This is a genomic window from Roseobacter sp. HKCCA0882 (genome assembly GCF_037805225.1).
Lineage (GTDB): Bacteria > Pseudomonadota > Alphaproteobacteria > Rhodobacterales > Rhodobacteraceae > M30B80.
In genome coordinates this window covers 432,137-543,585 of record NZ_JBBLYI010000002.1, presented here as the reverse complement: position 1 = coordinate 543,585, position 111,449 = coordinate 432,137, and the positions used below count along the sequence as shown (strand labels likewise).

Sequence of the window (111,449 nt, the reverse complement as noted above, 5' to 3'; positions counted from 1 at the left end):
TTGGGCCGTTCTAGACCTGCCACCAAGTGAAGCAGGGTAGACTTTCCCGCCCCGCTTTCCCCCGTCAATGCAAGGCTCTGGCCTGCGCTCAGTTGTAAGGACAGGTCGTTTAAGACAGTGATCCGACCTTCACCGCTCTCAAAGGATTTTGAGACATTGCGCAGTTCTAATAGCATAATTCACCCGTGAGCTGTCGTGACAAAACATAGGCCGTTTTGCCCCGTTGCACAGCGCGGCGGGCTAACGCAGGCGCAAGGGCAGATCGAAATTATATCGTGCGGCGCTAATCCCGTCTGGTGCGGGTGGATATGGGCTTGCCTCTGCCACAAAAGCCAAGAGGGCTGTGTCCAAATCAGCTTGGCCTGTGCCCGCCAGAATTCGAACATCATGAAGGCGACCATCGGCATCAATCACAAGCCGCAAGGTTGCTGCGCCGCGCCCGCGTGGGCGGCTGGGGCTGCGTTCTAATTGACGTAAAATTCCGCTGCCCCAATGGGACATCAAGCGCATGATCACATCCTGATCTTCGCTGTTTGTGACGGCGGTTGTGGTGGTTGGCGCGGCCTCGGCCCCACCGCTTGCGCGTGTTGCAGGGCGCGGTGCGGGGGCGGTGGGCGTTGGCGCGTTTGGAACCTCAGGTTCTAGCGCGGGTGCCGCCTCTTGCAGTTGCGGTGCCAACTCAGGACGGCTTTCGGTCAGGTTTGGCGGTGCAAGCGGTGCAATTTCTGAGTGCATGGGCGCAAGTGAGGCAGCCATCGGTGGGACGTCCGGTATGACTTGGCTGAGTTCGGGCGGCCGTGACCATTGATCAACAAGGGCCGCCAAATCTTGCGGGGCCGCCGAAAGCGACAGTTGCGCATGCCCGTGATCGCCTGCCGCTTCATCCCCGACCATGTTTTGCGGCGCCCCTGGGCCAATCCAAGTAGCAGCACCCAGATGCAGCCCAAGCGATAGGGTAAGAAACCCAAATATTTGCGCGCCAAGTCGGTTCATAGGGCACCCCCTGCGCGGGTGATGAGGTCGACACGCCCCACACCAATCGCGGCAAAATCTGCCAAAGCGCGCGCCAGATCTTGGGCGGGTAAGGTGGCATCCAGCGCAAGTTTCAGGGTAAATTCAGTCTCTGCACCCTGTAACAGAGCCGACCGAAGTTCCGCCAACACAGCCGCGCGGCCCTGTTCGGCACCATAGTGCCACAAACCATCCGCCGCGATATACAGCACCGCCTCGCGCGCGGGATCTGATGCTTCGGCTAAGGGTGACACGGGCAGGGTCAGTTCCACAGGCGCCTTGGCGCGTAAGGTTGCGCTGGTGAGAAAGAAAATCAAAAGCAAAAAGACGACATTGATCATCGGCACCATATCAAGATCGGCCAAGTGTCGTCTGCTGCGGCCTTGTGCGGGGTCAAGTCTCATTCAATCACCGCAAGATTGTCTAAACCGCCCGCCCGCAACGCGGCCATCAGGGATAACAACTGTTGAACCGTTGCACCCGCCTCAGGACGCAGAATGATTTTTTGTGCGGCTTCGGATGCATCTTCTTGGATCAGGTTGTGCAATGCGGGGATGAGATCAACGGCATCTATGACCTGCCCATTTAGCATTAGATGATCGGCCCCGAGTGTAACCAAACGCGGCGGGCCTTCATAAATCATGGTGGTGCTTGCGGCGGGTGCGGCGGGACGCATAGATACGGTGCTGTCGCGGCCCATTTGTGCGGCGAGCATGAAAAAAATCAACAACAGGAACACCACATCAATCATCGGCGCAAGGCTAGCCTTGCGTCTGCCGATGCGGGGTTGGTGAAAGTCTAACCTCATGCCGCGGGGCCTTTGATTGCAAAAATACGCGTGGCGATATCTTCAAAGCTGTGGCGCATTTTGTCATGGATGGTGTCGAACCATGTCAGGCACATCGCAATTGGGATCGCCACGGCCATGCCTGCGGCGGTGGTTAAAAGGGCGGCCCAAATCCCACCTGCAAGCGTGGCAGGGTCGGCATTCCCGCCCTCAAGCTGAAGGGCTTGGAACGCGTCAATCATGCCCAAAACCGTGCCCAACAGGCCCAAAAGTGGCGCAATCGTCACAACCAATTCCAAGGCACGCAACCCTGCGCTGATCTCTTGAAGCCGCGCGCGGGCGATGCGGGCAATTTCTTCCTTGCGGCTGCTTTCATCCCAGTCGGGGCTTTCGCGCAGGCGGATCGCATCACGGGCAAATTCTGCGCGCATCCCGCTGCGCGCCGCAAGCATGGCGCTGACATCCTCACCTGCGCACCACTGCGAGATTGCCGCATCGGTGGTCTGGCCTGAGCGAAGCGCGCCAAGGCGCAAAAGCTGACTGATCTTCCACAGGATCACCGCGAGGCTGATCACAGAAAGCGCTGCAATCAACATAAGGATTGGGCCGCCTTTGAGAAGTAATTCGATCATGCCGTTGCCTCTTCGCTGAGATAGGTGTCGCAGGCTGTCCGCACGGCATCATAAACCACGCGTCCCAATGCGTGACCGATTTCTGTGTGCAGTCCTGCATAGGCGTGGTGCCGATCTTCGCCTTGGACGCAGGCCAAGGTCAGGCAATCCGTGCCTGTTCCTGTGGCAATGACGGGCGCGCCGCTGACCATGACCTCATAGCGCGCCTCCATGACGGCGGCTGTGCGCGCCTCGGCCATAATGGTCAGTGCTTCAATCATCGCGGTTTCACTTAGGCACTGATTGAGACGGGCAGCAATGTTGATCGTGCCATACTCTTCAGGGCGAGCAAGGCGGCGGTGGCCGATGCGTTCAGCATTTGACAGGCCAAGGGTCACCAATGCCTCTGCTTTTGTCTGACTAACCACTGCCGTGTTAAAATGGTGAAAGCAGATATCGCGCGATGTCAGCATCGCGATTGCCTGATCCGCGTGGGCAAGCCTCTCATCAACTTGGCCCTCCAACCACGAGATCACATCAAAATCGGGCGGCAAATCGGCATTGCGCACCTCGCGCCACGCAATCTGTTGGGCAGAGACAAAACCGCCCCGATAGGGGGCAAAACTGAGACAGGCATGCGGTTTGCCGAGATCCCAAATCAGCCATGGATGGGTCAGGGTCGCGGTCATTCGACAACCTCCAAGGCTTGAAAGATCAGTCCCTGTTCTGATTGGGTGATATGCGCAGTGATGCCGAAAACGCGGCGAAGATGATCTTCGGTCAACACTTCCTCGGGCGGGCCTTCTGCAATTTTTTGGCCGCGATCCATCAGGATCAATCGATCACAAAACCGCGCCGCAAGGCCCAGATCATGCAGCGAGACCAGCGCGGCCTTGCCGCTTTGCGTCAGGCTTTGCAGATGCGCCAGCGTGGCAATCTGGTGACGCGGATCAAGCCCTGCAACGGGTTCATCGGCCATGATCAGCGGGCAGTTTTGTGCAAGTGCCCGCGCCATAAGCACGCGCGCCTGCTCACCGCCTGACAGGGCCGTGGCGGGGCGGGCGGCAAATCCCGTCAAATCCATCGCGGCCAAGGCCTCAGAGACGGCGGCGTGATCTTCGCCGCGTGGGGATTGCCCCGCGCCTAAATGTGGAACGCGGCCCAGCATGACCAAGGTTTCCACTGATACAGGCCATGCAATTTCGCGGGTTTGCGGCAGCCATGCGACAGCACGGGCACGCGCATTGGCGGGCAATGCGCTCAGCGATGAGTGGCCTTGATGCGGCAAAAGTCCAAGCGCGCCACGCATCAAGGTGGTCTTTCCGGCGCCATTGGGGCCAATTAGGCCAACCAAATCGCCTGCCCGCAATTCAGTGCTGACCTGATCCACAACAGGGCATTCCCCGCGATGGACAGTGAAATCCTGCAAGCTGAGACATGATGTGATCATAGCTCGGCCCGCCTTGTGCGATAGATCAAATGCAGGAAAACGGGCGCGCCGATGATGGCCATGACCACACCCAATTTTAGGTCACGATCAGGCAAGATGATGCGCGCGGCGATATCGGCGGCCAAGACAAGTGCCGCGCCGCCAAGCGCCGATGCGGGCAAAAGCCGTGAGGGGCGTGCGCCCACAAATGGCCTAAGGATATGCGGGACAACAAGACCAACAAACCCAATCGCCCCAACCACGGATGTCGCCGCCCCTGTGCAGGCTGCGACCCCTAAAACCAAAACCCACCGCAAGCGGGTCAGGTTGATCCCTAAGGATGCGGCCGCATCTTCGCCCAAGATCAACGCATCTAACCCGCGTGACGTGGACAAGATCAATATCCATCCCAACACCATAAGGGGCAGGGCAATGGTGATATGAGAAAAGCTGCGATCTGCCAATGATCCCAACATCCAAAAGACGATTTCGGACGTTGCAAAAGGGTTTGGCGACAGGTTCAACACAAGTGACGTCAGGGCCGCAGCCAACGCGCTGATTGCGATCCCCGCAAGGATAAGGGTAAGTGACCCACCCCGTGGCCCCGCCAAAAGCAGCAGCAGCACCACGGCAACGCCCGCCCCGAACAGGCCAAAAAACGGCAAAGCAAACATCATCTGTGCGGCCAGACCCGTTTGCAAAGTGACCACTGCCCCCAATGCGGCGGAAGAGGATACACCAATCAATCCAGGTTCGGCCAAGGGATTGCGCAGATAGCCCTGCAAGGCCGCGCCTGATAGCCCCAAACTTATCCCAACCATGATCGCAAGTAAGGCGCGCGGCAGGCGGATTTCTTGCATCACAAGGCTGACAGCATCGCCTGTGCCGCCAAAGAGCGCGGAAAGGCTGTCGGCCATAGAAAACCCGGCGGGGCCGATCAAGAGCGAAGCCAAGGTCAAAAGCCCCACAATCAGGCCAAGACCCGTGAAAAGAAGTTTTTGTGACACCCCGCTCATCCCTCCAACCTTGCGCGAAGGGCGCGCAAATCTTGGATCGCGCGCAGGACGACAGGGGTGCCACAAACCCAATCCGCATTGGATTGCGTGCGCATCGCGCCAAGCTGGGCGAGGGCGGGATGTGACATGACCTCTTCGGAACGGGAGTTGCCTGAATAAAGCTCGGCATGGATCAGCAGATCGGGCTGCGCCAATGTTAACAATTCCAGATCAAGCCGTCCTGATCGGCTGCGCCCCATTTCTTCGGCAATGTGACGAAACCCTGCAATCGTGATGATTTCATGGCTGAGCGTGCCTGTGCCAAGGCTATAGCTGTTGGGGTAGTAAAACGCTGCACGCGGGCCAGTCGGGGCCGCGCGTAATCGTGCCAAATCTGCCTCGAATGCACCTGCCAACTCGCCCGCGCGGGCGGTTTGGTGAAGAATTTCCCCCATCTCGCGAATGCGGTCGCTGACCTGATCAAGATTGGAGACAATATCAATCTGCGCTGTGGCAATGCCAAGTCGGCGCAGCATATCCAAGACCACAGGATCGGAATATCGCCCCGCCACGACCAGATCAGGGCGCATGAGGAAGATTTCCTCTGCCTGCCCGTGGTTGATTGGATAGGCCCGCGCCGCCTCTGCCATAGGTGACATATTGGGATCGGTCGCGATATCGGACACCGAGATCAACTGCCCCTCATCAGCAAGCATCATGGCCAGCTGATCGGTGCAAAGGTTCATAGACACCACACGCAAAGGTGCGGTTTGGGCATCGGCGGCACTGGTAACCATCAGCGCCGCCATGCAAAGCGATATCAGCCTAAAACGTGCCACGAACCCCGATATAGAGTGCGCGGTCCGATGTGCCGTAACCGCGAGTGGTTTGGTATTCTTCGTCAAAAACGTTGTCGATACGCAAGAAAAGTTCCGCACCGTTGGCCAAGCTGTGGCTGATGTTTGCGTTTACAACAGTATAATCTTCAAACCGTATTCCTGATTCAAGTCGATCGGATACAGATTGTAGAGAAATTGCTGCATTCATGTTATGGTTGATCGGAGTAGATGCAGACAAGCTTAGATCTCGGCGCGGCACCCGATTAAGTCTGCTGCCATTAGCAGCCCGTGCATCTGTCGAAGTGAAATTCGCCCCGATCTGAGCATCATTTACAAAAGAATAGGACAACCCAAGTTCGTAGCCATCAGAACGGCTTGTGCCGGGTACTTGCGAATAGCCGCTGCTCCAAGAAATTAAGTCGGTGATCTTTGTTTGAAAAACTGTGAAATCGGCTGTCAGGCGCCCCAATTGATGTTCAACTCCAAATTCAAGGGACTGGCTTGTTTCTGGCTGCAGGTCGGGGTTGGGTGTACTGTCAAATGGTCCGTACATTTCATTTAGAGATGGAGCCCGAAAACCCGTAGATATGGATGTGCGAACAAGTGTGTTGGAACCTGCTCGCCAGGCAACGGCAACACGGCCAGTCGTCTTGGAGCCGAAATCTGTGTTGTCTGTAAGCCGAGCAGAGATAGACATATCGATCGCTGAAACTGGAGAAAATAGTAATTCCCCAAATATTGAGTGTGTTTGATAATCCGCGTAGGTCGGGGATGAAGCCGTAGCTGAGTAGTATCGTTCAGACATTGTCTCAGCTCCAATGCTTAAAACATTTCCCGCACTCAAATCGTATGAACCAAGATATGTAGCTTTATCTCGTTCGCCCTCAAAGATTATTCGACTTCCTGAGAGTGGATCAGTTCTTGAAGTTCTTGATCCCTCAATCCCAAATTCGTGCACGGACCTGTCTAGAGCGGCCGTTGCAAATATACGCCCTGCGTTCATTTGAAAATCTTGATAACGTGGCGCATCTCCTCCAGCGCCGCCCGAACTATCAAATTCAAAATTAGAATTTTGCAGGACTAGGCTTGCACCAAGGGTAAAAATTTCTGAAGCTTGAAACTCACCTCGCAGGCTAAAGTCAATCGAGTCAAATCCATCGGCTTCTGTGTTTCCAACATTTTCATCAGCTGCAGAGAATCCCTCAGTACTGATATGACTGAGGCTCATCGCTAAAAACCCACTTTCGAAACGAGTACCGTAGGTAAGCCCAGTGCGGGCCGTATTGTAACTGCCCACTTCGGCGCTGTAGCCTAGTTCACTACCAATCTCTTCTGGTGCCTCGACTGTGGTAATATTGACCGCACCTGCGATTGCGCCAGAGCCGAGGATCGCAGATTGGGCTCCATAAAGGACTTCTGCAGATGCGATACCGGCTGAAGTTAGCTTTCCAAAATCAAATCGGCTTTGCACTGAAGACGGGTCCGTCACGTCAATTCCGTTAATTCTTACGGGGATATAATTCCAGTCCAGTCCTCGAACCCGTATAGTTGCCGAGGTGCCAATGGGGCCATTTTGCGTTATGTTTACGCCAGGTAAAGATTCTAAAAACTCAGAGAATTGCAGCCGTCCGCGTCTAAACATTTCTGTGCTTGAGATCCGGTTGACGCGCACCCCCGTACGATCCCGCGCTACATCTGTGAGGCTTGCAGAAAAGACCAATTCATCAAGGGTGAATACATTTTGTGCAGCCAAGGGTGTGGTTACGAGACCTGCGCAAAGTGCGGCGAGGCTCAGAGTGGAAGAGGGGCGCATTTTTGCTCTCCAATTACGAATGGTTGGCAAGGCACATGCCTTGCGCAAAAGTGAATGGTCATTGGAGGGTTGGCCCTTCCGCAGACGGCGATTTGTGCCACCACTACGGAATTGTCCGTTGCCCGCTGCGCCCACCGCGCTTGGACAGGGTGATCACCTCGGCAGGTCTCCTGACTCGCGGGTCATTGTTTGATCGGGCCTTCCCGTGGCCCATCTGGGGCCGCAGTGGCATATGCCGATCGCACTCGCCGCTTACAGTTGCGGGGGCAGTCGCGGATTTACACCGGGTTCCCTTTTCACCCAATGTTGTCACCAACACTGAGACCGAAGCGAGACCGGTGTAACCTTTGGAGCCCTGCAACTCAAGGGTGAAAGCGACTGTCTGCCTCGGGAAAGCGGCGGCAAACTGTCTTAGGCTTAGGCGGTTGCTGCGCGCCGTTTTGGGCCGAACACGGCGGTAAGCGCCAAGATCAATCCCGAAACTGCCGCAATCATACCTGCGGCGCTGACGGAGTTCTCGAGGCCGATCCAAAGCGGGCCATATCCCGCCAAAACATATCCCAAACTTGCCGAGAGCGTGGCAAAACCCACGCTCCACCAAATTTGACTGCGCAAACGATCCGTCATCAAACGTGCGGCGGCGGCGGGGCATATGAACATCGCGATCACGATGATAGAGCCCACGGCATCAAAGGCCGTGACGGCGGCCAAAGCAGCGACCATCACAAGGCCAAGACTGATGGCGCGCACGGGTAAGCCAAGGCTTTCGGCATAGCCTTCATCAAAGGTTGATAGGGTCAAAGGCCGCCAAAAGAGGATCAAAAGCACAATAATCAGTGCCAAAGTCAGAGCCAGACGGGGCAGTTCTGGTGGCAGGCCCGCAAGCGCCACAGGATCAAGCAGCGAGGTCCATCCCCGCGCCTCAAGCCAGATTAGGCTTTCAAGGTTTCCCATCAGTGCGTGTTCGACATCCAAATGAACCGAAGACGCGTTGCTTTGCTCGAGAAGTAAAACACCAAGCGCAAATAAGGTTGTGAATACCACGCCCATGATTGCGCCCACCTCAATACGCGAGACACGTTTGATCACATCAATCATCACGACCGCGAAGAGGGCCGCAGCACCTGCACCCAAAAGCATCGCCCAAGCGTCTAGGGCTTGTGTCACCAAAAAGGCCAGCACGATCCCTGGCAGAACCACATGGCTGATGGCATCGCCAATCAAGGCCTGCTTGCGCAGCACCAAAAAATTTCCAGGCAGGGCGCAGGCGATTGCCGCCAAAATGCTGATGAGAATCGGCGGAAGCGAAAGGGGCACGAATTCAGCGCCGTTCATGACGCGTCCCCCAATCTTGTGTCGATATGGGCCAACTCATCGCGGGTGAAGGCGCGGGATAGGTCGCTCAACCCGTCATGGCGCGACAGAAATTCGGCATAATCGGGTTTGCTGCGCAAATAGGCCAGACGCGCCTCATCGCGCTGTGCTGCTGTGGCTGCAGACTGGCCGCGTTCGGTCATCACCCCATCGGCACGCACATAACCTTCGCGCTGTAAAAGCTTGCGGGTATAGGGCTCCAGAATGCGATAGCCTTGGGCCAAGGCAAGCAAGCCCTGTCTGCGATGCACGCGGCGTTGAAATTTGCGGTGCCGCATCGCGGAGGCCAAGACCCCGCGTGCGGGCGCAACCAAAAGCGAAACGAGAAAAAATCCGGCTGCCACCAAAACGATAATGGCGCCAGTGGGCAAATCGGGGGCAAGGCTTGAAAGGCGCGCGCCAATCAGGCCCGATGCCCCGCCAATTGCGCCCGCAATGGGCCAGATATAGGCGGCGCGGTTGCTCCAGAGACGCGCGGTGACAGGGGGTATGATCAGCAACGCAACGATCAAGATCAGACCCACGATTTTCAACCCCGCAACAGTTACGGCTAAAACCAATGCCATGGCCGCCGCATCAATCAGGGGCACGTTCAATCCCAACGCGCGGGCAAAGTTTTCATCGAACGCCGTGAGGGTCATCGCCCGATGAAGAACAAGACCCACCATGAAAGCCAACGCTGCCCCGATTGCAATCATTTCAGCATCTTCACGCAGCATTGCAGCGGTTGAGCCAAGTAAGAGTTGGTCGAGGCCTGCTTGGCGGCCCGCGCTCATGTTTTGGATCAGGGTCAACATGACGACCCCCAACCCAAAGAAGCTCGACAAGACCGCGCCAATTGCGGCGTCCTCGGATAATCTTGTTCGGGATTTCAGAAAATTAACCGCCAATAGGCCAAGTGCCGCGCTGATCGCAGAGCCAAGCAATAAGCCCTCTAATGCGCGCCCAGTGCCGCCCAAGGCGACCATCACCATAAACCCCCCGCAGAGGCCAGGCAGGGTGGCGTGGCTGAGCGCGTCTGATAGCAAGGCGCGTTTGCGCAGAAACATAAATGTTCCTGTCACCCCTGCGGCAAGGCCCAAAATGCCCGCGCCAAACATCACCAAAGCGACATTATAGGTCAGTGTGAAGGCCATGATACCCATGTCTAATAGTGACCCGCTTCCCGCAATCGATCGATTTGCGCTGTCGCCAATCGCCCGCCATAGGCCTCTTGCAAATGTGCGGTGGTAAAGGCTTGGGCCACAGGGCCTTCTGCAATGAGGCGTGTGTTGATCATTGCGACATGGTCAAAATATGCGGTGACAGTTGATAGATCATGATGCACCGCAACAACCGTTTTGCCCGCATCTTTCAGCTTTTTGAGAACGGCAATGATGGCCGCTTCGGTCGCAGCATCTACGCCTGCAAAAGGCTCATCCAAAAGGTAAAGATCAGCATTCTGGGCCAAGGCGCGGGCCAGAAAGACCCGCTGCTGTTGGCCCCCTGACAATTGGCCGATTTGACGATGGGCAAAGTCCTGCATCCCGACCCGTGCCAAAGCATCCTCGGCTATGGCCTGATCTTCACGGCGGATACGGCGCAGAAGCCCTATTTTTCCATAAAGGCCCATTAAGACCACATCGCGCACATTCGCAGGAAAATCCCAATCGACACTGGCGCGCTGTGGCACATAGGCAATGCGGTGGCGTTCAGAGGCCAATGCGCGTCCGAAAATCGATACTTGCCCCGAGAGACGCGGAACGACCCCGAGCGCCGCTTTAAGTAAGGTCGATTTGCCTGCACCATTTGGCCCAATGATGGCCGTCATCGAGCGCGGCGCCACCGTGAGATCGACCGAGAAAAGCGCGGGCTTTTCCCCATAGCTGACACTGAGGCCGCGTATGGCCAGCGGGCTTTGCGGGTCGAGGGGTTGGTCGTTCTGATGAAGCCGTAACATGGCCAATTCCTTGTCGCTAAGGGGTTAACGCGCCATTTATCCCACCTGCAGGGGCTGTGCCCCCAAGCGCGCGGGTGATGGTGGTGATGTTATGATCCAACATCCCGATATAGGTGCCTTCATAGCTGCCTTCTGGCCCCATCGCGTCTGAATAAAGCTCGCCCCCGATGGCGACCGCGTGACCCTGGGCAGCCGCACCTTCTTGGAGGGCGCGAATATTGCGGTCAGATACAGAGCTTTCAACAAAAATGGCCCCAATCTGGCGCGCCACCAGCGTATCGACCAAGGTTGAGATTTGCAAAAGCCCTGCTTCTGATGCGGTCGAGATGCCTTGGATGCCCAAAACCTCGAAATCGAAAGCGCGGCCAAAATAGCCAAAGGCATCATGGGCTGTGACCAGAACCCGTGCTGCTTCGGGAACGCTTGAGAGGCTGCTTTGGGCATAGGCGGTTAGGCGATCAATTTCGGCCAAATGCTGTACGGCATTCGCTTCGAATATCGCCGCGCCTTCGGGATATGACGCGCTCAATGCATCGCGCACGGCTAAAACAACTGTGCGCCATAGGGTCGGATCCATCCAGACATGCGGGTCAAATCGATCCTCATACTCTGGATGACTGCGCAATCTGTCTTGTGGGATAGCCTCTGCCACCGCGACAACAGTGCGGGATTGCGTAAGATCAAGCAGGAGCGGCTCAAGTTGGGCCTCTAGATAAAGCCCATTCCATAGGATCAGATCCGCATTCATTAATGCCAGAATATCCGAACGGGTCTGCCGAAAAGAATGCGGATCAACGCCCGCACCCATGAGGGTCTTTAGTTCGATCAAATCCCCCCCGATCTGACTGGCGGCATCTGCGATCATCCCTGTGGTAGCGACCACTTTGATGGGTGCAGATTGCGCAAGAGCGGGGGTGGCCAGAAAGGGCAGCAGCATCACTGTCAAAATGCGTAGGAAACGCATGAAGGCTTCTCCAATATCGAAAGACATAGGCCCTTGCGGGCCATCATTGCCGCCACAAAAATGATATTGATAATCATTCGCAAAAAGTCAAGAAGTGGCGAACGACTCGCAACTAGTGCATGCCCTTGCCAATTTCTTATCCTGTGCAAAAGTGAGGCGAGTTCACGCAGATGAGGCGGCCATGGTTAAGATTACAGATTTCGATGATGCCTATCAAAACGGGGCCTATATCCCTGATGCGGATGGGTTCATCACACGTTGGACAGAGGCCGCAGCCAGTTTTCGCGCGGCCTATCCGCCGGTCACGCATCACTATGGGACAGGCCCGCGCCAGTATTTTGATCTATTCATGCCCGATGGCGCGCCCAAAGGCCTGACTATTTTTATTCATGGTGGCTATTGGCGGCGGTTCTCGCCGCGCGACTTTAGCCATTTGGCCCGCGCCCTGCGAGACGCGGGGCAAGCGGTGGCCCTGCCGTCATATACGCTCGCACCCGAGGCGCGGATTGCTCAAATCACCGATGAAATGATGCGCGCTGTTTGCCATGCAGCGGGTTTGGTGGAGGGGCCAATCCGAATCACGGGCCATTCGGCAGGTGGGCATTTGGCCACCCGCATGATGTGCGAAGGCGTTTTGCCCGACACAGTCGTCGCTCGCGTGGTTCAGGTGATGTCAATCTCGGGCGTGCATGATTTACGCCCTCTGCTGAACACAGAGATCAACCAAGACCTGCGTTTGACCCTAGAGGAAGCCATGCGGGAAAGCCCCGCATTGTTGCTGCCGCGAAAGACCGCGCGATTCGTTGCCGCCGTGGGGGGCGATGAGCGGCCCGAATTCATCCGTCAAAATGATCTTTTGGCGAATATTTGGCATGGCGCTGGTGTTGACATTGAAGCGATGCATCTAGCGGGCTTGCATCATTTCGATGTGATCGAGGAATTGGAGCGGCCAGACGGGCGGCTGTTGCAGCAAATCTTGGCTGATTAGCCGCGCGCGTAAAGATAAGAGACGACTGTGCGCAATTGGGCGCGTTCGTCTGGGCCGAGGCGGTCTAGAAGATCTGTTTCGGCTTCTAGAGCGGCGGCTTGAAGGCGGCGGATTTCCTCATTCCCTTTTTCAGACAGGCGCACCACCAAGCGGCGGCGATCCACTGCATCGGTCGAAACATTGATCATATCGAGATCTTCGAGGCGGCGCTGTGCGCGGCTGACGCGTGCGGCATCCATCGCGGTCAAAATGCATAGATCATGCGAGGAACAGGGTTGATTCTCAGGCAAAGCCATCATGATGCGCCATTCTGGAACCTGTAAATCTGCATCCCGCATCAGGTTCTGAAACAGGGCGCTTGCGATGACAGCCATTTGGAAAGGCACAAAATCCTTGAGGCTGAACTGGCGTGTTTGTGAGAAATCTTCCACTTTGCACCCAAGGCGTGAATAAGTATCTACCACTCATCTTTAGCGCGAAATACCCCGTTGGTGCAAGCAAAACATGTAAATTAAATCTGACATATGATTGTCACAATTTAAAGACATTGGGTTAGTTGTTTATTTTGGCGCCGCGCATCTCCGCTTTTGGCCGTTTGCGCCAGTCATCAACTGCGACTCTTTTGATTTATTTTCCGACTTGCACGCCGTGCAACATAGGTATAGCTGCGCGGGTGGGACACCCCTCCCCAACGAGGGGCATATATCTGTGAGGGTACCACATCATGGCTTTGACCACTCCGGCAACGCGGCCGGCTAATCCGCGTTTTTCGTCTGGCCCCTGCGCCAAACCCCCCGTCTGGACATTGGAAAAACTGGTTGACGCCCCTTTGGGTCGGTCGCACCGTGCTGCGATTGGCAAGGCAAAGCTTGCCGCCGCGATTGACCAGACTCGTGAAATTCTGGGCGTGCCTGCTGACTATCGCATTGGCATCGTGCCCGCTTCTGACACAGGCGCGGTTGAGATGGCCATGTGGTCGCTCTTGGGTGCGCGCCCCTGCACAATGGTCGCTTGGGAAAGCTTCGGTGCAGGTTGGGTCAGTGATGTTGTCAAACAACTGAAACTCGATGCGACTGTTCTGAACGCCGATTATGGCCAGATCGTTGACATGGGCGCGGTCGATTATCACACGGATGTTGTGTTCACATGGAACGGCACGACCTCGGGTGTAAAGATGCCCAATGGCGACATGATCCCTGCCAATCGCATTGGCTTGACCATTTGCGATGCAACCTCGGCGGCCTTTGCGCAGGATTTGCCGTGGGACAAGCTCGATGTCACCACCTTCTCTTGGCAGAAGGTCATGGGCGGTGAAGCGGCCCATGGCATGTTGATCCTCAGCCCGCGCGCGGTTGAGCGGCTTGAAAGCTACACACCTGCATGGCCATTGCCCAAGATTTTCCGCATGACAAAAGGCGGCAAATTGATTGAGGGTATCTTTAAGGGGGAAACGATCAACACCCCGTCCATGCTCGCCGTTGAAGATTATTTGGTCGCGCTTGATTGGGCCAAATCCATCGGTGGGCTGCCTGCCTTGATGGCACGGGCCAACGCGAATGCGCAGGCGATTTTTGATTTCTGCGCGTCTCGCGATTGGATTGACAATCTGGCCGAAGATCCCGCGACACGCTCGAACACCAGCGTTTGCCTGAAATTCACGGATCCGCGCATCACGGATGGCGCAGCCTTCGCCAAGGCGGTTGCAAAATGTCTCGAAGGAGAAGGTATCGCGCTCGATATTGGGGCCTACCGAGACGCGCCTGCGGGTCTGCGTATTTGGTGCGGTGCCACGGTGGAAACCGCCGATATCGAAGCCATGCTGCCATGGCTTGATTGGGCGTTTGAAACCGAAATCGCGGCGCTTTTTGCTGCGGCTTAAACCCGTTTTTCTGGCCGCAATGCGGGTGTGATCCCTGCGGCCAGACCCTTTCCCATTTCGAACATATGAGGCCCTATCATGGCTCCTAAAGTATTGATTTCCGATAAACTCTCGGATGCAGCCGTTCAGATTTTCAAAGATCGCGGCATTGATGTGACCTTTGACCCAAGCATTGGCAAAGACAAAGACAAGCTGCTTGAGGTCATCGGCCAATATGATGGTTTGGCAATTCGTTCTGCGACCAAAGTTACTGAAAAGATCATCGCGGCTGCCGATAGCCTAAAGGTCATTGGCCGCGCAGGGATCGGCGTAGATAATGTGGATATCCCCGAAGCCTCGAAAAAAGGCATCATCGTGATGAATACGCCGTTCGGCAACTCCATCACCACCGCAGAGCATGCGGTTGCGATGATGTTTGCCGTTGCCCGTCAAATCCCTGAGGCCAACGCCTCAACCCATGCTGGCAAATGGGAGAAATCCCGTTTTATGGGGGTTGAGCTGACAGGCAAAACCTTGGGCGTTATTGGCGCGGGTAATATTGGGGCGATCGTCTGCTCACGTGCGCTTGGCCTCAAGATGAAGGTTGTGGCTTATGACCCGTTCCTCTCTGAAGAACGCGCCACGCAAATCGGTGTCACCAAGGTAGAACTGGACGAGCTGTTGGCGCGCGCTGATTTCATCACTCTGCATGTGCCCTTCACCGAAAAGACGGCAAATATCCTATCGGCTGAGAATTTGGCCAAAACCAAGAAAGGTGTGCGCATCATCAACTGCGCCCGCGGTGGTTTGGTGGATGAGGCTGCTTTGGCTGAATTGATTAAATCAAGCCATGTGGCAGGCGCCGCCTTTGACGTTTTCAAAGAAGAACCTGCAACCGAGAACCCATTGTTCAATCTTGAAAACGTGGTCGTGACCCCGCACTTGGGCGCTGCCACGACTGAGGCACAGGAAAATGTGGCGCTGCAAGTGGCCGAACAGATGGCTGATTATCTGCTGACAGGTGCCGTGACCAATGCGCTGAACATGCCCTCTGTGACGGCGGAAGAAGCGCGTGTCATGGGGCCATGGTTGAAGCTGGCCGAGCATTTGGGCAGCTTTGTCGGTCAGTTGACCGAAGACGCGATTGAGACAATCGAAGTCACCTATAATGGCGTTGTAAAAGATATGAACCTTAAGGCACTGAATTGTGGCGCGATTGCAGGTGTCATGAAGGCGACCAACCCTGACGTGAATATGGTGTCCGCACCGATTATCGCCAAAGAGCGCGGCATTGAGTTATCGACTGTCACACAGGATAAATCGGGTGTGTTTGACGGCTATATTCGCCTCAATGTGAAATCAGCCTCGAAAGAGCGGTCTATTGCAGGCACGGTGTTCTCGGATGGAAAGCCACGTTTCATTCAGATCAAAGGCATCAACATTGATGCTGAGATCGGTGAACATATGCTCTATACCACCAATGAGGACGTTCCAGGCATCATCGGCACATTGGGCCGCACGATGGGTGAGATGAACGTCAATATCGCCAATTTCACCTTGGGCCGCGCCTCAAAAGGGCATCAGGCGATTGCGATGCTGTATCTGGACGAACAACCCCCCGCTGCTGCGGTTAACGCACTCAAAGCGACTGGGTTGTTCCAACAGGTGCGCCCACTTCGCTTCAGCGCACATTAATCTGCACTAGATATCTGGAAATTTCTGTCCCGCCTCCCGTCTTGGGAGGCGGGTTTTTCAGTAGTTTTTTGTATAAATCTGTACAAACCAACGCAGACCTTTTTACCTAAAAATTGGGCAAAGGCTCAGGATAACCGCCAATCTTTCACGCTTGCGACAGGGCGAATAAAACCTGTTTCGACATCACGGCGATTGGTGATTGGGCCATGGGTTAAGCGTTTTGCAACGGGGCTGGCTGCATCCAACACACCTGCCCCGATCAGCAATTGCGTGATCACGGCTTCTGAGGCGCGGGTGCCACCATCTTCAATTTTCAGGGCAATGCCGATTTTCTTTTCGGGAATGATTGCCACAAAAACGGCCTCGGCCCCTGTTTTCACCGCAACGCGGCCCCCCATCGCCTCCATCAGGTCCGTGCAGGCGCGCCCTTCACCCGCAACCAAAATGGGGTGGGTGGCCATAGCGCGATGCAGTTTTGCCATTGCCGCCTCGCGGGCCGCGCCATCAGGGTTTGCACCTGCATAACGCGCCATCGCCCGACCAAGCCCCAAAAGGGAGCAGGCAAAATTTGGGGCAGAGCAGCCATCAATCCCATAGCCTGCACTGGTTTCGCCTGTCATATCTTCAAAGGCTTCAAGAACCGCTTTTTGCACGGGATGATCAGCTTCAATATATTCGCTGCCGCCGCCCAAATGTTTGTTCAGCGTCAAGAATCCTGAATGTTTGCCCGAGCAATTATTATGCCCCTGATCTGGCGCACAGTCGCATTTAATCAAATCCTCTCGCGCGGCGCGATCATCGGGCATTTGTGGGCCACAGCGCAAATCTGCCTCTTGAAGGCCCAAATGATCCAACCATCCTGCGACCATATCTGTATGCACCTTTGCCCCATTATGGGAGGCACAAGACAAAGCCAGATGCGCTTGGCTCAGACCAAAGTGATCCGCCGCACCGCTTTCAATGAGAGGTAAGGCTTGGATCATCTTGCTGCTTGAGCGGGGCAAAATAATTTTGGACGGATCGCCCCACGCCCCCAAAATTGTCCCTGCATGATCCACCACAACAGCATGGCCGCGATGTTGGCTTTCGGCAAAAGGGCCGCGATGCAATTCAACGAGAATTTCCGCCGAATCATCTGGCTGGGGCATGAGCGCTTCCTTTTGATCAAGATTTTGGAGTTTCACGCGCGAAGGGCTTTCGCGGGATCGTGATTTCAGGTTATTCTGCGTCCGAGTAATGGTAAAGGCGCAATAGAAGGGATGATGGCGACATACATCTCGCGCTTGAGGCAGTAACAAGCAGATCAGGAGGCGTATCGGCAATGGCTGGTCGTAGAATAGCAGTTTTGGTGGCAGCAGCATTGGCTTTCACGCCCGCAGCCATCGCACAAGAGACATCGGATAACCGTGTTAACGCGCAAACGGATTGGAGTGTCTTTGTCCAATCTGACCCTGCCGTGTGTTGGGTTGTGAGTGCGCCGCGCGAAACCGTCAATACGCGTGACGGAAACCCTGTCTCTGTGAACCGCGGCGAAATTTTGCTGTTTGTCAGTTTCTGGCCGAATCAAGATCGCCGGTTTGAGGTATCCTTTACTGGTGGCTATCCTTTTGCCGAAAATTCCACTGTTGAGATGGAAATTGGCGATGCGTCCTATTCGCTGTTTACCCAAGGGGAGATGGCATGGGCTGCGTCCCCGCAGGATGATCAATCCATTGTAACCGCGATGAAGCGCGGCGCAGAAGCGGTTTTGACCGCTCGTTCTAGCCGCGGCACGCAGACAGAGGATACATTCTCGCTCTTGGGCTTTACCGCTGCAGTTGAGGATGCGGAAACACGCTGCCAAGGCAATTAAGCCAAACATGTTCTTTGATTTGCTTTGAGGCGGATTTGCGGCTATGTGTGCCGCCGCCTCAAAGGACAATGAAGATGACCCAAGCCAGCGCCCCGATCACGCAGGATGTTATGACCATTCCGCGCAAACTGCCCGAAACAGGCCTGACAAATATCGTTGGCCTCAGCCGTGATGCATTGCGCGCGGCGTTAATCGCAGCAGGCACGCCCGAGAAACAGGCCAAGATGCGGGTTAATCAAATCTGGCAATGGGTCTATGTCTGGGGCGCGCGGGATTTTGACGAGATGACCAATCTCGCCAAGTCTTATCGCGCTGAATTGGCAAAAAATTTTTATATTGGCCTGCCTGAAATGGTCAGCCGTCAAATCTCAAGCGATGGCACGCGGAAATATCTGGCGCGGATTGCGGGCGGCCATGAGGTTGAGGTCGTCTATATCCCCGAAGAAGATCGCGGCACATTGTGTATCTCAAGCCAAGTTGGCTGCACCCTGACATGTTCTTTCTGCCACACGGGCACGCAGAAACTGGTGCGCAATCTGACGGCGGCTGAGATTGTTGGGCAGATCATGATGGCGCGCGATGATTTGGATGATTGGCCGCGTCCAGGCGAGGCCTATGGCGAGCGGCCGCGTTTGATCTCAAATATCGTGCTGATGGGCATGGGTGAGCCGCTCTATAATTTCGATGCGGTGCGCGATGCGATGAAAATCGCAATGGACGGCGAGGGGATCAGCCTCAGCCGCCGCCGCATTACCCTTTCGACCAGTGGCGTTGTGCCAGAAATTGCACGCTGTGCCGAGGAAATCGGCTGTATGTTGGCCATCAGCTTTCATGCAACGACAGACGAGGTGCGCGATCGTCTTGTTCCGATTAACAAGAAATGGCCTATCGCGGAGTTGCTTGAGGCCTTGCGGCAATATCCAAAGGCCTCAAATTCTGAGCGGATCACGTTTGAATATGTGATGCTCAAGGATGTGAACGACAGTGATGAAGATGCGCACCGGTTGATCAAGCTGATCAAAGGCATCCCCGCGAAGATCAATTTGATCCCGTTCAACGAATGGCCTGGCGCACCTTATCAGCGGTCAGATTGGGCGCGGATTAAGCGGTTTGCAGATATTATTTACAAGGCGGGTTATGCCAGCCCCATTCGCACGCCCCGTGGTGAAGACATCATGGCGGCCTGTGGTCAGTTGAAATCTGCAACTGAACGCGCGCGCAAATCACGCGCTGAAATTGCCGCCGAGATTGGCGAAGCCTAAGGCACAAAAAAGACGGCTCCCTGACCAGGAAGCCGTCCTTTGTTCTGCAGCCGAAGGCAAAATTAGTTTGAAGCTGCTGCTGCAAGCAAAATCAGAGAAAGAACTGGAACGAGAACGCCACCAGCAGAAGACGAAGTGTCATTCGCAATAGCTCGAGGGTCCATTGATGGAGCGGAAGTACTATTTGCACCAGCGCCACCTGCAACAAATAAGAGAAATGCTGCGAATGCGAGTTTTGTCATATTATGTTCAAACTTACGCTTAAATGGGTGTTGTGACGCATCAGACCTGTTATTAACGCTAATTCCAGCGTTAAACGTACATGAACACACATAATTATCAACGTAATTTTGGCAAAAAACCACCTATAGTGTTGCGCGCCGTCAAATTAGCAACAGCGTTTTCAATAGAGTGTCAATTTGACCTGTGTTTCAAGTTTTCCTGGTTAGACCGTTTGAGTGTTAGGGGGGCGGAAGTATCAGAGATGACATTTTCGATCTATGGCGCCCCTGCATGCCACTAAACCAACACATAAATGGTTCTTGCCTCAACGGAGGATATCAATTGGCGTGCGCAAGTTCACCATTGAGTAAATCTCGCGCATTTCAGCGTTTGAGACAGCAATACACCCCGCCGTCCAATCATTGCGAAACATCACGCCCGCTGGGGTTCCGTGGATGAAGATATCGCCCCCAGGTGATCGGCTACGCGCGCGCGCGAAGGCGCGGTCTTGGGCGTTCGGATAACTTAGCCCGATTGACAGGTAAAAGGCTGAATTAGGATTACGGCGATCGATGTAATATCGCCCTTCTGGCGTGCGACCATCGCCTTCGAATTGCTTATGCCCTTCGGGTGCAAAGCCCAGTTCCACATCATAGCTGCGCAGCACTTGGTCATTATGGAACAGCGTCAATTCGCGCTCGTTTTTGTCGAGGACAATGCGCGTTACCTCAGGGCCTGTATAAGTCGGAATTGATTTTGACACACACCCGCTCAGGGCAGTGGCAAAGACAAACACCATAAAACCGCGGCGTATACTCATGACGGGCCTGAAATATGAAAAGCTGCTCTTGTGGCTGCGCATACTTGAATTTGGGCGCTCGCAAAACTGAAATTTTGCGCGCTAAAGATTATCCCCCCGCCGCAAGAATGGCCTTTAGCCCTGATTTATAGTCGGGATAAAGCCATGAAAGGCCAAGATCAGTTTTGACATGGTCATTCTTGACCCGCTTATTTTCTGAATAAAAACTGGCTGCCATCGGCCCCAAATCGGCGTGTTCAAACGCGATTGCAGGTGGAATTGGCAGGCCCAGTAACTCGGCGCCATAGGCAATCACATCTTCGGGAGGGGCGGGCATGTCATCGCATATATTGTAAACAGCCCCACGCTTTTGCGCCGTCATCGAGGCCTCTAGCGCCATCGCGATATCCTCAACATGGATCCGTGAAAACACTTGTCCCTCTTTGATAATGCGCCGCGCTGTACCGTTTCGCAGTTTTTCAAACGGGCCACGATGGGGGCCGTAAATTCCTGCAAGACGGAAAATATGTAACGGCGACTTGGTTTGGCGGCAAACGGCGGCCCATTCGCTTTCCGCCGCAACGCGGGCGCGTCCGCGATCCGTGTTGGGGGTGAGCGGGCTGGTTTCATCCACCCACGCCCCCCCGTGATCGCCATAAACGCCCGTGGTCGACAGATATCCAATCCATGCTTTTCCATCCAAGCAAGGTGCAAGCGCCCCGCCCCATGCGCCCAAAACAGGATCTCGACCTCCCTCAGGGGCAATGGATGATAGAATATGAGTAGCACGCGCGATATCGCCAGAGAGATCATCGTGCCCCCAAACCCGAGCAGATAGCCCCCGCGCGCGCAGTGCCTCTGCCTTTTTGGGGTCGCGGGTCGTGGCGATAATCTCCCAGCCTTGTGGCAGCAATCGTCGTTCAAGCGCGCTTGCGCTATAGCCGTGGCCAAAAGACAAGAGGATCATGGTCGTTGCTCCAAAGCCCATTTGGCGGCATCCGATACGGCCGCGTCAGGATCATCCACCAAACTGCGCGCCATTTCAATCAAGCCTGCATCGCCGCTATTGCCAATTGCATAAAGCACATTGCGCACAAACCGATCCCGCCCAATGCGTTTAATCGGTGATCCTGAAAACCTATCGCGGAACCCTTGATCATCGAGCTGCACCAACTCCGCTAAATTGGGCGCGCGCAGATCATCGCGCGGGGCATAGCGCATCTCGGTCGCCGTTTGAGCAAATTTATTCCAAGGGCAAACGGCCAGACAATCATCGCAGCCATAAATACGATTTCCCAAAGCTGATCTCAGGTCAGGATCAATCGGGCCTTTATGTTCGATTGTGAGGTAAGAAATGCACCGCCGCGCATCCAATTGGTAGGGCGCGGGGAAGGCCTGTGTTGGGCAAATATCAAGGCAGGCTGTGCAACTTCCGCAATGGCTGACGTCTGGGCTGTCTGGTTCGAGAGGAACCGTTGTGAAAATCGCACCCAAGAAAAAGAAATTGCCCAAATCCCGCGCCAAGAGATTGGTATGTTTGCCCTGCCACCCCAGCCCTGCAGCCTGCGCAAGGGGTTTCTCCATCACGGGGGCCGTATCAACAAATACCTTGATCTGATGGTCTTCGCCCGCTTGTTCCAGCAGCCACCGCCCGAGGCGTTTGAGCCGTTTCTTGACGACATCATGATAGTCTTTGTTTTGCGCATAGACCGAAATCGCAGCGCGAGATTTCTCTTGCAAAATCGCAAGTGGGTCATGGTTTGGCGTATAAAGATCAGCCAACATGATCATCGATTTCGCTTCGGGCCAAAGCGCGCTTGGATCAGAACGCCACTCAATGCGATCCGCCAACCATTCCATTTGGCCATGATGCCTTGCCGCCACAAACGCGTGCAACCGCGCCCCTGCTTCAACGATATCTGTGGGTCGACAAACACCAATTTTGGCAAAACCTATGGCTTTGGCCTCGGTCGTTAGGGTCTGCTTCAGCGCGCTCAAAAGTCCAAATTCGCGTAATGGGGCGGCTGCGGGAAACCCGAGATTTGATCCGCCAAAATGGAACGAAATGCAGGCCGCGATTTGACCTTTGCATACCAGTCTTTGACGATCTCAGATCGGTTCCAATCCACATCGGAGATGTAATCAAGACAAGATAGGTGCGCCGCTGCGGTGAAATCGGCCAAGGTCATGCGATCTCCCGCCAACCAACGGCGATGATCTAGCAGCCATGCCATGTAATCCAGATGGAATTTGATCTGGCTTGCGCCAGTTTTGACCGCCCGCCCATCAGGGTATCCCGCGCGCATCAGCTTTTTGTTCACGCGTTCATAGACGAGGTTCTTGGTCACATCATGGTGGAATTTATCATCAAACCAGAAACACAGGCGGCGCACTTCGGCGCGGGCTTTGATGTCTTCTGGGATCAGTTCTGGCTCAGGATGCTTTTCCTCGAGATATTCGCAAATGGCTTGGCTTTCACTCAGGAAGACGCCGTCAATCTTGAGAACGGGTACCTTACCTGCAGGGTTGCGGCGCAGGTGATCCGGCGAGCCTTCCCAATAGCGTTCTTCCACCAATTCGACTTCAATTTTTTTCTCCGCCAGAACCAAGCGCACTTTGCGGCAAAAGGGCGATAGGGCGAAGTGGTAGAGGCGCGGCGTGTTCATTTGGGTTTTGCTCTAACTCAATGGTTGCGAAGGTTTTGCCCTGTCTGGGTGGGGAATTCAATTCGCAAAGCAATCATCGCGCCGATCATTGGCGATGGTCGCCGCCCCATCGGCAATGCTTGCAGCGCGCTCCAACAGCCATGGGGAGGGGTTTGCAGCAGATCGATCCTTTGGTGCTGGCAGCACCGCTGCGAGGCGCGCGGCTTGTGCCAATGTCAAATCAGCGGCACTCACCCCAAAATAATGCTGTGCGGCGGCCTCTGCCCCGAAAATGCCCGCATCAAATTCCGCGATATTGAGATAGACCTCTAACACCCGCGATTTTGGCCAGATCAGCTCGACCACGGGGGTCAGCGCCGCTTCAAGCGCCTTGCGCCCCCAATTTCGGCCATGCCACAAAAACGCATTTTTCACAGTTTGTTGGCTGAGCGTGGATGCGCCGCGCTGTGCGCCATCTGAAATTGCGTCACGAATTGCGCTCATGTCGAACCCCCAATGGGCGCAAAAATTTGCATCCTCTGCCGCGACCACGGCCCGTTGTAAATTTGGGGAAATCTCTTCTAGCGGACGCCATGTCTGGTCGATTGTGCCGATGCGCCGCGCCTCACTGAGCATATAGGCCGTGGTTGGCACAGGAAGAAAGCGATAGGCAATGATCCACAGCAGCACTAGGGCGACCGCCCAAAACCCGACACGCCACAAAACGCGACCCACGCGCCGCGTCAGGCCACGATCTTCGTGGGATTTTTTATCTTTGCGTTTGCGGGCCAACCTGCTTGCTCTGCCAATTTATCTGGTTTTGGGCAAACTACGCGGATCAGCCCGCAAGGTAAAACAGTTTTACCTTGTCCCGTCTGGCGGAAAACGCCCTAGCAGGCCTTACAGGTCTTGATGCCCAAGATCGTATAAAGAGGGCAATTGCCTACCAAACCTGTCAAGAGAGGTACCAGACCCACCCAACCCCAAGCGGTTTGCGGGCCAACAAATACAATGGCAATAAGAGCCACGCCTACGATCACGCGAAGCGCGCGGTCGATCATCCCAGCATTGCGAGTCATATATAAACTCCTTTCTATAGCCGACGCGAGATCATCGCATACTGGCCCCTGATGGTCTGTGACCATGTCACATGCGCTGGTTTGCTTGACTTGTGCTGTGAAATCAGGCCATGCCGCAGCCATGAGCAAAGAGAATACACCAAAGCCAAGCAAAGATGCCGCTGCCAAGCCTAAGCGCGCGCAGGATGTTTATACGCTTGTTGTTGAACTAGGTCGCCGCGAGGGGGATGGCCTGCCTGCCAGCGCAACGGGGGCGGGGCTGTTGTGCTATGCGTCAGGTGTGGACGAGGCCGAAGCGGTGCGCGAGACGGTTGCAGTGCTGAAAACGGCGGATATGAACCCGCTTGAGGTCACGGGCTATGGCACCTTGACCGAACGCGAGGCGCAGGGGCTTGAGATTGATGAAGAAGAACGCGCTTTGATGATGCGCGCTTTGGAAGAAAACTCGGTCATAGTCGCGCAGATGACACCTTATTTTGCCGAGGATGATGAGACATGAGCGAGGAAGACCTTAACGCGCGCCACAAGGCAAAGATGCAGAAGATTAAGGCCGCGCGCGATCGTATGATGTCGGAGAAAAAGCGCGAGAAGAAAGGTCTGGTGATTGTTCATACAGGCAATGGCAAGGGCAAAAGCTCGTCTGCTTTTGGGATGATTATGCGCTGTATCGCCCATGGGATGCCTTGCGGTGTCGTGCAATTCATCAAAGGCACATGGGTGACAGGCGAAAAGGAATTCCTACGCAAACATTTCGCGAATGAATGCAAGTTTGTTGTGTCGGGCGAAGGATTTACGTGGGACACCCAAGACCGCGAGCGCGATATTGCAGCGGCGCGTGCGGGTTGGGAAGAAGCCAAAGCGATGATCAAAGACCCCAATATGTCATTGGTTGTTCTAGACGAGATCAATATCGCTCTGCGCTATGATTATCTTCCGATCCTAGAGGTGGTAGAGTTTTTGGTCACGGAGAAGCCAGAAATGACCCATGTTGTTTTGACGGGTCGCAATGCCAAGCCCGAATTGATTGAGATTGCCGATCTTGTGACCGAGATGATCGAGGTCAAGCATCCATTCCGTGAGCAAGGTATTGTTGCGCAAAAAGGCGTGGAGTTCTAAGGTCTTATGCCCGCTGTCATGATCCAAGGCACAGGGTCGAATGTGGGCAAATCATTGCTTGTTGCGGGGCTGTGCCGTGCTGCGCGCAAGCGCGGTATCAATGTTGCGCCGTTTAAGCCACAAAATATGTCGAACAATGCGGCTGTCTGCCCTGAAGGGGGCGAGATTGGTCGCGCACAGGCGGTGCAGGCTGAGGCCGCAGGTCTTGCGCCTCATGTTGATATGAACCCTGTTCTGATCAAACCCGAAAGCAGCACAGGCGCGCAGATTGTGGTGCAAGGCGCGCGTCTGACCCGCGCCGAGGCGCAGGATTACCAAGGGTTGAAGCCGCGCCTCTTGGCGGCCGTGCAAGACAGTTTTGCGCGGCTGTCCGCGCAGCATGATCTTGTGATTGTCGAAGGGGCAGGCAGCGCTGCCGAGGTTAATTTGCGTAAAGGTGATATCGCCAATATGGGCTTTGCCTGTGCTGAAAATATCCCCGTGATCCTCGCAGGCGATATTGATCGTGGTGGGGTGATTGCACAGATCGTTGGGACGAAAGCCGTATTGGATGACCAAGATCGCGCTCAAATTGCGGGGTTCTTGATCAACCGCTTTCGGGGTGATCCGCGCCTCTTTGATGAGGGCTATCGCTATATTGCCGAGCAAACAGGATGGCCTGGGTTTGGAGTGGTGCCTTGGTTTGGGGATGCTTGGAAATTACCCGCCGAGGATGGCGTAGATCTAGGCAAAACCCCGACCCATGATGGCGCGTTTCATGTTGCGGCCCTCGCATTTCCACGGATATCAAATTTCGATGATCTTGATCCGATTGCCCAAGATCCCAAGCTGCGCCTCACTTGGGTTGAAGCGGGGCGTGTGATTCCAGCGGATGCTGATTTGGTCATCCTGCCTGGATCAAAAAGCACGCGGGCCGATTTGGAATTTTTGCGCGCGCAGGGTTGGGATGTTGATCTGGCCGCACATCGGCGGCGCGGCGGCGCGATCTTGGGCCTATGTGGCGGCTATCAAATGCTTGGCTGCAGGATCAGCGACCCTGAGGGGCTTGATGGCGCGGTTGGGGTGACTGACGGCTTGGGTCTGTTAGAGATTGAAACCCTCATGCGACCCCAAAAGCGTCTGGCGCTCAGCGCGGCGCACCATGTTCCAACGGGGGCCGCCGTTTCGGGCTATGAAATCCATATGGGCGAAACCTCAGGCCCTGATTGCACCCGTCCCTTCGCTGCTTTGGCCGGTCACCAGGATGGCGCGATAAGTGCCGATGGGCGGGTAATGGGCAGTTACCTGCACGGGCTTTTCCAAGAGGACGGGTTTCGCACCGCGTTCTTCGCGGGTCTTGGTGCCAAGATTAGCACGGGCGGCTATCGGGCGCAGATCGGTGCAGTCTTGGATGATTTGGCACAGCATCTGGAGACGCATTTGGATGTTGATGCCATTTTTGATCTGGCCCGCTAGGCCATCATCGCCCGCGCCTCATAGCTGCGCAGCGGCATCCGCACCAATTCGCCATAACCCGCGCCACAGCTCTCTTGCAGGGCAGGAAAGAGGTCGAACAATTCGGCGCGGATCGCATCATCAAATTCGGGCAAGACCTGTTTTCCGTGGTAAAAGCTTTCGGTCAAAAGCCCCTCGGATGTGATGATCTGATGGTGGTCAAACAGGATGTGAAAATATTCTACATCCCCGCCTTCGCGGCGATAGATCGTGACATCATTGATCAAATCTTTGGCCGCAACCAAGACCTACTCCTCGTCGAACATTAATTGTGCGCGAATATCGCGCACAAGCACACGGTGTTGGTGCGATAACACCAGCGTGCCGTGAAACCCAAGGCTGCCTTCCTCAATGACAATCGGGGAGTGATTGCCGATCGCGGGCACTTTGCGGCATCCAATCCAACGGATTGGATACGGGCCATCATCATGGGTTTTGACCATCATACCGACCCTTAGCTTTTCAATCGCAATATCCCCTTCGGTCGTTCTGATTTTTGTGCCGCGGGCAAAGCAAGGCACAGTGGTGATTTTGACAAAGGCGGTGTCGGTGATGCCGTCTGAATTGGTCGCGGTATAGGTGAAATTGCGGATAACTGTGTCACCCTTGGGAAGGGCGGGTGCTGTGACCGACAATTTGCCATCGGGCAAGAGTGTGATCTGATGACCAGAGGCAAGGGCTATTGTTTCCCCCGCGCGAATGTCTTGGCCGTTGATTTGGGTGACAGCCATTGTTGCGCTGTCATTGGCCAAACATCTAAAGTGCTGGTGGCGCGCTGTGCGATGCGCAGGCTGTCATCAGCACTCAGCGCCATGCCTTGAATACTGCCACCCGCGATGAGGATTGCTGAATCAAGGGTTGGATCACCAACATCGGTGATGCCAATTTTGAGCGTATTGATTGCACCGACCGAGACAGGGAAACTCACGCGAAGCGTGGCGGTGAACCCATCCATTTCGGTATTATAGGTGCCGCTGGCATTGTCGATGTAGAGCGTGCTGTTAGAGTTGTCAGAAACAGAATTGATTGAGGCCAAGGTAAAGACAGGGGACGTGACCTTGGTGCCGTTGATCCAAATGCCGACCTGATCATTGAAAATCGAGCCTACAAATTCGGGATATTCTTCTGAGGCGAAGGTAAATTGCAGCGACATTTGCGCATTGTTGGGGATAAAATCCACCTCCAAGATGCTTGCGTCATATGTGCGCCGCGCGGCGATGGTTTCAAAATCGGTATCACGCCCTCCGCCCGTTATGCCTGTCGTATCAAGGGATTGGTTGGTGGCCCCTGAGCCATTGGTTAAATCGCTGACAAAGCCCGTAGACAGAACAACGCCCGTATCGGATGGGGTCAGGCGCGATGAGGTGCTGTCACCCCCCATCCACATCGCTGAAGAGGCATTATTGCCATAATAGCGGGCATCCAGGATGGAAACGTCATCGTGGAAGATGGTATACGCCATTTTGAGCGCAGATGCGCCTGTATTGAGCGCCAGTTCCTGTGCGCTTTCCATACCCCTAGCCCATGCCCCGTGCCAAGGCATGGTAAATTCAGGCAAATCAGGCGCCCCTAAGCACCTTCATGTCCGTCTGATTTACAGCGGATTTTCCGCTCGGCCTGCCTCGGCTTATTGTTATTGGTATGATGCTATCACAAAATTATCTCTATTGTTAATATATTTATGCGATGCGCCCTGTAATTCTTCTGCATATAGTGGTTTGACCAAGATATCGGTTTTCTGTTTGTCTCTTGGCCAAGGGGCGCGTAACCCTAGCGCCTGACGCCTTTGGAGAAATCGGATATGGCCGACACCCGCCTTGATCCTGTTCTATTGACCGCAGATTTGCTGCGTTGCCCCTCTGTCACGCCAGAGGAGGGCGGCGCATTGGTGCTGTTGCAAACTGTGTTAGAGGCGGCAGGGTTTGAGTGCTGCCGCGTAGATCGAAATGGCACAGCAAATCTTTTTGCGCGCTTTGGGCCCAAAGGTCATGTGCGCAGTTTTGGCTTTAATGGACATACCGATGTTGTGCCAATTGGGGCCGAAGCGGATTGGAGCCACCCGCCCTTTGACGCGGTGCGCGAGGGGGATTGGCTTTATGGGCGTGGCGCGACCGATATGAAATCGGGCGTTGCGGCCTTTGTCGCGGCTGCGGTCGATATGGTGCAAACCGCCCCGCCTGATGGCGCGATTATTCTGGCCATTACGGGCGATGAGGAAGGCCCCGCCACGGATGGAACAGTGGCGCTTTTGGAGTGGATGGAGTCTCAAGGCGAAGCGATGTCGGTTTGCCTTGTGGGCGAGCCGACCTGTCCAGAAACCTTGGGCGATATGATCAAAATCGGGCGGCGCGGGTCAATCAATGCGCAGATTACAGTGGCGGGCAAGCAAGGCCATGTCGCCTATCCGCATAAGGCGCAAAATCCAATGCCTGCCATGGCCACGCTTGCGGATCGTCTGTCGCGCCATGTTCTGGATGAGGGGACAGCGCATTTTGACCCGTCCAACCTACAAATTACGGCGATTGAGACAGGGAATCCCGCCAGCAATGTGATCCCTGCGCGCAGTGAAATGCGGCTCAACATTCGTTTTAATGATTTGCATTCAGGCGCATCTTTGGATGCATGGTTGCAACGTGAATGCGCCGAAGTTGCGGCTGTGCATGGCGTTCATATTGCCTGCGAAACCCGTATTTCGGGCGAGGCGTTTTTGACCGAGCCTGGCGCGTTCTCTGACCTGATCGCGGCGGCAGTGGCGCAGCAAACTGGACTTCAGCCTATTTTGTCGACCACAGGCGGCACATCGGATGCCCGATTTGTGCAGCGCCATTGCCCCGTGGTGGAATTTGGTCTTGTCGGCCATCGGATGCATGAGGTTGATGAGCGGGTATCTTGTCAAGATATCCAAGGCCTGACCGTGATCTATTCCGACATTTTGCACCGCTATTTCGAAGGCTAAGGCTGGCCTCAAAAATCCCTCTCGAAAAAAGAACAAAACGTGAATATCTTTGCGGTATGGGATTCGCAGAGCTTGCCGCATTGTCCAATTTTTCTTTTCTTCAGGGTGGATCGCATCCTGAAGAATATGCTGTGCGCGCGGCAGATTTGGGGCTTCATGCTTTGGCGATTGCTGATGTGAATTCGGTTTCGGGCATCGTGCGGGCGCATAGCGAATTGCGCCGTATCGCGCGTGAGATTGCGGCGCGGCGCGCGGCGGATGCTGATTTGCACGGGCCACCGCGCCCCGCCCATATTCCCTCCGCCCCGCGCGCACCAATTTTCACCTGTCCGCGGCTTTTGCCTGCCGCGCGATTGGTTTTCCCTGATGGGCTAGAGATTGTTGCCCTCGCCCGCACGCGGGAAGGTTGGGGAAATCTGTGCCGTATTCTGTCCAAGGGTCAGCTGCGCGCAGAAAAAGGGCAGTGCTTGCTTGCTCTCGAGGATTTGCTGTCGCATGCAGCAGGGCTGGAATTGGTTGTGCTCAGTGATCGAAACGCCCATTTCCCACCGCATCATGCAGGGGCTTGGCATAATGCGCTGCCCCAATTGGCGGCGCGGTTCGCGGGGCATATTTGGCTTGCCCTTAGCCCCTATTATGACGGGCAGGACGCGTTACGTTTTGCCGCGATTGCACGGCGGGCAGAGGTGTTATCCCTGCCGCTTGTGGCCTCTGGTGCGCCGATGATGCATCACGCCCGCCGCCGCCGTTTGGTGGATGTCCTTAGCGCCATTCGCAAAGGCATTCGTTTGGTTGATCTCGGACGTCATGCGCAGGTCAATGCCGAACAGCGGTTGCGCAGCCTGTCGCAGATGCGCCGCTTGTTTCACGATTATCCCCGCGCTCTTGCGGCAACGCGCTTGATCGCGCGGCGCTGCCAGTTTCAACTGGATCAATTGCGCTATGAATACCCATCCGAGATTTCTGATGGCGAAACCCCACAGTCCCGCCTTGAACGATTGGCGTGGAAGGGGCTTGCATGGCGCTATCCAAGGGGTATCCCTGAGCGTGCGCAGACCCTCATGACCCATGAATTGGCGCTGATCGATAAGCTTGGTTATGCGCCCTATTTTTTGACAGTGCATGATATTGTCGCTTTCGCGCGCGGGCGTGGGATTTTGTGTCAAGGGCGCGGGTCTGCGGCCAATTCCATCACGTGTTATGCTTTGGGCGTGACCTCTGTCTCTCCTGAAATTGGCACGATGGTGTTTGAGCGATTTGTCTCAGAGGCTCGTGATGAGCCACCCGATATTGATGTTGATTTCGAGCATGAACGCCGCGAGGAGGTGATCCAATGGATTTACACCCGCTATGGTCGTCACCGTGCAGGGATTTGCGCCACAGTGATCCATTATCGCGGCAAGCGTGCCATTCGTGAAGTTGGCCGCGCAATGGGTTTGAGCGAAGATATCCTATCCGCACTTTCAAGCCAGATTTGGGGATCATGGGGGTCAGGTGAATTGCAGGATGCCCGACTGCGCGAAATCGGTCTTGATCCTGATAACCCCCATTTGCGCTTGGTGATGGATTTGGTGAGCCAGATTATCGGCTTCCCCCGCCATCTCAGCCAGCATGTGGGGGGATTCGTGATTACCGAAGGGCGGCTTGATGCGCTTGTGCCCATAGAAAATGCCACGATGGAGGATCGCACCATCATCGCATGGGATAAGGATGATATTGACGCCTTGGGCATTTTGAAGGTCGATGTTTTAGCCTTGGGAATGCTCAGTTGTTTGCGCAAATCCTTTGATCTTTTGCGGGGTCATTATGGGCGGGATTTTGATCTGGCCACCCTGCCCGCCGAGGATGGCCGCGTCTATGATATGCTGTGCAAAGCAGACAGTCTGGGTGTGTTTCAGGTAGAATCGCGCGCGCAGATGAATTTTTTGCCGCGTATGCGCCCACGTTCTTTCTATGATCTGGTGATCCAAGTGGCGATCATCCGACCTGGGCCTATTCAGGGCGATATGGTGCATCCCTTCATTCGCCGCCGCAATGGGGAGGAGGCGGTGGAGTTTCCCTCTGATGCGTTGGGCGCTGTGCTGCGCAAGACCTTGGGCGTGCCCTTGTTTCAAGAACAGGCAATGCAAATCGCAATTGTCGGGGCCAGTTTCACCCCGACCGAGGCCGATGCGCTGCGCCGTGCCTTGGCCACGTTCAAGAAAAAGGGTCATGTCTCGGAATTTCGGGCGCGGTTTTTGCGAGGCATGCAGAATAACGGCTATGACCCCGATTTCGCCGCGCGCTGCTTTGCGCAGATTGAAGGGTTCGGCGCCTATGGTTTCCCTGAAAGCCATGCCGCAAGTTTCGCGCTTTTGGTTTATGCCAGCGCATGGATCAAATGCCATTACCCTGCCGTTTTTGCCTGCGCTTTGCTGAACAGCCAACCGATGGGGTTCTATTCGCCTGCACAGATTGTGCGTGATGCACAGGCGCATGGGGTGGAGGTGCGACCTGTCTGTGTCAATCTCAGCGCATGGGATCACACGCTAGAACCAGATGGGACGGGCGCGCTTGCACTAAGATTGGGGCTGCGGCAAATCAGAAGCCTGTCCGAGGAGGACGCGCATTGGGTCATTGCCGCGCGTGGCAACGGCTATCTGAGCCCGCGTGATTTATGGCGTCGTGCGGGTCTGTCGCAAAAACCTTTGCGGGCCTTGGCTGAGGCAGATGCTTTTGCCGCGCTTGGGTTTGATCGCCGCGCGGCACTTTGGGAATTGCGCGGGCTTGGCCCTGCACAAGATTTGCCGCTTTTTGCCCGTGATCTTGAGGGCGAGGCGCATAACGAGGCCGCGCCAAATTTGCCACAGATGACCGAAGGTGAAGCCGTGATCGAAGATTACGCGAGCCTGCGGTTGACGTTGAAACGTCACCCCGTTGCGTTTTTGCGTGGAAAACTGAGCCCAAATTGGGTGGCGCGCTTATAGGCCGAATTTTGTGGCATGCTCGCCCACAGATTTCATCACCCGCACCAATTCTTGGCTGATACCAGGCTCAGACAGGGCATGGCCCGCAGCCTTGACCATCTGCAAACGACCCGAAGGCCAACGCGCGGAAAGGCTATAGGCGGATTGGGGTGGACAAATCATGTCATAGCGCCCTTGCACGATCACGCCGTGAATATGGGCGATGCGATGCATATTCTTTAAAATCTGTCCGTCTTCTTCGAGAAAGCCGCGATTGACGAAATAATGGTTCTCAAGCCGCGCGAAGGCGCGGGCGTAATCGGCGGGGCAATCGCCCCCTTGGCCATCGCTTTCGATAGACGCCAGTGCGTTTTCCCATGCGGCCCAAGCCCGCGCATAACGGGTTTCCACCATCATATCGCCTGAGAAAAGGCGGCGGTTATAGGCGGCAATTAAATCGCCACGCTCATCTTCGGGGATCAGCGAAACGAAGCGCTGCCATTGTTCTGGCCAGAATTGACCCGCGCCGCCGCCATAAAACCAATCCAACTCGCGTTGCATCGACAAAAATACACCGCGCAAGGCCAAATAGGCCACAGATTGCGGATGGGTTTGCGCATAGATCAAGGCAAGGGTCGCACCCCAAGAGCCGCCAAATACGGCCCATTTTTCAATGCCAAGTGTGTTGCGGATGCGCTCAATATCTTCGACCAGATGCCATGTGCTGTTGCCTCGGATAGCCGCATGGGGCCGCGAGCGGCCACAACCGCGCTGGTCAAACAGGATAATTCGCCAGACCGAAGGGTCAAAATAGCGCCGCATGGCAGGGCTACACCCGCCGCCTGGGCCGCCATGCAACACCACAACGGCAGGGCCGTTTGGGTTTCCGCATTGCTCCATATAAATCTGGTGACCTTCGCCAACATCCAAAATTCGCTGATCGAACGGGTCGATCGGCGGAAAGAGATGCTGCACTGCGCGCTTTTGGCCCGTGAACTTATCCATAAGCTTCCTATATAGGACGTAAGACCCAACCTAACAGTCCCAAACCCCTTGGCAAGGCTTTGAGCATAGAATGACGGACAAGACTGGCACAATTGACCCTGCGGAAATCGCAAAATTCGAGGCGATGGCCGCCGAATGGTGGGATCCAAACGGGAAATTCCGACCGTTGCACATGATGAACCCTGTGCGGCTTGACTATATCACGCGCCAGATCGCGGCCGAATTCGGGCGGGATCTAACGGTTGAGCGACCCTTAGAGGGGCTGCGTCTCTTGGATATTGGCTGTGGGGGTGGGCTTCTATCTGAACCCATGGCACGGCTTGGCGCCGATGTGGTGGGTGCAGATGCGGCTGAGCGCAACATTCCTGTGGCACGGGTTCATGCCGAGCAATCAGGCCTGACGATTGATTATCGCCACACAAGCGCTGAGGCCCTTGCCGCAGCAGGTGAGCAATTCGATGTCGTCCTCAATATGGAAGTGGTTGAACATGTGGCCGATCCACAGGCCTATTTGACTGCTTGCCATGATTTGCTGAAATCAGGCGGGCTGATGCTGTGCTCAACCATCAACCGCAATCCCAAAAGCTTTGCCATGGCGATTGTGGGCGCGGAATATATCATGCGTTGGCTGCCAAAAGGCACGCATGAATGGTCAAAATTCATCACGCCCGATGAGTTATTCAAAATGATCGAGATTGCAGGGCTGAGGCCCGTGGATCGCAAGGGCTATGTGTTCAATCCGATTTCTTGGGGTTGGTCGATCTCGGATCGCGATTTGTCGGTGAATTACGTCACCGCATCCATTCGCCCCTAACCGCGCAGGTCGGCATCATCCTCAAGGCGCACCCGCATCTCGCGCAAAACAGGCAGGGCTGCGCGAACTTTGGCCGCACCGATGGCTTCGATCGTATCCGACAAAATAGGTGCAATCGCCTGTAGCGCGGCATCGCGCGCGGAACGCCCCGCGGGGCTGATGGTCACAAATTTACGGCGGGCATCGTCCCAATCGGGACGGATATGGATATGTCCCGCCCATTCCAAGCGGTTCAGCGTGTTGGTCATCGCACCACGGGTGACGTGAAACAGCCGCGCAAGCTGAGCAGGTGTGCGCTCCTCATTGGCACGGGCCAAGTGGTTCAGCACAGAAAAATGGCTCAGTTCCATACCTTTTGGCAGCGCCTTGGACAGGCGGTTTCGGGCCAATTGATCAGCCATGAACAATTCGCTGAACAGCGCGATAGAGAGGGGATCACTGGTGTCACTCATGGAGCGGACTAGACCCTATGCCAGCCTTTTGGTGCAAGGGAAATCGTTAAAAACACTAGAAATTTACGCAGAAAGCAATGGATCAAGCTTGCCCTGACGCTCAAGTGCCGCGAGATCATCATAACCGCCTATGTGTTGGTCACTGATAAAAATCTGCGGCACAGTGTGACGACCATGGGCGCGTGCCATCATATCTTGGCGCAGTTTTGGGTCACGGCTGACATCAGTCTCGACAAAGCTGACATCCTTGCTTGCCAAAAGGCGTTTGGCAGCGTGGCAATAGCCGCAAAGTGGGCTTGTGTAGATTTCAATCTGTGCCATCTGCCTGTCTCCTATCTGCTACGCTGCTTTTGTCGCGCGGGCCATAACCAGCACATATATCGTCCCTGCGCCGCCCAAGCGCAAGGCGTGGGTTGAAGACCAAAGGGTCGCGCCTGAGGTCATCACATCATCAATCAAAATGACCGCCCGTCCCCGCAACCTTTCACTATGGCGCGGGGTTAGGGCCCGCGCCTCGTCTAAATTGGCAAAACGGGCTTCCGCGCCCAGCCCATCTTGGGAGGCCGTTCTGCGCAGACGATATAACGCATCAGGCAGGCAGGTGATTGCGTGTTCACGGAACTGGGGCGTTCTACAGATATGCTGCGCGAGGAGAGCGGATTGATTGAACCGCCGCTGCAGCAAACGCAACGTGTGTAGGGAGATGGGAACCAGAAGTGGGTTTTGACCAAGCCACTCTTGCGCCTTCTCGGCCATCCAAGAACTGGCCGCACGGCAAATATCGGCGCGGTCGCCATGTTTGAGCGCAAGCACAAGCGCGCGTCCTGTCCCCTCATATCGCAGCACGGCGCGGCCTGCATCCCATGGCGGCGGGCGCATGAGACATGCATCACAGAGATCACTCGGCGCAGCCTCCTCGCCAATCAATTCATCGCCGCAGGCGTGACAGCAGGATTTGCCAATAAATTGAGCCTCCGCCCAACAGGGGCCACAAAGACCATAAGGGATTTCAACCCTGTCACCGCAGCGCAGGCAATCAGGTGGAAAGGCCCATGTTTTGGCCCGATCAAGGATTTGCAAACGGGACGCGAACACTTACATAACCCCTCTAAGTTTTCAAAAAGCCTGAGACCATAGTCGTGACTGAACCCCTTCCGCCAAAATTGACCGACCCGCAGGCCTTGGCCCGTGCCCGCGCCCGTGCGCGATTGGATCGGGCTGGGTTCTTGCATGACGAGGTCAAGCTTGAGCTTGAAGAAAGACTGGCAGACGTTAACAGGCGCTTTACCGCGCCCGTTTTGATCGCGCCTTTTGTGGCGTATTGGGCAGATTTTATGCCCGAAGCCCCTCGCGTTCTGCCCCAAGATGACTTGGGCTTGACCGAAGGGGCCCATGATCTGGTGATCCACGCGATGGCGTTGCATTGGGCCGATGATCCCGTGGGGCAACTTGTGCAAGCGGCCCGTGCGCTGAAACCTGATGGGCTGTTTCTCGGGGTGTTTTTTGGCGGTGAAAGCCTGACCGAATTGCGAGATGTTCTGCGCCAAGCCGAAATTGCTGTAATGGGCGGCTTGTCGCCGCGCGTGGCCCCGATGGGGGACTTGCGTGATATGGGCGGGCTCTTGGGGCGTGCGGGTTTTGCTCTGCCTGTGGCCGATACATTGCGCAAAACCATCAGTTATCGAGATATTTTTCACCTGATTGGCGATTTGCGCGATATGGGGGAAACCAATGTGCTTGACGCGCGTCACCGCGCCGCCCCCCCGCGTGATTTATTCACGTGCGCCGATGAAATTTACAAAAAAACTTATCCATTCGAAGAAAATCGCATCCGATCCACTGTTGAGATCGTATTCCTTTCAGGATGGAAACCAGATGCAAGTCAACAAAAGCCGCTTCGACCTGGTTCGGCGCAGGCGAGATTGGCAGACGCGCTTGGCGTGACCGAATTTGATGAAACCGCCCGACCTGTGGAAAACGGGTCGTAAAAGGGTGGCCGTTTTTTGTTGTCTGGGTTAGTCAGGCTGAAGAAAGAAGTGCGATAAAAGATGAATATGATGCAAAACGCGACCGAAGCTGCTATGCCCCACGCACCCGCTGATCACCCAAAGGTGAAGTTCGGCAAGATTGGTGTGCTTTTGGCAAATTTGGGCACGCCAGATCATTATGATTACTGGTCAATGCGCCGCTATTTGAACGAATTCCTCTCAGATCGCCGCGTGATTGATTACAGCCCGTGGATTTGGCAACCGCTTTTGCAATTGGTGATTTTGACCAAGCGTCCGTTTTCTTCGGGGGCGGCTTATAAATCTATTTGGAATGAAGAGCAGGGCGAAAGCCCGCTGATGACCATTACCAAAGATCAGACCGCAAAGATTAAGTCTGAAATGGCGGCGCTTTATGGCGATCAGGTCGAGGTGGATTTCTGTATGCGGTATGGCAACCCATCGACCAAATCCAAAGTGGATGAAATGGTTGCAAAAGGTTGCACGAAAATCTTGTTTTTCCCCCTTTATCCTCAATATGCGGGCGCGACTTCGGCCACAGCTTGCGACCAATTCTTTCGCGCACTGACGGATATCAAATGGCAACCGACCGTGCGCACAGTCGAGGCCTATTACGAGCATCCGCTCTATATTGAGGCTTTGGCGCAGTCGGTTGAGCGGTCCTACGCAAAGATTGAAGACCGCCCCGATGTCTTGGTGGCCTCCTATCACGGCGTCCCCAAGCGTTATTTGATGGAGGGCGATCCCTATCATTGCCAGTGCCAAAAAACCTCACGCCTGCTGAAAGAGCGTTTGGGTTGGTCTGACGGTGAGATTGTCACGACATTCCAAAGCCGTTTTGGCCCCGAAGAGTGGCTCAAGCCCTACACAGTCGAAGAAGTGGCGCGGTTGGCCGAAGCGGGCAAGAAAAAGATTGCGGTGATTGCCCCTGCATTCTCGGCCGATTGCATCGAGACTTTGGAAGAGATCAACGAAGAAATCCACGAAAGCTTTGAAGAGGCAGGCGGCGAGCAGTTTACCTATATCCCCTGCCTCAACGATGATGACGCGCATATCAAGGCATTGGTTGCTGTCGCGCAGGATCACCTCAAAGGGTGGATTGGCGGCTAAAGCCAGTCGCGCAGGATCGGAATCAAAGGGATATCTGCAGGTGGCATCGGGTAGTCGCGCAAATCTTTTGCGCGTACCCATTTCAGCGCCTGCCCTTCGCGCGATTGCGGGATACCGCCCCATTTGCGGCAGGCAAAAAGCGGCATAAGCAGATGGAATTTCTCGTAGCTGTGGCTGGCAAAGCATAACGGCGCAAGGCAGCTTTGCCACGTTTCAATGCCCAATTCCTCGTGCAATTCTCGGATCAAGGCAGCCTCGGGGGTTTCGCCCTCTTCAACCTTACCGCCCGGAAACTCCCAAAGACCGGCCATGGATTTCCCCTCAGGCCGTTGCGTCAAAAGCACACGGCCCTCGCCATCAATCAACGCCGCTGCAGAGACAAGCACCGTTTTCATGAGCGATAATCCGCATTGATTCTGATATAGCCATGGGTCAGGTCGCAGGTCCAAACTGTGGCCGCCCCCATGCCAAGGCCCATATCTACGGCGATGCGCAATTCCTGCTGTTTCATATAGGCGGCCCCTTGCTCTTCTCTGTAATCGGGGCTGACCCAGCCATTTTCGGCCACCAAAATATCACCGAACTTGATGGTCAGGCGGTCACGATCTGCGACTGCGCCAGATTTGCCGACCGCCATGACAACACGACCCCAATTTGGGTCCTCGCCTGCCGCCGCGGTTTTCACAAGTGGGCTGTTGGCAATCGCGCGGGCAACACGATCTGCATCCGCGTCATTTGCCGCGCCTGTGACCTGCACTTCAATCAGTTTGGTTGCGCCTTCCCCATCGCGCACCAATTGCAAGGCAAGGTCTTTGAGAACCGCCTCAAGGGCCGCATAAAACGCCTTTGCATCTGTGCTGTCCAAATCGGCAATCTGGGGATTGCCTGCCTTGCCTGTCGCGGCCACCATCAAACTGTCCGAGGTTGAGGTGTCGCTGTCCACTGTCACCGCGTTAAAGCTGCGTTTGGTGGCTTGCGATAACATGGATTGCAGCGCGCCACGCGAAATCGCGGCATCGGTAAAGACATAGGCCAACATTGTGGCCATATCTGGCGCGATCATGCCCGAGCCTTTGGCAAAGCCCGCGATTTTCACCTCATGGCCCGAGAGGGTCAGGGTTTCTGTCGCGCCTTTGGGGAAAGTGTCGGTGGTCATAATCGCCCGCGCCGCACCATCTGCCCCGTCAGCATCCAGTTTGCCCGCCAATTCCGCCAAGATATGCGTAATTTTTTCGGGGGCGAAGGGCTCACCAATCACCCCCGTTGACGCGCTGAACACATGAGTGGCAGGAATACCCAAAACACGGCCCGCCTCGGCGGTTACCGCCTCGACCGTTTGATCGCCTGCGCGGCCTGTAAAGGCGTTGGAATTTCCAGAATTTACAACAATTCCAAAGCCTTGATCACTGCTTTTCCCCAAAGCGGCCAACTTGCGCTCACAATCGAGGACAGGTGCGGAGCGCGTGGAGGATCGGGTAAAGACACCTGCGACTGACGCCCCTGCACAAATCTCGACCAACATGACATCGGTGCGGTTTTGATACCGCACCCCCGCCGCGCCACTGGCAAAGCGCACCCCATCAATGCGGGGCAATGCAGGAAACCCACCTTTTGGGGCGAGGGGGGAGACAGGAAGCGGGGCTTTTGCCATGATCGGGCCTATGTGAGAGGGGTTACTGTGTCAAAAGATCAATGTTGCGGATGAGGCTCATGTCAATCTCAACCTCTGGCCGCGCGATCTCGGCCGCTTCGGTCAATTCCGCAAGATAGGCGTCAACGCGCTGACGGCGCAGTTCTTCCTCAAGATCGGCGCGCACATCTTCTAGCGCGGGGGGCGCACTGATGCGCGACTCGTTCAGTTTCACAACGTGCCAACCAAATTGGGTTTGGACAGGCGCGGAAATTTCCCCCGCCTCTAGGCCTGCTACGGCAGTTTCAAATTCTGGCACCATCATGCCCGTGCCGAACCACCCCAAAGCGCCGCCATTTGGGCCAGAGGGGCCTGTTGAGAATTCTTGCGCCAAAGCAACAAAATCAGCGCCATCATTCAATTGGTCAATCAGGCTTTGCGCCTCTTCTTCGGTTGCGACCAGAATATGGCTTGCATTCCATTCCTGATCACCGCCTGTATCCACGAAATTTGCGTCATAGAGGGCTTGGACATCCGCATCTGCGATTGTGTCAAAGGCAATCGCATCAATGGCGACACTGGCCAAAAACGCACGATCTTCGTTTTCCATGGTCAGTTTTGTGCGCGCGTCTTCCGAGCCGCGCAGCGAGTCTGCGACAACCTCCTGTTGGATCAGCTGATCCAACATTCCATTATAGAGAACCTCGTCTGGCAATTCTTGATATTGCGCGGGCAGCATCGCGCGCATTGCAATCAAATGACCCAAAGTGATGTCGGTGCCGTTGACCGTTGCCAAGACTGTGCTGGCGTCTTGCGCCGCCACTGGGGCTGCGAGGGAGAGGGAAATTGCGGCGGAGACAAGCAGGCGTTTCATAGAACAGTCCTTTTATTACGGGCGTAATCCTTCGCGCCCACGTTGACAGGCCAAAAGCGGGCGCTTATGTCCCATTGCGGTTGGGGACGTTGGCACAGCTTCCTTGATGGGTCTTCTAGACCGCCGCGCGGATGCAAACAACCCGAGCGGAGATCACATTCTTTTGGGTCTGCCATCGCGTGGATCAATTCTGACATAAGGCGTTTTGCATGCTTGGGCTTGGATCTATCGCAAAGAAGATTTTTGGCAGTTCAAATGATCGATTGGTCAAAGCGCAAAGGCCGCTTATTGCAAAGATCAACGCACTTGAGCCTGAGTTTGTCGCCCTCGATGATGCAGGGCTGATAGCAAAAACTGAAGAATTTCGTCAGCGCCACGCCAATGGTGAGAGCCTTGATGCGCTATTGCCCGAGGCCTTTGCCAATTGCCGCGAAGCCGCCAAGCGCGCTTTGGGTTTACGCGCCTTTGATGTGCAGTTGATGGGCGGCATTTTCCTTCACCAAGGGAATATTGCCGAGATGAAGACAGGCGAAGGGAAAACTTTGGTTGCGACCTTTCCCGCCTATCTCAACGCTCTGAGTGGCGAAGGCGTGCATGTTGTCACTGTGAACGATTATCTTGCACGGCGAGATGCGGAATGGATGAGCAAGGTTTTCGCCGCGCTTGGCATGACAACGGGCGTGGTTTACCCGCGCCAGCCCGAAGCTGAAAAGCGCGAGGCTTATGCCGCCGACATCACCTATGCGACCAATAATGAGCTTGGGTTTGATTATTTGCGTGACAATATGCGCGGGTCGCTGCCTGAGATGGCGCAACGCGGTCACAATTTCGCGATTGTGGACGAGGTCGACTCGATCCTCATCGATGAGGCGCGCACGCCATTGATCATTTCTGGCCCATCTCAAGATCGTTCCGATCTTTATGTGGCGATTGACAAGGTGATCCCTGAGCTGACCGAAGATCACTACACGCTGGACGAGAAAACGCGAAACGCGACCTTGACCGAGGAAGGCAATGACTTTCTTGAGCAGCGCCTTGCCGAAGCGGGCCTCTTGCCTGAAGGGCAAAGCCTCTATGACCCTGAAAGCACATCGCTTGTGCATCACGCGACCTGCGCGTTGCGGGCGCATAAGGTGTATCTAAAAGATCGCGATTATCTGTTGCGCGGTGACGAGGTGGTCTTGGTCGATGAATTCACGGGCCGTATGATGCCAGGTCGGCGCCTGTCTGATGGTCTGCATCAGGCCATCGAAGCCAAGGAAGGCGTTGCGATCCAACCTGAGAATGTGACCTTGGCTTCGGTGACATTCCAAAATTACTTCCGCCTCTACAAAAAATTGGGTGGCATGACGGGCACAGCGGCAACTGAGGCCGAAGAATTTTTTGAAATTTACAAACTTGGCGTTGTTGAGGTTCCAACCAACCGCCCTGTGGCGCGGATTGATGACCATGATCAAGTCTATCGCACCGCCGCCGAGAAATATAAGGCCATCGTAGAGTCGATCCGCGAAGCGCATGAAAAGGGCCAACCTGTTTTGGTCGGCACAACCTCGATTGAGAAATCCGAGATGCTGAGCGGCCTTTTGACCAAGGCAAAGTTGCCGCATAATGTTTTGAACGCGCGTCAGCATGAGCAGGAAGCGCAGATTGTGGCAGATGCGGGCAAATTGGGCGCGATCACTATTGCGACCAATATGGCGGGGCGCGGCACCGATATTAAACTGGGCGGCAATGTCGAGTTGAAGGTGATGGATGCCATCGCCGCAAATCCTGATGCTGACCCTGAAAAACTGCGCGCTGAAATTGAAGAAACCCACAAAGCCGATGAAGAGGCCGTGAAGGCCGCAGGTGGTCTGTATGTTCTGGCAACAGAGCGTCATGAAAGCCGCCGTATCGACAACCAGTTGCGCGGTCGTTCGGGCCGTCAGGGCGATCCGGGTCGTTCAGCGTTTTACCTATCGCTCGAAGATGATCTGATGCGGATTTTTGGGTCAGAACGTCTTGAAAAGATGTTGACCACGCTCGGTCTGGCCGAGGGTGAGGCAATTGTGCATCCTTGGGTCAACAAATCCTTGGAGCGCGCGCAGGCCAAGGTTGAAGGGCGCAACTTCGACATCCGCAAGCAGTTGCTGAAATTCGATGATGTGATGAATGAACAGCGCAAAGTCATCTTTGGCCAGCGCATGGACATTATGGCCTCCGATGATATCGAGGATATCGTCAAGGATATGCGCTATGAGGTGATCACTGATATGGTCGACACCTATATGCCGCCGCGATCCTATGCAGATCAGTGGGATGTTGAGGCGATGGCCCAGGCTTGCCGCGAGACATTGTCACTCGATCCTCCGATCCCAGCATGGGCCGAAGAAGATGGCGTGGATCAGGATGTGGTGATTGAACGGCTTGAGGAAGCCGCCGATAAATTCATGAATGACAAAGCCACTGCTTTTGGTGCCGAGCAGATGCGCAATATTGAAAAACAGGTATTGTTGCAGACAATCGACCAGAAATGGCGCGATCACCTATTGAAATTGGAACATTTGCGTTCGGTCGTGGCATTCCGTGGTTATGCGCAGCGTGATCCTTTGAACGAATATAAATCCGAGGCGTTTCAATTGTTCGAGGGCCTGTTGGATGGGCTTCGTCAGGAAGTGACGCAGAAACTTGGCCGCATCCAACCGCTCAGCCCCGAGCAGCAGGCAGAATTGATCCGTCAATTGCAGGCACAGGCCGCAGCGCAGCAGCAAGCCGCCTTGAAAGCCGCGGATGAGGCTGAAGCGAAAGCAAGCGGTGATGATACAGGCTTTGATGAGACGCGTCCTGAAACATGGGGCAATCTTGGCCGCAATGATGCCTGCCCCTGTGGATCGGGAAAGAAGTTCAAGCATTGTCACGGGCGTTTGGCCTAATTTTAAATCAGACCCTCCGCGCGAAAGCTAACCTCGCCGCTTGGCGTGATGATGATGTGGTCATGCGGGGTCAGACCCATCATTTTGCTTGCCTCGCCCAACTGTCGGGTCAGGGCAATATCGCCTGTGCTTGGGGTCGGGTCGCCTGACGGATGATTATGAACCACCACTAGTGCCGAGGCGCTCATCTCAAGCGCGCGCTTGATAACTTCGCGGGGATAGAAGGGCGCGTGATCCACGGTGCCGCGGCTGTGCTGCTCATCGGCGATGAGGTGGTTTTTGCGGTTAAGGTAGAAAACCCGCACCTCCCCAACATCACGGTGCGCCATGGTTGCGCGGCAATAATCCATCACCGTTTGCCATGAGCCCAAGATCGGGCGGTCATCAAGCTGTTTGCGGGTAATCGTTTCCGCCACAGCCTGCGTTAGGCGTAAATGGGCAATCGTATCTTCGGTCATATGGCTGACGGATTTCAGGCGTTGGTCACTGGCGCAAAGAACGCGTGCAAGGCTGCCATGTTGTCGTAACAGCGTGGCCGCCATCCGCGCAGAGGGTGCGTTTGGAGCCGCCGCCGCCAATAGCCGCGCGAGAAGATCATGCTGTGCGGCATCAACCGCAACCCTGCGCAATTTCGGCAGGGGCACGGTGCGGCTATGGGCAAGGGTCAACTCGGGCTTTGTCATGCCCGCACCATCCATCAGAATGGTTAATCAGCGATTAAACGCGTCAGCGCCAAGTGGGGTGGAATTTCCCAGAGGGTGACAGGGTGAAAATTTCAAACCCGTCCGCGGTCACGCCAATCGAATGTTCAAACTGTGCGGAGAGGGATTTATCCCGTGTCACAGCTGTCCATTCATCTGCCAAAACTTTGGTTTCGGGACGGCCAAGGTTCACCATGGGCTCAATGGTGAAGAACATCCCCTCTTCCAAGACGGGGCCTGTGCCCGCGCGGCCATAATGAAGAACATTTGGCGGTGCGTGAAAGACCTGACCCAACCCATGACCACAGAAATCACGCACCACGCTCATGCGATTGGCTTCGACATAGGTTTGAATCGCATGGCCAATATCCCCAAACGTGGCCCCAGGACGTACGATCTCAATCCCTTTGAAGAGGGCGTCATGGGTCACTTGGATCAGCCGTTCTGCTTTGCGGTTCAGATTGCCGGCCACATACATGCGGCTTGTGTCGCCAAACCAGCCATCCACGATGACGGTTACATCAATGTTCAGGATGTCCCCATCCTTAAGGGTTTTGGGGCTGGGGATGCCGTGGCAGACCACATGGTTCACCGAGATACAGCTTGCGTGTTTATACCCACGATATCCGATGGTTGCTGATTTCGCGCCTGCCGCGTTGACCATATCCTCAATCGCTTGATCTAAGGCTTCGGTCGTGACACCTGGCTCTACCTTGGGCGCGATGTCGTCAAGAATGCGCGCGGCCAATGCGCCCGCTGCATGCATCCCAGCAAAGCCTGCATCATCGTGAATGCGAATTCCGTCTTTGGTCACGCGGCCTTTGAAATCGTCCAAAACATCTGCTCCTGTCATCTCGCGCTAGATTACGGTTTTTGGCGCTTGAATTCTAGCCAAGCCCGCCACGCGATGACGCGTTGCGGCATGACAGGGCTTGGCCTATACCGCAGGCAGGGTGCATGACAAGTGGGGGGTTCTCAAAATGGCACAACCAACCGCAGCGATGTTGGTGATCGGGGATGAAATTCTATCAGGACGCACACGCGATTCGAATATGCACCATTTGGCCAATGAATTGACCGCAAAAGGGATTACGCTGAAAGAGGTGCGCATCGTCTCTGATGATCATGCGGGTATTGTAGAGGCCCTCAATGCGCTGCGCGGGTCTTATGATCATGTGTTTACTTCGGGCGGTATTGGGCCAACTCATGACGACATCACCGCTGATGCGGTTGCAGCGGCTTTTGGCGTGCATATTGATGTGCGGGCGGATGCGCGGGCGTTGTTGCAAGCCCATTATGATGCCCGCGGGCAAGAGTTGAACGAGGCCCGCCTGCGCATGGCGCGCATTCCCGATGGCGCGGCTTTGATCGACAATCCCGTCTCCACCGCACCCGGATTTCAGATCGAAAATGTCTATGTGATGGCGGGGGTGCCTTCGGTCTTTCAGGCGATGGTGGCTTCGGTCATGCCGCGCTTGACAGGTGGCGCGCCCTTGATCAGCCACAGCATCCGCCTAGAGATGGGCGAAGGTGACATTGCGGGGCCTTTGGGCGAAATTGCTGCCCAATTTCCCGATGTTTCAATCGGCTCTTACCCCTATCAATTGAACGGGGTGTATGGGGCAAATATCGTGCTGCGCAGTGCCGATGAGGGGATGCTTCAACGTGCTATTGCAGAGATGGCGCGCGCTTTTCCGCAGGGCGTTTGATATGGGCGCGGTCTGTTCCGACTTGCTGCCTGATGAGGGCCGTTTGTTTATGGCGTTAGATGCCACTTGGCCCGCCAAAACTTACCAAACTGATGGGCTTTTGACTTTTCGTGAGGGGGCAGGCGGCGGCAGTCGTGTATCTGCGGCCAGTTGGGACGGCCAAGATTCCCCCGATGAGGCAACGCTCAACAAGGCCGAGGCCCGCATGCAGGCTATGGGGCAGCCGCGCTTATTTATTATTCGCGAAAGCCAATCCGCTTTGGATGCCGCCCTTGGGGCGCGTGGCTATCAAATCAAAGATCCTGTATGGTTTTACGCGATGGATCTGCGCGGGCGGGATCTGCCTGCGCTGTCTGAATGCTTTGCCCTTTGGCCGCCCTTGGCCGCGCAAGCGGCAATTTGGGCTGATGGCGGGATAGGGCCCGCGCGCTTAGACGTCATGTCGCGGGCGTGCGCCTCGAAAACCACAGTTTTTGCGCGACAGCAGGATCGCATTGCCGCGACTGGCTTTATCGCCTGCGATGGAGATATCGCCATGCTGCACGCGGTCGAAACCGCCCAATCGGCCCGCCGTCAGGGCGTGGGGCGGCGTGTTATGTGGCATATGGCGCATTGGGCGAAGGCGGAAGGGGCGAATTGGCTAACACTTGTGACGACCAAGGCCAATCAAGCGGCAAATGGGCTTTATCAATCCATGGGCTTCGAGGTGGTCAGTGCTTATCACTATCGAATTCACCCCGAAGATGCCTGAGAGATTGATCACCAATCCATTGGGCCTTTGTCTTTGAACTGATCAACCAGAAAATCAATGAAGGCGCGCAATTTGGGCTGTGTATAGCGCCCAGGTGGGTAAACTGCGTGCAAGCTTTGTATTTCCATCGGCAGATGTGGCATCGCTTCTTCCACTTCGCCTGCCCGCAGCGCCTCGCCAAAGAGGAAGCTTGGCAAAAAGGCGATACCAAAACCGCCGATTGCCGCTTTCAACAAGGCTTGCCCGTCATTGACGGTCAATGCGCCTGTGGAGCGCACAAAACGCCGCTCCCCTGATGGGGCCAAGAGTTTCCAAACATTTCCCTGCGCTTCATTCGAGAAGTGCAGCAAGCGATGTTCATTGAGGTCTTCAATCCGTTCGGGATGACCATGTGCCGCGAAATAGGCAGGGGATCCAATCATGCGCATTGTGGTGTCACAGATACGGCGGGCTTTGAGTGTGCTGTCCTCCATCTCACCCATGCGAATAGCGACATCAAACCCCTCTGAAATCAGTTCTACATGACGATTCTCCAAAACCATGCTCACGGACACTTGCGGATAGGCTTTGAGGAAACCGCCAATGAGGGGCGAGAGGTGACCAGACCCAAAATCAGTGGGGACGGTCACGCGTAACAGCCCCGATGGTGCAGACTGCATAGAGGAGACCATCGCATCTGCATCGCCCGCATCATTGAGAACGCGACAGGCGCGGTCACAATAGGCCAGACCGATCTCGGTCGGGCTGACGCGGCGGGTAGTGCGATTTAATAGCCGCGCACCTAAACGGGATTCGAGCGATGAAATATGCTTGGACACGGCGGATTTCGAGATACCCATCTTGCGCGCCGCATCGGTGAAGCCACCTTGGTTCATAACCATGGCGAAGGCTTCCATTTCGGTCAATCTGTCCATCTTTCGTCCTTTGGGCATTGTTCGACTTCCCTCGCAGCATCGTTTCCAAATGGGGCGCTATTGGGGAAAAGAACGGACTAAAGGCGGGAATTATGAGGGAGTGTTGAGGGCAAAAAGGCAAATTTGGGCGTAATTTCCGTGATTTGCCGTAATCCTGCCGATTTTGTTGCCGCATCGTTAACAATTGCCACAAAAAAACGGGCCGCACCTGCGACCCGTTTTGAATGTGATACCTACTTCACGATTTAGTCCCGCAGCAGCTCGTTGATACCCGTTTTAGAGCGGGTTTTCTCATCAACGCGTTTTACGATGACAGCACAGTAGAGGTTGATCCCGTTCTTTGAGGGCATAGAGCCTGCAACAACCACCGAATAAGGTGGAACCTCGCCGTAAAAGACTTCGCCTGTTTCGCGATCCACGATCTTGGTGGATTGGCCGATGAAGACGCCCATCCCTAGAACCGAGCCTTCACGCACGATCACGCCCTCGACTACCTCGGAGCGCGCGCCGATAAAGCAGTTATCTTCGATGATGGTGGGGCCTGCCTGCATTGGCTCCAAAACGCCGCCAATACCTACGCCGCCCGACAGATGGACATTCTTGCCGATCTGCGCGCAAGACCCGACCGTGGCCCATGTATCAACCATCGTGCCGCTGTCGACATAGGCGCCAAGGTTTACGAAGGACGGCATCAGAACAACGCCCGGCGCGATATAGGCAGACCTGCGCACAATACAATTTGGAACTGCACGGAAGCCTGCGGATTTCCAATCGCTGTCTGACCAGTCCTTCCACTTGCTGTCGACCTTATCCCACCAACTGCCGCCTTGAGGGCTGCCCGACTGCATTTCCATGTCCTTCAGACGGAAGCTCAAAAGAACGGCTTTCTTTGCCCATTGATTGACATGCCATGTGCCATCGCCCCCGCGCTCTGCAACGCGCAAGCTGCCTTTGTCGAGGGTGCTGAGGGTTTCTTCAATTGCATCACGGGTTTCGCCAGTGGTTGCAGGCGTGATGCTGTCGCGCGCGTCCCACGCGGCTTCAATCGCCGTTTCCAGTTTCTGAATATCGGTCATACGCTTTATCCTTAGCTCGGGCTGTTTGACAGGCGCTATAGCGCCAAGGGGGGCTTTGCGCAACGCGCCGCCCTCTGGCCGCATGGTGCGAATATTGGTATGAGATAAATATGGCCAGAACAGGGGGAGACAAGCAATGGGCAGCAAGAAACATCTGATGCGGGATGCAGGTTTGGATCTGCGCGAAGCCGACCGCACGCCAGACACGCCGCAAACCCAAAGTCCCGCCTATAGGCTTGCCTTCGCAGACCCAGATTTTCTGTGTCAGGACGCGCTGCGCCCTGTGCGCCTTCAGCTTGAGCTTTTAAAGACCGAAATGGGGATGGATGCAGAAGGCATTCGGTCAACCATTGTTCTGTTTGGCGGTGCGCGCATTCCTGCGCCTGACGCCACAGACGGCAAACCCCCCGCGATTGCGGCAATGGCTCGTTATTACGAGGAGGCCCGCCGTTTTGCCTATCAAATCACCCAGCGCGGTGCGCGCGGTGAGAATGTCATTGTCACGGGCGGTGGCCCGGGCGTGATGGAGGCGGGCAATCGCGGCGCGCATGAGGCGGGCGGTGTTTCTGTTGGGCTTAATATCGTGCTGCCCCACGAGCAGGCCCCTAATGCTTATGTCACACCTGAGTTGAGCTTTAATTTTCACTATTTTGCCATTCGCAAAATGCATTTCCTGCTGCGCGCGCGTGCGCTTGCGATTTTTCCAGGCGGTTTTGGCACGATGGATGAGCTGTTCGAAAGCCTGACCTTGATCCAAACAGGGCGAATGGAGCAGGTGCCCGTGCTGCTGTTTGGCCGAGATTATTGGACGCGCCTTGTCGATTGGGAAATGCTGGTCGAGATCGGCACAATTTCACCTGAGGATCTCGACCTCTTCCGCTTCGTGGAAACCGCGGAAGAGGCGTTAGACGTCATCGAAACATGGCCCCTATCAGGACGGCGCGGCGGCATTCCAGGCCGTTAAGGTTTTGGGCGCTACAACTGACTGATTGCCTGACATTGCGCAGGCAAATCACCAAGCCTCAGGGCGCGGCGTGGTGCGGGATCAGGCGCATCGGGGTCAGGGGGCGGCGGGTTCAAAATATTGTTGACCCAAGCCTGCGCATCCGCGCAGCCATCCCCCACAGGAGGCGCATCTTGCGCCTCGCAATCGCTTGCGCCAAGCGGGCAGTTTAGGCGCAAATGGATATGGTAGTGATGGCCAAACCACGGCCGGACTTTCCGCAGATAGCTGCGATCCCCTGTCTCATTTTCGCACATCCAGACCTTTGCGGCTGGAAAGACGAAAATGCGCGACACGCGCGGATCACTGGCGGCAAGGCGGATCAGCGTGGCGTGTTCCTCCGTCCAATTTTCATTCACGGCTGCCCCGCGTTGCGCCTGCATCGAAATAGAGGACAGGTTTTCACGCGCGGCTTGGGATAGGTTCAGATTGCGCGCGGGCAAGAGCCAGATATCCGCATCAAGCCCCGATTGATGGCTGGCATGGCCTGACAGCATAGGCCCGCCGCGCGGTTGGCTCATATCGCCAATATATAGACCGCTCCAAGAGGTTGCAGCCGCCATTCTTAAGCTTAGGTCTTGGACGAACGTCACTGTGTCAGGGTGGGCCCAGTTGCGATTGCGCGACAGGCGCATTGCCTGCCATGTCGGCCCTGTTTCGGCCAGTTGCACGGCCCCTGCCACGCATCCGCCTGCATAGGCGCCGAACACATTTGCGGTTGTTGTGGTGGGCGTTGGCAGATTGCCAAAGACAAGCCGTGCTTCGCGGCTCAGATCGGCACTTGAGAGTGTCACCTGCGGCAGATCATTGGCCACAGGCGGTGCGCTTGGGGCGCAGGCCGTAATGGCGATGAGACACAAACCTATAGAGGTGATATATTTGCGCATGGCCCGATTTCCCCTATTCATGCTGCCGCGGATCGGCATTCACCCCGCGCAACAACCATAACCCCAGTAAGAATAGCATAATCAGCGGTGTTACACCCCAATTTTGACTGTTGGTGAGGGAGGTCATCACCGCAATGAGAAATGGGGCGAGGAAAGCTGTGGCCTTTCCTGCGAGGGCATAAAGGCCAAAATGCTCGGTTATTGCGGCAGGATCCGCTTGGCGCAGCATCATATGGCGGGATGCGCTTTGCACGATACCACCTGCCGCGCCAATGCCGATGCCGATCAGGTAGAACATCAGGCTTGGCAGGTTTGAGCTTTCGGCAAGCGCAAGACCAAATAGGCTATCGCGCCCGATAAAGGGGATGAGAAGAGATAGACCGGTTAGGCAGAGAACTGACCACCAAATGATCTGGTATGGCCCGAAACGATCATCCCATTTGCCGCCTATCCATGCCGCAACGGCCCCCGAGATGATGGCAAGAATCCCGAAAATTCCGATATCTGTGATCGACCAACCCAAGACACCCGCCGCATAAATGCCGCCAAAGACATAAAGACCGTTCAATGCATCGCGGTAGAACATAGATGAGAGCAGATAGCGCAGCAGGCTTGGATGATGGCGCAAGGATTTCAGCGAGCGTGCAAGCTCGGGCAGTGCTTGGCGCATGGTTTGACCAAGGCTTGGGCCAGAGTGCGGCTTGGGCCTGTGCGGTTCTCGCACCCAAAGAAAGAAGGGGATCATAAAGATCACATACCAAAGCGCGGTAAAGGGCCCCACGGCGCGTGTCCCTTCGCGCGCGGCGGCGTCCAGACCAAAAGCGGGTGATAGGCCAAAAAGCGTGCGCCCCGTTTCGGCGTTTTCGGCGAAAAATCCGAGCATCAGGATCATCGCCACCAATCCGCCCAGATACCCAAGGGCCCACCCTGTCCCAGAGATGCGCCCCATTTGCGCGCGTGGGGCAAGGTCAGGCATCAGCGCATTTGTGAAAATCGTGGCGCATTCCATCCCAAAAAGGCCGAGGGCAAAGAGGATCAAAACCACCCAGATTTGCATTCCATCGGGTGCAGCAAACCAACAGCCCCATGCGCCGATGACGTAAAAGGCGGAAAACACCCAAATGAATGGCAATTTGCGCCCAGTTTGATCTGCGATTTTGCCTAATATGGGCGCAGCGATGGCAATCAATAGGCCTGCCGCCCCGATGCTATAGCCCCAAAGGCTTTGGGCGCGGGTGCCATCGCCTAAGACTTGCGCGATATAGGGCGCGAAAATGAAGGTCAGAAGCAGCGTGTTATAGGGCTGACTTGCCCAGTCAAACGCCCACCATCCATAGATGCGTTTCTTACTTTCGGTCATCCTGCCCGCCATGGCCGTTCTATTATCGTTACTGTGGAGGGCTTTCTAGATTTGGCAAAGGGAATCCGAAAGAATGGTGTAAAAGCAGCTTAAAAATCGGCAAAAATGCCCGATCCCTTGCGCTTAGGTTGGACAGGGCTTAGATCATTCGAACTGGGATTTCCGATGGAAGGGGCCTTTGCCGTGACTTCGCTCTTCATGATCTTAATGCTGCTGCTCAATGTGGCGACCTATATCATCATCGCCCATATTATCATGAGCTGGCTGATCAATTTCGGTGTGCTGAACATTAGGCAGCCTTTGGTCTATCAAATTTGGCAAGGTCTTTCGAACCTCCTTGAGCCGATTTATGGCCCCATTCGCCGTGTTTTACCCCAAATGGGTGGGCTAGATTTAGCACCGCTGATTGTGATCTTGGGGATCTACGCGCTTGAGATCATCCTGCGCAACAATGCCATGATGTTCATGTAGGCCTATGTCCACGCCCCGGTCCCATTTTGACGCCGTTATTGTTGGCGCGGGTGTGGTGGGCGTGGCCAGCGCGCTTTGGGCGCAGATGCGTGGGCAATCGGTGGCCTTGATTGATCCTGCTGCTGTTGGATCAGGGGCGAGTTCGGGCAATGCCTGCACTTTAGCAACCTATGCCTGCCTGCCCGTCAACGACCCATCCGTCTTTGCAAATCTGCCCTATTATCTGTTTTCAAATGACAGCCCGCTTGCTTTGTCTTGGGGTCATGCGCTGCGCCATCCGATCTGGATGATGAAATTCTTGGCCAATTGTCGCGCTACGAAATCCCGCCAGATTGCGCAGGAATTGGCGGCGTTGTTGGCCCATGCCGATGCGGGGTTGAACCCCCTGATTGAGGCCGCCACGGCAGAGGATTTGATTATTGCAAATGGGCAATTGACAGTCTGGCGCAGCGCGACTGCCGCCGATGCAGATCGGGCGGGCCTCAAGTTTCGCCGCGACCAAGGCATTCCCTTTGAGGAATTAAGCGGGGCCGAAGCTCATGCGATGGAACCTGCCTTGGCCTTTCAACCCGCGCGTGGGGTCTATTATCCGCTCGCGCGCCATATCCGCGATCCGCTGCTTTTGACGCAAAGATTGCATCAGAAATTTACAGAATTGGGCGGGCAGACGATCGCCAAAGCGGTGACCGAACTCAGCGATGAAGGCGCGCAAGTGCGGGTGCATCTTGGGCAGGATGATGTCACCGCGGTGCGGGTTGTTCTGGCCGCAGGGGCCTATTCGGCGCAGATCAAAGGCGGCGGTGCGGAGCATCTGCCCCTGCAAACCGAACGGGGCTATCACCTGATATATAAAGATCTTGGCCATTATGCCACGCGCCCCGTGGGTTGGGTTGAGGGTGGGTTCTATACCGCCCCTATGGCGCAAGGTCTGCGTTTGGCGGGAACTGTTGAGATTGCGGCCCTGAACGCACCACAAAACCCGCGCCGTTTGGATTATATCGCGCGCAAAGGGGCCGAGTTATGGGGCGATTTGCCCGCGCCTGATGCCATATGGATGGGATGCAGGCCTACCTTGCCTGATGCCTTGCCTGTTATTGGGCCAAGCCCAAGCTCCTCAAAGATTATCCACGCCTTTGGCCACCAGCATTTGGGCCTCACTATGGCGGGTGTGACGGGACGGATTGTGGCTGATCTCCTTGAGGGGCGGCAGCCCAATTTGGCGATTGGCGGATTATCGGCGGCACGGTCTTTTCTTTGATTCATGGCCCATTAACCCCTGACCCTCATTCTGCCCTCGGCAATATGGAGGCGCAGAATGCCCGTTTTGGTGGTTGGTGCAGGGTTCTCAGGGGCCACGCTTGCGCCTGAATGTGCGGAGGCGGGGCTGAAGGTTACCGTGATTGAAGCGCGCAATGATGTGGGCGGGCATTGTGCCACAAAAATCGACCCTGAGACGGGGGTCATGATGCATTGTCACGGGCCGCATATCTTTCACACGGCCGACCTCGCAACTTGGGCGTTTATTCAGCGGTTTGGGGCGTTTATGCCCTATCGGCATCGGGTGGCTGCGTCTTTACGCGGGCAGTTCTTTCCCTTGCCAATCACCCTTGCCACGATCAACCAATTCTTTGGTCACAACTTTACCCCACAGGCGGCGCGCCGCTTTATCGCGGCGCAGTGTATCCCCATTTCAAACCCACAGAATTTTGAGGAGGCGGCCCTGTCGCAGATTGGCCCCGCTCTCTATCAGGCGTTTTTTAAACCCTATACCGAGAAACAATGGGGTCGCCCCGCGCGTGCCCTGCCTGCTTCCGTTTTTGCGCGACTGCCTGTTCGTTTTACGATGCGGGCAGATTATTTCAATCACCCGATCCAAGCGATCCCTGCCGAAGGATATAGCGCGGTTGTCGCGGCGATGCTGGCTCATCCCAATATTGCACTGCATTTGGGTCAGTCTGTGACGGCGCAGGATAGTGGGGGATTTGATCATGTGTTTTGGACTGGGCCGATTGATGCGTATTTTAAGCATCAGCACGGGCATTTGGCCTATCGCAGTCTGCGGTTTGAGCATGAGCGCCTGCTTGACCCTGTCCAAGCCCTTGCCGTGATGAATTATCCCGCCCAAGATGTGCCATGCACACGGATCACCGAGCATCGCCACTTCGCGCCTGAACGTGCGGTGCAGGGCAGCGTTATCACCCGTGAATATCCGTTCGAGGCGGGGCCGAATGATACCCCATATTGCCCTGTGCGCCTTGCGCGCGAGAAGGCGCAGCTTGGGCGGTATATCGCGGCAGCTTTGGGTCAACATGGCGTCAGCTTTGCGGGTCGGCTTGGCACTTATCGCTATTTAGACATGGATGTTGCCATCCGCGAAGCACGCAGTTTAGCGCGCTCGGCAGTGGCCGCATTGCGCATGGGGCAGCGTCCCCCCGTCTTTGCGCCTGAGGTTGAAACTTGCCTCTCTGCCCCACCCATCCTAGAAACAGGGCAGGTTGGCAGAAAGGCACCGAAATGCGCGTGAATACACAGAAAAAACCCGTGATTTTGTGCATTTTGGATGGGTGGGGCATCGGCACAGAAGCCGAAGGCAACGCGCCGTTGCAGGCCAAAACCCCAAACTTTGATCGGCTGATGTCCACCTGCCCCAATGCGACCTTGGTGACCTTCGGCCCTGATGTTGGCTTGCCAACGGGGCAAATGGGAAATTCCGAGGTGGGCCATACCAATATCGGCGCAGGGCGCGTGGTGGCCATGGATTTGGGCCAAATTGATCTGGCGATCGAGGATGGCTCCTTCTTTCGCAACCAAGCATTGCAAGAGTTCATCGCGACTGTGAAAGCCGCGAAGGGACGCGCTCACATTGCAGGGCTTGCCTCCCCCGGTGGTGTGCATGCCCATCAGGCGCATATTTTGGCTGCTGTTCAGGCCTGTGCAGATGCAGGGCTAGAGGTGGTGATCCATGCGATCACCGATGGGCGGGACGTTGCCCCGAAATCTGCAAAAGAACAGATCGTGGGGCTTGAGGCGGGATTGCCCGACCGCGCGCGCATCGTAACTGTCACGGGGCGCTATTTTGCGATGGATCGCGACAATCGATGGGAACGGGTCGAGACCGCCTATCGCGCAATGGTCGAAGGCAAAGGCGCAAAAGCCCCGTCCGCGCAGGCGGCGATTGATCAAGGCTATGGGGTTGAGAAAACCGATGAATTCCTGCCCGCAACAGTGATTGATGACTATTCAGGCATGGCGGCAGGCGATGGTCTGTTTTTTGTGAATTTCCGCGCTGACCGGGCGCGCGAAATATTGGCCGCAATTTGCGCGCCTGAGTTCACAGGATTTGTGCGTGGCCCTCGCCCTGATCTCTCGGCGCGATTGGGGATGGTGAATTATTCGACCGAACATGATCGCTATATGCAGGTGGTTTTTCCTAAGCAGGAATTGAAAAACACGCTCGGTGAATGGGTTGCGGCCCATGGTTTGCGTCAATTTCGAATTGCTGAAACAGAGAAATATCCTCATGTGACCTTCTTTCTCAATGGCGGCCAAGAAAGTGCGGCTGAGGGGGAGGATCGGTTTATGCCGCTCTCGCCAAAAGTGGCGACCTATGATCTGCAACCCGAGATGAGTGCCGCCGAGGTGACCCAAAATTTGGTTGCGGCGATTAATGCGGAGTATGACCTGATCGTGGTGAATTACGCCAATCCTGACATGGTGGGCCATACGGGGGATTTGGGCGCCGCAATAGCTGCTTGCGAGGCGGTGGATCAGGGCCTTGGCGCGGCCTTGGCGGCCCTTGAGGGTAAAGGCGGTACGATGATTGTGACGGCGGATCATGGCAATTGCGAAACAATGATCGACCCTGTGACAGGTGGCCCTCATACGGCACATACCGTCAATCTCGTGCCTGTTGTGGTGTATGGCGGGCCCGAAGGCACAAGCCTTGCAGATGGTCGACTGGCGGATTTGGCGCCAACTGTTCTTTCCCTAATGGGCCTGCCGCAACCGCCTGAAATGACGGGGCAGTCGCTGTTGCGATGAAAGCGCGCTTTAGCCTTCTCTTGTCGGTGTTTTTGATTTGCGCGCCTGTGGCGCTGCACGCGGAGATTGGCCCAAGCGAGGCGGCTGAAGCGGCTATCCTTGAATTAGAAGCCGCGGCCACAGCCCTTGCCAATGCCCAGAGCGCCAGTGATCGCATTGCGGCCCTGACCCAGACGATTAAGGGTTATGAACATGGTTTATTGACCCTGCGCGAGGCCGTGCGCCGTGCGGCGCTTGCACAAAGGGCAATCGAATCGCGCTTGGATACGGAGAGCGCCGAATTATCTGGGCTGCTTATGGCCATGCAGCGGATCGCAGCCGAGCCAAGCCCCGTTGGTTTGATGCACCCCAATGGGCCCGTTGCTTCGGCCCGTGCGGGGATGGTGCTTGCGGATGTCACCCCAGCGCTTGCCGCTGAAGCGATTGCGTTGCGGCAGGAATTGGAACAGATCGCCACCTTGTCCCGTTTGCAATCGGGTGCGGTGCTGCAGATGGAGGCGGCTTTGTCCGAAGTGTAAACCGCCCGCGCCAGTCTCGCCGCCGCAGTGGCGGAACGGCGTGAAGCCCCTGATCGCTTTGCGCTGAGTGAAGATGCATTGCGCCAGATTGTCGAAGCGGTCGACACATTGGACGCGTTTCTTGATTTATTGGCGCAAGCCCCTGCGCCCGAAGATAGCGCTATGCGCGGGTTCAGTGATTCACGCGGCGCAGTGCCTTTGCCCGTTTTTGGGGTGTTGCTCAATGGGTTCGAGGCCCAAGATGCGGCAGGCATCAGCCGCCCCGGTTTGTTATTAGCCACGGCCCCTGCGGCACTTGTGACATCCCCGCGGTTTGGAACAGTGCGCTATGCGGGGCCTTTGTTGGACTATGGCAATGTGGTGATCCTTGAACCTGAAGGGAAATTTTGATGATTCTTGCGGGGCTTGGTGATCTTTATGTGAGCGCGGGCGCCGTGATTTCACAGGGCGCACCCTTGGGAATGATGCCAAGCGCCGCAAGCGCGCGCGCAGATTTGATCACTGAGACACCAGATCAGACTGGCGCTGCGCTTTCAGAAACTATTTATATTGAATTGAGACAGGATGGCGGCGTGATTGATCCGCAACCATGGTTTGATTGGGAATAAGTGCACCGCGCCAGATATGCGGTCGGAAAGGACGGATGAACATGAAGAAACTGGTTATTGCGGGCTTAGGGGGCGCGGTTGCTGGGGTCATCTTGGCATCCCAATTTGCCGCCCCGCTCTTGGCGCAAGAGCAGGAAGAGCAGCGCAGCGTTTACGAGCAGCTTGATTTGTTTGGAGATGTGTTTGAGCGGATCCGCTCGAATTACGTTGAGGAGGTCGATGAATCCGCGCTGATCGAAGCGGCAATCAATGGCATGCTGACCTCGCTTGATCCGCATTCAAGCTATCTGCCGCCGCGTGATTTCGACTCGATGCAAGTGCAGACCCGTGGCGAGTTTGGTGGGTTAGGCATTGAAGTGACCCAAGAAGACGGGTTTGTGCGCGTCATCACGCCAATGGATGACACCCCTGCAATGGAAGCGGGTGTTGAGGCGGGTGATTTCATCACCCATGTGGATGGTGAGGCACTGTTTGGCCTGACATTGGAAGAAGCCGTTGATCTGATGCGTGGGCCTGTTGGTTCGGAGATTGTCATCACTGTCGTGCGGGAGGGGGTTGATGAACCTTTTGACATCTCCATCATCCGCGACCGCATCCGTCTTACCGCTGTGCGCACGCGCCTAGAGGGAAACACCGCGATTTTGCGCGTCTCGACCTTCAATGATCAAACCTATCCCAACTTGGAGGAGGGTTTGTCTGATGTCATCACAGAGCTTGGCGGGATCGAAAATCTGAACGGTGTCGTGCTTGATTTGCGCAACAATCCTGGGGGTCTATTGACCCAAGCAATTCGTGTGTCCGATGCCTTTTTGGAACAGGGCGAAATCGTTTCCACCCGTGGCCGCAATGGCGCGGATGGGGATCGCTACAATGCAACGGCGGGCGATTTGATTGACGGATTGCCAATGGTGGTTTTGGTCAATGGCGGCTCTGCCTCGGCCTCCGAGATCGTGGCGGGCGCGTTGCAAGATCATCGCCGCGCTGTGGTCGTAGGCACAAACACATTTGGCAAAGGGTCGGTGCAATCCGTGATGCCTGTGCAGGGCGAGGGGGCCATTCGACTGACCACTGCGCTATACTACACCCCTTCGGGCCGCTCGATTCAGGCATTGGGCGTGGCCCCTGATATTCTGGTGGAACAGCGCGACCCTGTTGAGGATGCGCCAACCGAAGATCGGTTCACCCGTTCCGAAGCCGATTTGCGCGGTGCCTTGCGCAACACCACCCTGACCGAAGATGAGCAGCGTCTTCGCGATGAGGAGCAAGCCATTGCCGAGGAAACTGCACGCCTGCGCAATCAGGATTATCAACTGGCCTATGCGATTGATATTCTGACGGGGCTAAACGCCTTGGGGCCAAACGCCCGATGAGCGCGGCGCTGTCGCCTGCTGATATCGCTGCGCTGCCCTATCGGCCCTGTGTTGGCATTGTGATGGTCAATGCCGCGGGTGGTGTTTTCGCGGGCACGCGCGTGGATATGGACAAACCTGCATGGCAAATGCCGCAGGGCGGTATTGATGCGGACGAAACCCCACGCCAAGCCGCTGCCCGCGAATTGCTTGAGGAAACTGGCATTTCAGAAGATCAAACGCGGTTTCTAAGGCAGACCGCTGATTGGTTGACCTATGATCTGCCGCCAGAAGTGATCCCCTATCGTTGGGGCGGCAAATTTCGGGGACAAAAGCAGCATTGGGTTATGGTTGAATTAACCGCCCCGGATGACGCGATTGACCTCAGCTATCAGGATGTTGAATTTTCCGATTGGCAATGGATGCGGGCGCAGGATCTTTTGGTGCAGATTGTGCCGTTCAAGCGCGACATCTATGCCGCCGTGTTTCAAGAATTTGGTTTAATCTAAGCCCAAAGGGACAAGAAAAATGGCGCAATTTCAGGTTCTCGGCTCTGCTGCATCCCCCTTCGTGCGGAAGGTTCTTGTGATGGTCAAAGAGGCGTGTATGACAGATGTGATGTTCGAAACTGTCAAAGCCTCACCCATGGGCGGGGATGCCCATCTCAATGCCGCCAATCCTTCAGGACGTATTCCTGTGCTTTTGCGCGAAGGCGATAGCCCGATTTTTGACAGCCGTGTGATCACCCGCTTTTTGGATCAACATGCGCAAGCGGGGCTTTACCCGGAAAGCCGCCTTTGGGAGGTGCTGACCACCGAAGCGGCGGCAGATGGTATGATCGAAGCTGTGGTGGCCATGGTGTATGAAAAACGCTTCCGCCCCGAAACACATTGGTATGAGCCTTGGTATGAAGGCCAATGGGCCAAAGTAGAGCGCGGGCTTGATTATTTCGAAACCCAAGTGCCGAGTTTTGATCAGGCGCTTGATATGGGCCAAATCGCGGTTGGTGCGGGCTTGGGCTATCTTGATTTTCGCCAAGGCCAATTTGATTGGCGCGCGACCCGCCCGAACTTGACTGCGTTTTTTGATCGCTTAAGCGCGCGTCCCTCTTTCAAAGACACATTCCCAGTTGGATGAATGCTTCGCCCCAATTTAGCCTTGTGCAAACACAGGCTGATTTGGATCTGTGCTACGAGATCCGCCGCGCTGTCTTTGTGGTTGAGCAATCTGTGCCGCTTTCAGAGGAATTTGATACGATTGACGCAAAAGCCACTCATGTTTTGGGTCGTTTGGCGGGGCGGGCTGTCGCGACAGGGCGGCTCTATCGCACAGGGCAGGCGTGGCGGATCGGACGCATCGCAGTTGTCGCAGATGCGCGGGGCGCGGGCTATGGTGCGGCACTTATGCGGTTTGTGATGGCGCATATTCGCCACATCTCCGCGGAACCAGATCCACACCAGATGGAATTGGACGCGCAATTGAGCGCGATTTCCTTTTACGAGCGCTTGGGATTCACCGCCACAGGCCCCGAATTTGATGATGGATCGGGTATTTTGCACCGAAAAATGTCCCTAAACTTCGGGGAATAGGCGGGCTTTGCGAAATTTTTTTCGTGTGAAACCTTCATGTTTTTCGCGCAGAGGTTGAAAATTCATCACAAACCGCGACATTTCGGCCAAACTGCGCGCGTTTGTCCGCTAGACGCTTATCATTTCATTGCATAAACAGCCCGAGAAAAGCTGCGGGGGATTCCTGTGGCTTCGATTCAATTGGCCCCGTTTGGTGGGTCGCTGACAAGGGAGACGCTTTCAGTGTCACACGCAGAAGACCAGTCCAGCACACGCCGCGACTTTCTGTACTATGCGACAGGCGGTGTAGGTGCTGTTGTAACCGGCGCCGCCGTCTGGCCGCTGGTCAATCAAATGAACCCTTCGGCAGACGTTCAAGCCGCATCCACGATGCGCGTTGATGTCTCGGGTGTGCAGGAAGGAACGCAGCTGACCGTTCTGTTCCTCGGCAAGCCCGTTTTCATCCGCCGCCGCACGCAGGATGAGATTGAAGCGGCGCGCGCTGTTGACATGAATGACCTTGTCGATACCGATAGCCGTAACCCCAACATCGCGGCAGGATCGGATGCGCATGACGAAAACCGCAGCCTAACCACCCCTGAGGGTGAGAACACAGGCGAGTGGTTGGTGATGCAGGGCGTTTGCACCCATTTGGGCTGTGTGCCCTTGGGTGATGGCGCAGGCGAGTTCGGCGGTTGGTTCTGCCCTTGCCATGGTTCGCATTACGACACGGCAGGCCGTATCCGCAAAGGCCCCGCGCCGCAAAACCTGCACATTCCGAACGCGTCTTTCGTAGACGATACAACAATTTTGCTCGGTTAACGGAGGAAACGACCGATGTCTGGCATTCCCCACGACCATTACGAACCGAAGTCCAACGCCGAGAAGTGGTTGCATTCGCGCCTTCCCATCGTGGGCCTTCTTTATGACACATTGATGATCCCAACCCCCAAGAACCTGAATTGGATGTGGATTTGGGGCATCGTTCTTGTGTTCTGCTTGGTCATGCAGATTGTCACAGGGATCATCCTTGTGATGCATTACACTCCACATGTCGATCTCGCTTTTGCAAGCGTTGAACACATTATGCGCAACGTGAACGGGGGATGGGCGATCCGCTATATCCACCAAAACGGCGCGTCTTTGTTCTTTATCGCGGTTTATCTGCACATTTTCCGTGGTCTTTACTACGGCTCCTACAAGGCGCCACGCGAAGTCACATGGATTGTCGGTATGCTGATTTACCTGCTGATGATGGGAACAGCCTTTATGGGCTATGTTCTGCCTTGGGGTCAGATGTCCTTCTGGGGCGCGACCGTGATCACGGGCCTATTTGGCGCGATCCCCTTTGTGGGCGAAGCGATCCAGACATGGCTCTTGGGCGGGCCTGCGGTGGACAACGCCACGCTGAACCGCTTCTTGTCGCTGCATTACCTGTTGCCATTCGTGATCTTGGGTCTGGTGATCGTTCACGTTTGGGCCTTCCACACCACGGGTAACAACAACCCAACAGGTGTTGATGTGCGCCGCGCCTCTAAGAAAGAGGCCGAAGCCGATACGCTGCCATTCTGGCCCTATTTCGTGATCAAAGACCTGTTCGCCTTGGCGGTTGTTCTGGTGGCTTTCTTTGCCATCGTGGGCTTTATGCCGAACTATCTGGGTCACCCCGATAACTATATCGAGGCAAACCCAATGGTCACGCCTGCACACATCGTGCCTGAATGGTATTTCTTGCCCTTCTACGCCATCCTGCGCGCCTTTGACGGTGAAGTTTGGGTTGTGATTGCGGCGGACTTCCTGACCGGCGGGATTGTTGACGCGAAATTCTTCGGTGTTCTCGCCATGTTTGGTGCGATCATCGTGATGGCCTTGGTGCCATGGCTTGATACATCTTCGGTGCGCTCTGGCCGCTACCGCCCAATGTTTAAGCCTTGGTTCTGGGTTTTCGTGGTCAACTTCTTCGTGCTGATGTGGGCGGGTGCAATGCCTGCAGAAGGGATTTACCCCTACATCGCTTTGATCGGGTCGGCCTATTGGTTCGCCTATTTCCTCGTGATCCTGCCGCTTCTGGGGGTTCTGGAAAAGCCAACTATACCGCCTTCGACCATCGAAGAGGATTTCAACAGCCATTACGGCAACGCAAGCGTGGGCACTGGCCCCGCCTCTGCGAAAATTCCTGCTGAGTGAGAGAAAGGATAGTCTGACATGTTCAGGAAACTTGTGATCAGCACAATCGCTGCGCTGAGCCTCTCGACCGGAGCGGGATTTGCAGCAGGTGCATCGGGCCATGTCGAGAATTATGAATTCTCGTTCCAAGGACTATTCGGTCGCTATGACCAAGATCAGCTTCAGCGTGGGCTTCAGGTCTTCACGGAAGTATGCTCTGCCTGCCATGGTCTGCAATATGTGGCCTACCGTAACCTCGCCGATGAAAATGGCTTGGGATATACCCCCGAACAGGCTCGCGCCTATGCGGAACAGTTCGAGGTGTATGACCCATCGATTGATGATTGGCGCACTGCGACCCCGAATGACCACTTTCCCCAGTCGGGTTTTGAAGGTGCGCCTGATCTGAGCCTAATGGCCAAGGCACGCGCTGGTTTTCATGGACCATATGGCCTAGGTCTGAACCAGTTGTTTAACGGTATCGGCGGCCCGGAATATATTGCATCTCTTCTGACCCATTATACGGGCGAAGAGGTAGAGCAGTATGGGGCATACTTTTATGAGAACGAAACTTACCCTGGCGGCTTGATCGCCATGGCCCCTCCCTTGTGGGATGGTGCGGTTGAGTTTGCCGATGGCTCACCCAATGATATCGAAAGCATGGCCAAAGATGTGGCATCGTTCCTGACTTGGGCAGCAGAACCCCGCATGATGGAGCGTAAGCAGCTTGGCTTTACCGCTATCATCATGCTCGGCATTCTCGCTGTGATGCTTTATCTGACTAATAAAAAACTTTGGGCGCCGATCAAATCGCGCGCTAAAGCGGGCGCAGCGAAATAAGCAGCGCCCCTGAAGGGACGATAGAAACCTAAAAGCGCCTCTGATGTCAGAGGCGCTTTTTTCTTTTGGCTAAAGCCACGGCACCAAACCTGCAGGGGGTGCGGCGCGTAGGCCTGCGATTGGGTAATCTCCTGTAATCTGCCCTTCGGTCAAAAGCATCACGCGATTACACATCCGCTCGGCATCTGTAAAATCATGAGACGCTAGGATCAAGGTCAGGCCCAAATCGTGGCATAATGTGCTGATCAATTCTGCCATCTCGCGCCGCAAAGTGGGATCTAGGGCTGCAAACGGCTCGTCCATCAGCAATATTGGACGATTTTGCAAAAGTACCCGCGCAATGGCTGCGCGAGATTGTTGTCCGCCTGACAGGCTTGCAGGGCGGCGCCCCTCAAACCCGCGCAAACCGACTTGCGTCAAAGCGGTGCTGATCTGCGCCTCCATCGCCGCGTTCAAGGCCAATCGCGGTGAGAGGGCCAGGCCTAGATTCTCCTGCAAAGTCAGATGGGGGAAAAGATTGCTGTCTTGAAACAGGATTGAAATTGGTCGTTTGGATGGATCGCACTGGGTGAGGTTTGCACCGCCAAACCAGATCTCTCCCACATTTGGACTGAGAAACCCTGCGATAAGGCTGATCAACGTTGATTTCCCCGCGCCTGATTGCCCCATCAAAGCCAAGCGTTCCCCCCGCTGCACGCGGAAGACGGCTTTCAATTCAAAGCCCGCGTTGCGATAGTTTAGGTTTGTGATCTCAAGCATGGTAACGGCCCCCACGGTCAAATATCCAAAACAAGCCAAGGCTTAGGATCAAGAGCAGCAATGCAGCCCCTTGGGCATCCGCCATACGATAGGCCCCCATCAGGCGCAGCATCTCTAGGGGCAAAGTGGCTTGATCAGGTGCCGCGAATAGGGCGATCACGCCCAAATCCCCCATTGATAATGCCGCACATAAACCCGCTGCAAAGCCCAATGGACGGACAAGGCGCGGCAGGATCGCGTGTCGAAATCTGTGCCAGCCGACAAGGCCCAGCGCCGTGGCAAGGCGGGCTTGGCTTGCTTCGGCCTCACGAAGGGCGGGCAGAACGGCACGCAGCACGAAGGGCAGCGCCATCAGGGCATTGACGCAAATAGTGACGGGCAAGGCCCATGTTATGGGATTGGTAAGTGGGCGTAGAATCAAAAACCATCCTGTGCCGAGGGCCAAAGGTGAAATGACCAAGGCAAGCAGGCAAAGAGCCTCAAACATTGCGGCGCGGCGCAAGCGGAGCAAGGCAAAGGCGATTGGCAGCGCCATCGCAATCGACAGAGCGGTCGCAGATAACGCCATGATCAGCGAGCGCAGCGCCGCAATCCAAACGGCTGTGGGTAGTTCTGTAAGATTTGGCAGGCCAAGGATCACGATCCGCGCCAAGGGCAATGCGAGAAATACACCCGCAGCCACGATCACCATAGTATCGACAAACGCGCGCCCCTCAGTGGGCAGGGCCAATGTGCGATCCAGCCCCGTGCCAAGTCCCGTGCCACGGGCTGACAGCCGCAGTGCAAACGCGCCGAGGCCGAGGCACAGCAGGGCCTGCACGGCGGCCAAACTCGCGGCGCGCCCAAGGTCAAAATCAAATCGAAACGCTTGATAAATGGCCAATTCAATCGTGGTGGCGCGCGGGCCACCGCCCAAGATCAATGCGACTGCGAAACTTGAGCAACAGAGCAGAAAAATCACCACAAGGGCGCCCGGTGCAGTGCTACGCAAAATCGGCCATTCAATATGCCGAAAAAAAGCGCCGCCCTTAAGCCCCAAAGACTGTGCAAGGCGTATGCGTTCCTGTGGGATGGCTTGCCACTCTTGCAGGATTAAACGCGCGGCAAGGGGGAGGTTAAAAAACACATGCGCGAGAACAACGCCGTGCAGCCCGTAAATTTCAGGGAGGTCTAGGCCAATGACCTGTAAGGCGCGCGCAAGCCACCCGTTATGCCCATAGCTTGCAATCAGCCCGATCACGGCAACGATGACGGGAAGGATAAATGGGGCGCCCATCAGGCTGATGAAAATGCCCCTGCCAATAAACCTCCGCCGCGCAACAGCGCGGGCTAGTGGAATGGCAATTGCAAGGCTCAGGCTTGCGGAGAGGAATGCCTGAAGGAGCGTAAAGCGAATCGCGGCCCAGTCGGCCGCGCGTAGTTTAAACCCATCGTCCGCCGTGACGGCAATCGCCACAAGCGGGGCAAGGGTCACGGTCAGGACAAGCGCCAAAGCGCCCGTCCCGACCCAAACCAAGGCACTTAGCGGCTGAGTGCGGTTTGCCATCTGTCAATCGCTGCATCGCGAAGCGCCGCAGCCTCATCCCCCGAGAAGTGCAGAACTTTTTCAGGGGCAATCAAGGTTTCAAACCCATCGGGCAGCGCCGAAGCGGGCAAAGCCGCAGGATACATCCAGTTTGTCGTGGGGATTACGGATTGGAATTCGGGCGACAGCATGAAGGTCATAAACGCACGCGCTAAATCGGGTTGATCGCTTGCCGCAGTGATGCCTGCAATTTCAATTTGCATATAATGCCCTTCGTCAAAGGCAGCGGCAGATTTGCTTGGGTCTTCCTCAGCAATGAGGTGATAGGCGGGGGATGTTGTGTAGGAAAGCACCATATCGGCCTCACCCTCTAGGAACAGGCCGTAGGCCTCTGACCATCCTGGGGTAACCGTGACGATGTTATCCGCCAAATCCTGCCAAATCTGCGCAGCACCATCGCCATAAGCGGCCTCAATCCAATAAACGAGGCCCAAACCTGGGGTCGAACTGCGTGGGTCTTGGATCAAGATGCGCAGATCACTTGCGCCCAATTCCTCAAAACTTTGTGGGGGATCGGGCAGATCAGCATTATGGACAAAGGCGAAATAGCCCCAATCAAAGGGCAGAAATTCTGCATCATCCCAAGCGATTGGTAGGGTCAGCCCCTCAACGAAGATATCATGCGTGGCGAATAGGCCCGTATCGCGTGCGGCTGTCATCAGGTTTGTATCAAGGCCTAAGACCACATCCGCTTCGCTGCGGCTCCCCTCAAGCTTAAGCCGAGACAGCAGTGCTGCGCCATCGCCCGCACTGACGAATTGCAGATCACAGCCACAGCTTTCTTCGAAAGCAGCCTTAATCTGGGGCCCAGGCCCCCAATCAGCGACAAATGAATCATAGGTATAGACATGCAAAACAGGGTTTTCGGCCATTGCCGCCCCTGCAAAGATGCTCATACCCGCTGCTATGATGGTGTGTTTCATTTCCTCACTCCTCCATTGCGACGGGCGAAGTGAAGATGGAGCTTGGGCAAATTGCCCTCTGTTCCAAAGCCTTCCCTCCGCCGGTCCTAACCGGTTCAGGTTCAACGGGTTTACGCAGGATTGCGCATCTCAGGCCCTATAACGGGCCACCCCGAGACAAGAACTGATGTAAGCAGGTTTTCTGCGAAGGGCAAGGGTCTTGGCATTTTGCCTCAGGAAGGCTAACCCCTGTGAAGGCTAAAATTATGTAGGTCACGCCAATGTCGATGAACACATTCGGTCATCTTTTTCGGGTTACCACTTGGGGCGAAAGCCACGGGCCAGCCCTTGGCGCGACTGTTGACGGATGCCCCCCAGGTGTTGCGATAGATGCCGCAATGCTGCAGCATTGGCTTGATCGCCGCAAACCAGGTCAGAATAAATACACCACGCAACGCCGCGAACCTGACGAGGTGGAAATTCTTTCGGGCGTTTACGACGGCCAGACGACAGGCACGCCGATACAGTTGATGATCCGCAACACGGATCAGCGGTCGAAAGATTATTCTGAAATTGCCGAAAAATTCCGTCCAGGCCATGCCGATATCACCTATTGGCAAAAATACGGTATCCGCGATCCGCGCGGGGGTGGGCGATCAAGCGCGCGAGAAACCGCTGCACGCGTGGCTGCAGGCGGGGTTGCGCGCGCGGTTTTGGCCACGCTGCTGCCTGATCTGCAAATCACGGGCTTCATGGTGCAAATGGGCCCAAATCAGATTGACCGTGTGCGGTTTGACTGGGATCAGATTGAGCAGAACCCATTTTGGACGCCTGACCCCAAGGCAGCGGCAGATTGGGCAAGCTATTTAGATGGCCTTCGCAAATCGGGCGACAGTGTCGGCGCGGTGATCGAGGTGGTCGCGCGCGGTTTGCCCGCAGGTCTTGGCGCGCCGATTTATGGCAAGCTTGATACGGATTTGGCCGCAGCGATGATGTCAATCAATGCCGTGAAAGGTGTTGAGATTGGCGAGGGCATGAACTCCGCTGCCTTGCGGGGTAGTGAAAACGCGGATGAAATCACGATGGGCGCAGATGGCCCGCAATACGCCTCTAATCACGCGGGCGGGATTTTGGGTGGAATTTCCACTGGCCAAGATGTGGTTGTGCGTTTTGCCGTGAAACCCACCTCCTCTATCCTGACACCGCGCCAAACGATCACGAAATCGGGCGAATCGGCTGAGATCATCACAAAAGGGCGGCATGATCCTTGTGTAGGTATTCGTGCCGTTCCTGTGGGTGAAGCGATGATGGCCTGTGTGGTTCTAGATCATTTGTTGCTGCATCGCGGACAAATAGGCGCAAATCGTGGCAACATCGGCTGACCGTTTCTTAGATTAGTTTCAAATTCCGTAAAATTTTCTTGGCCTTGCCGCTTTTTAACCAAGTTTCCTTGTGATCTTGAGGGGGTAAACGAGTAAGAGGTTAACTATGCGACAGGCCAAGCGAACATGGGCACTTCCGAGATCCTTTCGGGTGGATGGAAGAACGATGATCATCGCGCTCATGGCGCTTGGCCTCCTCATTGGGATGGTTTGGCGGATCGGCCCGACCCCCGATGTCTGGGCAAGCACCAATGACAGCACGGCGGGTTTGCGGGTGTTCTCGCAAGACGACCGACTGGTCTCTTTCGAAGATTTCGAGTTTAACGAAGGCGGCTTTAGTGGTGCGGCCCAATCAAATCAATCCATGATAACGGGCGGTATTCTGGGCCCTGTTGCAGCAGGGTTGGTGATCCAAAAACCGATCCTTTTGCCACTTGGTTTTCGCAATGCTGTGCTTGAGTTAGACCTATGGCTTCTTGACGGACGGGAAGGTGCAGCGGTTGAACTCAGCTTTGCCGATGCAGCCTTGCGCATTACAGGCGAGGCGCACGCCCCCGTGATCGAGATCGCGCAGCAGAGCCCAACAGGCACGCGGTTTCAATTGCTTGACGCGCATCCCAAACCCGATGGGTCAGCGCAATCGGGAGAAGAAACCACAAGATTATCTTTGCGCATTGCGGTCAGCAGCTATGACGCAGAGAGCGAAATCAGCCTATTTGGCAGCGATGATACGGATACGCCCTATCGCATCGCTATTGATAATCTGCGCGTCATTGTCAGCGATACGCCGCTTGACGGGGCCTAGCTGCTTGGCGGCGTTGGGGTCACGCGGGCCAGCTGCACCGCCAAAATCCCGCCTGCGATGATGGCAACCCCAATTATGTCAGCTAAAGATAATTGTTCCCCAAGGAGCGCTGCCGCAATCGCCACGCCAAAAAACGGATTCAAGAAGTGAAACGTTGCGGCGCGGGTTGCCCCAATGCGAGCCACCAGCAAAAACCAAATCCATGTCGCCAAAAGACCTGGGGCTAAAGTTGTATAGGTGAAGGCCCAAAAGAGACGCTGCGACATGTCAAATTCTGGTGTTTCAAAGATTAAGGCAAAGGGCAGCAAGACAATCGAGCCAACTGCCATTTGCAAGCCAACGGTCATCATCACATTTCCGCCTGAGGCTGAAGCACTGCGCACGGCCAATGTTGCGATGGTCAGCGCCACGGCAGCTATGACGCAGAGTGCAAGGCCCATGACATCCGCCCCGCCTGTTAATCGCTGTGACATAATCAGTGCCACCCCAGTAAAGCCCGCAATTAGGCCGAAAATCCCTAGCTTTGGGAGGGTTTCGCGGAAAAACGCCCAATTCGCAGTCGCTACCAACAGCGGCATACTGGATGCGATAATGGCTGCAAGCCCCGCTTCGACCGTTTGCATGGCGATAAAATTCAGGCCCAGATAGATCGCGTTTTGGCAGGTGCCAAAAATCAAAATGCCGCGCCATTGCTTGGCTGAAAATTTCCAGTGTTGTCCGAGGGCCTTGGCAACGGCCACACCAATCAGACCCGCTAATCCAAAGCGCAGAACCAATGCGTAGAGGGGGGGCGCGGCCTCAACGATCATCCGCGCAGAGGTGAAAGCCGAAGACCATATGAGGGCGAAAATCAGCCCCATTCCAATTGCGCGAAAATCCATGTCATGCATCCTGCGGAAACCTGCTTGCGACACAGAAGCATGAAACCCGCCCAAGAAAAAGGGCCGCCCAAGAAGGCGGCCCTTAAAATTTCGAAACTGCTAAAACTTAGCCGTTTACGCTGTCCTTCAATGCCTTTGCGATTGTGACCTTCACAACCTTGTCGGCAGGCTTTTTGATCTGCTCACCCGTTGCTGGGTTGCGCACCATACGCTCGGGACGTGCGCGGCAGTATACTTTGCCAATCCCAGGAAGGGTTACTGCGCCACCGCCTGCGACTTCTTTGGTGACCACTGCGGTCACTGCATCCAAAGCGGCTGCTGCGGTTTTCTTGTCACTGCCCATTTCGTCGGCAAGCGCGGCAACAAGCTGCGTCTTTGTCATCGGTTTCTGTGCCATTTTTTATCTCCTTTACTCCCCGAACCCTTGGGCTCGCTAGTGCAAAATTACCCTAATATTGTGGATGGACACAACAATTAGTAGACATAATGGTGCAGAAAACATGCATCTTGACAGAAATTTATATATTTATAAGAAAGCCGTTTCCTCAAAAGACCGCAATTTTCGGCTATGAAGGCGTTCAAGCGGCATTTCGCGCAATTTTTCCATGGCGCGAATGCCGATCAACAAATGTCGCGTCACTTGGGTTTTATAGAATTCTGAGGCCGTTCCGGGCAGCTTTAATTCGCCATGCAGCGGCTTATCCGAGACACAAAGCAGCGTGCCATAAGGCACCCGAAAGCGAAATCCATTGGCGGCGATTGTTGCGCTTTCCATATCAAGTGCGATGGCGCGACTTTGGCTGAGGCGCTTTACGGGGCCAGATTGATCGCGCAATTCCCAATTGCGATTGTCGATTGTGGCGACCGTGCCTGTGCGCATGATCCGTTTCAATTCATAGCCAGATACTTGCGCAACATCTGCCACCGCATCCTCAAGGGCAATTTGAACTTCGGCCAATGCGGGGATGGGAACCCATGCAGGCAGGTCATCATCAAGAACATGATCTTCGCGCAGATAGGCATGTGCCAAGACATAATCGCCAAGCGCCTGCGTGTTGCGCAGACCTGCACAATGACCAACCATCAACCATGCATGGGGTCGCAAAACTGCAATATGGTCAGTGGCGGTTTTTGCGTTTGAAGGCCCAACCCCAATATTAACCAAACTAATACCTGCATTGTCTTTACGGGTGAGGTGATAGCTTGGCATCTGGGGCATTTTTGCGGGATGTGTGAGCTCTGCTTCAGCAGTCATCAAAACTTGATCGCCCGGCCCAACAAGGGCGGTGTAGCCACTGTTTGGGTCGGCCAACATTGCCCGCGCATAGGCAATGAATTCGTCAATATAGAATTGGTAATTGGTGAACAGAACATGGTTCTGGAAATAAACAGGATCAGTCGCGGTATAATGAGCGAGCCGTGCTAGAGAATAGTCGATCCGTTCGGCGGTAAAGGGCGCAAGCGGCCCCGATCCGTCTGGATGCTTAAAGCCAAAAGAATTGACGATCTCGTCATGGATGCCGCCCAGATCAGGCACATCAAACATATCGCGCAAGGGAAAGGTCAGCGCAGCCTCTTGCGGGATGTTGAGATTGGGATCTGTCAGCACCGCAAAATGCAGTGGAATTGGCGTGGAGGATACCCCAATCGCGACCTCAACATTATGGTTTTCAATCAGCAGGGCGATTTGCTGTGTCAGATAATTTGCAAATAAATCGGGGCGCGTGACCGTTGTGGAATAGGTGCCCGGTTCTGCGACATGACCAAAAGAAAGGCGGGTGTCGATCTTGCCAAAACCTGTCGTGGTAATCCGTATCTCGGGATAAAAGGCGCGATAGCGGGTGTTCTCGCGCGGGGCTTTTAAGGCCTCGGAAAAGGCATCGTAAAGGAATTTTGTGGCCGCCTGATACAGCAGTTGCAATTCGGCGACTGCGTCTGCGGCCTTGCTGAAATATTTGGGGTGAGGTGCGGCGGGGGATAGGATTTGTTCGTCTTTGGCTGATTTTCGCATCGCGCACTCCCCCTGATTTAACCTTAGCCTGTGTGTTTTAGACTGCGCATTTGTTCGTAATATTCAAGCGCCTCGGTCAGCAGCCCATGATATTCTTTGGGCAAATCAGGCAATGGCCCTTCGGGATCAGAAATCCCAGTTGAGCGATGCACAGCCCCATACCAATGCTTGGCCCAAATACCATCTTGGGCCCGTGGCCCTGCGGGCCAAGATAACATTGCTGCGTCAAACGGAAGGTCGGCCGCTGCGCAGATCATGCGCAACATGGCCTCTGGGTTCGCGCGAATATCTGTGCTGTCGAAAATTGGGCCAGGGAGGCGCTGATAAAGCGCCCATTGTTGAGGATAGCCAATATCAAGCAGGCTCGGCATATCGCGCTTGGCGAGGTAGGAGGCAATGACGCGGGCGGGGTGACGGATCAGATGCATATTCACGCAGCCCTCAGCCCAAGTCATGTCAAACCCATCCAACATATGGTGGGGCATGTGTTTCATATACCAATGCTCTTTTCCGTCAGGCGGGCTGCCCGCACAGCGCCGCGCCACGATCTTTGCATCGCTTTCATGCGCGGCAAGGATATCGGATCGCATCGGGTGGTCGAGCCCTGTCTCTGCCAAATAGGGGGCGTAGAATGGCTCGTCCCAAACCGCGCAATCGGCGCGCGCCCCAAAGGCATACATAATCGCAGTCGAAAGGTTGCGTGGCCCCGACCACATGGCAATTTTTGTCATTCTATTCTGTGCCTTGATCAATCATGTCTTTATAAAGCGCGCGGATGCGCGTGGTCAGTGGCCCTAAATCGCCTGTGCCGATGACGCGGCCGTCAATCTTGCCTACAGGGGTTTGCGCGCCGAATGTGCCCGTCAAAAATGCCTCATCTGCGCTATAGGTTTCCACCAAGGAAAAGTTTTTCTCAAAGACGGGGATGTCATTGTTGTGGCACAGGTCAATGACCTTCTGCCGTGTGATCCCATTCATGCAATAATCGCCTGTGCTTGTCCAAACCTCGCCCTTGCGAATGATGAAGAAATTGCACGCATTTGTGGTGTTCACAAAGCCATGGATGTCTAACATCAATGCCTCATCTGCTCCCGCCTTTTCCGCGGCGATGCAAGCGAGAATACAATTCAATTTGGAATGAGAGTTTAGCTTGGGGTCCTGCGTCATCGGCAAGCCGCGCAGATGTGGCACTGTGGCCAGACGAATGGGGCGCGGGATGGAGGGTTTGGAATGCTCCATGATGATCGCAACAGTCGCGCCAGAACGCGACAGGGCAGGATGTTGAAAGGGGCGCATCTTGACCCCACGCGTGACCATCAACCTGGCATGGGCATCGGTCTGCATCTCGTTGGCGCGGCGGGTGTGTTCGAGGGCCGCAATCACCGCGGCGCGGGTCATGCCGATATCAAGATCAATCGCTTTGGCAGCCTCAAACAGGCGATCCATATGATCGTCTAAAAAGGCCCATTTCCCATTATAGAGACGTAACCCCTCCCAAACGCCATCACCAAGCATAAAGCCGCTGTCATAGACGCTGACCATTGCCTCGGCGCGCGGTTTGAGCGCTCCGTTGATCCAGATCAGAATATGTTCATTGCGCGCGTCTTCTTCGCTTTGATGTGTGCTGACCATGATTTGCCTCGCCCTTGCCCTAGTAACCTTCGCGTGAGGAGACAGGATGCCGTCTTGATGTGCAATATCAATCACAGTTTAGTGCGGGCAGTTTCCACATTTTCCCAAAGCAATGGGAGCCAGGCTATGACACGGACTGACAATAAATCACTGCGCAGTGGGTTTAAACTGGTCGCTTTGAGTGTCGCCATTGGGCTGGCATTTGTGTTGCAGATGCTTTCGCCTCAGGATCGCGGTGCGGTGATTGTGCAATCTCTGTTGAAGGGGCAAATGCCTGTCTTCGGGCACAGTGCGCCCTGTGATCTGGTGTGCAAAGGCCCGCAGATCTTGCCCGCAACAGGCGATCTGAACGCGAACGCGCCCCGTTTGCGGGATATCTGAGCGCTACGACAGCATGGCCTTATGCGCCTTGATGGTCTCATTCAGGTCTGCATAGTAGTTAAGCTTTCCCGCCTCTAGAATGAGCGCCGCATCGCAATAGTCGCGCAGTTCGGCCAGATCACGAGATGTGCTTTCCAGAAGTGCATCAAACGCGCGCGATAAAGACGCGAGGCGATTATGCGTTGCAATCACCGCCACCAACCGACCCTTAGGCGGCATATCCCCGTCTGGCCTTGGGTGCTGGCCCGTGGGTGCAGGGCTGCCCAAATGCAACATGGGTGTCAGGCAGGCCATCGCCAATCTTGGCCTCTCGCGCGAAATCTCAATCGCGGCCAAGTTCGGATATTTTGCTTAAAGAAAGGTTTCAGACGCGGTGATAAGGCGCGCCCGCAAGGATTGATGCGGCACGGTAAAGCTGTTCAGACAGCATCACCCGCACCAACATATGCGGCCAAACCATACGGCCGAAGGAAATACGCCGTGCGGCTTCGCCGCGCAGGTTTGGCTCAATGCCATCTGCCCCGCCAATGATCAGCGCCAAATCGCTTGTTCCTTGATCACGTACTTGGCCAAGACCTGTGGCGAATTCTGGAGAGCTTAGGGTCTCGCCCCGCTCGTCTAGCGCCCAGATCAGCGCGGATTTTGGCAAAGCACGGCGCAGCAAGTCGCCTTCGGCTTTCATGCCCTGATTCTTTTTATCTTCCACCTCAATGACATCGCCTAAGGTCAGGCCAAGTGCGCGGCCAGTGCGATCAAATCGCGTGAGGTAATCGGTAATCAGATCATGTTCGGGGCCTTGCCGCAGGCGGCCAACACAACAGATGGACACGCGCATGGCCGATTAGGCCTGCGCCGTGCCATTGGGCAGCCACATCTTTTCGATCTGGTAGAAATCCCGCACTTCCGGGCGGAAGACATGAACGATCACATCGCCCGTGTCGATTAAAACCCAATCACCTGCGTCTTTGCCTTCGGTTTTGGACAAAAGCCCGTAATCTTGCTTGAGGCGATCCACCAAATTGGTCGCTATAGCGGCCACTTGCCGTGTCGAACGCCCCGAAGCCACGACCATATAATCGGCCATCGAGGATTTCCCCGCCAGCTCGATCGTGATTACGTTTTCAGCTTTGTCATCGCTCAGAGAGTCAAGCACTTGGTCTAGCAAATCCTTGCCACCAATGCGGGGTGCATGCGTGTCGGCATGCGGCGCAATCTCTGCGGTGTCAGTTACCGCCATTCTCGGTCCAGTCAGGACGAAGGCCCTCCGTTTCATGGCGTCAGTCTAAGATGGGCAGCCATCTGGCGCTGACGAATACCCCAAGGATACCACTGCTTGGGGATGATCTCAATGCAAAGGATAATATGGGGTTTATACAAATGAAACGGGCCGCGATGTGCATCGCAGCCCGTAACCTCGTGGGGTGTGGTTTATTCAGCGGGCGCAAGTGCTGCGGCGCTGTTCTTCGCGCAATGTTTGCGCGCAAGGACCAGAACCAAGGCGATCATTGCGAATTGCAGGCCAAGGGCCAATGCGCTGAGCACCCAATAGGCTGCGCCAAATTTTGCGATCATGCCCGTGGCGACCAGACCTTTGTTGATCCAAAAATGACCCAAGACAGACATTGCAACGCCAGGGCAAACAAGGGCGTATGAGCCTGCAGAGGCTTCGGTGCCATTAATGAAGCGGCCGAGATAGCCCACGCTGGTCAAGGCCATGATGCCAAAGAGTGCGATCAGAACTTCAATCGACAGCATGCGTGTCAGGAAGGTAAATGTTTCACCCGCACCGCCATGGATGTCGAAATGAACGTGCAGGCCATGCGAGATCCGCATCATCGCAATCGAAACAACAGTGATCAGCGGAATGATGACCATCAGCGTGGGGGCGGCCTCAACATTCAGGCCGTTCTCCATGATTGAGCGCAGACCCAGTATCGCGGCGACAAAAGCGATCAACAGCGCCGCTGTGATGAAGAAGGTTCCCAGAATAATCGAGATCCCTGCCGTCAGTTGTAGGTTCGACATTGCGGCGGGGGCAGCAAGTCCAACACCGATCATAGACAGCGCAAATGCGGGCAGAACTTGGGCAAAGGAGTTGTTCGCGGCACATTTGAAACCGCCATTGGCAAAGCGCGCCTTGAGGAAATCAGCGATCATGCGGAATGCCAGAATGCCGATCATCAAGAAGGCGGCCATGGCTGCGGGGAATAGATATTCCACAATGCTCCATAGCCCTGGGACAAAGGTAAGACCCAGCAGAAAGCCAACATTAACCGTCATCGCCAAGGCAAGAGGCAGCGCCAAAACTTGGCTCCCTGCGTTTGAAGCGGCAAAATCTGAATAAGACGCCGCTGCGCGGAACGCAGAGAAGCGCCCAAGGTTCCAGATCAACAGCTTGATGTTCAAGAACCCAAAAACTGCGATCCCCGCCATGGCGCCCAAGACCATAGCCTGCTGCAAAATTGACCCTGTCGTCAAAACCGCAAAGTTGTTTTCGAAGATCGGAACGGGTTGGTCAGGATGCGGCACCCAAAACATCAGCCACATAAAAAACGTAACGGCCAATCCCCCTGCACCTAGCGAAGCAAGGAAGTAGAGCGGTGAATATCGATTTTGAGCGAGTGACATTGCTAGTCCCCTTTGATGAACTTTGTTAACTGATTTATGAACTAATCGGTTTAGTTTAGAAATGGATGAAATGTCGCAGGGCAGAAAATTGGCTAAATTTGACTATATCTTGTGGAAAACTGGTTAAACTTATCCACATCGTGGGGTTCGTGATTGACTCTGTGATGGCAGCGGCGAGACAGTAACACTGAATAAGAATCACCGAAGGGTCTGCCTGTGCGGTTTTCCAGATTACGCTTGAACGGCTTTAAAAGCTTTGTTGACCCGACCGAATTGGTGATTTCGGACGGTCTTACGGGCGTGGTTGGCCCCAATGGCTGTGGCAAGTCTAATCTTCTGGAAGCGTTGCGGTGGGTCATGGGCGAGAACCGCGCCTCGGCGATGCGCGGCGGCGGTATGGAAGATGTGATTTTCGCGGGGGCGGCCACGCGGCCTGCGCGTAACTTCGCAGAAGTATCCCTTAGCATCGACAATCAAGACCGTCTCGCACCCGCAGGGTTTAACGAGGATGACACCCTTGAAGTCGTGCGCCGTATTACCCGCGATGCAGGATCTGCCTACAAGGCCAATGGCAAAGACACGCGTGCGCGCGATGTGCAGATGCTGTTTGCGGATGCCTCAACAGGCGCGCATAGCCCCGCCTTGGTGCGGCAGGGTCAGATTTCGGAGCTGATCAACGCAAAACCACGCGCAAGACGGCGGGTTCTTGAAGAGGCTGCGGGTATCTCGGGCCTCTATCAGCGCCGTCATGAGGCCGAGCTAAAGCTGAAGGGTGCAGAAACCAATCTCACCCGTGTTGATGATGTGATTGAACAACTGGCGGGGCAATTATCCTCGCTTGCTCGGCAGGCGCGCCAAGCCGCGCGGTATCGCGAGATCGGGACAGAGCTGCGCCAAGCCGAAGGGATGCTGTTATATTTGCGGTGGCGAGAGGCAGATCAGGCCCGCGCACGCGCTGAGGAAACCTTGCGCTTGGCCGTGCAATCTGCGGCGCAGGCTGAGGCGGCCGCGGTCAAGGCCGCCCAAGCGCGTGAGGAGGCCGAAGCCGCCCTTCCCCCTAAACGGGAGGAGGAGGCAATTGCCGCCGCAATTTCGCAGCGGCTGACTGTAGAGCGCGAAACGCTGCAAGCCGAAGATTTCCGTGTTCGTCAAGCGATTGAAGGTTTGGAAGCACGGATTGAACAACTGACCCGTGACATTGGTCGCGAGGACAGCCTTAACACGGATGCAAGCGAAACAGTGGCCAAGCTGATGGAGGAGCGCGAAGCCCTCTTTGAGGCGCGTAAAGGCCATGATGAGGCGCTGAAGGCAGCGTCACTTGCGGCCGCTGATGCCGCAGAGGTTTTGGCCGATTGTGAAACGGGGCTCAGTCAGCTGACAGAAGACGCGGCGCGTCTTGCAGCGCGCCATCAATCCGCAGAGCGCATTGTTTCTGACGCCCGCGCGGCCCTTGAGCGGAACCGCGCCGAGGCGGAAAAGGCACGGCTTGCGGCGGCGGAAGCCGAAGCGCGCTTGGCCGAGGTGAGCCACGATGTAGACACAGCACAAACCGCTTTGGCCAGTGCGACAGAGCAAGCAAACCAAGCTGAGGCTGCATTGGCAAAGGCCGAAGCAGATCGCGCCACCGCACAAAGCGAAGAGGGCGAGGCCCGCGCGGCTTTGGCTGAGGCCAATGGCACGCTCAGCACGCTTGAGTCCGAAGTGCGCGCATTGCGCCGCCTGCTTGAGCGTGCACAGGGCGCGGCGGAGCAATTGCTGGATCATGTGAAGGTGGATGTGGGTTTTGAGGCCGCCGTTGGGGCGGCCTTGGCCGATGACCTCAAGGCCCCGATCCGCGCAGATGGTCTGGCAACACGGCTGACGGGGTGGCTTGGTCTGGATCAATATGCCAATCCCCAACCCTTGCCCCAAGGGGCGATTTGTTTGGCCGATGTCACCCGCGCGCCGCGCGTATTGGCGCGGCGTTTGTCGCAGGTCGGTATTGTCGATGCGGCAGATGGGGCGCGGTTGCAAAAGGATCTTTTGCCAGGTCAGCGCTTGGTCAGCCGCGAGGGGGATCTCTGGCGGTGGGACGGCTATAGCCTTGCATCTGAGGACAGCTCAAGCGCGGCTGCACGGCGCTTGCAGCAGGTCAATCAACTGGAAAAGTTGGACCAGGAATTGACTGCGGCCAAGGATGCCGCCGATGCCGCCCGCAGCCGTCATGACGAAATTTCGGCACGCCTCACTGCTGCAAGCGAGGCAGATAAAACTGCCCGCCAATCGCGCCGTGACGCCGATAGCGCGATGGCCGAAGCCAGCCGCCTCTTGTCGCGCGCCGAAGCAGAGCGCAATATTTTGGCGGGTCGTCTTGAGACATTGACCCAAGCCGTCAGCCGCCATGGCGAGGAAGCCGCAAGTGCCGAGCGGCAATTGGTTGAAGCTGAGGCGGGGCAAAAAGCCCTTGAAGACCTCACGACAATGCGCGCGCGGGTTGAAAGCGCGAAATCGACAGTCGAGGCTGCGCGTCTGACGATGTTGGCCAAACGCACGGCGCATGATGAGATCAAACGCCAAGGCGAAGCGCGGGAACGCCGCATTGACCAAATTGCAAGCGAAGTAGATGGGTGGCAAAAGCGTCTTGATACCGCCAAGTCCCGCATGGCGGAGTTGAACACCCGCCGCATTGAGGCTGAGGCTCAATTGCAAGATGCGAAGAACAAACCCGACCATCTTGCGGGCCAGCGCGCAGAATTGGCGCAAAAGATCAAAGATGCCGAGGCACGCAAGGCGGCTGCCGCAGATGCGTTGAGCGTTGCAGAAGGTATTGCGCGCACCGCGACATCTGCCGAGCGTGATGTCGAACGCAGCGCCTCGGATGCCCGCGAAGCCCGTGCGGCTGCCGAAGCGCGGCGCGATGGTGCGGCAGAATCCGTTGCCCATGCAGCAGAGCGCATCCATGAGGAGATGGAAGTCACCCCTGACGCGTTGTTAGAGCAATTAGAGACAGACCCGACCGATATGGCCTCGGCTGAAAAGCTTGAAGGCGATGTTATGCGCCTGCGCCGTCAGCGCGATGCGCTTGGTGCGGTTAACCTGCGGGCTGAGGAGGATGCGCGCGAAGTCCAAACCGAGCATGACACGTTGCTGTCAGAAAAGCAGGATCTTGAGGCTGCCATTTCAAAGCTGCGTTCGGGGATTGCGGCCTTGAACAAAGAAGGGCGCGAGCGTCTTTTGACAGCCTTTGATGAGGTCAACCGCAATTTCGGACAGTTGTTTAGTCACCTCTTTGGCGGTGGTGAAGCGCGGCTTGTTTTGGTCGAAAGCGATGACCCTCTGGAAGCGGGGCTTGAGATCCTGTGCCAACCGCCGGGCAAGAAACTCTCGACCTTGTCACTGTTGTCGGGGGGGGAACAAACCCTTACCGCGCTTGCGCTTATCTTCGCGGTATTCTTGGCCAATCCTGCGCCAATCTGTGTGTTGGACGAGGTGGATGCGCCTTTGGACGATGCCAACGTGACCCGTTTCTGCGATATGTTGGACGAGATGACCCGCCGCACCAAAACGCGCTTCTTGATCATCACGCACCATGCTGTGACGATGGCGCGGATGGATCGCTTGTTCGGCGTCACAATGGCCGAGCAAGGTGTCAGCCAATTGGTCAGTGTTGATCTGAAAAAGGCTGAGGCTTTGGTCGCCTAGGTGGCCAAGACCGCCAGAAATAAGACAGCAAACACAAATGCGGCCCATGATTTCCAAAGGATCGTAACCGCGTTCGAAATATCGCTGCGTGTGGCCTCTGCCCTTCCTGCGGCGTTCAGGCTTGGGTGATCGCTGAGATGCCCATGATAACTGCGCGGGCCTGCCAATGTGATATCAAGCGCGCCTGCCATTGCGGCTTCGGGCCATCCTGCATTGGGGCTTGGGTGCTTTGAGGCGTCCTCGCGCATCACCGCCCCAGCCGCAGGTTTGCCGCAAACAGCGGCAATCAGTGCCCCGCTGAGACGGGCAGGGATGTAGTTGAGGATGTCGTCAAACTTGGCGGCAGCAAACCCAAATTCCTCATGTCGCGGGGTGCGGTGGCCAATCATGCTGTCGGCTGTGTTCACGAGTTTGTAGAGCAACACGCCAGGTAGCCCGAGGATAAGAAACCAAAAGGCAGGGGCAATCACCCCGTCTGAAAAATTTTCAGCCGCAGATTCAATCGCGGCACGGCTGATTTCGCTTTCACCCAATTCAGCCGTGTCCCGCCCTACGATATCGCTGAGCGCGCGGCGGGCTTCGGGCAGCGATAGGCCCAAAGCATCGCGCACGGCCAAGACATGGGATATGAGGCTGCGCTGTGCGATAAGGATGGCTGCAAGCAGGATTGAGATCACCTCTCCATAGGGCAAGAGCGCGATTGTGGCCCCAAGCCCCAAAGCGCCAAGGGACAGAAGCGCCATAACCGTCACGCCTGCGCTGCGTGCAGCCGCGTTTTCGGTGTTGTAGCGGCGATCTGCCCAAGCAATGATCCGCCCCATCACCACGGCAGGATGGGGGATGCGCTGCCACAACATGCGCGGTTCGCCAAATAGGGCATCAAGGCCAAGCGCCAGAACCAAGAGGGCAGCGGTTTCCGTGATCATGCCAATGCCTTTTCCAACCTTGTCCAGTCTTCGGGTGCATGGGGTAAGCCCAGTCTGATCATAGAGGTGGAATAGGAAAAGATGCGTGTCCAGATGTGATGCTGCGCAAGCTTGGATTGCAGGGCCGCAGCGTTGCCAACATGGAACAGTCGAAACAGGCTTGTGCCGCACGGATCATTTGCACCTGCCGCCGCCATCAGCGCATCAAGCCGCGCCGCATCTTGCGCCAATCTGCGGCGGGTATCTTCGGCCCATGCGGGATCACGCAAGGCCCGCGCCCCGATCACAAGGGCGGGGCCTGAAACAGACCATGGGCCCATGAGCGCCCGCAAACGGGCAATCGTGTCGGGGGCGGCGATGACAAAGCCAAGGCGCAGACCTGCAAGGCCCCAGAATTTCCCAAAGCTTTTAAGCACAATATCGCGACTGTTTTCTGCGATTTTGGGCAGGTGGCTTGCCTCAGGCATCACATCGCAGAAACTTTCATCATAGATGCGGATTTTGTCACTGACTGGTGCAGGCGCGAGGCGACCATCGGGGTTGTTGGGGTGGACATAGATCTCAAGCGCGGCGCTGCCTTGGGATATCGTCCAACCTGCACCCTCGAAACTGGCCGCCCATTCATTATAGGTGGGCATGGTGATCTGCACGGATTTGTCCAGATCCCGAAAAATCGTGGGCAATCGCGCAATTGCTGCAGAGGCGCCATGTGTTGGCAGAATATCAAGATATGCGGGAACCGACCAAAATGCGCGCGCGGCGGCAATCAGCGCGGCCTCAGCCCCTTGATCGGGCAGGGCGCGCCATGCATCGGCAGGCAGGTCACCGATTGGATAGGGGCAGGGGTTGATCCCTGTTGAAAGATCAAGCCAATCTGCGCGCGCCCCACCATATTGGGCAGCCGCGGCATCAATGCCGCCCCCATGGTCACGGCTATGTTGGGTTTTGGTCGTCATACCGCCTTAGATAGGCGATTTGTCCCGCCCCGCCTAGAGGTGGTCGCGCTCATGTGGGGCGTTGAAATCCAGCACAGGGTTAATCGGCAGGATGCGTGCGGGATTAATCATATCGTGGCTGTAATGGTAATGGCGCACGATATGATCAAAATGCACCGTATCTGCCACACCCGCCCATTGATATAGCTCGCGCGTGTAGCCCCAAAGAGTGGGGTAATCGATGATCCGCTTGCGGTTGCACTTGAAATGCAGGTGATAGACCAGATCAAATCGGATCAACGTGGTAAACAGCCGCCAATCGGCCTCGGTGATGCGTGCGCCGATCAGATAGCGGTTGCGACTGAGGCCGTCATCCAACCAATCGAGCGCCTCAAAAAGCGTATGCACAGCATCATCATAGGCCGCCTGTGAGGTCGCGAACCCTGATTTGTAGACGCCGTTATTCACCTCGTCATAAATGCGTGCATTCACTTGGTCGATCTCTTGGCGCAGTTCTTCGGGGTAGAAATCCTGCGTGTCGTCTGTGATCCCGTTAAAGGCCGAATTGAACATTCGGATAATTTCCGAACTCTCATTCGAGACGATTTTCTCGCGCTCTTTGTCCCAAAGGATTGGAACTGTAACGCGGCCCGTCATGTCGGGTGTGTCTTTGAGATAGACATCACGGGCGAAAGGCAGGCCGTAGAGTGTATCCCCCGTAGCGCCGTCAAAATCTGTGGAAAATGTCCACCCATCCCCGAGCATATCGGGGTGCACAACGCTGACGCTGATATGGTCAGTCAGACCCTTGATGGCGCGGAAGATCATGGCGCGATTGGCCCAAGGGCACGCATGTGAAACATAAAGGTGATAGCGACCCGATTCTGCCTTGAAGCCGCCTTCACCTGAGGGGCCTGCACTGCCATCTTCGGTCACCCAGTTGCGAAACGAGGCCACACTGCGCTGGAATGTGCCGCCTGATTTTTCGGTGTCATACCAAACATCTTGCCATGTGCCATCGATCAAAAGACCCATTGGTTCCGCCTCGTCTCGCTGTTTCCTGTTGCCTCAGACCTAATGCGTGTGGCCTTTTCGTCCAACCCTAGGTCATGCAGAGGCACTCTGCGTATATGCACAGAACCCATGTTGCAAATTGGCAACGAATTTGCAGGTTGGTTAACCCGATGTTGACCAAAACCAAGCATGATCCATGTTACAGTGGGAGTTGATAGGTGTGTTATGAACGATTTTTTGCCCAAAGATGTCGTAGATGGCCTGCGCCACGCGAAGATGCGCGATCTCAAGCGCCGCGCGACCCGTTCGGTTCAGATCGGGGATGATGTTTATGCAATCCTAGAATTCACGCCCTCAGGTTTCGCGGTTGACGCGGAAACCACCCCGCATTTGCGCGGTTTGGTGGATGTTTACGAAGGCTCTCGTCACCAATGTCAGGCGTTAATTATCGCCTCAGAACAAGATGGTGATTTGATGCGCTATGAATTCAAGCGCAACACCGCCGCCTCTGATCGCGCCGCTTTGGATTTTGAAGAAGTGACGCCACAGGTTTCGGGATACTTGACCTGATTCGACTGAAATAACGCAATAAACCGCCGCTTGTGGTCTATTTTTCAAGAAATTCGTGCGAAAATTGCGTGCAGGTCGCGTGATTTTGCGAAAGAATTTCTGACGGCTTGGATTATCCTGTGACAAAGCTTCACCTCTTTGTCGGAGAGCCAAGATGATCAAGACCCCTTACCTTTTGTTTTTGGGCGATGCGCCCGACCCTTTGGCGGCCAAAGTGGCGCAAGGTATTCGTGATTGGCGTCCTGAGAACGCAATAGGCCAATTCCGCATGGAAGGGTGTCAGGCCGATATGCGCTTGCCCGATATGACTTTGGCCGAGGCGCGCGCCGCTGGTGCGGAAACCCTCGTGATTGGAGTTGCCAATCGTGGCGGGGTGATCGCGCCTGCATGGAAAAAGGTTTTGATCGCGGCCCTAGAGGAAGGGTTTGATCTGGCCTCTGGGTTGCACAATCTGTTGCGTGATGAGCCTGATTTGGTCGCCGTAGCCAAGGCGACAGGGCGCAGTCTGCATGATGTGCGGGCGCCAAATGTGCAATATCCCATCGCTAATGGTGTAAAACGCAGCGGCAAGCGTTGCCTTGCCGTTGGCACGGATTGCTCGGTTGGGAAGATGTATACGGCGCTGGCCATGGATGCCGAGATGAAGGCGCGCGGGTTGAAATCCAGTTTCCGCGCCACGGGCCAGACAGGTATTCTGATTACAGGCGAAGGCGTGCCCTTGGATGCGGTCATTGCGGATTTCATTGCAGGGGCGGTGGAATGGTTAACCCCTGATAATGACCCAGATCATTGGGATATGATCGAGGGACAGGGCAGCCTGTTCCACATTTCCTATTCTGGTGTGACCATGGCTTTGGTGCATGGGGGTCAGCCCGATGCGTTGATCTTGTGCCATGAACCAACCCGCCCCCATATGCGTGGTCTGCCCGATTATGAAATGCCAAGCCTTGAGGCGCTGCGTGATCTGGCCCTGACACTTGCACGCCAGTCTAATGCAGCGGCGCAAGTGGTGGGGATCTCAATCAACACAGCGGCATTTGGCGAGGATGAAGCCTTGGCCTATCTTGCAGAGGTTGAAAAGCGGATGGGCTTGCCTGCTGTCGATCCTTTCCGCCAAGGTGCTGCACGTCTTTGTGACGCATTGGAGCCGATATGAGTTTTACCATCACGGCCACGCCCGAAACCTTTCGCTTGGCCGAGGTTTTTACGATTTCACGCGGCTCGCGCAGTGAGGCGCAGGTGGTCACAGTCCACATCAGCCGCGATGGGATCACGGGGCGGGGCGAATCTGTGCCCTATGCGCGCTATGGCGAGAGCATAGCCTCGGTCGTGGCGCAAATAGAGGGGCTGCCTGCAGGGATTGATCGTAAAAGCTTGCAGGACGCATTGCCCGCAGGGGCCGCGCGAAACGCAGTCGATTGTGCGATATGGGACTGGGAAGCAAAATCAACGGGGCGGCCCGTTTGGGATTTGGCGGGGCTTGCGACCGCGCCGCGCGCTGAGATTACAGCCTATACCCTGTCGCTTGACACGCCCGAGCGCATGGAGGCTGCGGCAGCGCGCCACCAATCCCGCCCGCTGCTTAAGATTAAATTGGGCACGCCCGATGACATGCCGCGTCTTGAGGCGGTGCGCCGTGGTGCGCCACGCGCGCGGATCATCGTGGATGCCAATGAGGGATGGACTGTGGACAGCTACAGTGATCTTGCGCCGCATCTGATCCGTCTCGGGGTCGAGATGGTGGAACAGCCGCTTCCTACGGGTGCCGATGATCTTTTGGCTGAAATCGCCCGCCCCTTGCCAGTTTGCGCCGATGAGTCCGCCCATGATCGTGCGAGCCTGCCTGATCTGGTGGGCAAATACGATATGGTGAACATCAAATTGGATAAAACAGGCGGTTTGACAGAGGCGCTTGCGTTGCGCGATGCGGCTGTGGCGGAGGGCTATGGGATTATGGTGGGCTGCATGGTTGGCAGTTCTCTTGCTATGGCCCCTGCGCTTCTCGTGGCACAAGGCGCGGCAATTACCGATCTTGACGGGCCGCTTCTTCTGGCAGAAGACCGTAAGCACGCTTTGACATTTGACGCAGACGGGGTGCATCCTGCGCGTCCAGAATTATGGGGATGAGTTGAGATGACGCGCATCGTATATGTGAATGGCGAATATCTGCCCGAGGATCAGGCCAAAGTTTCGGTGTTTGATCGGGGGTTTCTGTTTGCCGATGGCGTCTATGAGGTGACCAGCGTCTTGGATGGCAAACTTATTGACTTCGAAGGCCACGTAAAACGCCTTGCCCGTTCCTTGAACGAATTGGGTATGCGCGCGCCATGCGACATTGACCGCTTTCTTGAAATTCATCGCGAACTGGTGAAGCGCAATGCCTTGGTCGATGGTATGATCTATCTACAGATCACTCGCGGCGCACCCAATGATCGCGATTTTGCCTATCCTGCTCCCGAGACAGAGCCAACCTTGGTGCTGTTCACCCAGTCCAAACCAGGTTTGGCACAAAGCCCAATGGCAAAGACAGGGATGAAGGTGATCTCTATTGAAGATCAGCGATGGGGGCGGCGCGATATTAAGACTGTGCAGCTCCTTTACCCGTCCATGGGCAAGATGATGGCAAAGGCGGCTGGCTGTGACGATGCGTGGATGGTGGAAGATGGTGCTGTGACAGAAGGCACGTCAAACAATGCTTATATCATCAAGGATGGCACGATCATCACCCGCAATCTTGGCACTGAAATTTTGCATGGGATCACCCGCGCAGCGGTGCTGCGTTTCGCGCGTGAAGCACAGATGAAGGTAGAAGAACGCCCCTTCACAGTCGCCGAGGCGCAAGCGGCAGATGAGGCATTTATCACCTCGGCCTCAACCTTCGTGATGCCTGTGGTTGAACTGGATGGAACGCCTATTGGCACAGGAAAACCTGGCCCTGTGGCGACACGTTTGCGCGAGATTTACCTTGAAGAAAGCCGTAAAGCGGCAATCTGAAAAGGCCAAAAAAGAAGGGCGCGAGAGATCGCGCCCTTTTCAGTTGGAGTGAATTGTACCTTAATTTTTGAGGGTAATTGATCCCGCGGTAATTTGCGTAGGCGTAATGTTTTGCAAGGTCGCCACCAATGTGCCTGGCCCACCACCAAAGGATACAAGAACATTGGTGTTCGCGCCGTCTGCCACCAATTGCAAACTCGCCCCTGTCAGATCAGCCGAAGAACCATCTGCATTGGTCAGCAGCACTTGTAGCGTTTCGTTCGCAGTGAAATCGGCCACAATCTTATATTTTTAGACATTATTAACAAAATAAAAAAATCCAATCCTTGGAAACGGATTGTTCGCAAATCAGCAATGCATTGAAATTATTTGAGTTTCGCCTTTTAGGTGAAGTCACCCTGGGCAAACCAACCGCCTGTTATCGCGCCCCCATGGGCATAAAAAAGCCATAATCTGGCACCTTGCTCGGTGGTAATGCACCAATAATCCCGCAATCCAGTGCGCCAATTGGGGTCATCAAGCCACCATTCTGGCGCGATTCTTTCAGGGCCGATATAGGATTTCACAGTGAAATTTTGTCGCCGCCATGCAAAGCGAAATGGCGGTTCTGGGCTGTCGGGGGCATCAATAAATTCGGGCTTGAATAGGGTTAAAGGGCGCGGAAGATGCGCGCGTGGCCATAGGCTCCCAAACGGGTCTGACCATGCGGCCGCAAGAGACTTCTGTGATTTTTCGGGCAGATGGCTTTCTGCCGGATGGGGTCGGGTGATTGCTTCTAGCCCAATCCTTGTGCCAATGCGCGTGATCAGATCGTCCAAGGCGCTGCGCGCCGCATGGGCGCGCGCGGAACTATCCCCGCCTTGATGTGCGATGGCATTGCGCGCCTCGGTTTGCAGCGCCTCAAGGCGGATCATATCAAAGGCTGTAGAAGGTTCTAAATCTTTGAGGCCTTGTTCCATCTGTAATTTCAACAGGCTGTAAACGGTGCGCGCATCGGTATGGCTGCGCGCAAGCCGCAAAGTGATATGACGGCGCGCTTCGGTCATTTCGGCAAGATCAAGACGTAGGCTGCGCAGATCTCGCCCTGCTTTGTCGAGCTTTTGACACAGCGCTTCGGTTAAACGCAGGATCGCTGCATGAAGATCATCACTTGTGCCAATGGGTTCGGGAAAGCTCATGCGCACCGCGAAATAGGGCGTGCTGCGCGCGGGCGAGACAGGTTCGGCAAGACTTCCCAAAGCTTGGTCAAGGCGCTGGAGCAAAAATTGGCCAAAGCGCCGTGCCAGACCTGCGCGGGGTTGCGCAAGCAGATGGTGAATCTGATGCAGGCCAAGCCGTGCCAACCCGTCTATCGTTTCGTCCCCAAGCCTCAAAGCGGCGATAGGCAAGGGCAAAACTGCCGCGCGGGTTTCTAACGGGGGTGCGATATGAATAGACGCCTCTTTGCTTTGGCGGGCAAGTGGCGCAAATTTTGGGCTCATGTCACGCCTGCGCAAAGCGGCGCGTGCCCGCGTAGCGCGCGCTTCTTGGCTGATGGCATCACCACGGGCTTGTTGCGCTCTGCCACGACCATGTCCAAAGCGGGCCAAGGCCCAAGCTGCCCCGCGCGTATCGGCAAGCCCGATTTTCGCACTTAGCCCCAATGCCGCGAGGTCGGCGCAAATGGTCTCGGCCATGGCGGTTTCCCCACCAAAAAGATGAGCGCAGCCAGAAATATCCATCACCAGACCATCTGTCCCCTCCGCCGCGATCCAAGGCGAAAATTTCTCTGCCCATCGACACAGCGCCTTGTGAAAGGCTTGTTCTTGCGCAGGGTTTTGACTGCGGGTGATCAGATTTGCACATAGCGCCATAGCGGCGCTTAACGCCTGTCCACGATAAAGCCCTGCGGCTTGTGCTTTGGGGCAGAGCGAGGAGAGAACTTGCCGATTGCCCGCTTCCGCAATCACGGCAAGTGGTTGCAGGCTCGTGCCGCGATGTAGGCGCAAGATTTGCTCCGCAGCAAGATGCGGCAAATAGATCGACAAAATGCGGCGCGTTTTGGTACGGGCCATTTGGGGGGCGGGGGCGGACATTCGAAATCATCCATCAAATGTTCACATTTTGTTCTTATTTAGTCCACACTCCAGAAAGAGTCGAGTCCCACCTATTGCAGGCGGCGTAAAAGATCGGGGCTGGCATAGCCATCAGGTAGGAGGCCGTTGGCAATTTGATAGGCGCGGATTGCTGCCACGCTATTGGGGCCAATCCGCCCATCGACCCCGCCTGTATCAAACCCTGCCGCGGTGAGTAGTGTTTGCAATTCTGCACGCTCACTCCGCGTTAGGACGCGGTCATTGCGGGGCCATGTGGCGCGAAATCCGTTTGAACGCCCCACGATCCTATCTGACAAATGACCTAGCGCGATCACATAGCTGTCAGCGGGGTTATAGCGCTCTAGGACACCAAAATTATCGTAGACCATAAGCGCCACACCATTCGCCCCAGCGGGGAGGAGCAGCGCAGAGGGCCCATGATCTGGCAGGGGCGTGCCATCCGCGAGCGTGACTGCGCGGTTGCGCCAAAAACTGGCACCGCGTTTTTCTTCACGGCTGGCAAGGCGATAGTCAAATCCTTGTGGCAATCGCACCTCTAACGCCCAAGGTTGCCCGCGCCGCCATCCTGCTTCGCTCAGGAAATTGGCGGCTGAGGCCAAGGCGTCGCGCGGGTCATCGCCCCAAATATCTGCGCGACCATCTCCCGTGTAATCGACCGCATAGGCCAGATAGCTGGTTGGCATGAATTGGGTATGCCCTATTGCCCCTGCCCATGACCCTGCAAAGGCGCGGGGGCTGACCGCCCCAATCTCTAGGATTTGCAAAGCAGCGAGAAGTTCGGCTTCGAAATAGGCGCGCCTGCGCCCTTCCCATGCCAGCGTGGCCAATGCGCGCAATGTGTCTGTGTTCCCACGGAAACTGCCATAGGATGTCTCGACCCCCCAAACGGCGACAACCACCTCTCCAGGAACGCCAAATTGAGACTCGATCCGCGCCAAATCTTCGCGCCACCTTTGATAATTGGCCCGCCCGCCTTCGATGCGTTGCGTGGAAACGGCGCTGTCGAGATAGTCCCAAATGGGGCGCACAAATTCGGATTGATTGCCATCAAGACGCACAACCTCATCTAACGGGGTCATTCGGCCAAGGGCGGCATCTACCACTGCGGGCGAAATACCTTGTGCCACGGCGCGGGATGCGAAATCTGCGCGCCATTGAGAAAAACTTTCGCGGGGTGCAGGGCTGGATTGGGTGCTGAGCGTGGCAGGTCGTGGGTAAGGCAAGGGTGAACTGCTGACCGCTAATCCCTGAGCCAAGCTTACCTCTGTGCCAAGCGATATGAAAATGGCGGCCATAGGCGCGCACCATTGCAAGGCGTTTTGCTTCACCTGCATTTTTCTTCCCCGATACAGACCAGCAACAGCCCGCTGGCGCTTGGTTTTGCCGCTCATGGACAAACCTAGCGCGCAGAATGCATTCCGCCTAGGGGCAATCGAGATTAGGAATTTCGCTTTTTCAATTTGCGCAATTTGCGCTTTTTGGCTTCAGCTTGGCTCGATCTGCGCCCGCCAAAGCCGCGCTTGCCGCGTTTGCCGCCCGTGTTGGGGCGGTGTTGCGTGCCGTGAATTTCTAGTAGCTCAAGACCGATGCCGCCTGTGATGGGCAAGGCCTCCGTCAGGCGCACCAAGACGCGATCCCCAATGCCTAAGGTTAAACCCGTATCCGCACCCATCAATGTCTGCGTGTCTGCATCAAAATGGAAAAACTCGCGGCCCAAGCTGCGCACGGGCAATAAGCCGTCTGCGCCTGTTTCGTCCAGTTTCACGAAGGCGCCGAACCGCGCCACACCTGAAATACGACCTGTGAATTCCGCCCCCACGCGATCCTTCAGATAGGCGGCCAGATAACGGTCGGTCGTGTCTCGCTCGGCCACCATCGCGCGGCGCTCAGCTTCCGAGATTTGTTTGGCGGTGCCGTCCAGCGTTTCGATATCTTCGGCGCTTAAGCCATCCTTGCCAAATCCGTGAGACGAGATCAGCGCCCGATGCACGATCAAATCGGCATAACGGCGAATGGGGGATGTGAAATGGGCATAAGCCCGCAGAGCAAGGCCAAAATGGCCGAAATTTTCGGGGTGGTAATAGGCCTGCTGCATTGAGCGCAAGGTTGAGATATTGATCAGCTCATCGTGATCCGTGCCCTCGGCCTGCGCCAAAAGCGCATTGAGATGGCGGGTCATCAACACCTGACCTTTCGCCAAAACAAGCCCCGCTGTGGCGGCCGTCTCGCGCAAAGCGTCCAGCTTGTCGGGATCGGGTTCTTCGTGAACGCGGAACAACAGCGGCGATTTTTTCGCAATCAAAGTTTCAGCTGCGGCGACATTGGCCAAAACCATGAATTCTTCAATCAGGCGATGCGCGTCTAGCCTGTCGCGGAAGGCCACGCTTTCAACCTCGCCTTCTTCGGAGAGAATGATACGCCGCTCTGGAAGATCAAGGTCAAGTGGTTGACGGCGCGCCCGCGCCGTTTTGAGTGCCTCATGAGCCGCAAAGAGGGGCGCGATGACAGGCTCCATCAAAGCCTCGCAACGCGGGGTTGGGGCGCCGTCTTGGGCGGCCTGCGCCTCTTCGTAGGACAAAGATGCGACCGAGCGCATAAGCCCGCGATGAAAGCTTTGCGCCTTTTTCTCACCCGTTGCATCAATGATCATGCGCACGGCAAGACAGGGGCGCAAAACGCCCTCATGCAAAGAACAAAGATCCCCCGACAGTCGGTCAGGCAGCATCGGCACAACGCGATCCGGGAAATAGGCAGAATTGCCGCGCTTTTTTGCCTCGCGATCAAGCGCACTGCCCGCGCGCACATAATGTGCGACATCGGCAATCGCGACCCAGATGACATGACCGCCTTTGTTCTTCGGGTCAGGGTCTGCATGCGCATAGCAGGCATCATCATGGTCGCGCGCGTCTGAGGGGTCGATGGTCACGAAAGGCAGATTGGTTAAATCTTCGCGACCTGATTTTGACGCTGGTTTGGCTTTGTCAGCCTCTGCGATGACCTCGTCTGGGAAATTATCGCGCAGCCCATGTTCATGGATTGCAATAAGGCTGACCGCCTTCGGCGCGCTTGGATCGCCAAGCCGTGTCACGATGCGCGCCTGCGGCAGGCCCATGCGGGACTTTGGCCCTGCAAGCTCTGCCTCGACCAACTCGCCATCTTTTGCGGATAAGGTGGCATCTGACGCCACGCGCCATTCTTTATCTGAGCCTTTGGTGACGGGCAAAATACGCCCACCTTCCGAGGTCGTGCGGAAAATACCAATGAATTTGCGGGGATTGGTGCCGATGCGCCGAATGAGGCGCGCGAGGTAACTGTGATCTTCGCCATGAACCTCTTGCAAACGAGCAAGGATACGGTCGCCGTCACCCAAGGCAGGATCAGCCTCACGGGGAACATATAGAATTTTTGGCGCGTCCCCCTCGCCCTGCCATTCCATCGGACTGCAGAATTGATCCCCTGCGCTATCTTCGGCCAAAACCGTCAGGATGGCCACGGGTGGTAATTTATCGGGGTCGGCATAGGTTTTCTTGGCGCGGCGCAGATGGCCTTCTTCTTCAAGCTCTTTGAGAAGGCGCTTGAGATCAATGCGCGCGGCCCCTTTGATACCAAAAGCCTTCGCGATATCGCGTTTTGAACTGGCGTGTGGATGATCGGAAATCCATTGCAGGATTTCGCTTTTTGATGGGATCGCGCTCATGGCACTGCCCTAGCATGGTGTGGGCCTGCCGTCATGGGGTAATCTTAAAGCGCCAAAAGATCACTGCGGGTCAGGCGAAAGCCTGAGGCAATCCAACGTGCTTCTAACTCCGCAAGGGCTTTGCCCAAGTCTGGCCCCTGCAACTTGGGCATGAGATCGGCTGCACGAATTGGAAACTCGGCCTGTGCGCCCAATGTTGCAGCTGCCCATTCCGACAGATCAAGCGGGGTTTCAAAGAAGGCATGGCGCAGCATCAGCGCCGCGTGGGCCATTTTCTCACCATGGCGATAGCCCAATTCTGCGCCCGCAATGTTGCCTGTGGCTGTTTCGCGCAAAACTGCCACATTTTGGGCCATAGATTTGGACAGACGGAGTTCCGTTTGCAGATCTTCACCCCCAATCGCGGCAAGCCTAAGGGCGTGATCAGGTGCAAAGCCGCGCTCGGCCTCAAAATGCAAAACTGGCCCTAAGGCGCGCAGATTTGCGCCTGTGATGCAGTGGTGTAAAATTCCCGTTTGCTCCATCGCGGCCAAGGCGGGTGCGGGGTTTTGGGCGCGGAGAAGCTTGATCATCTCTTCCCCAATCCGTTCGCGCGACAACTGGTCTAGCCCGTCTGCCAGTGCCGCACAGGCCGCGAGTATGTCGGGATCAAACCCTGCATCTGGCGATGCATAATGCGCATGAAATCGGAAGAAGCGTAAAATACGAAGATAATCCTCACGGATGCGGTGATGCGCCGACCCGATAAAACGCAAAAGACCCTTGCGTAGATCGTCCAAGCCTTGGCCCGTGGGATCAGATATCGCGCCGCCTGCATCAACATAGAGTGCGTTGATCGTGAAATCCCGCCGCATGGCATCCTCGGTCAGGCTTGTGCCAAAGGCTACGGTCGCACGGCGGCCATGGGCTTCGACATCACGGCGAAAGCTGGTCACTTCATAACTTTCCCCTGATAGGATCAGGGTTACGGTGCCATGTTCAACGCCCGTTTCCACGCATTTTACAGAGGCCCCTTGCGCCAATTCGATCACCTGCTGTGGGGTTGCATCTGTGGCGATATCAATATCCCCCACCGCGTGACCCATCAGGTGATTGCGCACCGCACCCCCCACAACATAGGCTTGGTGGCCCGCATCGCTCAAAAGTGCCAAGGCCGCTTGCGTGGTGCTATTGGAAAGCCAATCTGCGGATATGATGGGGGATTGGTTCATGTGATCCGATCCGCAAGAGATTTCAATATCCGCGCGGTCGCGCCCCAAATGTAATAGGGGCCATAGGGCACGGCATAGAATTTGCGCCACTGTCCCTGCCAGCGGCGGGCCTCGATACGGAAATTCCGCGGCTCCATCACGAAGGAAAGCGGGACGCGAAACACCTCGTCTACTTCGTTCGCTTCTGGCATTGCTGTAAAGGGCGCGGTGATTTCAGCCAAGATCGGGGTGATCAGATAGCCCGTGACTGTTTCATGTGGCAACAGATGGGACAGGACATTGACCTGTACCGCAGGCAAACCGATTTCCTCATGCGCCTCGCGCAGGGCGGTGTGATCGAGGCTAGCATCAGTTTCGTCCTGCTTGCCGCCTGGAAAAGCGATTTGTCCAGGGTGATGGGCCAAATGCGAGGCGCGTTTGGTCAATACAACCTGTGGCGTGGCCCTAAAGGCTTCGATGCCGAAAAGCACAGCGGCAGGGCGCAGTTTGCGTCCCGCAGGCAATTTGATGTCAGGGTTCAAATCATAATCGGAGGAGGGTTTGGCGGGCCGCTCAAGCGCCGCCATCACCTGATCTAGAGTGATCTTTTCCGCCGCCCCCGCCATTGGCCCTTTACGCCTCTGGCACGGGTTTTGTCGCCTCGAACCCAAGGGTTTCGGGGTCGAATTCATAATGCGCCCCGCAGAATTGGCAATCCGCCAAGACCTGCCCGTCTTCCGTGGTCATATGCGCGATATCTTTGGCCGAATAGATCGACAGGCTTTGACGCACCCGCGCCTCCGAACAGGTGCAGCCAAACCGCACCGGTAGCGGATCAAAGACGCGTGGCGACTCCTCATGGAACAAGCGCAGCAAGAGATCCGTCTGGCTGAGCGAGGGGCCAATCAATTCAAACGTGTCTACAGTATCAAGAAGGATATTGGCGCGGTTCCAATTTTCGCCCTCATCCTCATTGAGAAGATCGGTTGCGGCCAAAAGCCCCGCTTCCCCTGATCCGCCTTCGCCAGTCACATGCGGGCTTGCTTTGGGCATATGCTGAAGCATTACGCCGCCTGCGCGCCAATTCTCTCCTTCCTGCCCTGGGGTGGAGGAGCGACCATAGCCCAACATAAACCGTGTCGGTAATTGTTCGGATTGCGCGAAATAAGCCTCGGCACAACCGCGCAGAGCATCGCCCGTCAGAGGTGTGATGCCCTGATAGGGCGCGCTGCCCGTGCCTTGATCCAAAAGAAGCGCGAAATAGCCCTTGCCCGCCTGTGGAAAGGGTGCGGCGCTGTTGTCAAATTTGTCTTTGTCGTAACTCGCATAGGCACGGATGCGGGCGGGTTTCCCCTCGCCTTCAGGGGCATAAAAATCTGTCGCGATCAAACGCAACGGCCCATCACCGCGTAATTGCAGCGACAATTTCCAACGCAGTTTTATGGTCTGTCCGATCAAGGCGGTCAAAAGCACCATCTCGGCTACCATAGCCTCAACCCCTGATGGGTAATCATGTTGGCTAAGAATTTGATCCATCGTCTGGTCAAGGCGCACCACTCGCCCCCGAATATCGGAAGCGTCTAATTGAAATGGTAAAACCACATCATCCCAAGCGGCATCCGCGCCAACACTCATTCTCTTTCGTCCTTCGCCTAAAATAATCGCGCCTTTTTTGTCAGGGTCAGCCAAAGGCCGCGCCCCGTCAACCGCGGTCTGCTTTCATATAGGTCGTCCAAGGGCAAGACCCAAACCACACTTTGGGCCGCAAAGCCGCCATGCGACTGCCACAATCTGGGCAAATTTCGATGGTCATTTACGGGCCATAACTTTGATTTGGCTCTCATTGCACGTGGCTTGCGCAAAAATCGCCTCAGGCTGCAAACGGGGTAAGGCGCATATGAAAATTTTGATGGTTCACCAAAATTATCCCGGTCAGTATCGAGAATTATTGTCTTGGCTGATTGCACAAGGTGGGCATGAAATTGTGTTTCTGACCCAAAGACAGGGCATTGCACCGCGCGATGGGGTTAAGATTGTCAGCTATCCAACCCATCACAGACCCTCTGACGGTGCCCTTTGTTTTGTCGTGGTCTTTGCTTGAATCGGTGTCGATGCAGGCCCCGATTGTGGCCTCTGGCACGGCCCCTGTGCGCGAGGTGATCAAAGATGGCAAGACGGGGCTTTTGGCGGATTTCTTGAACCCTGATGAGATCGCTGAAAAGGCGATCCAACTTTTGTCGGATTACAAACTCGGTGAGAAACTCGGCAAAGCCGCCCGTGCCCATGTGGTGAAGTCCTATGACTTTGAAAAAGTCTGCCTGCCTCAGCATCTGCGCCAGATCAATGCGCTGGTTCCAAAGGCCAAAGCGATAGCGTTGCCCAAAAGCAAATAGTGATCTGGGGTTTGACCGCGCGGGTGTTTTCTGACAGCAGGATTGGCAATACCGCAGTTTCCGCACGGGTGATCCATGGCAGAGCAAATTCTGGTAACAGGTGGGGCGGGCTATATTGGCTCGCATGTCGTGGTCGCTTTGTATGAGGCGGGCTATAGCCCCGTCATATTCGATAATTTTTACAACGCCCGCCGCGATGTGCCTATGCGTTTGGCGCAGATTATGGGCACGGCCCCAAGCGTTATTGAGGGGGACATCCGCGACAGTGCCTGCCTTGATCAGGCCTTTCAGGCACATGAATTTGGCGGGGTGATTCATTTGGCCGCCCATAAAGCGGTGGGCGAAAGCGTTGCCAAGCCATTGGCGTATTTTGATAATAACGTGGGTGGTTTTTTGAACCTCCTCGGTGCAATGGCGCGGGCAGGGTGTAAGCGCCTTGTGTTTTCGTCATCCGCCACAGTTTATGGTGAGCCTGATGAAACCCCAACGCCCGAAACTGCGCCACGCCGTGCGATGAACCCTTACGGGCGCACCAAAATCATCTGCGAAGAAATGTTGCAGGATCTGTGCGCAGCTGATCCAGAATGGGCGGTGGGTGTTTTGCGTTATTTCAACCCCGCTGGGGCGCATGGCTCGGCGCTGATTGGCGAAGACCCTGCGGATATTCCGAACAATCTGATGCCTTATATTGCCAAGGTGGCCACTGGCGCATTGGCAAACATCTCGGTTTTTGGAAATGATTATGACACGCCCAATGGCACGGGTGTTCGGGATTATATCCATGTTGAAGATTTGGCCGAAGGCCATGTTCTGTCTTTGGCGCAGTTGCGGCAGGGGCGCGGGCATTTGGTCAATCTTGGAACGGGGCGGGGGTATTCGGTCTTGGAAATGATCGCCGCCTATCAGCGCGCTACGAACCGCCAGTTGCCCTATGAGATTGTCGCGCGCCGCGAGGGGGATGTGCCAATTTATTGTGCCAAAACAGAAAAAGCCCGCGATCTGCTTGGGTTTGAAGCAAAGCGCGGGCTAGATGAGATGTGCGCCAGTTCTTGGGCTTGGATGCAGGCCCAAGAGCGCGGGAACGATTAACCTTTTAGACGGCGATTGCGCGCGGCCAACAGTTTCAAGCGCAGCGCGTTCAGCTGGATAAAGCCCTGCGCATCTTTTTGATCATAGGCGCCCGCATCTTCTTCGAAGGTCACATGGGCTTCGGAATATAGGCTGTGATCAGACCAACGCGCCACAGTGCGTGCCGCACCCTTATAGAGTTTGACGCGCACAGTGCCAGATACATGCTCCTGGCTTTTGTCGATCAGCGCTTGAAGCATTTCGCGCTCAGGGCTGAACCAGAAGCCGTTATAGATCAGCTCCGCATAGCGCGGCATGATGGAATCTTTCAGATGGCCCGCGCCGCTATCCAAGGTGATCTGCTCAATCCCGCGATGGGCCTCAAGCAAAATCGTGCCGCCTGGTGTTTCATAAATGCCGCGCGATTTCATCCCAACAAAGCGGTTTTCAACCAGATCAAGGCGGCCAATGCCGTGCTTGCCGCCCAATTCATTGAGCTTGGTCAGGATTGTGGCAGGGCTCATTGCGGTGCCATTGATTGCAACTGCATCACCGCGCTCAAACGTGATTTCCACCATTTCGGGCGTGTCAGGCGCGTCTTCAGGATGGACGCTGCGCTGATAGACGTAGTCGGGCGCTTCTTGTGCGGGGTCTTCGAGAACTTTCCCCTCAGAAGAGGTGTGCAGCAGGTTTGCATCCACTGAAAATGGGGCTTCGCCACGCTTGTCCTTGGCGATAGGAATTTGATTTTTCTCTGCAAAATCCAACAATTTTGTGCGGCTGGTCAAATCCCACAACCGCCACGGTGCGATGACTTTGATGTCTGGGTTAAGCGCGTAGGCGGCCAATTCAAAACGCACTTGGTCATTGCCCTTGCCCGTTGCCCCATGCGAGATCGCATCGGCCCCAGTGGCTTCGGCAATTTCAACCAAACGCTTGGAAATCAGTGGGCGCGCGATGGATGTGCCAAGAAGATAGAGCCCCTCGTAAAGCGCATTGGCGCGGAACATCGGGAAAACGAAATCGCGCACGAATTCTTCGCGGAGATCTTCGATGAAAATTTCGGACACGCCCAGCAATTCGGCCTTTTTGCGTGCGGGCTCCAGTTCTTCGCCTTGACCCAGATCGGCGGTAAAGGTCACGACCTCGCAGCCATATTCGGCCTGCAGCCATTTCAGGATGATGGATGTATCAAGACCACCTGAATAAGCGAGAACAACTTTCTTGGGCGCAGACATCGTTTAGCTCCGAATTTGAAAGGGGTTGGCGGGCGATAACGGGTTTTGGCGAGGGACGCAAGTTGGCGCAGTATCCGCTTAGCGCATTGCGCAGGCTAGACAGGGGGCAATCTTTAAGGCAGGCCTAGGGAATGAATGATTTTAAAAATAATGCCAAAGCTGCCGAACAGGCTATGCGCGCCTTGTTTGCGCCTACGCCTTTGCAGAAAAATATTTATCTGTCTGAGCGCTATGGCGCAAATATTTGGCTCAAGCGCGAGGATCTTAGTCCTGTGCGCTCGTATAAAATTCGCGGTGCCTTTAACGCAATGCGCAAGGCCTTGGCCGTGGATGCCACGCGCCGGCAATTCGTTTGCGCCAGCGCGGGCAATCACGCACAAGGCGTGGCCTATGTCTGCCAGCATTTTGGGGTTGAAGGTGTGATTTTCATGCCCGTCACTACGCCACAGCAGAAGATCGCCAAAACCCGTGCCTTTGGTGGGGCCAATGTGCGCATTGAATTGGTTGGCGATTATTTTGATGAGACATTGGCCGCAGCGCAGGGATTTTGCGCGCGCGAAGGTGCTCATTTCCTGTCACCTTTTGATGATGAAGATGTGATTGAGGGGCAGGCTTCGGTGGCTGTTGAGATGGTCGAGCAACTGGGCCGCGCCCCTGATTGCTTGGTGCTGCCTGTAGGGGGTGGGGGGTTGTCAGCGGGTATGTTGTCGTATCTCGGGCGCGATCAGGCAGTGACCTTGGTTGAACCTGTGGGCGGCCCAAGTCTGACCGCAGCATTGGCCGAGGGTGCGCCAAAGACGGTCAAAATTGAAGATACGTTTGTCGATGGCGCGGCTGTTGCGCGGATTGGTGAAAAAACCTTTGCGCGACTCAATCATATCAAGCCTGAACGCGTGCATTTGGCACCTGAAAACCGGATATGCGTGACGATTCAAGAGATGCTCAACATCGAAGGCATTGTGCTAGAACCTGCGGGGGCCTTGTCGATTGATGTTTTGCCTGAAATTGCCGATGAGATTGCGGGTAAGTCGGTGGTCTGTGTGACCTCTGGCGGAAATTTCGATTTCGAGCGATTGCCCGAAGTCAAAGAGCGCGCAATGCGCTTCTTGGGCGTCAAGAAATATTTCATCTTGCGTATGCCGCAGCGCCCCGGGGCCCTGCGCGAATTTTTGAACCTCCTTGGCCCAGATGATGATATCGCGCGATTTGAGTACTTGAAGAAATCCGCACGCAATTTCGGGTCGGTTTTAATTGGGATTGAAACAAAAGACGCCGCGCATTTTCCTGATCTAATGGCGCGGATTGAGGCGCGTGGATTTGCCTGTCGCGACATTACCAATGACGAGGTTTTAGCTGAGTTTTTGATTTGAAAAGCGCGGTCTAAATCTCGGCGCCAAGTTGGGGGATATGGTGCGCCAGCGCCGCAAGACCGGTCGAAAGCAGTCGGGTCAAACTGTCGAGATCGGCCTGTGTTGCGCGCCACTCACGATGTTCAAGTCTGTGGCAATATTCGCAAAAGCTGGTTAGGCCACGATTACTGGCCACCCCGCGCAACGCATGAAATGCACGCGCTGCCGCCATGTTGGCTTATCGGCCATAATGGGCCAGGAGTTGCCGCACAAAATGCCGATCCCCTGACACGGCCAATAGCGTTTCAGCCTCGTCCCACGGCAGGAAAATCGCGCTATGGCCTGCCTCTGTTGGTTCCCCCATGCGGCGCCCCAGTTGGGCATAGAAGATGTGGCATTGTTTGTGTGCGTGATAGCCATAATCGGGCATAAATGTGTGGCGATGAAACATCCCCAAGCGGCGAATTCCATGGATGCGATATCCCGTTTCTTCCAAAACTTCGCGATGCAAGGCTTGGATGGCGGTTTCGCCTGCGTCAATCCCGCCTCCAGGCAATTGAAATTCGGGGTCTGGATCCTCTTGGAATGTGGCCAGAATGCCATCACCTGCATCAATAATCGCATAGGCCCCTGCGCGGGGACGGTGATACTGGTTTGGATCTGGCCAATTGCCAAAACGGCGGTTCATTTTATCCCCCCTCAGGTGCGACTTGCTTTGAGCACGACTTTGACAGGTGTATCCCGTTCTCAAAACCCCTCAAATGCATGTCAGACCCTGTGCAAAGCTTGATTTTTTGTCTAAGTCAGACCACAGCACGCCACACCAACCAGATCGGGCAAGAGATTATGACACAGCAGGATAAATTGGTCGCGATGCGCGACACCGCCGCCCGCGTTTTGAAAATTGAGGCGGATGCGGTGATGGCTTTGGCCGCGCATTTGCCTGCTGATTTTGACGGCGCGGTTGAGGCCATGCTGGCCACGAAAGGCCGTGTGATCCTATCTGGTATCGGAAAATCGGGGCATATTGCGCGCAAGATCAGCTCAACCCTTGCTTCGACTGGCACACCTTCGGCTTTTGTCCACCCTGCTGAGGCAAGCCATGGTGATTTAGGAATGATCACCCCTGAGGATTTGGTGATTTTGATCTCAAACTCAGGTGAAACGGCTGAATTGGGCGATATCGTGGCCCATGTGGCGCGGTTTTCAATCCCGATGATTGGCATATCAGGGCGCGAAGACAGCACATTGATGCGGGCGGCGCAGTATCGCTTGACCTTGCCTGCCGCGCCTGAGGCTTGTGTGATTGGGATGGCACCGACAACTTCAACGACCCTGACACTTGCCTTGGGCGATGCATTGGCCGTTTGTGTTATGGAGCAGCGCGGTTTTCGACCCGATCAATTCCGCACGTTTCATCCCGGCGGGAAACTGGGCGCACAATTGTCAAAAGTTGCGCAATTGATGCATGAGGGGGCGGCCTTGCCCTTGGTTCAGGTGACCACCCCGATGCCTGAGACCCTGTTGGTGATGACCGAGAAAAGCTTTGGTATCGTGGGGGTCTTGGACGGCGAAGGTCGCCTTGATGGGGTGATCTCGGATGGCGATTTGCGGCGCAACATGGCGCGGCTAATGTCCTGCACGGCTGGTGATGTCGCTACCAAATCCCCTCGCGTGACCGCCCCAGATGCCCTTGCCGCCGAGGCCTTGGCGGTCATGTCTGCGCATAAAATCACGGCACTTTTCGCCCTTGATACGGATAAACGCCCTGTCGGTCTGTTGCACTTGCACGATTGCCTGCGGGCGGGTTTGGCTTAAACCCTTAGCGTCCTATCGCGTCATAGGTGGCAAAGCCTGCGCTTAGCGCATCTTGGCGGCTGTATATATTGCGCAAATCGGCCATGCGCGCCTGCGCCATGCCCTTGGACAATCGGGTTAAATCCAGCGCGCGGAACTCGTTCCACTCGGTTAGGATCACCAAAAGATCGGCGGCTTCCGCAGCGGTATAGGGGTCATCGCACCATGTCACATTTGGCAACAGATGTTCCCCTTCGCGGCGGCCTTGCGGGTCGACCACACGCACGGTCGCGCCACCGCCCACAAGAGCGGGCACAATGGTAAGCGAAGGCGCATCGCGCATATCATCGGTGTTTGGCTTGAAGGTTACGCCCAGCACAGCGATTTTCTTGCCATTGAAACTGCCATCGCACAGATCATGCAGTTTTTCGATCATGCGCAATTTAACTGCGTCATTCACTCGGATCACTGTTTCCACAATCTGTTGGGGAGCTGCAAAATCCTGACCGATCCGCGCCAAGGCTTGGGTGTCCTTGGGAAAACAAGACCCACCATACCCTGGCCCTGCATGTAGAAACTTATTTCCAATGCGCCCATCAAGCCCCATACCTTTTGAGACTTCCTTCACATCTGCGCCGACTTTTTCGCAAAGCGCGGCGATTTCATTGATGAAGGTGATCTTGGTCGCAAGAAAGGCATTGGCCGCGTATTTGATCATTTCCGCCGATTCCAGATCGGTGGTCACGATTGGAAAATCGCGCAGATACAGGGGGCGATAAATCTCGGCCATAACCTTGGCTGCGCGCTCTGATTGCACGCCAACCACAACGCGGTCTGGCTTCATGAAATCGTCAATTGCGGCCCCTTCCCGAAGAAACTCGGGGTTTGAGGCAACATCAAACTCCGCCTTTGGATTGGCCTGTGCCACAACCTCTTGCACCTTGCGGTTGGTGCCAACAGGCACAGTCGATTTCGTCACCACCACGGCGTAGCCTGTCAGCGCGCGCCCGACTTCTTCGGCGGCGGCCATGACATAGGTGAGATCAGCATGGCCATCGCCCCGCCGCGTGGGCGTGCCAACAGCAATAAACACAGCATCTGCCCCATCCACAGCTTGCGCCAAATCCGTTGTAAAGGACAGCCGCCCCGCCTCGACATTGCGGGCCATCAAATCCTCAAGGCCAGGCTCATAAATTGGAACCTCACCCTTATTCAGTTTAGCAATTTTTTCTGGGGCTTTGTCGACACAGATCACCTCATGCCCAAAATCCGAGAAGCAGACCCCGGAAACCAAGCCAACATAGCCTGTGCCAATCATCGCAATCCGCATGGTTTAATGTCCTTTTTTGGCCAATCTTGTTCTCGTCCTAGCATCGATAATAATCGCGATACCAGTCCACAAACGCGGCAACCCCGTCTTGCACTGCGGTTTGTGGCTTGTAGCCTGTTAAGCGCATCAAAAGGCTCGCATCAGCCCATGTGGCAGGCACATCGCCTGCTTGCATATCCATGAAATTCTTTTGCGCCTCGATCCCAAGACGCGCTTCTATGGCGGCGATGAATTCCATCAAAGGCACTGATTGTGAATTTCCGATATTCACAATGCGATGGGGCGCAACAGGTGAAAGGCTATCGCCTTCAGAAATCTCAGTAGCCGCGTTGGGGCGGGTCGGGATGGCATCAATCAGACGCATAATCCCATCAACCAAATCAGTGACATAGGTAAAATCACGGGCCATCTCGCCATGGTTGTAGACATCAATTGGCTTACCTTCGAGGATCGCCTTGGTGAATTTGAACAGCGCCATATCAGGCCTGCCCCATGGGCCGTAGACCGTGAAAAACCGAAACAATGTGGTGGGGATGTCAAAGAGATGGGCATAGGAATGCGCCATCACTTCGTTGGATTTCTTGGTTGCCGCATAGAAAGACATCTGTGTGTCGCATTTTTGCGTTTCGGCATAGGGCATCGTCTCGTTCGCGCCATAGGCGGAGGAGGTCGAGGCGATCAGTAAATGTGCGGGCTTGTGATGGCGCGCGGCCTCAAGCACGCGGAAGGTTCCGATCAAATTGGCTTCGACATAGCTTTCGGGGTTGTCGATGGAATAACGCACCCCCGCTTGCGCGGCGAGGTGGATCACCGCGTCAGGATGGAAATCGGCCATGAGCCCATCCATGACACCCGCACCCTCAACCCGATCATGCACAACGTGGAAATTGGGCGACTGGTTCAGCATCGCCTCGCGGCGTTCTTTGAGGGTGACATCATAGTAATCGGTCATGGCATCTAGGCCCAGAACCTCCCACCCATCGGCCAAGAGACGCTGCGACAGGTGAAACCCGATAAAACCAGAAGAACCTGTTACCAAAGCGCGCCGTGTGGCCATGTCATGTCCTCGATTGTCGTTTGGGTTTCCCTAACAGGGAAAGCCTTGAACCTCCAAGAGACAAATCCGCGCTTTTGGGGGCTATGTGATATTTAGCGCAAAGGCACAGGTTGCAAAATGGTCATTCACAAGCCCACTGGCTTGCATAAAGGCATAAACTGTTGTGGGGCCGCAGAATTTGAACCCTGCCTGCTTTAGGGCCTTGGACAGCGCCGCAGAGGTTGCGGTTTGTGCTGGAACATCACCAAGGGTTTGGGGGCGGTTTATCTGCGGGGTGTGATCCACAAAACCCCAGATAAATTTTGAAAAGCCAACCTCAGCCTCAAGTTTGAGATAGGCCTGTGCATTTGTAAGGGTGGCCTCAATTTTACCGCGGTGGCGAATGATGCTTTGATCTTGCATCAATCGCTCAATATCCGCTGCACCCCATTTGGCAAGTGCATGGGGATCAAACCCTGCAAAAGCAGCGCGAAAATTCTCGCGCTTTCGCAGGATCGTGATCCAACTTAGGCCTGCTTGGAACCCTTCAAGACACAAGTTTTCAAACAGCCCGCGGCTGTCATAGAGGGGCCGCCCCCATTCTTGGTCGTGATAGGCGATATAGTCGGGATCGCCCAAACACCATGTGCAGCGAATTATCGTTTGATCATCCATAATCTGCCCTTTTGTTCACCTCACATTAAGAGTTGGCACGGCACATCTACAAGGCAGCAATTGGAGATGACCATGACCGTGCCGCGCAGTAATTTTGCAAATCCTGATTTGGCCAGCCCTTTCGCGGTTGCCATGACCGATATGCGGCGCGGGGCAATCGCCCTAGTCCAAGGGGCTTTGAGGCGGGGGGATGTCGCCTTGGCATTTCAGCCGATTATGCGGGCCCATGGGAAAGGCCCTGCCTTTTACGAGGGGTTGGTGCGCTTATTTGATGAGGCGGGGCGGCTGATCCCCGCCCGCGATTTTATCATGGAGGTTGAGGCCACAGAACTTGGCCGCAGGCTGGATTGCGCGGCCCTTGCGATGGGGCTTGCAGCGATACATGAAGCGCCGCATCTGCGTCTTGCGGTGAATATGTCAGCCCGCTCTATCGGCTATGCGCCGTTTCATAAAATTCTGGCCGCTCATATTGCTGCCCATCCGCAAGATTTGGAACGTTTGATCCTTGAGATCACTGAGACAAGCGCGATGCAGATGCCTGAATTGGTGACGCCGTTTATGCGGGATCTGCACGCGAAGGGGGTCAGCTTTGCCTTGGATGATTTTGGGGCAGGGAATACTGCCTTGCGCTATTTGCGGGACTTCTCGTTTGATATTCTGAAGGTTGATGCGCAATTCGTGGTGCATGTCGCCGATGATCCCGACAATCAGGTTTTATGTTCTGTGATCCAATCCGTGGCACGCCATTTTGATATGCTGATTGTGGCGGAAGGGATTGAGAACCCTGCCGATGCCGATTGGCTGTCGCGGGCGGGCTTTGATGGGTTGTAAGGATATGTATATGCCGTGCCCAGTTTGGAAAAGCCGTGGCTGAAGGAAACCGCCCCTATTCACCCCTCTATTGCTGCGCCACGGCGGGTGCGCCCTGGGTCGCGTTAATCTGTCAATTGCGCAGATGTCTAGCAAGCGCGACAACAAAGTCTGTTGTCGGTTGAGCGATGAAGGCCTATCACTAGAACCGGAGGAAAGAATTTCGGCCCCGCGGCCCTCTCCTCTCAGCCACGGGGTCGGCAGGGATAGGTCAGGAAAGGACGTCTAATGACCAACGTGGTGATTGTTTCTGCTGCACGCACAGCGGTAGGTAGTTTTCTGGGATCATTCGCAAATACGCCTGCCCATGAACTTGGGCGCGTTGTGCTTGAGGCCATTGTGGCCCGTGCAGGGATTAATAAATCCGAAGTGTCAGAGACAATTTTGGGGCAAGTTTTGACAGCGGCACAAGGTCAGAACCCCGCGCGTCAGGCGCATATTAATGCAGGTTTCCCACAGGAAGCGGCCGCATGGAGCATCAATCAGGTCTGCGGTTCGGGCCTGCGTTCAGTCGCAATTGGGGCACAGCACATCATGCTGGGTGACGCTGCAATCGTTGCCGCTGGTGGTCAAGAAAATATGTCGATGAGCCCCCATGCAGCCTGCCTGCGTCAGGGCCAGAAAATGGGTGATTTGGCCTATATCGACACAATGATTCGTGATGGTTTGTGGGACGCGTTTAATGGCTATCACATGGGCCAGACCGCCGAGAATGTCGCCAATCAATGGCAAATCAGCCGCGAGGCTCAGGACGAATTTGCGGCTGCGAGCCAGAACAAGGCTGAGGCGGCGCAAAAGGCAGGTAAATTCGTGGATGAGATCACCCCTGTTACGCTGAAAACGCGTAAGGGTGAAACCGTTGTCGATAGCGATGAATATATCCGCCATGGCGCAACAGTCGAAGCGATGGCAGGCTTGCGTCCCGCATTTGCAAAGGATGGATCTGTGACAGCGGGCAATGCCTCGGGCCTCAATGATGGCGCTGCCGCGGTGTTGTTGATGTCAGAAGAAGAAGCGCAGAAGCGCGGTCTAACCCCATTGGCGCGCATTGCCTCTTATGCCACTGCAGGTCTTGACCCTTCGATCATGGGTGTTGGCCCGATCTATGCGTCACGTAAGGCATTGGACAAAGCGGGGTGGGCTGCTGCTGATATTGATTTGGTTGAAGCCAACGAAGCCTTTGCTGCGCAGGCCTGCGCTGTGAACAAGGATATGGGGTGGAACCCTGATATTGTGAACGTGAATGGCGGCGCGATTGCCATTGGCCACCCGATTGGTGCGTCTGGCTGTCGTATCCTGAACACGCTTTTGTTCGAAATGCAGCGCCGTGATGCGAAAAAAGGTCTGGCGACCTTGTGCATCGGCGGCGGCATGGGCGTGGCCATGTGCCTTGAACGCCCCTGAGGTAACTTATTGGGGTATTTCGCAAGGGGCGCTTTCGGGCGCCCCATTTTGCATCCGCAAAATCATATGCGAAACAATGTTGCGCGCGCAGCATATCCATCATAACAACGTTACACAGACCTAGGCCTGATCGGAGGAAGATATGGCAAGAGTAGCATTAGTGACAGGTGGCAGCCGCGGCATTGGAGAGGCAATTTCCAAGCGTTTAAAGGCCGAAGGCTATGAGGTTGCTGCAACCTATGCGGGCAATGATGAGAAAGCTGCGGAATTCACCAAGGCCACAGGCATCAAAACCTATAAATGGAATGTTGGCTCTTACGAAGATTCCGCTGCGGGTATCGCCAAGGTTGAGGCTGATCTTGGCCCAATTGATGTTGTTGTCGCCAATGCGGGTATCACCCGCGATGCGCCTTTCCACAAAATGACGCCCGAACAATGGCATGAGGTGATCGACACTAACCTGACGGGTGTGTTCAACACGGTTCATCCGATTTGGCCTGGAATGCGCGAGCGCAAATTTGGCCGTGTCATTGTGATCTCTTCGATCAATGGCCAAAAGGGCCAGTTCGGCCAAGTGAATTACGCCGCGACCAAGGCGGGAGATTTGGGGATTGTGAAATCGCTGGCCCAAGAAGGCGCGCGCGCAGGCATTACGGCCAACGCGATTTGCCCCGGCTATATTGCAACCGAAATGGTTATGGCGATCCCTGAAGAGGTGCGCGCGAAAATCGTTGCAGGCATCCCAGCGGGTCGCTTGGGTGAACCTGACGAAATCGCCCGCTGCGTGACCTTCCTTGCATCTGATGATGCAGGGTTCATCAACGGGTCTACCATCTCTGCCAATGGGGCGCAGTTCTTCGTGTAATCACGAAGCTGATGAAAAAACCGCCCCTCACTCTGGTGGGGGGCGGTTTTCTTTTGGCTCAGCCGTTTAGGCGGGCAATTTCTTCTTTGATTTTAAGCTTTTGCTTTTTCAGCTCGCGGATTTCTGATCCATCCATGCTTGGACTTCGTTGCGCTTCTTCCACGCGTTTGGAGAGGGTTTCGTGCTTCTTCTTGAGTTGCTGCAAATGTCCGTTCAGTGACATGGTCAAATCTCCTCTCGTTGATGTTCGACAGGATCAGTGCACCACGGATTTTGAGTCGTGTCACGCATTCCCTTCATAAAACTGTCATGATGCGCGGCAGTTTGCCGATGCTGGTCTTATGGCCAGTTGATCGCCGCACCTTGGCGCAGAACAGCGCGGGCGGCATCCGAATAGTCATCGCCATCCTTTTCATGGGCCGCGCCCGCATGAATGATGAAGGGCGGGCAGAGGGTGGCAGGTGTTTTCGCCAATTTGCGCGCGCGGATCACCACGCGCTTTGCGGTTTGCCCCGCGCGGGATTGCAGGGGCAAAATGGAAATCGCGCCAAATTTCTCGGCCTGAAGGGCCGCCAATATTTCTGGCAGACGTTCAGCGATGTGGATGAGGGTCAGCCATCCTTGTGGCTTTAGGCGTTTTTTTGCGCAACTGATCCAGTTGTTTAACCCTGTTTCCTCGCGCCGTGCTGCTTCACGCCCTGCATCCTTGGCCTCTGTTCCATCCCCTGTCGCGAAAAAAGGCGGGTTGGCCATGACATGATCAAAAGTTTCAGTGAGATGCCGTGACAGGGTGGTTAAATCCGCAAGCACGACCTCCAAGGGAAGGGCGGCATTGTCGGCATTGCGCCGTGCAAGCTGCGCATAGTTTTCCTGCCGCTCAACCCCGACCATGCGTAAGTCAGCAACACGCTTTCCCAAGGCTAGGCTGGCTGTGCCAACCCCGCAGCCCAATTCCAACACCGATTGACCCGCGCGCGCCGGACAGGCTGCCGCCAAAAAGATCGGGTCTGTGGCGGCGCGATAGCCTGTGCTTGGCTGGTAGATCTGAAGCGCGCCATCCAAAAAACCATCGCAGGTCAGATCATCGTCCGAGAAAGGCACGCTCATGGGCTGACCTCTAAACCATTATCGCGCAATGCGATGCGCGCCATGTGCAAATCCTGCCGCCGCACCATCAATCGGCGCGGCAATATGCCAATGGAGCCTTCAAGCAGGCTCATATTTACGTCAAACTCGAACACCTCTATACCCTCGCCAGATAAGATGACGGAGGCAAAGGCGATGACCGTTGGATCGTTGCTGCGCAGAACTTCATGCATCAGGTTGATTTAGGCCCCCCGATCGCGTCTGTCGAGAGAGGCTGTGGGTCACGGGAGAAAGAGAATTCATGTCGCTAGACCATGCCAGTGCAAAACCGCATGAGCGTTTGGCCGCCCATCTTGAGGCGGAAATGGGCGCTGTGGATCAGTTGATCCGTGAACGCATGGCTTCGCGGCACGCGCCACGCATTCCCGAGGTGACGGCACATTTGATTGATGCAGGCGGAAAGCGTATTCGCCCGATGCTGACTTTGGCGGCGGCCAATCTGTGCGGATACGAAGGCGAGGGCCATATTAAATTGGCCGCGACCGTAGAGTTTATCCACACGGCTACGCTCTTGCATGATGATGTGGTCGATGAAAGCAACCAGCGCCGTGGTCGTCCGACTGCGAATTTGCTTTGGGATAATAAATCTTCGGTCTTGGTCGGCGATTATCTATTTGCGCGCGCATTTCAGTTGATGGTCGAGCCGCAAAATTTGGATGTTTTGGAAATTCTCTCCAATGCGGCGGCAACGATTGCGGAGGGCGAGGTTCTGCAGATGACCGCCGCGATGGATATCACCACCAGTGAGGACACCTATATGCAGGTGATCCGCGGCAAGACTGCCGCCCTGTTTCAGGCGGCCACCGAGTCGGGCGCCGTTCTGGCGGGGCGCGGTGATGCAGATCGTGAGGCCCTTGCCCAATATGGCGATGCGTTGGGCGTTTCCTTCCAGATCGTTGATGATCTTTTGGATTGGGGCGGTGCTTCGGGGGCCATGGGCAAGAATACGGGCGATGATTTCCGTGAGCGGAAAATGACCCTGCCCGTCATTCGTGCGATTGCTAAGGCCGATGCAACCGAGCGTGAATTCTGGGCGCGCACAATTGGACGCGGGGATCAGGGCGAAGGGGATTTGGAACAGGCCTTTGCCATTTTGACCCGCCATGATGCACTTGAAGAAACCCGCGTTGAGGCCTTGCGGTTTGCAGATCACGCAAAGACATCTTTGGCCAGTCTTCCTGACCATCCGTTGCGCGAAATGATGCGCGACTTAGCGGATTATGTGGTTGAGCGGATCGCGTAATCCTTAACGAAGAACTGCGCCCGTTATGACCCACCAGTGCGGCTTTTTTGCCGCGAGATCTGCGGCGGCTTTTTCAGCGGCAACCGCGCTGTCATAAAGGGCAAAGCAGGTGCTGCCAGACCCACTCATACGGGCCAGACGCATATCTTTGGTGCGGCGCAGTTCCGCCAAAACAGCGCCAATCTCTGGGCAAAGGGCGACGGCGGGGTCTTGTAGATCATTGCGTTGCGCGGCGATCCAAGTCCAAAAATCATCATGCCATGCCGACAGTGCGGGATTAGTCTTGGTGGTCAGCGCGGCAAATACAGATGGTGTGGCCAGTGGCAGATTGGGATTGACCAAAACCGCCCAAAGCGGCGGCAGCGTGGGCGCGGCGGTGATTTCATTGCCAATGCCGCGCATATAAACGGGCGCAGTTTCGAGGCACACTGGCACATCTGCGCCCAAAGATAGGATCGCATCGCGCGGGGGCAGATCGCATCCCCATAGGTCTGCAAGCCCCTGCAAAGTGGCTGCCGCATCGGCAGACCCGCCGCCAATACCTGCGCCATGGGGCAGGTTTTTGACCAGATGGATTGCAGCACCTTGGCCCTTTATGCGCGGGAAAAGACCCGCCGCTTTCAGCACCAAATTACGCTGATCGGTGGGCACACCCTCGGCAAAAGGGCCTGAAACTGTGAGGGTAAGCTCCTCTGCGGGGCTGATTTCAAGGTAATCTGCCACCTCAACAAAGCACACAAGCGAGTCGAGTAAGTGATACCCATCCGCCCTTTGGCCCACCACATGCAAAGCCAGATTGAGCTTGGCGCGTGCGGGCCGCAGGGTCATTTCCCTTCGACCTCGCGTTGCTGAACCGCATCCAGACCGAGCTCAAGTTTCAGTCTGATCCGCTCAGCATCTTCTTCGGTCGGTTCAAAGGACAGCGCGCGTTCCCATTGGAACCGCGCTTCGCGTTGACGGCCAACCTTCCAATAGACATCGCCCAGATGATCATTGACGATCGGGTCAGTGGGCAGCAATTCGACCGCGCGTTCCATTGGCGCGACTGCCTCCTGATAGCGACTAAGACGGAAATAGACCCAAGCAAGGCTGTCTACGATATAGCCAGACTCGGGTTCTAGCGCGACCGCACGTTCGATCATCGTCAACGCCTCGTCTAGATTGCGGCGTTGTTCCACCAAAGAATAGCCCAAGTAATTCAACACGGAGGCTTGGTCAGGGCTTAGGCGCAGCGCCTTACGGAAATCTGCTTCGGCTGCATCCCATTCATCGGTTTGTTCATAGCAAATCCCGCGCGCATAAAACAGGAACCAGAAGCTTGGATCTTCTTGATCAATCAGCTCTACAGCTTGGCTATAGGCCGCTGCGGCCTCGGTGAACCGCTCGTCACGGCGCAGCAAATCGCCAAGCTGTGCATGAACGGCAAAGGGCTGTGGCTCTGCGGCAATCAGGTCTTGCAGGGCTGTGATCGCTTCATCACTGCGGCCTGTGCGGGCAAAGGCATCAGAACGGCCAATCGTTGCCTCAA

117 protein-coding genes, 1 pseudogene and 2 riboswitches (2 of these 120 running past the window's edge) are annotated in these 111,449 nt (G+C 55.6%); of the genes and pseudogenes, 47 read left to right on the top strand and 71 right to left on the bottom strand.

All coding sequences use genetic code 11. The features are described 5' to 3' along the window. The 14 genes from AAC622_RS10990 to AAC622_RS10925 form a co-directional block, all read right to left on the bottom strand. A protein-coding gene (locus AAC622_RS10990; protein WP_340262483.1) for an ABC transporter ATP-binding protein crosses the window boundary here: on the bottom strand, positions 1-176 show its beginning. Its footprint begins 493 nt before the window's first position; 176 of the gene's 669 nt are visible here — the first part of the coding sequence; the start codon lies at positions 174-176; the stop codon falls past the left edge of the window. Positions 177-240: 64 nt separating this feature from the next. Then, a complete protein-coding gene (locus AAC622_RS10985) occupies positions 241-993 on the bottom strand; it encodes a TonB family protein (protein WP_340262481.1) in 753 nt (250 codons plus the stop codon). After that, complete coding sequence (locus tag AAC622_RS10980; protein WP_340262479.1) at positions 990-1,415, bottom strand: ExbD/TolR family protein; 426 nt, start codon at positions 1,413-1,415, stop codon at positions 990-992. The genes AAC622_RS10985 and AAC622_RS10980 overlap by 4 nt, the downstream gene beginning before the upstream one ends. After that, on the bottom strand, positions 1,412-1,819 hold the full coding sequence (locus AAC622_RS10975; protein ID WP_340262478.1) for an ExbD/TolR family protein: 408 nt from the start codon (positions 1,817-1,819) through the stop codon (positions 1,412-1,414). Before AAC622_RS10975 ends, AAC622_RS10980 begins: the two co-directional genes overlap by 4 nt. Further along, a complete protein-coding gene (locus AAC622_RS10970; RefSeq protein ID WP_340262476.1) occupies positions 1,816-2,430 on the bottom strand; it encodes a MotA/TolQ/ExbB proton channel family protein in 615 nt (204 codons plus the stop codon). The genes AAC622_RS10975 and AAC622_RS10970 overlap by 4 nt, the downstream gene beginning before the upstream one ends. After that, positions 2,427-3,098, bottom strand: coding sequence for an adenosylcobinamide amidohydrolase (locus AAC622_RS10965; RefSeq protein ID WP_340262474.1), 672 nt, complete (start codon positions 3,096-3,098; stop codon positions 2,427-2,429). The genes AAC622_RS10970 and AAC622_RS10965 overlap by 4 nt, the downstream gene beginning before the upstream one ends. Further along, positions 3,095-3,859 (bottom strand): ABC transporter ATP-binding protein, encoded by a 765-nt coding sequence (locus tag AAC622_RS10960; RefSeq protein ID WP_340262472.1) that lies wholly within the window; start codon positions 3,857-3,859, stop codon positions 3,095-3,097. Before AAC622_RS10960 ends, AAC622_RS10965 begins: the two co-directional genes overlap by 4 nt. Continuing rightward, positions 3,856-4,845: a FecCD family ABC transporter permease gene (locus tag AAC622_RS10955; protein WP_445322633.1), complete on the bottom strand. Its 990-nt coding sequence runs from the start codon at positions 4,843-4,845 to the stop codon at positions 3,856-3,858. The genes AAC622_RS10960 and AAC622_RS10955 overlap by 4 nt, the downstream gene beginning before the upstream one ends. Positions 4,846-4,850: 5 nt before the next feature. Beyond that, positions 4,851-5,630 (bottom strand): ABC transporter substrate-binding protein, encoded by a 780-nt coding sequence (locus AAC622_RS10950; protein WP_340262468.1) that lies wholly within the window; start codon positions 5,628-5,630, stop codon positions 4,851-4,853. Positions 5,631-5,658: 28 nt separating this feature from the next. Further along, the gene (locus AAC622_RS10945) at positions 5,659-7,515 is read right to left on the bottom strand and encodes a TonB-dependent receptor plug domain-containing protein (protein WP_340262466.1); all 1,857 of its coding nucleotides are present in this window, start codon (positions 7,513-7,515) and stop codon (positions 5,659-5,661) included. Positions 7,516-7,628: 113 nt separating this feature from the next. Then, positions 7,629-7,829, bottom strand: a riboswitch (cobalamin riboswitch). A 73-nt stretch (positions 7,830-7,902) separates the two neighbouring features. After that, entirely contained in the window at positions 7,903-8,820 is a 918-nt protein-coding gene (locus tag AAC622_RS10940) for a metal ABC transporter permease (protein ID WP_340262463.1), read from the bottom strand. Next, on the bottom strand, positions 8,817-9,995 hold the full coding sequence (locus AAC622_RS10935; RefSeq protein ID WP_445322626.1) for a metal ABC transporter permease: 1,179 nt from the start codon (positions 9,993-9,995) through the stop codon (positions 8,817-8,819). Before AAC622_RS10935 ends, AAC622_RS10940 begins: the two co-directional genes overlap by 4 nt. Positions 9,996-10,006: 11 nt before the next feature. Then, a complete protein-coding gene (locus AAC622_RS10930; protein ID WP_340262459.1) occupies positions 10,007-10,798 on the bottom strand; it encodes a metal ABC transporter ATP-binding protein in 792 nt (263 codons plus the stop codon). A 16-nt stretch (positions 10,799-10,814) separates the two neighbouring features. Then, positions 10,815-11,762, bottom strand: a complete 948-nt coding sequence (locus AAC622_RS10925; RefSeq protein WP_445322625.1) for a metal ABC transporter solute-binding protein, Zn/Mn family — start codon at positions 11,760-11,762, stop codon at positions 10,815-10,817. 181 nt (positions 11,763-11,943) lie between these two features. On the opposite strand from AAC622_RS10925, the gene AAC622_RS10920 reads away from it, so the two are divergent. Next, positions 11,944-12,750 (top strand): alpha/beta hydrolase, encoded by an 807-nt coding sequence (locus tag AAC622_RS10920; protein WP_340262457.1) that lies wholly within the window; start codon positions 11,944-11,946, stop codon positions 12,748-12,750. On the opposite strand, the gene AAC622_RS10915 is transcribed toward AAC622_RS10920, so the two are convergent. Next, entirely contained in the window at positions 12,747-13,214 is a 468-nt protein-coding gene (locus AAC622_RS10915) for a MarR family winged helix-turn-helix transcriptional regulator (RefSeq protein ID WP_340262455.1), read from the bottom strand. The two genes, AAC622_RS10920 and AAC622_RS10915, sit on opposite strands and share 4 nt — an antisense overlap. Positions 13,215-13,474: 260 nt before the next feature. Between AAC622_RS10915 and AAC622_RS10910 the strand changes: the two genes are divergently transcribed. Beyond that, positions 13,475-14,629, top strand: coding sequence for a phosphoserine transaminase (locus AAC622_RS10910; RefSeq protein WP_340262453.1), 1,155 nt, complete (start codon positions 13,475-13,477; stop codon positions 14,627-14,629). A 78-nt stretch (positions 14,630-14,707) separates the two neighbouring features. Then, the gene (gene serA, locus AAC622_RS10905) at positions 14,708-16,303 is read left to right on the top strand and encodes a phosphoglycerate dehydrogenase (RefSeq protein ID WP_340262451.1); all 1,596 of its coding nucleotides are present in this window, start codon (positions 14,708-14,710) and stop codon (positions 16,301-16,303) included. Between the two features lie 125 nt (positions 16,304-16,428). Here the strand turns inward: serA and AAC622_RS10900 are convergent, their stop codons facing one another. After that, positions 16,429-17,451, bottom strand: coding sequence for an asparaginase (locus AAC622_RS10900; protein WP_340262448.1), 1,023 nt, complete (start codon positions 17,449-17,451; stop codon positions 16,429-16,431). Between the two features lie 173 nt (positions 17,452-17,624). Here AAC622_RS10900 and AAC622_RS10895 point away from each other — a divergent pair, with 173 nt between their 5' ends. Together AAC622_RS10895 and rlmN are read left to right on the top strand one after the other, a co-directional pair. Next, on the top strand, positions 17,625-18,155 hold the full coding sequence (locus tag AAC622_RS10895; protein WP_317657000.1) for an invasion associated locus B family protein: 531 nt from the start codon (positions 17,625-17,627) through the stop codon (positions 18,153-18,155). 74 nt (positions 18,156-18,229) lie between these two features. Then, positions 18,230-19,417, top strand: a complete 1,188-nt coding sequence (gene rlmN, locus AAC622_RS10890) for a 23S rRNA (adenine(2503)-C(2))-methyltransferase RlmN (protein WP_340262446.1) — start codon at positions 18,230-18,232, stop codon at positions 19,415-19,417. Between the two features lie 62 nt (positions 19,418-19,479). Here the strand turns inward: rlmN and AAC622_RS10885 are convergent, their stop codons facing one another. The 7 genes from AAC622_RS10885 to AAC622_RS10855 form a co-directional block, all read right to left on the bottom strand. Next, positions 19,480-19,659 (bottom strand): hypothetical protein, encoded by a 180-nt coding sequence (locus AAC622_RS10885; protein ID WP_340262444.1) that lies wholly within the window; start codon positions 19,657-19,659, stop codon positions 19,480-19,482. Between the two features lie 305 nt (positions 19,660-19,964). Next, the gene (locus AAC622_RS10880; RefSeq protein ID WP_340262442.1) at positions 19,965-20,459 is read right to left on the bottom strand and encodes a L,D-transpeptidase family protein; all 495 of its coding nucleotides are present in this window, start codon (positions 20,457-20,459) and stop codon (positions 19,965-19,967) included. 88 nt (positions 20,460-20,547) lie between these two features. After that, entirely contained in the window at positions 20,548-21,405 is an 858-nt protein-coding gene (locus AAC622_RS10875) for an SDR family oxidoreductase (RefSeq protein ID WP_340262439.1), read from the bottom strand. Further along, positions 21,402-22,436, bottom strand: coding sequence for a tRNA epoxyqueuosine(34) reductase QueG (queG, locus tag AAC622_RS10870; RefSeq protein WP_340262437.1), 1,035 nt, complete (start codon positions 22,434-22,436; stop codon positions 21,402-21,404). The genes AAC622_RS10875 and queG overlap by 4 nt, the downstream gene beginning before the upstream one ends. Then, positions 22,433-23,104, bottom strand: a complete 672-nt coding sequence (gene fzlA, locus AAC622_RS10865; RefSeq protein ID WP_317656987.1) for an FtsZ-binding protein FzlA — start codon at positions 23,102-23,104, stop codon at positions 22,433-22,435. The genes queG and fzlA overlap by 4 nt, the downstream gene beginning before the upstream one ends. Before the next feature lie 57 nt (positions 23,105-23,161). Continuing rightward, positions 23,162-23,875 carry a monofunctional biosynthetic peptidoglycan transglycosylase gene (gene mtgA, locus AAC622_RS10860; protein ID WP_445322624.1) on the bottom strand — a complete coding sequence of 238 codons (714 nt, stop codon included), beginning with the start codon at positions 23,873-23,875 and terminating at the stop codon, positions 23,162-23,164. Between the two features lie 98 nt (positions 23,876-23,973). Further along, positions 23,974-24,162, bottom strand: coding sequence for a YgaP family membrane protein (locus AAC622_RS10855; protein WP_340262435.1), 189 nt, complete (start codon positions 24,160-24,162; stop codon positions 23,974-23,976). A gap of 121 nt (positions 24,163-24,283) precedes the next feature. Between AAC622_RS10855 and AAC622_RS10850 the strand changes: the two genes are divergently transcribed. Genes AAC622_RS10850 through AAC622_RS10840 form a run of 3 tightly spaced genes read left to right on the top strand, consistent with a single transcriptional unit; the run spans position 24,284 to position 26,733 of the window. Beyond that, complete coding sequence (locus AAC622_RS10850; protein WP_340263050.1) at positions 24,284-24,661, top strand: hypothetical protein; 378 nt, start codon at positions 24,284-24,286, stop codon at positions 24,659-24,661. After that, the gene (gene cobO / locus AAC622_RS10845; RefSeq protein ID WP_340262433.1) at positions 24,658-25,278 is read left to right on the top strand and encodes a cob(I)yrinic acid a,c-diamide adenosyltransferase; all 621 of its coding nucleotides are present in this window, start codon (positions 24,658-24,660) and stop codon (positions 25,276-25,278) included. Before AAC622_RS10850 ends, cobO begins: the two co-directional genes overlap by 4 nt. 6 nt (positions 25,279-25,284) lie before the next feature. After that, entirely contained in the window at positions 25,285-26,733 is a 1,449-nt protein-coding gene (locus tag AAC622_RS10840) for a cobyric acid synthase (protein WP_340262431.1), read from the top strand. Here the strand turns inward: AAC622_RS10840 and AAC622_RS10835 are convergent. Together AAC622_RS10835 and AAC622_RS10830 are read right to left on the bottom strand one after the other, a co-directional pair. Next, positions 26,730-27,503 (bottom strand): annotated as a pseudogene (locus AAC622_RS10835) (Hint domain-containing protein). The gene AAC622_RS10840 and the pseudogene AAC622_RS10835 sit on opposite strands and share 4 nt — an antisense overlap. Then, positions 27,452-28,285 (bottom strand): choice-of-anchor L domain-containing protein, encoded by an 834-nt coding sequence (locus tag AAC622_RS10830; protein WP_340262430.1) that lies wholly within the window; start codon positions 28,283-28,285, stop codon positions 27,452-27,454. Before AAC622_RS10830 ends, AAC622_RS10835 begins: the two are co-directional and overlap by 52 nt. Before the next feature lie 288 nt (positions 28,286-28,573). Here AAC622_RS10830 and dapE point away from each other — a divergent pair, with 288 nt between their 5' ends. Both dapE and AAC622_RS10820 read left to right on the top strand, forming a co-directional pair. After that, a complete protein-coding gene (gene dapE, locus AAC622_RS10825; RefSeq protein WP_340262429.1) occupies positions 28,574-29,728 on the top strand; it encodes a succinyl-diaminopimelate desuccinylase in 1,155 nt (384 codons plus the stop codon). Positions 29,729-29,784: 56 nt separating this feature from the next. After that, positions 29,785-32,694 carry an error-prone DNA polymerase gene (locus AAC622_RS10820; RefSeq protein ID WP_340262428.1) on the top strand — a complete coding sequence of 970 codons (2,910 nt, stop codon included), beginning with the start codon at positions 29,785-29,787 and terminating at the stop codon, positions 32,692-32,694. Here AAC622_RS10820 and pip read toward each other — a convergent pair. After that, a complete protein-coding gene (gene pip, locus AAC622_RS10815; protein ID WP_340262427.1) occupies positions 32,689-33,678 on the bottom strand; it encodes a prolyl aminopeptidase in 990 nt (329 codons plus the stop codon). The two genes, AAC622_RS10820 and pip, sit on opposite strands and share 6 nt — an antisense overlap. 70 nt (positions 33,679-33,748) lie before the next feature. Between pip and ubiG the strand changes: the two genes are divergently transcribed. Beyond that, positions 33,749-34,492, top strand: coding sequence for a bifunctional 2-polyprenyl-6-hydroxyphenol methylase/3-demethylubiquinol 3-O-methyltransferase UbiG (gene ubiG / locus AAC622_RS10810; RefSeq protein ID WP_340262426.1), 744 nt, complete (start codon positions 33,749-33,751; stop codon positions 34,490-34,492). On the opposite strand, the gene AAC622_RS10805 is transcribed toward ubiG, so the two are convergent. The 3 genes from AAC622_RS10805 to AAC622_RS10795 all read right to left on the bottom strand — a co-directional run bounded on the left by AAC622_RS10805 (position 34,489) and on the right by AAC622_RS10795 (position 36,039). Next, a complete protein-coding gene (locus AAC622_RS10805; protein ID WP_317656966.1) occupies positions 34,489-34,944 on the bottom strand; it encodes a MarR family winged helix-turn-helix transcriptional regulator in 456 nt (151 codons plus the stop codon). The two genes, ubiG and AAC622_RS10805, sit on opposite strands and share 4 nt — an antisense overlap. Positions 34,945-35,007: 63 nt before the next feature. Beyond that, positions 35,008-35,265 carry a glutaredoxin 3 gene (grxC, locus tag AAC622_RS10800; RefSeq protein WP_340262425.1) on the bottom strand — a complete coding sequence of 86 codons (258 nt, stop codon included), beginning with the start codon at positions 35,263-35,265 and terminating at the stop codon, positions 35,008-35,010. An 18-nt stretch (positions 35,266-35,283) separates the two neighbouring features. Next, entirely contained in the window at positions 35,284-36,039 is a 756-nt protein-coding gene (locus tag AAC622_RS10795; RefSeq protein WP_340262424.1) for a ComF family protein, read from the bottom strand. A 44-nt stretch (positions 36,040-36,083) separates the two neighbouring features. Here AAC622_RS10795 and AAC622_RS10790 point away from each other — a divergent pair, with 44 nt between their 5' ends. Beyond that, positions 36,084-36,932, top strand: coding sequence for a methyltransferase domain-containing protein (locus AAC622_RS10790; RefSeq protein ID WP_340262423.1), 849 nt, complete (start codon positions 36,084-36,086; stop codon positions 36,930-36,932). A gap of 66 nt (positions 36,933-36,998) precedes the next feature. Next, positions 36,999-38,060, top strand: a complete 1,062-nt coding sequence (hemH, locus tag AAC622_RS10785) for a ferrochelatase (protein WP_340263047.1) — start codon at positions 36,999-37,001, stop codon at positions 38,058-38,060. Here the strand turns inward: hemH and mutT are convergent. Genes mutT through AAC622_RS10770 form a run of 3 tightly spaced genes read right to left on the bottom strand, consistent with a single transcriptional unit; the run spans position 38,057 to position 40,564 of the window. Then, complete coding sequence (gene mutT, locus AAC622_RS10780; RefSeq protein ID WP_340262422.1) at positions 38,057-38,455, bottom strand: 8-oxo-dGTP diphosphatase MutT; 399 nt, start codon at positions 38,453-38,455, stop codon at positions 38,057-38,059. The genes hemH and mutT overlap by 4 nt on opposite strands. Next, the gene (gene argJ, locus AAC622_RS10775; protein ID WP_340262421.1) at positions 38,452-39,711 is read right to left on the bottom strand and encodes a bifunctional glutamate N-acetyltransferase/amino-acid acetyltransferase ArgJ; all 1,260 of its coding nucleotides are present in this window, start codon (positions 39,709-39,711) and stop codon (positions 38,452-38,454) included. Before argJ ends, mutT begins: the two co-directional genes overlap by 4 nt. 22 nt (positions 39,712-39,733) lie before the next feature. Beyond that, positions 39,734-40,564: a peptidylprolyl isomerase gene (locus AAC622_RS10770; RefSeq protein WP_340262420.1), complete on the bottom strand. Its 831-nt coding sequence runs from the start codon at positions 40,562-40,564 to the stop codon at positions 39,734-39,736. A 209-nt stretch (positions 40,565-40,773) separates the two neighbouring features. On the opposite strand from AAC622_RS10770, the gene secA reads away from it, so the two are divergent. After that, entirely contained in the window at positions 40,774-43,476 is a 2,703-nt protein-coding gene (gene secA, locus AAC622_RS10765; protein WP_340262419.1) for a preprotein translocase subunit SecA, read from the top strand. Between the two features lie 2 nt (positions 43,477-43,478). Here secA and AAC622_RS10760 read toward each other — a convergent pair whose 3' ends face one another. After that, entirely contained in the window at positions 43,479-44,159 is a 681-nt protein-coding gene (locus AAC622_RS10760; protein WP_340262418.1) for a JAB domain-containing protein, read from the bottom strand. Between the two features lie 43 nt (positions 44,160-44,202). Next, positions 44,203-45,030: a type I methionyl aminopeptidase gene (gene map, locus AAC622_RS10755; protein ID WP_340262417.1), complete on the bottom strand. Its 828-nt coding sequence runs from the start codon at positions 45,028-45,030 to the stop codon at positions 44,203-44,205. Between the two features lie 127 nt (positions 45,031-45,157). Here map and AAC622_RS10750 point away from each other — a divergent pair, with 127 nt between their 5' ends. Together AAC622_RS10750 and AAC622_RS10745 are read left to right on the top strand one after the other, a co-directional pair. Further along, positions 45,158-45,886: a competence/damage-inducible protein A gene (locus tag AAC622_RS10750; protein ID WP_340253211.1), complete on the top strand. Its 729-nt coding sequence runs from the start codon at positions 45,158-45,160 to the stop codon at positions 45,884-45,886. 1 nt (position 45,887) lies between these two features. Then, on the top strand, positions 45,888-46,637 hold the full coding sequence (locus AAC622_RS10745) for a GNAT family N-acetyltransferase (protein ID WP_340262416.1): 750 nt from the start codon (positions 45,888-45,890) through the stop codon (positions 46,635-46,637). Between the two features lie 8 nt (positions 46,638-46,645). Here the strand turns inward: AAC622_RS10745 and AAC622_RS10740 are convergent, their stop codons facing one another. Continuing rightward, a complete protein-coding gene (locus tag AAC622_RS10740) occupies positions 46,646-47,551 on the bottom strand; it encodes a LysR family transcriptional regulator (RefSeq protein WP_340262415.1) in 906 nt (301 codons plus the stop codon). A 245-nt stretch (positions 47,552-47,796) separates the two neighbouring features. Next, positions 47,797-48,627 (bottom strand): 2,3,4,5-tetrahydropyridine-2,6-dicarboxylate N-succinyltransferase, encoded by an 831-nt coding sequence (gene dapD / locus AAC622_RS10735; protein WP_340262414.1) that lies wholly within the window; start codon positions 48,625-48,627, stop codon positions 47,797-47,799. Between the two features lie 136 nt (positions 48,628-48,763). On the opposite strand from dapD, the gene AAC622_RS10730 reads away from it, so the two are divergent. Beyond that, complete coding sequence (locus tag AAC622_RS10730) at positions 48,764-49,591, top strand: LOG family protein (protein ID WP_445322623.1); 828 nt, start codon at positions 48,764-48,766, stop codon at positions 49,589-49,591. A gap of 11 nt (positions 49,592-49,602) precedes the next feature. Here the strand turns inward: AAC622_RS10730 and mepA are convergent, their stop codons facing one another. Continuing rightward, on the bottom strand, positions 49,603-50,517 hold the full coding sequence (gene mepA / locus AAC622_RS10725) for a penicillin-insensitive murein endopeptidase (protein ID WP_340262413.1): 915 nt from the start codon (positions 50,515-50,517) through the stop codon (positions 49,603-49,605). A gap of 13 nt (positions 50,518-50,530) precedes the next feature. Next, positions 50,531-51,877, bottom strand: coding sequence for an MFS transporter (locus AAC622_RS10720; protein WP_340262412.1), 1,347 nt, complete (start codon positions 51,875-51,877; stop codon positions 50,531-50,533). A 183-nt stretch (positions 51,878-52,060) separates the two neighbouring features. Between AAC622_RS10720 and AAC622_RS10715 the strand changes: the two genes are divergently transcribed. From AAC622_RS10715 to AAC622_RS10650, 14 genes are all read left to right on the top strand, one after another. Continuing rightward, positions 52,061-52,348, top strand: a complete 288-nt coding sequence (locus AAC622_RS10715; RefSeq protein WP_317657298.1) for a YggT family protein — start codon at positions 52,061-52,063, stop codon at positions 52,346-52,348. A 4-nt stretch (positions 52,349-52,352) separates the two neighbouring features. Then, a complete protein-coding gene (locus tag AAC622_RS10710) occupies positions 52,353-53,606 on the top strand; it encodes an NAD(P)/FAD-dependent oxidoreductase (RefSeq protein WP_340262411.1) in 1,254 nt (417 codons plus the stop codon). Positions 53,607-53,663: 57 nt separating this feature from the next. Beyond that, a complete protein-coding gene (locus AAC622_RS10705) occupies positions 53,664-54,872 on the top strand; it encodes a UDP-galactopyranose/dTDP-fucopyranose mutase family protein (protein ID WP_340262410.1) in 1,209 nt (402 codons plus the stop codon). Further along, the gene (gpmI, locus tag AAC622_RS10700; RefSeq protein WP_340262409.1) at positions 54,863-56,389 is read left to right on the top strand and encodes a 2,3-bisphosphoglycerate-independent phosphoglycerate mutase; all 1,527 of its coding nucleotides are present in this window, start codon (positions 54,863-54,865) and stop codon (positions 56,387-56,389) included. Before AAC622_RS10705 ends, gpmI begins: the two co-directional genes overlap by 10 nt. Next, complete coding sequence (locus AAC622_RS10695; protein WP_340262408.1) at positions 56,386-56,907, top strand: hypothetical protein; 522 nt, start codon at positions 56,386-56,388, stop codon at positions 56,905-56,907. Before gpmI ends, AAC622_RS10695 begins: the two co-directional genes overlap by 4 nt. Before the next feature lie 27 nt (positions 56,908-56,934). Further along, positions 56,935-57,297, top strand: a complete 363-nt coding sequence (locus AAC622_RS10690) for a hypothetical protein (protein ID WP_340262407.1) — start codon at positions 56,935-56,937, stop codon at positions 57,295-57,297. After that, the gene (locus AAC622_RS10685; protein WP_340262406.1) at positions 57,297-57,515 is read left to right on the top strand and encodes a hypothetical protein; all 219 of its coding nucleotides are present in this window, start codon (positions 57,297-57,299) and stop codon (positions 57,513-57,515) included. Before AAC622_RS10690 ends, AAC622_RS10685 begins: the two co-directional genes overlap by 1 nt. Before the next feature lie 41 nt (positions 57,516-57,556). Then, the gene (locus AAC622_RS10680; protein ID WP_340262405.1) at positions 57,557-58,885 is read left to right on the top strand and encodes a S41 family peptidase; all 1,329 of its coding nucleotides are present in this window, start codon (positions 57,557-57,559) and stop codon (positions 58,883-58,885) included. Beyond that, positions 58,882-59,373, top strand: a complete 492-nt coding sequence (locus AAC622_RS10675; RefSeq protein ID WP_340262404.1) for an RNA pyrophosphohydrolase — start codon at positions 58,882-58,884, stop codon at positions 59,371-59,373. The genes AAC622_RS10680 and AAC622_RS10675 overlap by 4 nt, the downstream gene beginning before the upstream one ends. Before the next feature lie 19 nt (positions 59,374-59,392). Next, the gene (locus tag AAC622_RS10670) at positions 59,393-60,001 is read left to right on the top strand and encodes a glutathione S-transferase family protein (protein ID WP_340262402.1); all 609 of its coding nucleotides are present in this window, start codon (positions 59,393-59,395) and stop codon (positions 59,999-60,001) included. Then, entirely contained in the window at positions 59,998-60,453 is a 456-nt protein-coding gene (locus tag AAC622_RS10665) for a GNAT family N-acetyltransferase (protein WP_340262400.1), read from the top strand. The genes AAC622_RS10670 and AAC622_RS10665 overlap by 4 nt, the downstream gene beginning before the upstream one ends. A gap of 222 nt (positions 60,454-60,675) precedes the next feature. Then, the gene (gene petA / locus AAC622_RS10660) at positions 60,676-61,254 is read left to right on the top strand and encodes a ubiquinol-cytochrome c reductase iron-sulfur subunit (protein ID WP_317656923.1); all 579 of its coding nucleotides are present in this window, start codon (positions 60,676-60,678) and stop codon (positions 61,252-61,254) included. Between the two features lie 15 nt (positions 61,255-61,269). Next, positions 61,270-62,619, top strand: a complete 1,350-nt coding sequence (petB, locus tag AAC622_RS10655; protein WP_340253176.1) for a cytochrome b — start codon at positions 61,270-61,272, stop codon at positions 62,617-62,619. Positions 62,620-62,637: 18 nt separating this feature from the next. Next, complete coding sequence (locus AAC622_RS10650) at positions 62,638-63,438, top strand: cytochrome c1 (protein ID WP_340262398.1); 801 nt, start codon at positions 62,638-62,640, stop codon at positions 63,436-63,438. A 69-nt stretch (positions 63,439-63,507) separates the two neighbouring features. Here AAC622_RS10650 and AAC622_RS10645 read toward each other — a convergent pair whose 3' ends face one another. From AAC622_RS10645 to thiB, 3 genes are read right to left on the bottom strand one after another with little or no spacing between them, the layout of a single operon-like run. Beyond that, positions 63,508-64,197 (bottom strand): thiamine ABC transporter ATP-binding protein, encoded by a 690-nt coding sequence (locus tag AAC622_RS10645; RefSeq protein ID WP_340262396.1) that lies wholly within the window; start codon positions 64,195-64,197, stop codon positions 63,508-63,510. Beyond that, on the bottom strand, positions 64,190-65,743 hold the full coding sequence (locus tag AAC622_RS10640) for a thiamine/thiamine pyrophosphate ABC transporter permease ThiP (RefSeq protein ID WP_340262394.1): 1,554 nt from the start codon (positions 65,741-65,743) through the stop codon (positions 64,190-64,192). The genes AAC622_RS10645 and AAC622_RS10640 overlap by 8 nt, the downstream gene beginning before the upstream one ends. Continuing rightward, positions 65,719-66,705, bottom strand: a complete 987-nt coding sequence (gene thiB / locus AAC622_RS10635; RefSeq protein ID WP_340262392.1) for a thiamine ABC transporter substrate binding subunit — start codon at positions 66,703-66,705, stop codon at positions 65,719-65,721. The genes AAC622_RS10640 and thiB overlap by 25 nt, the downstream gene beginning before the upstream one ends. 55 nt (positions 66,706-66,760) lie before the next feature. Further along, a riboswitch (TPP riboswitch) is annotated at positions 66,761-66,869 on the bottom strand. A 96-nt stretch (positions 66,870-66,965) separates the two neighbouring features. Between thiB and aroC the strand changes: the two genes are divergently transcribed. Beyond that, positions 66,966-68,066: a chorismate synthase gene (gene aroC / locus AAC622_RS10630; RefSeq protein WP_340262390.1), complete on the top strand. Its 1,101-nt coding sequence runs from the start codon at positions 66,966-66,968 to the stop codon at positions 68,064-68,066. A gap of 166 nt (positions 68,067-68,232) precedes the next feature. Continuing rightward, positions 68,233-68,871, top strand: a complete 639-nt coding sequence (locus AAC622_RS10625; protein ID WP_340262388.1) for a hypothetical protein — start codon at positions 68,233-68,235, stop codon at positions 68,869-68,871. On the opposite strand, the gene AAC622_RS10620 is transcribed toward AAC622_RS10625, so the two are convergent. From AAC622_RS10620 to AAC622_RS10600, 5 genes are all read right to left on the bottom strand, one after another. Continuing rightward, positions 68,868-69,752 (bottom strand): DMT family transporter, encoded by an 885-nt coding sequence (locus AAC622_RS10620; protein ID WP_340262386.1) that lies wholly within the window; start codon positions 69,750-69,752, stop codon positions 68,868-68,870. The two genes, AAC622_RS10625 and AAC622_RS10620, sit on opposite strands and share 4 nt — an antisense overlap. Before the next feature lie 106 nt (positions 69,753-69,858). Further along, positions 69,859-70,149 carry an HU family DNA-binding protein gene (locus tag AAC622_RS10615; protein ID WP_340244157.1) on the bottom strand — a complete coding sequence of 97 codons (291 nt, stop codon included), beginning with the start codon at positions 70,147-70,149 and terminating at the stop codon, positions 69,859-69,861. Positions 70,150-70,278: 129 nt separating this feature from the next. Then, positions 70,279-71,763, bottom strand: a complete 1,485-nt coding sequence (locus AAC622_RS10610; RefSeq protein WP_340262384.1) for an AMP nucleosidase — start codon at positions 71,761-71,763, stop codon at positions 70,279-70,281. A gap of 23 nt (positions 71,764-71,786) precedes the next feature. Further along, positions 71,787-72,494, bottom strand: coding sequence for a sulfotransferase-like domain-containing protein (locus AAC622_RS10605; RefSeq protein WP_340262382.1), 708 nt, complete (start codon positions 72,492-72,494; stop codon positions 71,787-71,789). Between the two features lies 1 nt (position 72,495). After that, the gene (locus AAC622_RS10600) at positions 72,496-73,395 is read right to left on the bottom strand and encodes a D-amino acid aminotransferase (RefSeq protein ID WP_340262380.1); all 900 of its coding nucleotides are present in this window, start codon (positions 73,393-73,395) and stop codon (positions 72,496-72,498) included. 126 nt (positions 73,396-73,521) lie between these two features. Here AAC622_RS10600 and AAC622_RS10595 point away from each other — a divergent pair, with 126 nt between their 5' ends. Then, a complete protein-coding gene (locus AAC622_RS10595; RefSeq protein ID WP_340262378.1) occupies positions 73,522-73,776 on the top strand; it encodes a hypothetical protein in 255 nt (84 codons plus the stop codon). Positions 73,777-73,779: 3 nt separating this feature from the next. Here AAC622_RS10595 and AAC622_RS10590 read toward each other — a convergent pair whose 3' ends face one another. From AAC622_RS10590 to AAC622_RS10575, 4 genes are all read right to left on the bottom strand, one after another. Continuing rightward, a complete protein-coding gene (locus AAC622_RS10590) occupies positions 73,780-74,112 on the bottom strand; it encodes a hypothetical protein (protein WP_340262375.1) in 333 nt (110 codons plus the stop codon). Positions 74,113-74,140: 28 nt separating this feature from the next. Continuing rightward, positions 74,141-74,611, bottom strand: coding sequence for a 23S rRNA (pseudouridine(1915)-N(3))-methyltransferase RlmH (gene rlmH / locus AAC622_RS10585; RefSeq protein ID WP_340262373.1), 471 nt, complete (start codon positions 74,609-74,611; stop codon positions 74,141-74,143). A gap of 6 nt (positions 74,612-74,617) precedes the next feature. Further along, positions 74,618-75,013: a ribosome silencing factor gene (rsfS, locus tag AAC622_RS10580; RefSeq protein ID WP_317656889.1), complete on the bottom strand. Its 396-nt coding sequence runs from the start codon at positions 75,011-75,013 to the stop codon at positions 74,618-74,620. A gap of 191 nt (positions 75,014-75,204) precedes the next feature. Continuing rightward, entirely contained in the window at positions 75,205-76,404 is a 1,200-nt protein-coding gene (locus AAC622_RS10575; RefSeq protein WP_340262371.1) for a TsoY family (seleno)protein, read from the bottom strand. A 216-nt stretch (positions 76,405-76,620) separates the two neighbouring features. On the opposite strand from AAC622_RS10575, the gene smc reads away from it, so the two are divergent. After that, complete coding sequence (smc, locus tag AAC622_RS10570) at positions 76,621-80,085, top strand: chromosome segregation protein SMC (RefSeq protein ID WP_340262369.1); 3,465 nt, start codon at positions 76,621-76,623, stop codon at positions 80,083-80,085. Here smc and cbiB read toward each other — a convergent pair. From cbiB to AAC622_RS10555, 3 genes are read right to left on the bottom strand one after another with little or no spacing between them, the layout of a single operon-like run. Continuing rightward, a complete protein-coding gene (cbiB, locus tag AAC622_RS10565) occupies positions 80,082-81,011 on the bottom strand; it encodes an adenosylcobinamide-phosphate synthase CbiB (protein WP_340262367.1) in 930 nt (309 codons plus the stop codon). The genes smc and cbiB overlap by 4 nt on opposite strands. Further along, positions 81,008-81,967 carry a threonine-phosphate decarboxylase gene (locus tag AAC622_RS10560; RefSeq protein ID WP_340262365.1) on the bottom strand — a complete coding sequence of 320 codons (960 nt, stop codon included), beginning with the start codon at positions 81,965-81,967 and terminating at the stop codon, positions 81,008-81,010. The genes cbiB and AAC622_RS10560 overlap by 4 nt, the downstream gene beginning before the upstream one ends. A gap of 33 nt (positions 81,968-82,000) precedes the next feature. Continuing rightward, positions 82,001-82,981, bottom strand: coding sequence for a glutathione S-transferase family protein (locus AAC622_RS10555; RefSeq protein WP_340262362.1), 981 nt, complete (start codon positions 82,979-82,981; stop codon positions 82,001-82,003). Positions 82,982-83,185: 204 nt separating this feature from the next. Here AAC622_RS10555 and AAC622_RS10550 point away from each other — a divergent pair, with 204 nt between their 5' ends. The 4 genes from AAC622_RS10550 (at position 83,186) to AAC622_RS10535 (ending at position 86,524) form a co-directional block, all read left to right on the top strand. After that, a complete protein-coding gene (locus tag AAC622_RS10550) occupies positions 83,186-83,530 on the top strand; it encodes a hypothetical protein (RefSeq protein WP_317656878.1) in 345 nt (114 codons plus the stop codon). Positions 83,531-83,684: 154 nt separating this feature from the next. Next, the gene (gene dgcN / locus AAC622_RS10545) at positions 83,685-84,686 is read left to right on the top strand and encodes an N-acetyltransferase DgcN (RefSeq protein WP_340262360.1); all 1,002 of its coding nucleotides are present in this window, start codon (positions 83,685-83,687) and stop codon (positions 84,684-84,686) included. Continuing rightward, complete coding sequence (gene dgcA, locus AAC622_RS10540; protein ID WP_340262358.1) at positions 84,683-85,657, top strand: N-acetyl-D-Glu racemase DgcA; 975 nt, start codon at positions 84,683-84,685, stop codon at positions 85,655-85,657. The genes dgcN and dgcA overlap by 4 nt, the downstream gene beginning before the upstream one ends. Positions 85,658-85,663: 6 nt before the next feature. Beyond that, complete coding sequence (locus AAC622_RS10535) at positions 85,664-86,524, top strand: D-amino-acid transaminase (RefSeq protein WP_340262356.1); 861 nt, start codon at positions 85,664-85,666, stop codon at positions 86,522-86,524. Between the two features lie 60 nt (positions 86,525-86,584). Here the strand turns inward: AAC622_RS10535 and AAC622_RS10530 are convergent, their stop codons facing one another. The 7 genes from AAC622_RS10530 to hslO all read right to left on the bottom strand — a co-directional run bounded on the left by AAC622_RS10530 (position 86,585) and on the right by hslO (position 95,142). Continuing rightward, the gene (locus AAC622_RS10530; RefSeq protein WP_340262352.1) at positions 86,585-86,803 is read right to left on the bottom strand and encodes a hypothetical protein; all 219 of its coding nucleotides are present in this window, start codon (positions 86,801-86,803) and stop codon (positions 86,585-86,587) included. 104 nt (positions 86,804-86,907) lie between these two features. Continuing rightward, a complete protein-coding gene (locus AAC622_RS10525; RefSeq protein ID WP_340262350.1) occupies positions 86,908-88,599 on the bottom strand; it encodes a Y-family DNA polymerase in 1,692 nt (563 codons plus the stop codon). Between the two features lie 71 nt (positions 88,600-88,670). Further along, positions 88,671-90,011, bottom strand: a complete 1,341-nt coding sequence (locus AAC622_RS10520) for a lytic murein transglycosylase (protein WP_340262348.1) — start codon at positions 90,009-90,011, stop codon at positions 88,671-88,673. Positions 90,012-90,058: 47 nt separating this feature from the next. After that, entirely contained in the window at positions 90,059-92,317 is a 2,259-nt protein-coding gene (rnr, locus tag AAC622_RS10515) for a ribonuclease R (RefSeq protein WP_340262346.1), read from the bottom strand. Between the two features lie 44 nt (positions 92,318-92,361). After that, positions 92,362-93,528: a CCA tRNA nucleotidyltransferase gene (locus tag AAC622_RS10510; RefSeq protein WP_340262343.1), complete on the bottom strand. Its 1,167-nt coding sequence runs from the start codon at positions 93,526-93,528 to the stop codon at positions 92,362-92,364. Further along, entirely contained in the window at positions 93,525-94,133 is a 609-nt protein-coding gene (locus tag AAC622_RS10505; RefSeq protein ID WP_340262340.1) for a CoA pyrophosphatase, read from the bottom strand. The genes AAC622_RS10510 and AAC622_RS10505 overlap by 4 nt, the downstream gene beginning before the upstream one ends. A 7-nt stretch (positions 94,134-94,140) precedes the next feature. Next, positions 94,141-95,142 carry an Hsp33 family molecular chaperone HslO gene (gene hslO, locus AAC622_RS10500; RefSeq protein ID WP_340262338.1) on the bottom strand — a complete coding sequence of 334 codons (1,002 nt, stop codon included), beginning with the start codon at positions 95,140-95,142 and terminating at the stop codon, positions 94,141-94,143. Between the two features lie 398 nt (positions 95,143-95,540). On the opposite strand from hslO, the gene AAC622_RS10495 reads away from it, so the two are divergent. Both AAC622_RS10495 and galE read left to right on the top strand, forming a co-directional pair. Beyond that, positions 95,541-95,900, top strand: a complete 360-nt coding sequence (locus AAC622_RS10495) for a glycosyltransferase (protein WP_340262335.1) — start codon at positions 95,541-95,543, stop codon at positions 95,898-95,900. Positions 95,901-95,975: 75 nt separating this feature from the next. Further along, on the top strand, positions 95,976-96,989 hold the full coding sequence (gene galE / locus AAC622_RS10490) for a UDP-glucose 4-epimerase GalE (protein WP_340262333.1): 1,014 nt from the start codon (positions 95,976-95,978) through the stop codon (positions 96,987-96,989). On the opposite strand, the gene AAC622_RS10485 is transcribed toward galE, so the two are convergent. Then, complete coding sequence (locus tag AAC622_RS10485; protein ID WP_340262330.1) at positions 96,986-98,206, bottom strand: argininosuccinate synthase; 1,221 nt, start codon at positions 98,204-98,206, stop codon at positions 96,986-96,988. The genes galE and AAC622_RS10485 overlap by 4 nt on opposite strands. A gap of 131 nt (positions 98,207-98,337) precedes the next feature. Between AAC622_RS10485 and ilvA the strand changes: the two genes are divergently transcribed. Then, positions 98,338-99,576: a threonine ammonia-lyase IlvA gene (ilvA, locus tag AAC622_RS10480; protein ID WP_340262327.1), complete on the top strand. Its 1,239-nt coding sequence runs from the start codon at positions 98,338-98,340 to the stop codon at positions 99,574-99,576. Positions 99,577-99,586: 10 nt separating this feature from the next. Here the strand turns inward: ilvA and AAC622_RS10475 are convergent, their stop codons facing one another. Both AAC622_RS10475 and AAC622_RS10470 read right to left on the bottom strand, forming a co-directional pair. Beyond that, complete coding sequence (locus AAC622_RS10475; protein ID WP_340262325.1) at positions 99,587-99,787, bottom strand: Hpt domain-containing protein; 201 nt, start codon at positions 99,785-99,787, stop codon at positions 99,587-99,589. 6 nt (positions 99,788-99,793) lie between these two features. Beyond that, complete coding sequence (locus AAC622_RS10470) at positions 99,794-100,243, bottom strand: NUDIX hydrolase (RefSeq protein ID WP_340262322.1); 450 nt, start codon at positions 100,241-100,243, stop codon at positions 99,794-99,796. A 158-nt stretch (positions 100,244-100,401) separates the two neighbouring features. Here AAC622_RS10470 and AAC622_RS10465 point away from each other — a divergent pair, with 158 nt between their 5' ends. Beyond that, complete coding sequence (locus tag AAC622_RS10465) at positions 100,402-101,373, top strand: KpsF/GutQ family sugar-phosphate isomerase (protein ID WP_340262319.1); 972 nt, start codon at positions 100,402-100,404, stop codon at positions 101,371-101,373. A gap of 4 nt (positions 101,374-101,377) precedes the next feature. Here AAC622_RS10465 and AAC622_RS10460 read toward each other — a convergent pair whose 3' ends face one another. From AAC622_RS10460 to AAC622_RS10450, 3 genes are all read right to left on the bottom strand, one after another. After that, complete coding sequence (locus tag AAC622_RS10460) at positions 101,378-102,682, bottom strand: UDP-glucose dehydrogenase family protein (RefSeq protein ID WP_340262317.1); 1,305 nt, start codon at positions 102,680-102,682, stop codon at positions 101,378-101,380. Positions 102,683-102,719: 37 nt separating this feature from the next. Then, entirely contained in the window at positions 102,720-103,739 is a 1,020-nt protein-coding gene (locus AAC622_RS10455) for an NAD-dependent epimerase/dehydratase family protein (RefSeq protein ID WP_340262314.1), read from the bottom strand. Between the two features lie 81 nt (positions 103,740-103,820). Beyond that, on the bottom strand, positions 103,821-104,393 hold the full coding sequence (locus tag AAC622_RS10450) for a DNA-3-methyladenine glycosylase I (RefSeq protein WP_340262311.1): 573 nt from the start codon (positions 104,391-104,393) through the stop codon (positions 103,821-103,823). Between the two features lie 66 nt (positions 104,394-104,459). Here AAC622_RS10450 and AAC622_RS10445 point away from each other — a divergent pair, with 66 nt between their 5' ends. The 3 genes from AAC622_RS10445 (at position 104,460) to phbB (ending at position 107,532) form a co-directional block, all read left to right on the top strand. After that, on the top strand, positions 104,460-105,224 hold the full coding sequence (locus AAC622_RS10445) for an EAL domain-containing protein (protein WP_340262309.1): 765 nt from the start codon (positions 104,460-104,462) through the stop codon (positions 105,222-105,224). A gap of 267 nt (positions 105,225-105,491) precedes the next feature. Beyond that, on the top strand, positions 105,492-106,667 hold the full coding sequence (locus tag AAC622_RS10440; protein WP_340262306.1) for an acetyl-CoA C-acetyltransferase: 1,176 nt from the start codon (positions 105,492-105,494) through the stop codon (positions 106,665-106,667). Between the two features lie 142 nt (positions 106,668-106,809). Further along, positions 106,810-107,532 carry an acetoacetyl-CoA reductase gene (phbB, locus tag AAC622_RS10435; protein WP_340262303.1) on the top strand — a complete coding sequence of 241 codons (723 nt, stop codon included), beginning with the start codon at positions 106,810-106,812 and terminating at the stop codon, positions 107,530-107,532. 58 nt (positions 107,533-107,590) lie between these two features. Here phbB and AAC622_RS10430 read toward each other — a convergent pair whose 3' ends face one another. The 3 genes from AAC622_RS10430 to AAC622_RS10420 all read right to left on the bottom strand — a co-directional run bounded on the left by AAC622_RS10430 (position 107,591) and on the right by AAC622_RS10420 (position 108,851). After that, a complete protein-coding gene (locus AAC622_RS10430) occupies positions 107,591-107,755 on the bottom strand; it encodes a YdcH family protein (RefSeq protein WP_340244221.1) in 165 nt (54 codons plus the stop codon). Positions 107,756-107,871: 116 nt separating this feature from the next. After that, positions 107,872-108,639 (bottom strand): tRNA1(Val) (adenine(37)-N6)-methyltransferase, encoded by a 768-nt coding sequence (locus AAC622_RS10425; protein ID WP_340262301.1) that lies wholly within the window; start codon positions 108,637-108,639, stop codon positions 107,872-107,874. Next, positions 108,636-108,851, bottom strand: a complete 216-nt coding sequence (locus AAC622_RS10420; RefSeq protein WP_317656846.1) for a putative signal transducing protein — start codon at positions 108,849-108,851, stop codon at positions 108,636-108,638. The genes AAC622_RS10425 and AAC622_RS10420 overlap by 4 nt, the downstream gene beginning before the upstream one ends. Before the next feature lie 68 nt (positions 108,852-108,919). Between AAC622_RS10420 and AAC622_RS10415 the strand changes: the two genes are divergently transcribed. Continuing rightward, positions 108,920-109,921: a polyprenyl synthetase family protein gene (locus AAC622_RS10415; protein WP_340262298.1), complete on the top strand. Its 1,002-nt coding sequence runs from the start codon at positions 108,920-108,922 to the stop codon at positions 109,919-109,921. Between the two features lie 3 nt (positions 109,922-109,924). Here AAC622_RS10415 and AAC622_RS10410 read toward each other — a convergent pair whose 3' ends face one another. Both AAC622_RS10410 and AAC622_RS10405 read right to left on the bottom strand, forming a co-directional pair. Beyond that, on the bottom strand, positions 109,925-110,749 hold the full coding sequence (locus AAC622_RS10410) for a 4-(cytidine 5'-diphospho)-2-C-methyl-D-erythritol kinase (protein WP_340262296.1): 825 nt from the start codon (positions 110,747-110,749) through the stop codon (positions 109,925-109,927). After that, a protein-coding gene (locus AAC622_RS10405) for a tetratricopeptide repeat protein (RefSeq protein ID WP_340262294.1) crosses the window boundary here: on the bottom strand, positions 110,746-111,449 show its end. It continues 988 nt past the right edge of the window; only the last 704 of its 1,692 coding nucleotides appear in the window; its start codon lies off the right edge, out of view; its stop codon occupies positions 110,746-110,748. Before AAC622_RS10405 ends, AAC622_RS10410 begins: the two co-directional genes overlap by 4 nt.

Bases quoted from the DNA above. Each gene is read 5' to 3' on its own strand.
- AAC622_RS10985 (WP_340262481.1), bottom strand. From the start codon at position 993: ATGAACCGACTTGGCGCGCAAATATTTGGGTTTCTTACCCTATCGCTT.
- AAC622_RS10980 (WP_340262479.1), bottom strand. From the start codon at position 1,415: ATGAGACTTGACCCCGCACAAGGCCGCAGCAGACGACACTTGGCCGAT.
- AAC622_RS10975 (WP_340262478.1), bottom strand. From the start codon at position 1,819: ATGAGGTTAGACTTTCACCAACCCCGCATCGGCAGACGCAAGGCTAGC.
- AAC622_RS10970 (WP_340262476.1), bottom strand. From the start codon at position 2,430: ATGATCGAATTACTTCTCAAAGGCGGCCCAATCCTTATGTTGATTGCA.
- AAC622_RS10965 (WP_340262474.1), bottom strand. From the start codon at position 3,098: ATGACCGCGACCCTGACCCATCCATGGCTGATTTGGGATCTCGGCAAA.
- AAC622_RS10960 (WP_340262472.1), bottom strand. From the start codon at position 3,859: ATGATCACATCATGTCTCAGCTTGCAGGATTTCACTGTCCATCGCGGG.
- AAC622_RS10950 (WP_340262468.1), bottom strand. From the start codon at position 5,630: ATGGTTACCAGTGCCGCCGATGCCCAAACCGCACCTTTGCGTGTGGTG.
- AAC622_RS10940 (WP_340262463.1), bottom strand. From the start codon at position 8,820: ATGAACGGCGCTGAATTCGTGCCCCTTTCGCTTCCGCCGATTCTCATC.
- AAC622_RS10935 (WP_445322626.1), bottom strand. From the start codon at position 9,995: ATGGCCTTCACACTGACCTATAATGTCGCTTTGGTGATGTTTGGCGCG.
- AAC622_RS10930 (WP_340262459.1), bottom strand. From the start codon at position 10,798: ATGTTACGGCTTCATCAGAACGACCAACCCCTCGACCCGCAAAGCCCG.
- AAC622_RS10925 (WP_445322625.1), bottom strand. From the start codon at position 11,762: ATGCGTTTCCTACGCATTTTGACAGTGATGCTGCTGCCCTTTCTGGCC.
- AAC622_RS10920 (WP_340262457.1), top strand. From the start codon at position 11,944: ATGGTTAAGATTACAGATTTCGATGATGCCTATCAAAACGGGGCCTAT.
- AAC622_RS10910 (WP_340262453.1), top strand. From the start codon at position 13,475: ATGGCTTTGACCACTCCGGCAACGCGGCCGGCTAATCCGCGTTTTTCG.
- serA (WP_340262451.1), top strand. From the start codon at position 14,708: ATGGCTCCTAAAGTATTGATTTCCGATAAACTCTCGGATGCAGCCGTT.
- AAC622_RS10900 (WP_340262448.1), bottom strand. From the start codon at position 17,451: ATGCCCCAGCCAGATGATTCGGCGGAAATTCTCGTTGAATTGCATCGC.
- AAC622_RS10895 (WP_317657000.1), top strand. From the start codon at position 17,625: ATGGCTGGTCGTAGAATAGCAGTTTTGGTGGCAGCAGCATTGGCTTTC.
- rlmN (WP_340262446.1), top strand. From the start codon at position 18,230: ATGACCCAAGCCAGCGCCCCGATCACGCAGGATGTTATGACCATTCCG.
- AAC622_RS10885 (WP_340262444.1), bottom strand. From the start codon at position 19,659: ATGACAAAACTCGCATTCGCAGCATTTCTCTTATTTGTTGCAGGTGGC.
- AAC622_RS10880 (WP_340262442.1), bottom strand. From the start codon at position 20,459: ATGAGTATACGCCGCGGTTTTATGGTGTTTGTCTTTGCCACTGCCCTG.
- AAC622_RS10875 (WP_340262439.1), bottom strand. From the start codon at position 21,405: ATGATCCTCTTGTCTTTTGGCCACGGCTATAGCGCAAGCGCGCTTGAA.
- fzlA (WP_317656987.1), bottom strand. From the start codon at position 23,104: ATGAACACGCCGCGCCTCTACCACTTCGCCCTATCGCCCTTTTGCCGC.
- AAC622_RS10855 (WP_340262435.1), bottom strand. From the start codon at position 24,162: ATGACTCGCAATGCTGGGATGATCGACCGCGCGCTTCGCGTGATCGTA.
- AAC622_RS10850 (WP_340263050.1), top strand. From the start codon at position 24,284: ATGAGCAAAGAGAATACACCAAAGCCAAGCAAAGATGCCGCTGCCAAG.
- cobO (WP_340262433.1), top strand. From the start codon at position 24,658: ATGAGCGAGGAAGACCTTAACGCGCGCCACAAGGCAAAGATGCAGAAG.
- AAC622_RS10840 (WP_340262431.1), top strand. From the start codon at position 25,285: ATGCCCGCTGTCATGATCCAAGGCACAGGGTCGAATGTGGGCAAATCA.
- AAC622_RS10830 (WP_340262430.1), bottom strand. From the start codon at position 28,285: ATGGAAAGCGCACAGGAACTGGCGCTCAATACAGGCGCATCTGCGCTC.
- dapE (WP_340262429.1), top strand. From the start codon at position 28,574: ATGGCCGACACCCGCCTTGATCCTGTTCTATTGACCGCAGATTTGCTG.
- AAC622_RS10820 (WP_340262428.1), top strand. From the start codon at position 29,785: ATGGGATTCGCAGAGCTTGCCGCATTGTCCAATTTTTCTTTTCTTCAG.
- pip (WP_340262427.1), bottom strand. From the start codon at position 33,678: ATGGATAAGTTCACGGGCCAAAAGCGCGCAGTGCAGCATCTCTTTCCG.
- ubiG (WP_340262426.1), top strand. From the start codon at position 33,749: ATGACGGACAAGACTGGCACAATTGACCCTGCGGAAATCGCAAAATTC.
- AAC622_RS10805 (WP_317656966.1), bottom strand. From the start codon at position 34,944: ATGAGTGACACCAGTGATCCCCTCTCTATCGCGCTGTTCAGCGAATTG.
- grxC (WP_340262425.1), bottom strand. From the start codon at position 35,265: ATGGCACAGATTGAAATCTACACAAGCCCACTTTGCGGCTATTGCCAC.
- hemH (WP_340263047.1), top strand. From the start codon at position 36,999: ATGATGCAAAACGCGACCGAAGCTGCTATGCCCCACGCACCCGCTGAT.
- mutT (WP_340262422.1), bottom strand. From the start codon at position 38,455: ATGAAAACGGTGCTTGTCTCTGCAGCGGCGTTGATTGATGGCGAGGGC.
- argJ (WP_340262421.1), bottom strand. From the start codon at position 39,711: ATGGCAAAAGCCCCGCTTCCTGTCTCCCCCCTCGCCCCAAAAGGTGGG.
- AAC622_RS10770 (WP_340262420.1), bottom strand. From the start codon at position 40,564: ATGAAACGCCTGCTTGTCTCCGCCGCAATTTCCCTCTCCCTCGCAGCC.
- secA (WP_340262419.1), top strand. From the start codon at position 40,774: ATGCTTGGGCTTGGATCTATCGCAAAGAAGATTTTTGGCAGTTCAAAT.
- AAC622_RS10760 (WP_340262418.1), bottom strand. From the start codon at position 44,159: ATGACAAAGCCCGAGTTGACCCTTGCCCATAGCCGCACCGTGCCCCTG.
- map (WP_340262417.1), bottom strand. From the start codon at position 45,030: ATGACAGGAGCAGATGTTTTGGACGATTTCAAAGGCCGCGTGACCAAA.
- AAC622_RS10750 (WP_340253211.1), top strand. From the start codon at position 45,158: ATGGCACAACCAACCGCAGCGATGTTGGTGATCGGGGATGAAATTCTA.
- AAC622_RS10745 (WP_340262416.1), top strand. From the start codon at position 45,888: ATGGGCGCGGTCTGTTCCGACTTGCTGCCTGATGAGGGCCGTTTGTTT.
- AAC622_RS10740 (WP_340262415.1), bottom strand. From the start codon at position 47,551: ATGGACAGATTGACCGAAATGGAAGCCTTCGCCATGGTTATGAACCAA.
- dapD (WP_340262414.1), bottom strand. From the start codon at position 48,627: ATGACCGATATTCAGAAACTGGAAACGGCGATTGAAGCCGCGTGGGAC.
- AAC622_RS10730 (WP_445322623.1), top strand. From the start codon at position 48,764: ATGGGCAGCAAGAAACATCTGATGCGGGATGCAGGTTTGGATCTGCGC.
- mepA (WP_340262413.1), bottom strand. From the start codon at position 50,517: ATGCGCAAATATATCACCTCTATAGGTTTGTGTCTCATCGCCATTACG.
- AAC622_RS10720 (WP_340262412.1), bottom strand. From the start codon at position 51,877: ATGACCGAAAGTAAGAAACGCATCTATGGATGGTGGGCGTTTGACTGG.
- AAC622_RS10710 (WP_340262411.1), top strand. From the start codon at position 52,353: ATGTCCACGCCCCGGTCCCATTTTGACGCCGTTATTGTTGGCGCGGGT.
- AAC622_RS10705 (WP_340262410.1), top strand. From the start codon at position 53,664: ATGCCCGTTTTGGTGGTTGGTGCAGGGTTCTCAGGGGCCACGCTTGCG.
- gpmI (WP_340262409.1), top strand. From the start codon at position 54,863: ATGCGCGTGAATACACAGAAAAAACCCGTGATTTTGTGCATTTTGGAT.
- AAC622_RS10695 (WP_340262408.1), top strand. From the start codon at position 56,386: ATGAAAGCGCGCTTTAGCCTTCTCTTGTCGGTGTTTTTGATTTGCGCG.
- AAC622_RS10685 (WP_340262406.1), top strand. From the start codon at position 57,297: ATGATTCTTGCGGGGCTTGGTGATCTTTATGTGAGCGCGGGCGCCGTG.
- AAC622_RS10680 (WP_340262405.1), top strand. From the start codon at position 57,557: ATGAAGAAACTGGTTATTGCGGGCTTAGGGGGCGCGGTTGCTGGGGTC.
- AAC622_RS10675 (WP_340262404.1), top strand. From the start codon at position 58,882: ATGAGCGCGGCGCTGTCGCCTGCTGATATCGCTGCGCTGCCCTATCGG.
- AAC622_RS10670 (WP_340262402.1), top strand. From the start codon at position 59,393: ATGGCGCAATTTCAGGTTCTCGGCTCTGCTGCATCCCCCTTCGTGCGG.
- AAC622_RS10665 (WP_340262400.1), top strand. From the start codon at position 59,998: ATGAATGCTTCGCCCCAATTTAGCCTTGTGCAAACACAGGCTGATTTG.
- petB (WP_340253176.1), top strand. From the start codon at position 61,270: ATGTCTGGCATTCCCCACGACCATTACGAACCGAAGTCCAACGCCGAG.
- AAC622_RS10650 (WP_340262398.1), top strand. From the start codon at position 62,638: ATGTTCAGGAAACTTGTGATCAGCACAATCGCTGCGCTGAGCCTCTCG.
- AAC622_RS10645 (WP_340262396.1), bottom strand. From the start codon at position 64,197: ATGCTTGAGATCACAAACCTAAACTATCGCAACGCGGGCTTTGAATTG.
- AAC622_RS10640 (WP_340262394.1), bottom strand. From the start codon at position 65,743: ATGGCAAACCGCACTCAGCCGCTAAGTGCCTTGGTTTGGGTCGGGACG.
- thiB (WP_340262392.1), bottom strand. From the start codon at position 66,705: ATGAAACACACCATCATAGCAGCGGGTATGAGCATCTTTGCAGGGGCG.
- aroC (WP_340262390.1), top strand. From the start codon at position 66,966: ATGTCGATGAACACATTCGGTCATCTTTTTCGGGTTACCACTTGGGGC.
- AAC622_RS10625 (WP_340262388.1), top strand. From the start codon at position 68,233: ATGATCATCGCGCTCATGGCGCTTGGCCTCCTCATTGGGATGGTTTGG.
- AAC622_RS10620 (WP_340262386.1), bottom strand. From the start codon at position 69,752: ATGGATTTTCGCGCAATTGGAATGGGGCTGATTTTCGCCCTCATATGG.
- AAC622_RS10615 (WP_340244157.1), bottom strand. From the start codon at position 70,149: ATGGCACAGAAACCGATGACAAAGACGCAGCTTGTTGCCGCGCTTGCC.
- AAC622_RS10610 (WP_340262384.1), bottom strand. From the start codon at position 71,763: ATGCGAAAATCAGCCAAAGACGAACAAATCCTATCCCCCGCCGCACCT.
- AAC622_RS10605 (WP_340262382.1), bottom strand. From the start codon at position 72,494: ATGACAAAAATTGCCATGTGGTCGGGGCCACGCAACCTTTCGACTGCG.
- AAC622_RS10600 (WP_340262380.1), bottom strand. From the start codon at position 73,395: ATGGTCAGCACACATCAAAGCGAAGAAGACGCGCGCAATGAACATATT.
- AAC622_RS10595 (WP_340262378.1), top strand. From the start codon at position 73,522: ATGACACGGACTGACAATAAATCACTGCGCAGTGGGTTTAAACTGGTC.
- rlmH (WP_340262373.1), bottom strand. From the start codon at position 74,611: ATGCGCGTGTCCATCTGTTGTGTTGGCCGCCTGCGGCAAGGCCCCGAA.
- rsfS (WP_317656889.1), bottom strand. From the start codon at position 75,013: ATGGCGGTAACTGACACCGCAGAGATTGCGCCGCATGCCGACACGCAT.
- AAC622_RS10575 (WP_340262371.1), bottom strand. From the start codon at position 76,404: ATGTCACTCGCTCAAAATCGATATTCACCGCTCTACTTCCTTGCTTCG.
- cbiB (WP_340262367.1), bottom strand. From the start codon at position 81,011: ATGATCACGGAAACCGCTGCCCTCTTGGTTCTGGCGCTTGGCCTTGAT.
- AAC622_RS10560 (WP_340262365.1), bottom strand. From the start codon at position 81,967: ATGACGACCAAAACCCAACATAGCCGTGACCATGGGGGCGGCATTGAT.
- AAC622_RS10555 (WP_340262362.1), bottom strand. From the start codon at position 82,981: ATGGGTCTTTTGATCGATGGCACATGGCAAGATGTTTGGTATGACACC.
- AAC622_RS10550 (WP_317656878.1), top strand. From the start codon at position 83,186: ATGAACGATTTTTTGCCCAAAGATGTCGTAGATGGCCTGCGCCACGCG.
- dgcN (WP_340262360.1), top strand. From the start codon at position 83,685: ATGATCAAGACCCCTTACCTTTTGTTTTTGGGCGATGCGCCCGACCCT.
- dgcA (WP_340262358.1), top strand. From the start codon at position 84,683: ATGAGTTTTACCATCACGGCCACGCCCGAAACCTTTCGCTTGGCCGAG.
- AAC622_RS10535 (WP_340262356.1), top strand. From the start codon at position 85,664: ATGACGCGCATCGTATATGTGAATGGCGAATATCTGCCCGAGGATCAG.
- AAC622_RS10525 (WP_340262350.1), bottom strand. From the start codon at position 88,599: ATGTCCGCCCCCGCCCCCCAAATGGCCCGTACCAAAACGCGCCGCATT.
- AAC622_RS10520 (WP_340262348.1), bottom strand. From the start codon at position 90,011: ATGAGCGGCAAAACCAAGCGCCAGCGGGCTGTTGCTGGTCTGTATCGG.
- rnr (WP_340262346.1), bottom strand. From the start codon at position 92,317: ATGAGCGCGATCCCATCAAAAAGCGAAATCCTGCAATGGATTTCCGAT.
- AAC622_RS10510 (WP_340262343.1), bottom strand. From the start codon at position 93,528: ATGAACCAATCCCCCATCATATCCGCAGATTGGCTTTCCAATAGCACC.
- AAC622_RS10505 (WP_340262340.1), bottom strand. From the start codon at position 94,133: ATGGCGGGGGCGGCGGAAAAGATCACTCTAGATCAGGTGATGGCGGCG.
- hslO (WP_340262338.1), bottom strand. From the start codon at position 95,142: ATGAGTGTTGGCGCGGATGCCGCTTGGGATGATGTGGTTTTACCATTT.
- galE (WP_340262333.1), top strand. From the start codon at position 95,976: ATGGCAGAGCAAATTCTGGTAACAGGTGGGGCGGGCTATATTGGCTCG.
- AAC622_RS10485 (WP_340262330.1), bottom strand. From the start codon at position 98,206: ATGTCTGCGCCCAAGAAAGTTGTTCTCGCTTATTCAGGTGGTCTTGAT.
- ilvA (WP_340262327.1), top strand. From the start codon at position 98,338: ATGAATGATTTTAAAAATAATGCCAAAGCTGCCGAACAGGCTATGCGC.
- AAC622_RS10475 (WP_340262325.1), bottom strand. From the start codon at position 99,787: ATGGCGGCAGCGCGTGCATTTCATGCGTTGCGCGGGGTGGCCAGTAAT.
- AAC622_RS10470 (WP_340262322.1), bottom strand. From the start codon at position 100,243: ATGAACCGCCGTTTTGGCAATTGGCCAGATCCAAACCAGTATCACCGT.
- AAC622_RS10465 (WP_340262319.1), top strand. From the start codon at position 100,402: ATGACACAGCAGGATAAATTGGTCGCGATGCGCGACACCGCCGCCCGC.
- AAC622_RS10460 (WP_340262317.1), bottom strand. From the start codon at position 102,682: ATGCGGATTGCGATGATTGGCACAGGCTATGTTGGCTTGGTTTCCGGG.
- AAC622_RS10455 (WP_340262314.1), bottom strand. From the start codon at position 103,739: ATGGCCACACGGCGCGCTTTGGTAACAGGTTCTTCTGGTTTTATCGGG.
- AAC622_RS10450 (WP_340262311.1), bottom strand. From the start codon at position 104,393: ATGGATGATCAAACGATAATTCGCTGCACATGGTGTTTGGGCGATCCC.
- AAC622_RS10445 (WP_340262309.1), top strand. From the start codon at position 104,460: ATGACCATGACCGTGCCGCGCAGTAATTTTGCAAATCCTGATTTGGCC.
- AAC622_RS10440 (WP_340262306.1), top strand. From the start codon at position 105,492: ATGACCAACGTGGTGATTGTTTCTGCTGCACGCACAGCGGTAGGTAGT.
- phbB (WP_340262303.1), top strand. From the start codon at position 106,810: ATGGCAAGAGTAGCATTAGTGACAGGTGGCAGCCGCGGCATTGGAGAG.
- AAC622_RS10430 (WP_340244221.1), bottom strand. From the start codon at position 107,755: ATGTCACTGAACGGACATTTGCAGCAACTCAAGAAGAAGCACGAAACC.
- AAC622_RS10425 (WP_340262301.1), bottom strand. From the start codon at position 108,639: ATGAGCGTGCCTTTCTCGGACGATGATCTGACCTGCGATGGTTTTTTG.
- AAC622_RS10420 (WP_317656846.1), bottom strand. From the start codon at position 108,851: ATGCATGAAGTTCTGCGCAGCAACGATCCAACGGTCATCGCCTTTGCC.
- AAC622_RS10415 (WP_340262298.1), top strand. From the start codon at position 108,920: ATGTCGCTAGACCATGCCAGTGCAAAACCGCATGAGCGTTTGGCCGCC.
- AAC622_RS10410 (WP_340262296.1), bottom strand. From the start codon at position 110,749: ATGACCCTGCGGCCCGCACGCGCCAAGCTCAATCTGGCTTTGCATGTG.